This window comes from Burkholderia sp. MSMB1588 (assembly GCF_001546925.1).
Lineage (GTDB): Bacteria > Pseudomonadota > Gammaproteobacteria > Burkholderiales > Burkholderiaceae > Burkholderia > Burkholderia humptydooensis.
The window spans coordinates 3014153-3126392 of sequence record NZ_LNJS01000001.1 but is presented as its reverse complement, the minus strand read 5'-3'; the positions used below and the strand labels follow the sequence as shown (position 1 = coordinate 3126392).

General features: G+C 69.1%; 104 protein-coding genes, 1 other RNA gene and 4 pseudogenes (2 of these 109 cut by a window edge). 52 read left to right on the top strand and 57 right to left on the bottom strand.

Going from position 1 to position 112240, the window contains the following annotated elements; genetic code table 11:
* Positions 1-224, top strand: an RNA gene (gene rnpB, locus WS92_RS25955) — RNase P RNA component class A; it begins 188 nt to the left of the window's first position.
* Positions 225-305: 81 nt separating this feature from the next.
* On the opposite strand, the gene WS92_RS25950 is transcribed toward rnpB, so the two are convergent.
* Entirely contained in the window at positions 306-728 is a 423-nt protein-coding gene (locus tag WS92_RS25950; protein ID WP_009913569.1) for an OsmC family protein, read from the bottom strand.
* Positions 729-1266: 538 nt separating this feature from the next.
* Entirely contained in the window at positions 1267-1398 is a 132-nt protein-coding gene (locus tag WS92_RS37020) for a hypothetical protein (RefSeq protein WP_257721673.1), read from the bottom strand.
* On the opposite strand from WS92_RS37020, the gene rplM reads away from it, so the two are divergent.
* The 3 genes from rplM to erpA all read left to right on the top strand — a co-directional run bounded on the left by rplM (position 1397) and on the right by erpA (position 2804).
* Positions 1397-1825, top strand: a complete 429-nt coding sequence (gene rplM / locus WS92_RS25945) for a 50S ribosomal protein L13 (protein ID WP_006025277.1) — start codon at positions 1397-1399, stop codon at positions 1823-1825. The genes WS92_RS37020 and rplM overlap by 2 nt on opposite strands.
* Before the next feature lie 11 nt (positions 1826-1836).
* A complete protein-coding gene (gene rpsI / locus WS92_RS25940) occupies positions 1837-2229 on the top strand; it encodes a 30S ribosomal protein S9 (protein ID WP_006025278.1) in 393 nt (130 codons plus the stop codon).
* 206 nt (positions 2230-2435) lie between these two features.
* Positions 2436-2804 carry an iron-sulfur cluster insertion protein ErpA gene (erpA, locus tag WS92_RS25935; protein ID WP_015600516.1) on the top strand — a complete coding sequence of 123 codons (369 nt, stop codon included), beginning with the start codon at positions 2436-2438 and terminating at the stop codon, positions 2802-2804.
* 122 nt (positions 2805-2926) lie between these two features.
* On the opposite strand, the gene WS92_RS25930 is transcribed toward erpA, so the two are convergent.
* On the bottom strand, positions 2927-3793 hold the full coding sequence (locus WS92_RS25930) for an AraC family transcriptional regulator (RefSeq protein ID WP_059931042.1): 867 nt from the start codon (positions 3791-3793) through the stop codon (positions 2927-2929).
* 107 nt (positions 3794-3900) lie between these two features.
* On the opposite strand from WS92_RS25930, the gene WS92_RS25925 reads away from it, so the two are divergent.
* Entirely contained in the window at positions 3901-4605 is a 705-nt protein-coding gene (locus WS92_RS25925) for a glutathione S-transferase family protein (RefSeq protein ID WP_006025281.1), read from the top strand.
* A gap of 4 nt (positions 4606-4609) precedes the next feature.
* A complete protein-coding gene (locus WS92_RS25920; protein ID WP_006025282.1) occupies positions 4610-5308 on the top strand; it encodes a glutathione S-transferase N-terminal domain-containing protein in 699 nt (232 codons plus the stop codon).
* 88 nt (positions 5309-5396) lie between these two features.
* Here WS92_RS25920 and WS92_RS25915 read toward each other — a convergent pair whose 3' ends face one another.
* Positions 5397-6551, bottom strand: a complete 1155-nt coding sequence (locus WS92_RS25915; RefSeq protein ID WP_059931040.1) for an anhydro-N-acetylmuramic acid kinase — start codon at positions 6549-6551, stop codon at positions 5397-5399.
* On the opposite strand from WS92_RS25915, the gene WS92_RS37305 reads away from it, so the two are divergent.
* Genes WS92_RS37305 through WS92_RS25900 form a run of 4 tightly spaced genes read left to right on the top strand, consistent with a single transcriptional unit; the run spans position 6537 to position 9114 of the window.
* Entirely contained in the window at positions 6537-6767 is a 231-nt protein-coding gene (locus WS92_RS37305; RefSeq protein ID WP_006025284.1) for a hypothetical protein, read from the top strand. The genes WS92_RS25915 and WS92_RS37305 overlap by 15 nt on opposite strands.
* The gene (gene tyrS / locus WS92_RS25910; protein WP_006025285.1) at positions 6721-7962 is read left to right on the top strand and encodes a tyrosine--tRNA ligase; all 1242 of its coding nucleotides are present in this window, start codon (positions 6721-6723) and stop codon (positions 7960-7962) included. Before WS92_RS37305 ends, tyrS begins: the two co-directional genes overlap by 47 nt.
* Positions 7959-8417, top strand: a complete 459-nt coding sequence (gene dtd, locus WS92_RS25905) for a D-aminoacyl-tRNA deacylase (RefSeq protein WP_059931038.1) — start codon at positions 7959-7961, stop codon at positions 8415-8417. The genes tyrS and dtd overlap by 4 nt, the downstream gene beginning before the upstream one ends.
* 34 nt (positions 8418-8451) lie before the next feature.
* Positions 8452-9114: a histidine phosphatase family protein gene (locus WS92_RS25900; RefSeq protein ID WP_015600428.1), complete on the top strand. Its 663-nt coding sequence runs from the start codon at positions 8452-8454 to the stop codon at positions 9112-9114.
* An 88-nt stretch (positions 9115-9202) separates the two neighbouring features.
* Here the strand turns inward: WS92_RS25900 and WS92_RS25895 are convergent, their stop codons facing one another.
* The 10 genes from WS92_RS25895 to WS92_RS25850 all read right to left on the bottom strand — a co-directional run bounded on the left by WS92_RS25895 (position 9203) and on the right by WS92_RS25850 (position 19816).
* The gene (locus tag WS92_RS25895) at positions 9203-10345 is read right to left on the bottom strand and encodes a ParB/Srx family N-terminal domain-containing protein (RefSeq protein WP_059931036.1); all 1143 of its coding nucleotides are present in this window, start codon (positions 10343-10345) and stop codon (positions 9203-9205) included.
* Between the two features lie 118 nt (positions 10346-10463).
* Positions 10464-11420 (bottom strand): oxygenase MpaB family protein, encoded by a 957-nt coding sequence (locus WS92_RS25890; protein ID WP_059931034.1) that lies wholly within the window; start codon positions 11418-11420, stop codon positions 10464-10466.
* Positions 11421-11448: 28 nt separating this feature from the next.
* Positions 11449-12519 carry a Holliday junction branch migration DNA helicase RuvB gene (gene ruvB, locus WS92_RS25885; RefSeq protein ID WP_006025290.1) on the bottom strand — a complete coding sequence of 357 codons (1071 nt, stop codon included), beginning with the start codon at positions 12517-12519 and terminating at the stop codon, positions 11449-11451.
* Between the two features lie 99 nt (positions 12520-12618).
* Positions 12619-13200 (bottom strand): Holliday junction branch migration protein RuvA, encoded by a 582-nt coding sequence (gene ruvA, locus WS92_RS25880; protein ID WP_006025291.1) that lies wholly within the window; start codon positions 13198-13200, stop codon positions 12619-12621.
* Between the two features lie 67 nt (positions 13201-13267).
* The gene (gene ruvC, locus WS92_RS25875; RefSeq protein WP_009913561.1) at positions 13268-13810 is read right to left on the bottom strand and encodes a crossover junction endodeoxyribonuclease RuvC; all 543 of its coding nucleotides are present in this window, start codon (positions 13808-13810) and stop codon (positions 13268-13270) included.
* Between the two features lie 210 nt (positions 13811-14020).
* Positions 14021-15586, bottom strand: coding sequence for a bifunctional phosphoribosylaminoimidazolecarboxamide formyltransferase/IMP cyclohydrolase (purH, locus tag WS92_RS25870; protein WP_059931032.1), 1566 nt, complete (start codon positions 15584-15586; stop codon positions 14021-14023).
* A gap of 44 nt (positions 15587-15630) precedes the next feature.
* The gene (locus WS92_RS25865; protein WP_006025294.1) at positions 15631-15864 is read right to left on the bottom strand and encodes a Fis family transcriptional regulator; all 234 of its coding nucleotides are present in this window, start codon (positions 15862-15864) and stop codon (positions 15631-15633) included.
* The gene (gene dusB / locus WS92_RS25860) at positions 15861-16925 is read right to left on the bottom strand and encodes a tRNA dihydrouridine synthase DusB (RefSeq protein WP_015600087.1); all 1065 of its coding nucleotides are present in this window, start codon (positions 16923-16925) and stop codon (positions 15861-15863) included. The genes WS92_RS25865 and dusB overlap by 4 nt, the downstream gene beginning before the upstream one ends.
* 208 nt (positions 16926-17133) lie before the next feature.
* Positions 17134-18327 carry a UbiH/UbiF/VisC/COQ6 family ubiquinone biosynthesis hydroxylase gene (locus tag WS92_RS25855; protein WP_059931030.1) on the bottom strand — a complete coding sequence of 398 codons (1194 nt, stop codon included), beginning with the start codon at positions 18325-18327 and terminating at the stop codon, positions 17134-17136.
* A gap of 79 nt (positions 18328-18406) precedes the next feature.
* Positions 18407-19816, bottom strand: a complete 1410-nt coding sequence (locus WS92_RS25850) for an aminopeptidase P N-terminal domain-containing protein (RefSeq protein WP_059931141.1) — start codon at positions 19814-19816, stop codon at positions 18407-18409.
* 344 nt (positions 19817-20160) lie between these two features.
* Here WS92_RS25850 and WS92_RS25845 point away from each other — a divergent pair, with 344 nt between their 5' ends.
* From WS92_RS25845 to WS92_RS25835, 3 genes are all read left to right on the top strand, one after another.
* Positions 20161-20772, top strand: a complete 612-nt coding sequence (locus WS92_RS25845; protein WP_006025299.1) for a glutathione S-transferase family protein — start codon at positions 20161-20163, stop codon at positions 20770-20772.
* A 203-nt stretch (positions 20773-20975) separates the two neighbouring features.
* Entirely contained in the window at positions 20976-21800 is an 825-nt protein-coding gene (locus WS92_RS25840; RefSeq protein ID WP_059931028.1) for a hypothetical protein, read from the top strand.
* A 27-nt stretch (positions 21801-21827) separates the two neighbouring features.
* Positions 21828-22448 (top strand): LysE family translocator, encoded by a 621-nt coding sequence (locus WS92_RS25835; RefSeq protein WP_059931026.1) that lies wholly within the window; start codon positions 21828-21830, stop codon positions 22446-22448.
* A gap of 110 nt (positions 22449-22558) precedes the next feature.
* Here the strand turns inward: WS92_RS25835 and WS92_RS25830 are convergent, their stop codons facing one another.
* The 3 genes from WS92_RS25830 to WS92_RS25820 form a co-directional block, all read right to left on the bottom strand.
* On the bottom strand, positions 22559-24178 hold the full coding sequence (locus tag WS92_RS25830; protein WP_059931024.1) for an FMN-binding glutamate synthase family protein: 1620 nt from the start codon (positions 24176-24178) through the stop codon (positions 22559-22561).
* 121 nt (positions 24179-24299) lie between these two features.
* Positions 24300-25460, bottom strand: a complete 1161-nt coding sequence (gene mnmA / locus WS92_RS25825; RefSeq protein WP_059931022.1) for a tRNA 2-thiouridine(34) synthase MnmA — start codon at positions 25458-25460, stop codon at positions 24300-24302.
* Entirely contained in the window at positions 25457-25966 is a 510-nt protein-coding gene (locus WS92_RS25820; protein WP_059931020.1) for an NUDIX hydrolase, read from the bottom strand. Before WS92_RS25820 ends, mnmA begins: the two co-directional genes overlap by 4 nt.
* Positions 25967-26208: 242 nt before the next feature.
* Between WS92_RS25820 and WS92_RS25815 the strand changes: the two genes are divergently transcribed.
* The 3 genes from WS92_RS25815 to WS92_RS25805 are packed head-to-tail and all read left to right on the top strand — an operon-like array spanning position 26209 to position 29138.
* Positions 26209-27348: a Re/Si-specific NAD(P)(+) transhydrogenase subunit alpha gene (locus tag WS92_RS25815; RefSeq protein WP_009913554.1), complete on the top strand. Its 1140-nt coding sequence runs from the start codon at positions 26209-26211 to the stop codon at positions 27346-27348.
* Between the two features lie 12 nt (positions 27349-27360).
* Entirely contained in the window at positions 27361-27690 is a 330-nt protein-coding gene (locus WS92_RS25810) for an NAD(P) transhydrogenase subunit alpha part 2 (RefSeq protein WP_006025304.1), read from the top strand.
* Positions 27687-29138 carry an NAD(P)(+) transhydrogenase (Re/Si-specific) subunit beta gene (locus WS92_RS25805; protein ID WP_009913553.1) on the top strand — a complete coding sequence of 484 codons (1452 nt, stop codon included), beginning with the start codon at positions 27687-27689 and terminating at the stop codon, positions 29136-29138. Before WS92_RS25810 ends, WS92_RS25805 begins: the two co-directional genes overlap by 4 nt.
* 145 nt (positions 29139-29283) lie before the next feature.
* On the opposite strand, the gene WS92_RS25800 is transcribed toward WS92_RS25805, so the two are convergent.
* Together WS92_RS25800 and WS92_RS25790 are read right to left on the bottom strand one after the other, a co-directional pair.
* Positions 29284-29970, bottom strand: coding sequence for a helix-turn-helix transcriptional regulator (locus WS92_RS25800; RefSeq protein ID WP_015602256.1), 687 nt, complete (start codon positions 29968-29970; stop codon positions 29284-29286).
* A 241-nt stretch (positions 29971-30211) separates the two neighbouring features.
* Entirely contained in the window at positions 30212-30604 is a 393-nt protein-coding gene (locus WS92_RS25790; RefSeq protein WP_015600635.1) for a VOC family protein, read from the bottom strand.
* Positions 30605-30858: 254 nt separating this feature from the next.
* Between WS92_RS25790 and WS92_RS25785 the strand changes: the two genes are divergently transcribed.
* Complete coding sequence (locus tag WS92_RS25785; RefSeq protein ID WP_015601061.1) at positions 30859-31332, top strand: SRPBCC family protein; 474 nt, start codon at positions 30859-30861, stop codon at positions 31330-31332.
* A gap of 108 nt (positions 31333-31440) precedes the next feature.
* Here WS92_RS25785 and WS92_RS25780 read toward each other — a convergent pair whose 3' ends face one another.
* The 7 genes and pseudogenes from WS92_RS25780 to WS92_RS37300 form a co-directional block, all read right to left on the bottom strand.
* Positions 31441-32736, bottom strand: coding sequence for a THUMP domain-containing class I SAM-dependent RNA methyltransferase (locus WS92_RS25780; RefSeq protein WP_006025310.1), 1296 nt, complete (start codon positions 32734-32736; stop codon positions 31441-31443).
* A gap of 145 nt (positions 32737-32881) precedes the next feature.
* Positions 32882-34996, bottom strand: coding sequence for a site-specific recombinase (locus tag WS92_RS25775; RefSeq protein ID WP_059931016.1), 2115 nt, complete (start codon positions 34994-34996; stop codon positions 32882-32884).
* Between the two features lie 600 nt (positions 34997-35596).
* Positions 35597-36361: a PqiC family protein gene (locus WS92_RS25770; protein WP_015600641.1), complete on the bottom strand. Its 765-nt coding sequence runs from the start codon at positions 36359-36361 to the stop codon at positions 35597-35599.
* On the bottom strand, positions 36358-38013 hold the full coding sequence (locus WS92_RS25765) for a PqiB family protein (RefSeq protein WP_015600520.1): 1656 nt from the start codon (positions 38011-38013) through the stop codon (positions 36358-36360). The genes WS92_RS25770 and WS92_RS25765 overlap by 4 nt, the downstream gene beginning before the upstream one ends.
* Entirely contained in the window at positions 38006-38668 is a 663-nt protein-coding gene (locus tag WS92_RS25760) for a paraquat-inducible protein A (RefSeq protein ID WP_059931014.1), read from the bottom strand. The genes WS92_RS25765 and WS92_RS25760 overlap by 8 nt, the downstream gene beginning before the upstream one ends.
* Entirely contained in the window at positions 38665-39321 is a 657-nt protein-coding gene (locus WS92_RS25755) for a paraquat-inducible protein A (RefSeq protein WP_059931012.1), read from the bottom strand. The genes WS92_RS25760 and WS92_RS25755 overlap by 4 nt, the downstream gene beginning before the upstream one ends.
* Positions 39322-39386: 65 nt before the next feature.
* A pseudogene (locus WS92_RS37300) lies at positions 39387-39588 on the bottom strand (hypothetical protein).
* Here WS92_RS37300 and WS92_RS25750 point away from each other — a divergent pair.
* The 4 genes from WS92_RS25750 to WS92_RS25735 all read left to right on the top strand — a co-directional run bounded on the left by WS92_RS25750 (position 39587) and on the right by WS92_RS25735 (position 42889).
* Complete coding sequence (locus WS92_RS25750; RefSeq protein ID WP_015602248.1) at positions 39587-40150, top strand: cytochrome b; 564 nt, start codon at positions 39587-39589, stop codon at positions 40148-40150. The pseudogene WS92_RS37300 and the gene WS92_RS25750 sit on opposite strands and share 2 nt — an antisense overlap.
* An 11-nt stretch (positions 40151-40161) precedes the next feature.
* Positions 40162-40722, top strand: coding sequence for a YceI family protein (locus WS92_RS25745; protein WP_015601796.1), 561 nt, complete (start codon positions 40162-40164; stop codon positions 40720-40722).
* 66 nt (positions 40723-40788) lie between these two features.
* Positions 40789-41367 (top strand): YceI family protein, encoded by a 579-nt coding sequence (locus WS92_RS25740; RefSeq protein WP_006025318.1) that lies wholly within the window; start codon positions 40789-40791, stop codon positions 41365-41367.
* A 238-nt stretch (positions 41368-41605) separates the two neighbouring features.
* Positions 41606-42889, top strand: a complete 1284-nt coding sequence (locus tag WS92_RS25735) for an MFS transporter (protein WP_059931010.1) — start codon at positions 41606-41608, stop codon at positions 42887-42889.
* Positions 42890-43018: 129 nt separating this feature from the next.
* On the opposite strand, the gene secF is transcribed toward WS92_RS25735, so the two are convergent.
* The 5 genes from secF to queA form a co-directional block, all read right to left on the bottom strand.
* The gene (secF, locus tag WS92_RS25730; protein ID WP_006025320.1) at positions 43019-43969 is read right to left on the bottom strand and encodes a protein translocase subunit SecF; all 951 of its coding nucleotides are present in this window, start codon (positions 43967-43969) and stop codon (positions 43019-43021) included.
* Between the two features lie 15 nt (positions 43970-43984).
* Positions 43985-46009: a protein translocase subunit SecD gene (gene secD / locus WS92_RS25725; protein WP_059931008.1), complete on the bottom strand. Its 2025-nt coding sequence runs from the start codon at positions 46007-46009 to the stop codon at positions 43985-43987.
* A 106-nt stretch (positions 46010-46115) separates the two neighbouring features.
* Entirely contained in the window at positions 46116-46442 is a 327-nt protein-coding gene (gene yajC, locus WS92_RS25720) for a preprotein translocase subunit YajC (protein ID WP_009913541.1), read from the bottom strand.
* Between the two features lie 195 nt (positions 46443-46637).
* Entirely contained in the window at positions 46638-47822 is a 1185-nt protein-coding gene (gene tgt / locus WS92_RS25715; RefSeq protein ID WP_059931006.1) for a tRNA guanosine(34) transglycosylase Tgt, read from the bottom strand.
* A 277-nt stretch (positions 47823-48099) separates the two neighbouring features.
* Positions 48100-49173, bottom strand: a complete 1074-nt coding sequence (queA, locus tag WS92_RS25710; RefSeq protein WP_006025324.1) for a tRNA preQ1(34) S-adenosylmethionine ribosyltransferase-isomerase QueA — start codon at positions 49171-49173, stop codon at positions 48100-48102.
* Positions 49174-49321: 148 nt separating this feature from the next.
* On the opposite strand from queA, the gene recG reads away from it, so the two are divergent.
* The 7 genes from recG to ubiA all read left to right on the top strand — a co-directional run bounded on the left by recG (position 49322) and on the right by ubiA (position 57282).
* Entirely contained in the window at positions 49322-51487 is a 2166-nt protein-coding gene (gene recG / locus WS92_RS25705; protein ID WP_059931004.1) for an ATP-dependent DNA helicase RecG, read from the top strand.
* A 102-nt stretch (positions 51488-51589) separates the two neighbouring features.
* Complete coding sequence (locus WS92_RS25700) at positions 51590-52549, top strand: hydrogen peroxide-inducible genes activator (protein WP_006025326.1); 960 nt, start codon at positions 51590-51592, stop codon at positions 52547-52549.
* Between the two features lie 476 nt (positions 52550-53025).
* Positions 53026-55212: a catalase/peroxidase HPI gene (gene katG / locus WS92_RS25695; RefSeq protein WP_059931002.1), complete on the top strand. Its 2187-nt coding sequence runs from the start codon at positions 53026-53028 to the stop codon at positions 55210-55212.
* Between the two features lie 111 nt (positions 55213-55323).
* Positions 55324-55488, top strand: a complete 165-nt coding sequence (locus tag WS92_RS25690) for a hypothetical protein (RefSeq protein WP_061083900.1) — start codon at positions 55324-55326, stop codon at positions 55486-55488.
* Positions 55489-55652: 164 nt separating this feature from the next.
* Positions 55653-56141 (top strand): non-specific DNA-binding protein DpsA, encoded by a 489-nt coding sequence (gene dpsA, locus WS92_RS25685; protein WP_006025329.1) that lies wholly within the window; start codon positions 55653-55655, stop codon positions 56139-56141.
* Positions 56142-56148: 7 nt separating this feature from the next.
* Complete coding sequence (locus tag WS92_RS25680; protein WP_009913533.1) at positions 56149-56241, top strand: hypothetical protein; 93 nt, start codon at positions 56149-56151, stop codon at positions 56239-56241.
* A 177-nt stretch (positions 56242-56418) separates the two neighbouring features.
* Positions 56419-57282 carry a 4-hydroxybenzoate octaprenyltransferase gene (gene ubiA / locus WS92_RS25675; protein ID WP_015600831.1) on the top strand — a complete coding sequence of 288 codons (864 nt, stop codon included), beginning with the start codon at positions 56419-56421 and terminating at the stop codon, positions 57280-57282.
* A gap of 22 nt (positions 57283-57304) precedes the next feature.
* Here ubiA and phnN read toward each other — a convergent pair whose 3' ends face one another.
* The 3 genes from phnN to phnF are packed head-to-tail and all read right to left on the bottom strand — an operon-like array spanning position 57305 to position 59422.
* A complete protein-coding gene (gene phnN / locus WS92_RS25670) occupies positions 57305-57859 on the bottom strand; it encodes a phosphonate metabolism protein/1,5-bisphosphokinase (PRPP-forming) PhnN (RefSeq protein ID WP_015600757.1) in 555 nt (184 codons plus the stop codon).
* The gene (locus WS92_RS25665) at positions 57856-58656 is read right to left on the bottom strand and encodes a DUF1045 domain-containing protein (RefSeq protein ID WP_059931000.1); all 801 of its coding nucleotides are present in this window, start codon (positions 58654-58656) and stop codon (positions 57856-57858) included. Before WS92_RS25665 ends, phnN begins: the two co-directional genes overlap by 4 nt.
* Positions 58646-59422, bottom strand: a complete 777-nt coding sequence (phnF, locus tag WS92_RS25660; protein ID WP_059930998.1) for a phosphonate metabolism transcriptional regulator PhnF — start codon at positions 59420-59422, stop codon at positions 58646-58648. Before phnF ends, WS92_RS25665 begins: the two co-directional genes overlap by 11 nt.
* A gap of 173 nt (positions 59423-59595) precedes the next feature.
* On the opposite strand from phnF, the gene phnG reads away from it, so the two are divergent.
* The 10 genes and pseudogenes from phnG to phnE all read left to right on the top strand — a co-directional run bounded on the left by phnG (position 59596) and on the right by phnE (position 68525).
* Positions 59596-60090: a phosphonate C-P lyase system protein PhnG gene (gene phnG, locus WS92_RS25655; RefSeq protein WP_059930996.1), complete on the top strand. Its 495-nt coding sequence runs from the start codon at positions 59596-59598 to the stop codon at positions 60088-60090.
* The gene (gene phnH / locus WS92_RS25650) at positions 60087-60716 is read left to right on the top strand and encodes a phosphonate C-P lyase system protein PhnH (protein ID WP_167359288.1); all 630 of its coding nucleotides are present in this window, start codon (positions 60087-60089) and stop codon (positions 60714-60716) included. The genes phnG and phnH overlap by 4 nt, the downstream gene beginning before the upstream one ends.
* Positions 60710-61903, top strand: a complete 1194-nt coding sequence (locus WS92_RS25645; protein WP_059930994.1) for a carbon-phosphorus lyase complex subunit — start codon at positions 60710-60712, stop codon at positions 61901-61903. The genes phnH and WS92_RS25645 overlap by 7 nt, the downstream gene beginning before the upstream one ends.
* On the top strand, positions 61900-62829 hold the full coding sequence (locus tag WS92_RS25640; protein WP_006025337.1) for an alpha-D-ribose 1-methylphosphonate 5-phosphate C-P-lyase PhnJ: 930 nt from the start codon (positions 61900-61902) through the stop codon (positions 62827-62829). The genes WS92_RS25645 and WS92_RS25640 overlap by 4 nt, the downstream gene beginning before the upstream one ends.
* Positions 62826-63596, top strand: a complete 771-nt coding sequence (gene phnK, locus WS92_RS25635) for a phosphonate C-P lyase system protein PhnK (protein WP_006025338.1) — start codon at positions 62826-62828, stop codon at positions 63594-63596. Before WS92_RS25640 ends, phnK begins: the two co-directional genes overlap by 4 nt.
* 8 nt (positions 63597-63604) lie before the next feature.
* Positions 63605-64409, top strand: a pseudogene (phnL, locus tag WS92_RS25630) (phosphonate C-P lyase system protein PhnL).
* A gap of 11 nt (positions 64410-64420) precedes the next feature.
* Positions 64421-65554, top strand: coding sequence for an alpha-D-ribose 1-methylphosphonate 5-triphosphate diphosphatase (locus tag WS92_RS25625; RefSeq protein ID WP_059930989.1), 1134 nt, complete (start codon positions 64421-64423; stop codon positions 65552-65554).
* Positions 65555-65741: 187 nt separating this feature from the next.
* Complete coding sequence (gene phnC / locus WS92_RS25620; protein WP_059930987.1) at positions 65742-66641, top strand: phosphonate ABC transporter ATP-binding protein; 900 nt, start codon at positions 65742-65744, stop codon at positions 66639-66641.
* Between the two features lie 76 nt (positions 66642-66717).
* Positions 66718-67713 carry a phosphonate ABC transporter substrate-binding protein gene (phnD, locus tag WS92_RS25615; RefSeq protein WP_015600420.1) on the top strand — a complete coding sequence of 332 codons (996 nt, stop codon included), beginning with the start codon at positions 66718-66720 and terminating at the stop codon, positions 67711-67713.
* Positions 67710-68525: a phosphonate ABC transporter, permease protein PhnE gene (gene phnE / locus WS92_RS25610; RefSeq protein WP_059930985.1), complete on the top strand. Its 816-nt coding sequence runs from the start codon at positions 67710-67712 to the stop codon at positions 68523-68525. Before phnD ends, phnE begins: the two co-directional genes overlap by 4 nt.
* 59 nt (positions 68526-68584) lie before the next feature.
* Here phnE and proC read toward each other — a convergent pair whose 3' ends face one another.
* The 6 genes from proC to WS92_RS25580 all read right to left on the bottom strand — a co-directional run bounded on the left by proC (position 68585) and on the right by WS92_RS25580 (position 75665).
* Positions 68585-69397 (bottom strand): pyrroline-5-carboxylate reductase, encoded by an 813-nt coding sequence (gene proC, locus WS92_RS25605; RefSeq protein WP_059930983.1) that lies wholly within the window; start codon positions 69395-69397, stop codon positions 68585-68587.
* Positions 69398-69431: 34 nt separating this feature from the next.
* Positions 69432-70130 (bottom strand): YggS family pyridoxal phosphate-dependent enzyme, encoded by a 699-nt coding sequence (locus WS92_RS25600; protein WP_015600401.1) that lies wholly within the window; start codon positions 70128-70130, stop codon positions 69432-69434.
* Between the two features lie 141 nt (positions 70131-70271).
* Entirely contained in the window at positions 70272-71498 is a 1227-nt protein-coding gene (gene glcF / locus WS92_RS25595) for a glycolate oxidase subunit GlcF (RefSeq protein WP_006025346.1), read from the bottom strand.
* 6 nt (positions 71499-71504) lie between these two features.
* A complete protein-coding gene (glcE, locus tag WS92_RS25590; protein WP_059930981.1) occupies positions 71505-72593 on the bottom strand; it encodes a glycolate oxidase subunit GlcE in 1089 nt (362 codons plus the stop codon).
* 100 nt (positions 72594-72693) lie between these two features.
* Positions 72694-74187 (bottom strand): FAD-linked oxidase C-terminal domain-containing protein, encoded by a 1494-nt coding sequence (locus WS92_RS25585; RefSeq protein ID WP_059931139.1) that lies wholly within the window; start codon positions 74185-74187, stop codon positions 72694-72696.
* 71 nt (positions 74188-74258) lie between these two features.
* Positions 74259-75665 carry an FAD-binding oxidoreductase gene (locus tag WS92_RS25580; protein WP_059930979.1) on the bottom strand — a complete coding sequence of 469 codons (1407 nt, stop codon included), beginning with the start codon at positions 75663-75665 and terminating at the stop codon, positions 74259-74261.
* Between the two features lie 155 nt (positions 75666-75820).
* On the opposite strand from WS92_RS25580, the gene WS92_RS25575 reads away from it, so the two are divergent.
* A complete protein-coding gene (locus WS92_RS25575) occupies positions 75821-76372 on the top strand; it encodes a cob(I)yrinic acid a,c-diamide adenosyltransferase (protein WP_006025351.1) in 552 nt (183 codons plus the stop codon).
* A 120-nt stretch (positions 76373-76492) separates the two neighbouring features.
* A complete protein-coding gene (hmpA, locus tag WS92_RS25570; protein WP_059930977.1) occupies positions 76493-77701 on the top strand; it encodes an NO-inducible flavohemoprotein in 1209 nt (402 codons plus the stop codon).
* Positions 77702-77874: 173 nt separating this feature from the next.
* On the opposite strand, the gene aroG is transcribed toward hmpA, so the two are convergent.
* The 5 genes from aroG to WS92_RS25550 all read right to left on the bottom strand — a co-directional run bounded on the left by aroG (position 77875) and on the right by WS92_RS25550 (position 86014).
* Complete coding sequence (gene aroG / locus WS92_RS25565; RefSeq protein WP_006025353.1) at positions 77875-78948, bottom strand: 3-deoxy-7-phosphoheptulonate synthase AroG; 1074 nt, start codon at positions 78946-78948, stop codon at positions 77875-77877.
* Between the two features lie 191 nt (positions 78949-79139).
* Positions 79140-79361 (bottom strand): hypothetical protein, encoded by a 222-nt coding sequence (locus tag WS92_RS35975; RefSeq protein ID WP_171845242.1) that lies wholly within the window; start codon positions 79359-79361, stop codon positions 79140-79142.
* Positions 79361-80830, bottom strand: a complete 1470-nt coding sequence (tldD, locus tag WS92_RS25560) for a metalloprotease TldD (RefSeq protein WP_059930975.1) — start codon at positions 80828-80830, stop codon at positions 79361-79363. Before tldD ends, WS92_RS35975 begins: the two co-directional genes overlap by 1 nt.
* 117 nt (positions 80831-80947) lie before the next feature.
* Positions 80948-81775: a carbon-nitrogen hydrolase family protein gene (locus WS92_RS25555; protein WP_059930972.1), complete on the bottom strand. Its 828-nt coding sequence runs from the start codon at positions 81773-81775 to the stop codon at positions 80948-80950.
* Between the two features lie 45 nt (positions 81776-81820).
* Positions 81821-86014: a YhdP family phospholipid transporter gene (locus WS92_RS25550; protein WP_059930970.1), complete on the bottom strand. Its 4194-nt coding sequence runs from the start codon at positions 86012-86014 to the stop codon at positions 81821-81823.
* 175 nt (positions 86015-86189) lie between these two features.
* Here WS92_RS25550 and glnE point away from each other — a divergent pair, with 175 nt between their 5' ends.
* Positions 86190-88967 (top strand): bifunctional [glutamate--ammonia ligase]-adenylyl-L-tyrosine phosphorylase/[glutamate--ammonia-ligase] adenylyltransferase, encoded by a 2778-nt coding sequence (glnE, locus tag WS92_RS25545; protein ID WP_059930968.1) that lies wholly within the window; start codon positions 86190-86192, stop codon positions 88965-88967.
* 83 nt (positions 88968-89050) lie between these two features.
* On the opposite strand, the gene recN is transcribed toward glnE, so the two are convergent.
* Positions 89051-90700, bottom strand: coding sequence for a DNA repair protein RecN (recN, locus tag WS92_RS25540; RefSeq protein WP_059930966.1), 1650 nt, complete (start codon positions 90698-90700; stop codon positions 89051-89053).
* A gap of 29 nt (positions 90701-90729) precedes the next feature.
* Positions 90730-91632 carry an NAD kinase gene (locus tag WS92_RS25535; protein ID WP_006025360.1) on the bottom strand — a complete coding sequence of 301 codons (903 nt, stop codon included), beginning with the start codon at positions 91630-91632 and terminating at the stop codon, positions 90730-90732.
* Positions 91633-91764: 132 nt separating this feature from the next.
* Between WS92_RS25535 and hrcA the strand changes: the two genes are divergently transcribed.
* The 3 genes from hrcA to WS92_RS25520 all read left to right on the top strand — a co-directional run bounded on the left by hrcA (position 91765) and on the right by WS92_RS25520 (position 94477).
* On the top strand, positions 91765-92787 hold the full coding sequence (gene hrcA, locus WS92_RS25530) for a heat-inducible transcriptional repressor HrcA (RefSeq protein ID WP_009913496.1): 1023 nt from the start codon (positions 91765-91767) through the stop codon (positions 92785-92787).
* 209 nt (positions 92788-92996) lie between these two features.
* Positions 92997-94064, top strand: a complete 1068-nt coding sequence (hemH, locus tag WS92_RS25525) for a ferrochelatase (protein ID WP_059930964.1) — start codon at positions 92997-92999, stop codon at positions 94062-94064.
* A gap of 5 nt (positions 94065-94069) precedes the next feature.
* Complete coding sequence (locus tag WS92_RS25520; RefSeq protein WP_006025363.1) at positions 94070-94477, top strand: RNA-binding S4 domain-containing protein; 408 nt, start codon at positions 94070-94072, stop codon at positions 94475-94477.
* On the opposite strand, the gene WS92_RS35970 is transcribed toward WS92_RS25520, so the two are convergent.
* Complete coding sequence (locus WS92_RS35970; RefSeq protein WP_009913495.1) at positions 94449-94610, bottom strand: hypothetical protein; 162 nt, start codon at positions 94608-94610, stop codon at positions 94449-94451. The genes WS92_RS25520 and WS92_RS35970 overlap by 29 nt on opposite strands.
* 366 nt (positions 94611-94976) lie before the next feature.
* Between WS92_RS35970 and grpE the strand changes: the two genes are divergently transcribed.
* From grpE to WS92_RS25500, 5 genes and pseudogenes are all read left to right on the top strand, one after another.
* A complete protein-coding gene (gene grpE / locus WS92_RS25515) occupies positions 94977-95513 on the top strand; it encodes a nucleotide exchange factor GrpE (protein WP_059930962.1) in 537 nt (178 codons plus the stop codon).
* Between the two features lie 12 nt (positions 95514-95525).
* A pseudogene (locus WS92_RS33350) lies at positions 95526-95618 on the top strand (thioredoxin); the annotation flags it as partial.
* A 183-nt stretch (positions 95619-95801) separates the two neighbouring features.
* On the top strand, positions 95802-97751 hold the full coding sequence (gene dnaK / locus WS92_RS25510) for a molecular chaperone DnaK (protein ID WP_009913494.1): 1950 nt from the start codon (positions 95802-95804) through the stop codon (positions 97749-97751).
* Positions 97752-98014: 263 nt separating this feature from the next.
* On the top strand, positions 98015-99148 hold the full coding sequence (gene dnaJ / locus WS92_RS25505; protein WP_059930960.1) for a molecular chaperone DnaJ: 1134 nt from the start codon (positions 98015-98017) through the stop codon (positions 99146-99148).
* 31 nt (positions 99149-99179) lie between these two features.
* On the top strand, positions 99180-101141 hold the full coding sequence (locus tag WS92_RS25500; RefSeq protein ID WP_015602361.1) for a chorismate-binding protein: 1962 nt from the start codon (positions 99180-99182) through the stop codon (positions 101139-101141).
* Positions 101142-101307: 166 nt separating this feature from the next.
* Here the strand turns inward: WS92_RS25500 and panB are convergent, their stop codons facing one another.
* The 6 genes from panB to hda form a co-directional block, all read right to left on the bottom strand.
* Positions 101308-102123 (bottom strand): 3-methyl-2-oxobutanoate hydroxymethyltransferase, encoded by an 816-nt coding sequence (gene panB, locus WS92_RS25495; RefSeq protein WP_006025369.1) that lies wholly within the window; start codon positions 102121-102123, stop codon positions 101308-101310.
* Between the two features lie 64 nt (positions 102124-102187).
* On the bottom strand, positions 102188-102871 hold the full coding sequence (locus WS92_RS25490) for a deoxynucleoside kinase (protein ID WP_059931137.1): 684 nt from the start codon (positions 102869-102871) through the stop codon (positions 102188-102190).
* Positions 102868-103395, bottom strand: a complete 528-nt coding sequence (gene folK / locus WS92_RS25485) for a 2-amino-4-hydroxy-6-hydroxymethyldihydropteridine diphosphokinase (protein ID WP_006025371.1) — start codon at positions 103393-103395, stop codon at positions 102868-102870. The genes WS92_RS25490 and folK overlap by 4 nt, the downstream gene beginning before the upstream one ends.
* Before the next feature lie 37 nt (positions 103396-103432).
* Positions 103433-104986, bottom strand: coding sequence for a polynucleotide adenylyltransferase PcnB (gene pcnB, locus WS92_RS25480; RefSeq protein ID WP_059930957.1), 1554 nt, complete (start codon positions 104984-104986; stop codon positions 103433-103435).
* Entirely contained in the window at positions 104983-105669 is a 687-nt protein-coding gene (locus tag WS92_RS25475) for a histidinol-phosphatase (RefSeq protein ID WP_006025373.1), read from the bottom strand. Before WS92_RS25475 ends, pcnB begins: the two co-directional genes overlap by 4 nt.
* Positions 105670-105690: 21 nt before the next feature.
* Positions 105691-106416, bottom strand: coding sequence for a DnaA regulatory inactivator Hda (gene hda, locus WS92_RS25470; protein ID WP_006025374.1), 726 nt, complete (start codon positions 106414-106416; stop codon positions 105691-105693).
* Positions 106417-106727: 311 nt separating this feature from the next.
* Here hda and purM point away from each other — a divergent pair, with 311 nt between their 5' ends.
* Positions 106728-107783 carry a phosphoribosylformylglycinamidine cyclo-ligase gene (gene purM / locus WS92_RS25460; protein WP_006025376.1) on the top strand — a complete coding sequence of 352 codons (1056 nt, stop codon included), beginning with the start codon at positions 106728-106730 and terminating at the stop codon, positions 107781-107783.
* A gap of 243 nt (positions 107784-108026) precedes the next feature.
* Positions 108027-108218, top strand: a pseudogene (locus tag WS92_RS25455) (DUF4440 domain-containing protein); the annotation flags it as partial.
* Positions 108219-108248: 30 nt separating this feature from the next.
* On the opposite strand, the gene miaA reads toward WS92_RS25455, so the two are convergent.
* Both miaA and mutL read right to left on the bottom strand, forming a co-directional pair.
* Positions 108249-109223 (bottom strand): tRNA (adenosine(37)-N6)-dimethylallyltransferase MiaA, encoded by a 975-nt coding sequence (miaA, locus tag WS92_RS25450; protein ID WP_059930954.1) that lies wholly within the window; start codon positions 109221-109223, stop codon positions 108249-108251.
* A complete protein-coding gene (gene mutL, locus WS92_RS25445) occupies positions 109220-111256 on the bottom strand; it encodes a DNA mismatch repair endonuclease MutL (RefSeq protein WP_059930952.1) in 2037 nt (678 codons plus the stop codon). The genes miaA and mutL overlap by 4 nt, the downstream gene beginning before the upstream one ends.
* A 184-nt stretch (positions 111257-111440) precedes the next feature.
* Between mutL and WS92_RS25440 the strand changes: the two genes are divergently transcribed.
* Positions 111441-112121, top strand: coding sequence for a DedA family protein (locus tag WS92_RS25440; protein WP_009913482.1), 681 nt, complete (start codon positions 111441-111443; stop codon positions 112119-112121).
* Positions 112122-112179: 58 nt separating this feature from the next.
* On the opposite strand, the gene WS92_RS25435 is transcribed toward WS92_RS25440, so the two are convergent.
* Positions 112180-112240 carry the 3' portion of a mechanosensitive ion channel family protein gene (locus WS92_RS25435; protein ID WP_006025381.1) on the bottom strand. It continues 767 nt past the right edge of the window, so only the last 61 of its 828 coding nucleotides appear in the window; its start codon lies off the right edge, out of view — the gene reads right to left on this strand; the stop codon is at positions 112180-112182.

The window sequence follows — 112240 nt, the reverse complement described above, 5'->3', positions numbered from 1 at the left end:
GCACCGCGGCTGCGGCGACGCAGACCGGCACGGTAACCTCCACCCGGAGCAATTCCAAGTAGGCGGACGCGCATCTTCGGATGCAGGACGGTGCCCCCGTCTCGTTCGCGGGTAGGAAGCTTGAGCGCGTCAGCAATGGCGCGCCTAGAGGAATGGCTGCCACGGGCCGCGCGCCTTCGGGCGCGCGGTTCGCACAGAATCCGGCTTATCGGCCCGCTTTGCCGCCCGATGACAAAGGAAAGGCCGGCGCCCGATGCGGCGCCGGCCTTTTTCCTTTTCTCGACCCGCGCGGCGGGCGACGCGCGTTACGCGGCGACGATCTCGAACGAGTGCGACAGCTCGGCCGTCTTCGCGATCATGATCGACGCCGAACAGTACTTGTCGTGCGACAGGTTGATCGCGCGCTCAACGGTCGCGGGATTCAGGTTGCGGCCCGTCACCGTGAAGTGGAAGTGGACCTTCGTGAACACCTTCGGGTCCTCGCTCGCGCGCTCGGCCTGCAGCGTCACCGAGCAGCCGGTGACTTCCTGGCGGCTCTTCTTGAGGATCAGCACGACGTCATAGGCCGTGCAGCCGCCCGTGCCGGCGAGCACCATCTCCATCGGACGCGGCGCGAGATTGTGCCCGCCGCCTTCGGGCGCGCCATCCATCGTGACGAGGTGGCCGCTGCCCGTCTGGGCGGCGAATGCCATGCCGTCCTGGCCCATCCAGCTTACTTTGCATTCCATGCGCGAGCTCCAGCGTTGCTTGATTCGATTGTGATCCGGCATTGTAGCCCCGCCTGCAACAGTCGGCTGATGCGCTGCAAGAAGGGCAAAAACAGCGTCCGATCGCGTATCGCGTCCGGTCCGGGCGGCGCCGATCGCCCTCCGATCTTTGGGGGTTTTGCTCTAGGCGGAAAGTCCATTCGTTCAGGGGTGATTCGTTATCTTTTTGATTTAAAAGGAAAAATCCGATCGCTTGGAGATTGGGTAATTTTCCGTATTATGAGAGCGCATTTCTCCATGCGGTTTTTCTTGTGCTGTCGACTCCCGGTTCGTATAATGTGGGTCATTGGTTGTCGCGTTGCGGCAACCTCCGCATGTCTCCTCCACCCTCCTCCTTTGGTGGATTAAGCCCGAACCAGCGGTTCGGGCTTTTTTTCGTCCAGTGCAAGCTTGGACGGCCGGCGGTGGCCGCTTCGCGCCCGCGATGCACGCTTCACTGCGGTCGCGAAACGACGGACGTCGGATTTCTTTGACCACCCAACTCGAATTCCTTTATAATTCAGGGCTTTTCCGCATCCATGCCCACGGAAAAAGAACAGGGAGAGCCTGCATCGCGCCACGAAGCGCCTGCCAAGAGCAGACAAGCAGGAAAGAACGTTTGGGCATAAGCAATCAATTTTGGATCGATCATGAAGACGTTTTCCGCAAAAGCCCATGAGGTGGCGCGCGAATGGTACGTGATTGACGCGACGGATAAGGTTCTCGGCCGTGTCGCCAGCGAAGTGGCACGCCGTCTGCGCGGCAAGCACAAGCCCGAGTTCACCCCGCACGTCGACACCGGTGATTTCATCATCGTCATCAACGCGAGCAAGCTGAAAGTCACGGGCAACAAGACGCTGGACAAGAAGTATTACCGTCACTCGGGCTACCCGGGCGGCATCTATGAAACGACGTTCGGCAAGATGCAGGAACGCTTCCCGGGCCGCGCGCTCGAGAAGGCGGTCAAGGGCATGCTGCCGAAGGGCCCGCTCGGCTACGCGATGATCAAGAAGCTGAAGGTCTACGCTGAAGCCACGCATCCGCACTCGGCTCAACAGCCGAAGGCGCTCGAGATCTAAGGGGAGCCCACATGATCGGTAACTGGAACTACGGTACGGGCCGCCGCAAGAGCGCAGTCGCTCGTGTCTTCATCAAGGCTGGCAAGGGCGACATCGTCGTCAACGGCAAGCCCATCTCCGACTACTTCTCGCGCGAAACGTCGCTGATGATCGTGCGTCAGCCGCTGGAACTCACGAACCACGCGCAGACGTTCGACATCAAGGTGAACGTGTCGGGCGGCGGCGAAACGGGTCAGGCGGGCGCAGTGCGCCACGGCATCACCCGCGCGCTGATCGACTACGACGCGACGCTGAAGCCGGCTCTGTCGAGCGCAGGCTTCGTCACGCGCGACGCCCGTGAAGTCGAGCGCAAGAAGGTCGGTCTGCACAAGGCGCGCCGCGCCAAGCAGTTCTCGAAGCGTTAATCGCTCGTGCTGCACGCCGCCCTCGGGCGGCATCGCTGCAAGAAAAACCGCCAGTTTTCACGCTGGCGGTTTTTTTATGTGCGCGCGGCTTGCGTTGGCGCAACGAATGCGCGAAAAACGGCGGTGCGCACCTTGATTTCGCCTGCGTCAGCACGATCTACGGATCGGTCCTACAATAACAGGCAATGGTTTTTTGGAGAGTTCGCATGAACGCTGTTACCGAATCCGCGGCAACCACCGAGATGCCGGCTCCGTTCGTCTTCACCGACGCGGCGGCCGACAAGGTCAAGCAACTGATCGACGAAGAGGGCAACCCCGACCTCAAGCTGCGCGTATTCGTGCAAGGCGGCGGCTGCTCCGGCTTCCAGTATGGCTTCACGTTCGATGAGGAAGTCAACGAGGACGATACCGTGCTCAACAAGAACGGCGTCGTGCTGCTCGTCGATGCCATGAGCTATCAGTATCTCGTCGGCGCCGAGATCGACTACAAGGACGATCTGAACGGCGCGCAATTCGTCATCAAGAACCCGAACGCCACCTCGACCTGCGGTTGCGGCTCGTCGTTCTCGGTCTGAGCGCACGCGCACTCGACAAAAACGGGGCTCGATACCCCGTTTTTTTGTGTCCGGACGAAGCCGGCGCGTCGCGCTTCGGATTGAGGGCCTTCGTTCTTTCGTCCGTTCGCCGTTTCGTTCGCTCATGCCGCACGCACGCCGATCTCCTGCATCGTGCCGGCCGCGTCGCTCGCACGCGCGAGCCAATCGGTTGGCGCTTGTCCCGTGCATTGCGCGAACGCGCGCGTCAGCGCGCTCGCGCTGCCGTAGCCGACTTCCGGCGCGATTTCCTTGACCGCATAGCCGCGCCTGAGCAGCGTCTTCGCGAGCCCGACGCGCCACTGCAGCAGGTATTCGCCCGGCGGCAGGCCGACTGTGTCCGTGAAATGCGCGGCGAACCGCGAGCGCGACATGCCGGCGATCGCGGCCATCCGCTCGAGCGGCCATGACAGGGCCGGGTCCGCGTGCATCGCATTCAGCGCCTTCGCGAGCCGCGCGTCGGACAGCCCGGCGAGCGATCCGCTCGCCACCAGCCGGTTGCGCATCACGAAGCGCAGCAATTGCACGACGAGCACTTCGGTCAGGCGGTTGATCACCGTGTCGTGCCCGCATGCGGGCGCGCTCGCCTCGGCGAACAGCGCCTGCTGGACGCCGTCGAGCGGTGACATCGACGCGAGCGGAATCGCGAGCAGATCGGGCAGGCCGCGCAACAGCGGGTTCTCGTCGCCGAGCCCGAACTCGATCGTCGCGGACAAGACCTCGGCGGGCGTGTCGCCGCGCGCCTCGATCCGGTACTTGCCGGGCCGCCCGATGAAGACCGCGCTCGGCTCGGGCACCGCGTGAAGGCCAAGCGCGCCGCCCGTCACGCAGACGGCGCCCGTGCGCACCAGGTGCATGTGGAAACCGTCCTCGCAGATGTCGAACGTCGACGCGCCGGGCAGCGTGCCGAAGTGGAACACACGGGCGTGCAGCTCGAAACGGGCGAGCAGGCCCTTCAGGCGATCGCTCATGAGACGATTGGTCAAGTAATTGGGATTTATCGACGCATATTGTCTCAGTGCGCGCGCTACATTGGCAACTCCGCTCACCGTCCCGCATGACAAGGAGGACCCAGTCGATGATCCGATTCTTCTATCACCCGTCGCCGAATCCGGCCAAGGTCGCGCTGTTCCTCGAGGAGGCTGGCGTGCCGTACGAGCTCGTGCCTGTCGATACCCGCAAGGGCGAGCAGCACAGCGACGCGTACAAGGCGATCAATCCGAACGCGAAGACGCCCGCGATCGCCGACGGCGACGCGACCGTGTTCGACAGCAACGCGATCCTGCTGTATCTCGCCGAGAAAACCGGCCGGTTCCTGCCGGACGATACACCCGCCGCGCGCGGCGAGCTGCTGTCGTGGCTGATGTTCGTCGCGACGGGGATCGGCCCGTACTGCGGGCAGGCGGTCCATTTCAAGTATTTCGCGCCGGAGCCGAAGGCGTACGCGGCGAACCGCTACGACTTCGAGGCGTGGCGCCACTGGCGCATCGTCGACGAGCGCCTCGCCGGCCGCCGCTACATGGTCGGCGACCGCTACACGATCGCCGACATGGCGGTGTGGGGCTGGGCGCAGGCGATCCCGCGCGTGCTGGGCGACGATGCGTGGGCGCAGTTGCCGAACGTGAAGCGTCTCGTCGACGAGATCAATGCGCGTCCGGCCGCGCAGCGCGCCGATGCGCTGAAGACGCGCCACGCGTTCAAGCTGGAGTTCGACGACGAGGCGCGCCGCGTGCTGTTCCCGCAGAACGCACGGCTCGCCGCCACGTCCGGGGCGGGGGCCTGACGCGATGATCGACCTCTACTACTGGACGACGCCGAACGGCCACAAGATCACGATGTTCCTGGAGGAGGCCGGCCTGCCGTACCGGATCGTGCCGGTGAACATCGGCCGCGGCGAGCAATTCGAGCCGGATTTCCTGCGCATCGCGCCGAACAACCGGATTCCGGCGCTCGTCGACTCTGCGCCCGCCGACGGCGGCGAGCCGCTGTCGATCTTCGAATCCGGCGCGATCCTGCTGTATCTCGCGGACAAGATCGGGCGCTTCATTCCGGCCGACCTGCGCGGCCGCAACGAGGCGCTGCAGTGGCTCTTCTGGCAGATGGGCGGGCTCGGCCCGATGGCGGGGCAGAACCATCACTTCGTGCAGTACGCGCCCGAGCCGCTGCCGTACGCGATCGAGCGGTACGTGAAGGAAACGTCGCGGCTGTACGGCGTGCTGAACAAGCATCTGTCGGACGGGCGCGACTACATCGCCGGCGAGTATTCGATCGCCGACATGGCGAGCTATCCGTGGATCGTGCCGCACGAGCGGCAGCGGCAGCGCCTCGAGGATTTTCCGTTCCTGGCCGCCTGGTTCGCGCGGATCGCCGAACGGCCGGCCACCGTGCGCGCCTACGCGCGGGCGAAGGAGATCAACACGGCGCCGACGGTCGATCAGCAATCGCGCAGCGTGTTGTTCGGGCAGGACGCGAGCACGGTCCGCTGACGCGGCCGGTGCCGGTGGGCTGCGGCTTCGCCGCCGTGCGCGCCGGGCTGTGCGGTGCGCGCGGGCGGGCTTCGGCCGGGCTGCCGCTTCAGCGCGGGTAGAGCGCGCCCAGCACGCGCTCGCCCGCCGCGCCCGTGACGGCCGACACGTTGCCCGGCGCGCGCGCGTTGAAGCGGTACGCGAGCCAGGCGAACGCGAGCGATTCGACCTGCTGCGGCGGCACGCCGAGCGCGGCCGTCGTGGCGACGGGCGCGTCGAGCCCGCGCGCCGCGAGCGCCGTCGCGAGCGCGTCGAGCAGCACCGGGTTGCGCGCGCCGCCGCCGCACACGTAGACGGCCCGGCAGTCGCCCGCATGCCGCGCGATCTCGTCTGCGACGCTCGCCGCAGTCAGCGCGGTGAGCGTCGCCTGCACGTCCTCCGGCGCGAGGCCCGGAAAACCGGCGAGCTTCACGTCGAGCCAGTCGGTGTTGAAGAGGTCGCGCCCGGTGCTTTTCGGCGCGCTCTGCCGGAAGTACGGCTCGTCGAGAAGCGCGGCGAGGAGCGCTTCGTCGACCGTGCCGCGCGCCGCGAAGCGCCCGCCGTCGTCGAACGGCTGCTTCAGGTGGCGGCCCGCCCATGCGTCGATCAGCGCGTTCGCCGGGCCGCAATCGTGGCCGCGCACCGCGTCGCCCCGTTCGTCCTGCCCGCCGCGCGCGGCGGGCAGGATCGTGATGTTGCTGATGCCGCCCAGGTTGCAGACGACGCGTGTCTCGTCGGGCGAGCCGAACACCGTCGCGTGGAACGCCGGCACGAGCGGCGCGCCCTGGCCGCCCGCGGCGACGTCGCGGCTGCGGAAATCGGCGATCACGTCGATGCGGGTCAGCTCGGCGAGCAGCGCCGCGTTGTTGATCTGCCGCGTGTAGCCGCGCTCGGGCCGGTGGCGCACCGTCTGGCCGTGCACGCCGAGCGCGCGCACGTCGTCGGGCGAAAGGCCCGCCGCGCGCAGCAGCTCGTGGCAGCACACTGCGTAGCGCGCGGCGAGCGCGTTCGCGGCGAGCGCCTCGCGCTCGATCTCGTCGTCGCCCGGCTGTTGCAGCGCGAAGAGGGCGTCGCGCAGCGTGTCGGCGAAGCCGACGAACGCCTCGGACAGCACGGCGGGCGGCTTGCCCGCCTCGAAGCGCACGGCGACGCCGTCGACGCCGTCCATGCTCGTGCCCGACATCAGGCCGAAATACACGCCATCCGCGGGATGGCCGGGTTGCATGCGATTGGACGCCACGTTGATTGCTCCGGAATCGAGATGGGGCGCGCGCGGAAGGCCCGCCGCGCGCCGTCGTCGCCGATTATCCGCGCATGCGGGCGCGCCGTTAAGCGGTCCGCGCGCAACTTATGGGAAAATTGCTCTTTTTGCGATATTCCTTCCTCTTGCACCGATGAGCACCGATCCCACTTCCAAGCCCGCCTTCCCGATCACCGATGAAGTCCGCCACGCGCTCGCCGTCACGAAGCGCGGCGTCGACGAGCTGCTGATCGAGGAAGAGTTCGCGCAGAAGCTCGCGAGAAGCGCGGCGACGGGCAAGCCGCTGCGCATCAAGCTGGGCCTCGATCCGACGGCGCCCGACATCCACCTCGGCCATACGGTCGTGCTGAACAAGATGCGCCAGTTGCAGGATCTCGGCCATACGGTGATTTTCCTGATCGGCGATTTCACGTCGCTGATCGGCGATCCGTCGGGCCGCAACGCGACGCGCCCGCCGCTCACGCGCGAGCAGATCGAATCGAACGCGAAGACCTATTTCGAGCAGGCCGCGCTCGTGCTCGACCGCGAGAAGACCGAGATCCGCTACAACAGCGAATGGTCGATGCCGCTCGGCGCGGACGGGATGATCAAGCTCGCGTCGCGCTACACGGTCGCGCGGATGCTCGAGCGCGAGGATTTCACGAAGCGCTTCCAGGGCGGCATCCCGATCTCGATCCATGAATTCCTGTATCCGCTGATGCAAGGCTACGACTCGGTCGCGCTGAACGCCGATCTCGAGCTCGGCGGCACCGACCAGAAATTCAACCTGCTCGTCGGCCGCGAGCTGCAGAAGCAGTACGGCCAGGAGCAGCAGTGCATCCTGACGATGCCGCTGCTCGAAGGGCTCGACGGCGTCGAGAAGATGTCGAAATCGAAGGGCAACTACGTCGGCATCAGCGAGAAGCCGAACGACATGTTCGGCAAGCTGATGAGCATCTCAGACGTGCTGATGTGGCGCTACTTCGAGCTGCTGTCGTTCCGCAGCCTCGACGAGATCGCGCAGTTCCGCGGCGCAATCGAAGGCGGGCGCAATCCGCGCGACTTCAAGGTGATGCTCGCGCAGGAGATCGTCGCGCGCTTCCATTCGCAGACCGACGCCGAACGCGCGCTCGAGGACTTCAATCACCGCGCGAAGGGCGGCGTGCCCGACGACATCCCGAGCGTGACGCTCGCCGGCGCGCCGCTCGCGATCGGCCAGTTGCTGAAGCAGGCGGGGCTCGTGCCGTCGACGAGCGAGGCGCTGCGCAACATCGAGCAGGGCGGCGTGAAGATTGACGGCGCGACGGTGTCCGACAAGGCGCTGAAGGTCGATGCGGGCGAGTTCGTCGTGCAGGTCGGCAAGCGCCGCTTCGCGCGCGTGACGCTCACCGCATGATCGCGCTGATCCAGCGCGTGAAGCGCGCTGACGTGCGCGTCGGCGAGCGTGTGACGGGCGAGATCGGCCCGGGCCTGCTCGCGCTCGTCTGCGCGGAGCGCGGCGACACCGAGGCGGCCGCCGACAAGCTGCTCGCGAAGGTGCTCGGCTACCGCGTGTTCAGCGACGCGGCGGGCAAGATGAACCTGCCTGTGTCGAACCTCGACGGCGCGGGACGCGCGGGCGGCCTGCTGCTCGTGTCGCAGTTCACGCTCGCCGCCGACACGAACAGCGGCCTGCGCCCGAGCTTCACGCCGGCCGCGCCGCCCGACGAGGGCGCGCGCCTGTTCGACTATTTCGTGCGCCAGGCTCGCGAGCGTCACCCGATCGTCGCGACAGGCGAGTTCGGCGCCGACATGCAGGTGTCGCTCGTCAACGACGGCCCCGTGACGTTCTGGTTGCAGACACGCCCCTGATGCGCCCTTGACGCTTCGATTCGAGACCGCACCGATGCCCACGACGCAGATCCTCTTCATTCGCCACGGCGAGACGGCCTGGAACCGCATCAAGCGGATTCAAGGCCACATCGACATTCCGCTTGCCGACACGGGGCTCGCGCAGGCGCGGCGACTGGCCGGGCGGCTCGCGCGGGAGGCGCTCGCCGGCGCGCGGATCGATGCGATTTATACGAGCGATTTGTTGCGCGCGCGGCAGACCGCGCAGCCGGCAGCCGACGCGCTCGGCCTGCCGCTCATGCTGCGGGAGGGGCTTCGCGAGCGTGCGTACGGTGTGTTCCAGGGGCACGACAGCACCGAGATCGAGGCGCGCTTTCCCGACGCGTTCGCGCAGTGGCAGACGCGCGACCCGGGCTTCGAGCCGGAAGGCGGCGAGTCACACCGCGCGTTCTATCATCGCGTGCTGCATGAGGTCGAGCGGATCGTCGCCGCGCATCCGGGCGGGCGCATCGCTTGCGTCGCGCACGGCGGCGTGCTCGACTGCGTGTACCGGTTCGCGAGCGATTTGCCGCTCGACGCGCCGCGCAAGCATGCGCTGCTGAATACGAGCGTCAATATCGTCGATTACGACGATGGCCGCGCGCGCGTCGTGCGCTGGGCCGACGTCGATCACCTGAGCGAAGCGAGCGACGACGACGGTTATCGGCAGGTGCTGTGACGATCGGCGCGTCGCAGCGCGGCTGGCGGCGCGTGCGCGCGTGAGCGCGGCCGATGGGCGGGCGCGGCCACGTGGCCATCGCGCCGCGTCAGTGCAGCCCGTGGCGTGACCGGTAATCGAGCGCATACGCGATCTTGCCCGGCTTGTCGGCCGTGATCGGCTGGCGTAGCTTGTCGAATTCCCCCTTGCTGTATTTCTTGCCCCCGTTGATCTGGTCGGCGCGGCCGAGGTCCGCGCCCGTCTTGCCGTCGATTACAGGATCGGTCGAGGCGACCATCCGCGCCGACGCGTTCCATACCGCATTCAGATAGCCCGTATCGGCCTTCGCCGGATCGGGATCGGTCGCGCCCGCGCGCGCGAGGTCGTAGCCGGCGAGCGAGAACGTTTCCGGCTGCTGCCGCAGCCAGTCGGCCCAGTAGAACTCGAGATAGTCGGTTGCTTGCGCGGGCTTCGCGTAGCCGATGTCGCGCGTGAAATAGACGAGCGACCGGTAGCGGTCGTCCTGCATGCCGAGCTTCAGGCCAAGGCCGGCGGGCAACTGGTCCGGCGCGATCGGCCGGCCGTTCCCGTCCTTCAGGCGCGTGTAGCCGCGGCTTTGCATCTGCTGCCAGAACGCCGGGCCCGAGTAGTCGCCGAGGTTGTCCTTGACGACGACGTGCACGCGCAGCGCCGCGCCGCCGTCGGGCGTCTCGTAATAGGTCGACAGTCCGTGGTGGCCGTCCGTCACGTACAGCGTGTCGCCGTTCGGCCCGATCACGACGGGATTGAGCACGGTGCGATCGCGCGCGCCGGCGCTCGTCGCGCACGCGTAGCTCGCCGCGTCGCGCAGCGTCGATTGCGCGGTGTAGCCGTCCGGCGCGATGCCGCCGAGCCCTTCGTCCGTGCAGAAATCGTCGAACTTCCTGTCGGGCTGCCGCTCGTAGCGGCCGAGCTTGTAATGGATCTGGTCGTAGCCGAGCGCGCCTTGCGTCGGATGCAGCTCGCCGAGCGCGACGTCGAGCATGTCGCCCGTGCGCGCGTTCTTCCATTTGCCTGGCGCGGGAGCGGGCGTCGGCGGCGGGGTGTCGGTGTTCGATCCGGCATTCGTCGTATTGCCCGGCGCGGGGCCGGCGGCGCCGGCGTCGACGGCGGCAGGCGGGGAAACGGGCGCGGTGCCGTCGCCGCCGCAGGCGGCGAGCACGGCGACGAACGGGAACGCGGCAGCGGCGAGGCGGAAGATCGGACGCGGCATGGGCGATGGGAATCGAAGAGGGTTCGAGGGTGGCGGCGCGCGATCGACGCGCGAGCGCGGACCCGTCAGCATCGCGAATCAATGTGACAGGTATTTGAAATGAATTGGACAGGTTTGGCTACGTGCCGCTGCGGTCCGGCTGCTCGGGCCGGGCGGCGACGCGCCGGCGCGCGCGCTTCGATACGCCGTTGACGAGCGCCCAGCGGATCACGGGCGCGACGATACGCACGCCCGGCCGAACGAGTGCGCGGCGCACCGGCGCGAGCGACGACAGGCCGAGCATGTGCTGCGCCCATGCGGGCAGCAGATCGACGCCGGCGTTGAACAGCAGCGCGGCGGCGGGGCGCATCGCCGGCTTCGGGACGGGCACGTTCATCAGTATCCGCACCACCTCGCGCGTGCGCTCGCTCGTCTCGAGCTCGGCGCGCATCGCGGCGAAGTACGCGGCGACGTCCGCGCGCGTCTTCGGGACGTGCGCCGCGCCGAGCATCTCGGCGACGCGCGCGGTTTCCGCGTAGTAGCGGTCCTGATCGGCGCCCGACAGCCGCGGGTTCACGTAGCGCAGGTGCGCGGCGAGAAAGCTCGACACCTCGGCGACGTGCACCCATGTGAGCAGCGCGGGGTCGGCCGCGCGATACGGACGGCCGTCGAGCCCCATGCCGGTGACGGTCTCGTGGATCGCCTTCACGCGCTCGATCAGCTTCAGCGCGTCGGCGCGGCTGCCGTACGTCGTGCCGGCGATGAACGTCGCGGTGCGGCGCAGGCGGCCGAGGATGTCGGTGCGGAACGTCGAATGGTCCCATACGCCCGCGAGCGCGAGCGGATGCAGCGCCTGCAGTAGCAGCGCGGAGATGCCGCCCGTCATCATCGACGTGAAATCGGCGTGCACTTTCCAGCACACCGCGTCGGGGCCGAAGAGGCCGGGGTCGCCCGGCGGCGACGAGTAGTCAAGCGACGGGCCGCCGCTACCCGTCGTCAGATGCGTGACGCCGCCCGCGACGCGCGCTCGCACGCGTTCGACGAGCGGACGTCCGAGCGGCGTGCGTGCGGGGCGGTCGTGTAACGGGGCGGACATCGGTCGGCTCGTCGGGGCAGGGGAGGCGTCAGCGCCCGGCCTCGGGCGTATCCCAGAGATTGTGCACGGGGCTCGCGGCATCGGGCGCGGCGAGCCCGAAATGCCGGTACGTGAGGAGCGTCGCGACGCGGCCGCGCGGCGTGCGCTGCAGGAAGCCCTGCTGGATGAGGTACGGCTCGAGCACGTCCTCGATCGTGTCGCGTTCCTCGCCGATCGCGGCGGCGAGGTTGTCGACGCCGACCGGCCCGCCGTCGAACTTGTGCAGGATCGCCTCGAGCAGCTTGCGGTCCATCAGGTCGAAGCCGACCGGATCGACGTCGAGCATCGCGAGCGCGGCGTCCGCGACAGCCGCGGTGATGTTGCCGTCCGCCTTCACTTCCGCGTAGTCGCGCACGCGGCGCAGCAGGCGGTTTGCGATCCGCGGCGTGCCGCGCGAGCGTTTCGCGATTTCGAGCGCGCCGGCCGGATCGATCTGTGCGTTCAGCAGCGCGGCCGAGCGGCGCACGATGCGCGACAACTGCTCGGCGTCGTAGAACTCGAGCCGCGCGACGATGCCGAAGCGGTCGCGCAGCGGATTGGTCAGCATGCCCGCGCGCGTCGTTGCGCCGACGAGCGTGAACGGCTGCAGGTCGAGCTTCACGCTGCGCGCGGCCGGCCCCTCGCCGATCATGATGTCGATCTGGTAATCCTCGAGCGCCGGATACAGGATTTCCTCGACGACAGGCGACAGGCGGTGGATCTCGTCGATGAAGAGGACGTCGTTCGCTTCGAGGTTCGTGAGGAGCGCGGCGAGATCGCCCGCGCGCTCAAGCACGGGGCCGGACGTCTGGCGCAGGTTCACGCCCATTTCGCGCGCGATGATGTGCGCGAGCGTCGTCTTGCCGAGGCCCGGCGGGCCGAACAGCAGCACGTGGTCGAGCGCTTCGGCGCGGCGCTTCGCGGCTTCGATGAAGATTTCGAGCTGATCGCGCACCTTCTCCTGGCCGACGTATTCGTCGAGCTGGCGCGGGCGCAGCGCGCGTTCGAAAGCCTCTTCGTGCGAAGACGCGGGCGTGGCGGCAATGATCCGCTCGGCGGCGAGTTTGTCGGTTTCGATCATGCGGCCATTGTACCGCGCGGCGTGCTCCGGCCAACCTGGCCGAACGGCCGAGTCGCGGCGCGGCGCCCGGCATGCGAAGCTGTCTTCGACGACGCGCCGTTACGCCTTCGACAGCGCCTTGAGCGACAGCTTGATGCCTTCGGACACGCCGGTGCCGGCCGGCACGTTCTTGATCGCGGCAAGCGCTTCCTTTTCCGAGTAGCCGAGCGCGAGGAGCGCGTTGAGGATGTCGGCCGCGTGATCGGACGGCGAGGCCGCGCCGGCGAGCGGGCCGAGATCGGCACCGAGCTTGCCCTTCAGTTCGAGGAGCAGGCGCTCGGCTGTCTTCTTGCCGATGCCCGGCACGCGGGTCAAGCGCGCGGCGTCCTGCAGCGTGACCGCTTGCGACAGCTCCGCGACGCTCATGCCGGACAGCACGGCGAGCGCCATCCGCGCGCCGACGCCCGTGATCTTGAGCAGCTCGCGGAACGTCGAGCGCTCCTGCGGCGTAAGAAAGCCGTACAGCAGGTGCGCGTCCTCGCGGACGATCAGTTGCGTCAGCAGCATGACCTTCTCGCCCGTGTGCGGCAGGTTGTAGAACGTGCTCATCGGCACGTCGACTTCGTAGCCGACGCCGTTGCAGTCGACGAGGAGGTGCGGAGGATTCTTTTCGAGGAGGGTGCCGGCGATGCGACCGATCATGGCGAGTGCGGGACGGAACGGAAAGCGCGAGTGTAGCGCACGGCGGCGCGCGCCACGCAAACGCGTGTCACCCGACGAGCCGTCCGCGCCGCACGCGCAGCCCCTTCTTCGCGAGCGCGGGTGCGATGCCGCCGAGCGTGTTCAGCGTGTCGCCGCCGTGCGCGTGGCAGATCGCCATTCCGAGCGCGTCGGCCGCGTCGGTGCCGGGCAGGCCGGACAGGCTCAGCAGGCGTGCGACCATCTCCTGCATCTGCTCTTTCGTCGCGCGGCCGTAGCCGACCACCGCCTGCTTGAGCTGCAGCGCCGTGTACTCGGCCACGGGCAGGCGGCCCGACACGAGCCCACAGATCGCGGCGCCGCGAGCCTGACCGAGGAGCAGCGTCGATTGCGGGTTGACGTTGACGAACACTTTTTCGATCGCAGCCTGATCGGGCGCGTGCTCGCGGATCAGCGTCGAGATGCCGTCGTAGATCGTGCCGAGCCGCGTGGGCAGGTCGGCGGTGGGCGTCTTGATCACGCCGCTTGCGACGTACGCGAGCCGATGGCCGCTGACGTCGATCACGCCGAAGCCCGTGACACGCAAGCCGGGGTCGATGCCGAGGATTCGCATGGAGAAACGGAAAGACTGACTGCGACCGATACTACACGAATGACGCCGAAACCCGGCGAAAGCGGGGGCGGGATTGCGGCGCGCCGCTCACGGCGATCGGGGCTCGGCCCGACCAACGATCGCCGCATCACGCACCGCCGCCACGCGGCCGATAAAAAACCCGGCGGTGAGCGACCGCCGGGTTTCGCCGAAAACGATGCGTCGTACGAATCAGTGACGGAAGTGGCGCACGCCCGTCACCACCATCGCGATGTTGTGCTCGTCGGCGGCGGCGATCACTTCATCGTCGCGCACCGAGCCGCCCGGCTGGATCACGCAGGTCGCGCCCGCCGCGACGACAACGTCGAGGCCGTCGCGGAACGGGAAGAACGCGTCCGACGCGACGGCCGAGCCCGCGAGCGTGAGGCCCGCGTTCTGCGCCTTGATGCTCGCGATGCGCGCCGAATCGACGCGGCTCATCTGGCCCGCGCCGACGCCGAGCGTCATCCCGTTGCCGCAGAACACGATCGCGTTCGACTTCACGTACTTCGCGACGCGCCACGCGAAGAGGAGGTCGTCCATTTCCTTCGGCGTCGGGTGGCGCTTCGTGACGACGCGCAGCTCGCGCGGCTGCACGTTCTTCGAATCGAGCGACTGCACGAGCAGGCCGCCGCCGACGCGCTTCAGGTCGAACGCGTTATGGCCTTCGCCCAGAGCGATTTCGAGCAGACGCACGTTCTGCTTCGCCGCGAACACCTGCTTCGCCGCATCCGAGAACGACGGCGCGATCAGCACTTCGACGAACTGCTTCGCGACCGCTTGAGCCGCGGCTTCGTCGACTTCGCGGTTGAACGCGATGATGCCGCCGAACGCGGAGGTCGGATCGGTCTGGAACGCCTTCGCGTACGCTTCGCCCGCGTTCGCGCCCACCGCGACGCCGCACGGATTTGCGTGCTTGATGATCACGCATGCGGGCGCGTCGAACGTCTTTACGCATTCCCATGCGGCGTCCGAATCGGCGATGTTGTTGTACGACAGTTCCTTGCCCTGCAACTGGCGGTAGTTCGCGAGCGCGCCGGCGGGCGTCGCGATGTCGCGATAGAACGCGGCGCTCTGGTGCGGATTTTCGCCGTAGCGCAGGTCCTGCACCTTGTCGAACGCGAGGTTCAGCGTCGCCGGGTACGCGTTGCGCGAGCCGTGCTGCAGATCGTCGCCGAGGCTCGTCAGGTAGTTCGTGATCGCGCCGTCGTACTGCGCGGTGTGCGCGAACACCTTGGTCGCGAGGCGGAAGTTCGTCTTGTAGCCCACCGTGTTGCCGTTCGCCTTCATTTCGTCGAGCACGACCGCGTAGTCGGCCGGATCGACGACGACCGTCACGTCGCGATGGTTCTTTGCCGCCGAGCGCAGCATCGTCGGGCCGCCGATGTCGATGTTCTCGATCGCGTCGGCGAGCGTGCAGTCGTCCTTCGCAATCGTCTGCACGAACGGATACAGGTTCACGACGAGCAGGTCGATCGTCGGAATCCCGTGCGCTTCGAGCGCCTGCATGTGCTCGGGCAGGTCGCGGCGGGCGAGGATGCCGCCGTGCACCTTCGGGTGCAGCGTCTTCACTCGCCCATCGAGCATTTCCGGGAAGCCGGTGTAGTCGGCCACTTCGGTGACGGGCAGGCCCGCGTCGGCGAGCAGTTTCGCGGTGCCGCCCGTCGACAGCAGCTTGACGCCGAGCCCGGACAGCGCTTTCGCGAAGTCGACGATGCCGGTCTTGTCGGAAACGGAAATGAGCGCTTGCTTGATCATGATGGAACCACCAATAGCCAGGAAAACGGGGACGGGGCGGCCGCCTACAGCAGGCCGTGCTGCTGCAGCTTCTTGCGCAGCGTGTTGCGATTGATGCCGAGGTACTCCGCGGCGAGCGACTGGTTGCCGCCCGCCTGTACGAGAACGACTTCGAGCATAGGCTTTTCGACGCACGACATCACCATTTCATAGACGTCGTGCGGATTGGAGCCGTCGAGATCCCGGAAGTAGCCGTCCAGGCTGGCGCGGACACATTGTTCGATGTTGTGCTTGCTCATGCTGCTAACTGGTTAGAATCGTCCGGCTCGCCGCGGCCGCCGTCTTCGTCGTCCACATAGACGAGGCGGTCGGACAGTGCCTGTTGCGCGTCGAAGAATGCGTTGACGGCGGCAAGCTGCTCGCGGGTGGTTTCGAGCGTGTTCATCCGGTGCCGGAACCCGTTGGCGCCGGAAAGGCCGCGAGTGTACCAGCCGATGTGCTTGCGCGCAGTACGGACTCCCGTGTATTCGCCGTAGAACGCGTAGTGATCCTCGAGGTGCTCGTGCATCACCTGGCGGATCTCGTCGATGCGCGGCGGCGGCAGGAGCTCGCCGCTTTGCAGGAAATGACCGATTTCGCGGAAAAGCCACGGCCTTCCTTGCGCGGCGCGGCCGATCATCAGTGCGTCGGCGCCCGTCGCGTCGAGCACGGCCTTCGCTTTTTGCGGCGACGTAATGTCGCCGTTCGCGACGACCGGAATGCGCACGGCGGCCTTCACGGCCGTGATCGTGTCGTATTCGGCGTCGCCGCGGTACAGGTCGGCGCGGGTGCGGCCGTGCACGGTCAGCATCGAGATGCCGGCCGCCTCGGCGAGCTTCGCGATCTCGACGGCGTTCCGGTGCTCGCGGTCCCAGCCGGTGCGGATCTTCAGCGTGACGGGCACGGCCCCAGGGCCCGTGCCCACCGCGTCGACGACCGCCTCGACGATCCGCTGCACGAGCGGCTCGTTCTGCAGCAGCGCCGAGCCGGCGGCGACGTTGCAGACTTTCTTCGCCGGGCAGCCCATGTTGATGTCGATGATCTGCGCGCCGTTTGCAACGTTGTGACGCGCGGCCTCGGCCATCATCGCCGGATCGGCGCCCGCGATCTGCACCGCGATCGGCTCGACCTCGCCCGCGTGGTTCGCGCGGCGCATCGTCTTCTCGCTCTTCCACAACTGCGCGTTCGACGCGACCATCTCCGACACGGCATAGCCCGCGCCGAGCCGCTTGCAGAGCTGGCGGAACGGCCGGTCCGTGACGCCCGCCATCGGGGCGACGAACAGGTTGTTGCGCAGGACGTGAGAGCCTAGGACGGGCATCGCAATGGGAGCGCCCGCGCGGGGCGCGGGCGGGGAGTAGGCGAAAGGGAAAACGCGTATTTTACCGTAACCGCCGGTGCCGCCGAACTGGGTAATTGTCGGCAATCGTCAAATCGTCGATGAATCTTGCGTGAAGGCGGGATGACGCATCGCGCGTGCCCGCGAAGCGCGGTAGCCGCGATGCGTCAGGTGCGCGTGCCCGGCGCGCTTATCGCCGCTGCCCGAACATCATCTGTCGCGCAAGGGCCGTCTTCAGCGGCGGCACGAATTCGAGCGCGGTGAGCGCCGCGCCGCGCAGCATCGCGAGCGGCCGCGAATCGATCGCGAACAGGCGCGCGAGCGTGTCGGTCGCGCCGATCGTCATGCGCCTGTCGAGCGCGCGGCGCGCGTTGAACGTCGCGAGCGCGAGCGGCGTCGCGCCGTGCTCGGACAGCGTCTCGGCGAGCGTATGCGCATCGCGCAGCCCGAGGTTCAGCCCCTGGCCCGCGACCGGATGCAATGTTTGCGCGGCGTTGCCGACGATCGCGATCCGCCCTTCGACGAGCGTTTGCGCGGCGGCGAGTCCGAGCGGGAAGGCCGCGCGCCCCGCGATCCGCGTGAAGCGCCCCAGCCGCGAGCCGAACGTCGCGCCGAGCTCGTGCAGGAATGCGTCGTCGGACAGTTCGCCGCGACGCCGCGCGACGTCCGGCGCGCAGCACCAGACGAGCGCGTAGTCCGCCTGCTGCGGGCCGCCGAGCGGCAGCAGCGCGAGCGGGCCTTCGGCGGTGAAGCGCTCCCACGCGACGCGCGGCCGCGGCGACGACACCGTGACGGTGCCGACGAGCGCCGTCTGCCCATAGTCGCGGCTCTGCGCGCTGTCGGCCAGCTTGCGCTTGCGATCGTTGAAGAGGCCGCCCTCCGCGTTGACGAGCACGCGCGTGCGCAACGTGCGCGCGCCTTGCGGCGTATCGAGCGCGATCGTCACGCCGTCTGCGTCCTGCGTCGGCGAATGCGCGGACGTCGACGTGAGCCAGTGCGCGGGCGTGCCACGCACCGCGCGGGCGAGCGCCTGCACGATCGCGCCGTAGCGCACGACGTAGCCGAGCGCGGCGAGGTCGTGCTCGTCGCGATCGATCAGCGTGCGGCCGAAGTGGCCGCGCTGCGATACATGGATGTGCTCGATCGGCGTCGCGTCGGCCGGCCAGCCGAGCGTATCGAGCAGCATCCGGCTGCCTTGCGACACCGCGATCGCGCGCGGATCGTTCGCGCTCGCGTCGGGGTCGCGCGCGTCGATGAGGGCGACCGACAGCGCGCGGGTCGCGCTGCGGCGCGCGAGCCAGCCGGCGAGCGCGAGCCCGACCGGCCCGGCGCCGACGATCGCGATGTCGAAGTCGAAAGCGGGCGTGGAGGCGGCAGTCGTCATCGTTCGTGAATCGTGGGTCTCGATAGGAAGCTGCGCAGGAATCCGCGTAGGAATTCGCGCGGGAAGCGGCGGGTGCGGATCACGGCTGCGGGCGCGGGCTCGGCGCCCGCGCGTCGCGCATCAGCGCCTCGATCTCGTCGGCGGCCACCGGCACGCCGCGCGTGATCAGCTCGCATCCCGTCGACGTGACGAACGCGTCGTCCTCGATCCGGATGCCGATGTTCCAGAACGCCTGCGGCACGTCGTCGGCCGGGCGCACGTACAGGCCCGGCTCGATCGTGAGCGCCATGCCCGCATGCAGCACGCGCGACGGCAGCGCGCCGTCGTCGTCGCGCGGCGCGCCGCGCTCGCGGTAGTCGCCGCAATCGTGCACGTCCATTCCGAGCCAGTGGCCGGTGCGGTGCATGTAAAAACGTGCGTACGCGCGCTCGGCGATCACGTCGTCGACGCTCGCAAAGCGCGTCTTCGGCACGAGCCCCGTGTCGAGCATGCCCTGCGCGAGCACGCGCACCGCCGCGTCGTGCGGCGCGTCGAACGGCGTGCCCGCGCGCGTCGCCGCGATCGCGGCTTCCTGCGCGGCGAGCACGATGTCGTAGAGCGCGCGCTGCGGGCCCGAGAAGCGGCCGTTCGCCGGGAAGGTGCGGGTGATGTCGGACGCATAGCCGTCGAGCTCGCACGCGGCGTCGATCAGGACGAGGTCGCCGTCGTCGACGATTGCGTTGCCGGCCGGATAGTGGAGCACGCACGCGTTCGCTCCCGTCGCGACGATCGAGCCGTACGCGGGCGACTGCGCGCCGTGGCGGCGGAACGTGTAGAGCAGCTCGGCCTCGAGCTCGTATTCGCGGATGCCGGGACGGCACGCGGCCATCGCGCGGCGGTGCGCGAGCGCGGAGATGTCGGCCGCGCGGCGCATGATCGCCTGCTCGTGCGCATCCTTGACGAGCCGCATGTCGTCGAGGAGCGGCCCGAGATCGAACGCGGCGCCCGGCGCGGCGACGCCTGCGCGCGCACGCGCGCGCACCGTGTCGAGCCAGCCGTTCAGGCGGCCGTCGAAGGCGGCCGACGCGCCGAAGCGGGTGTGCAGCGCGGGCGCGTCGGCGATGATGCGCGGCATCTCGGCGTCGAGCGCGTCGTACGGGAGCGCGGCGTCGAAGCCGAACGCGTCGCGCGCGGCTTCGGGGCCGAAATGGAACCCTTCCCAGATCTCGCGCTCGGGATTCTTCGCGCGGCAGAACAGGATCGAGCGCGGCGCGTCGCCCGCCGCCGATGCGTCGAGGACGAGGAGCGCGTCGGGCTCGGCGAAGCCCGTCAGGTAGTAGAAGTAGCTGTCGTGCCGGTACGGATAATCGCTGTCGCGATTGCGCGGGACTTCCGGCGCGGTGGGCACGATCGCGACGCCGCCGCCTTGCGCGCGCAGCGAGGCCAGCACGCGGTCGCGGCGCTGGCGGTAGACGTCGAGGGCGATGGCGGGTTCGGTCGGCTGATTCATCACGCGATTGTAGCGCCGTCGCGCGGGGCGCGCGCGGCGGGTGGGGCGGCGATCGTGCGGATGCGTCGCGGCGGCGCGGCGGGCGTCGCGTGCGCGCGATCGCCGCCGCAAGATGGCCGCGCGAATTTGCGCCCCAATCACGCGCGACCCCGGCGGACTCGATCGAAACGAAACCGCGCGGCAGCCATCGCAGCTTCATCTCCGTCGCCCGGCTCGCGCGGCGGCGCGATTTGATTGTTGCAAACCATCCACAGGCCGGACGGCCGATTATCAACGAACGCGCAACGGCCGGTTATGATCGGCGACAACGTATACTCTCGGGCGCCATTCCCGACAGAAGACAGATGATGAAATTAATCGGTTCGCTCAGCAGCCCGTTCGTCCGCAAGGCGCGGATCGTGCTTGCTGAAAAGAAGATCGACTACAAGCTGGAGCTCGAAAACGTCTGGGCGCCGGATACGAACATCCATGCGTCGAATCCGATCGGCAAGGTGCCGTGCCTCGTGATGGAAGACGGTGCGGCCGTGTTCGACTCGCGCGTGATCTGCGAATACGTCGACACGCTTTCCCCCGTCGGCAAGCTGATCCCGCCGTCGGGACGCGAGCGCGTCGAGGTGCGGTGCTGGGAGGCGCTCGGCGACGGTGTGCTCGACGCGGCGGTCGCGATTCGCATCGAGCACACGCAGCGCGAGCCGCAGCATCGCAGCGAAGCGTGGGTCGCGCGCCAGCAGCGCAAGATCGACGACGGCCTCGTCGCGATGTCGCAGGGCCTTGCAGGCAAGGCGTGGTGCGTCGGCAATCACTACACGCTCGCCGACATCGCGCTCGGCTGCACGCTCGGCTACCTCGAGTTCCGGATGCCCGAGATCAACTGGCGCGAGCGCCATCCGAACCTCGACAAGCATTTCGCGAAGCTGGCGCAGCGCCAGCCGTTCATCGACACGGTGCCGCAATGACGCGTCGCCGCGCGCGCCGGCGATAAAAAAAAAACGTTCAAGCGCGGCTCGGGTCACCGTCCGAACGTGTCGCGGATAGGCGAGCCACCCGGTCGAGCGACGACGGCGCCCCGCTGCTGCATGCGCTGGTGGCGAATTTCGAATCCGTTCGGGCTGCCGCGCAGAGCGGCGGAGCACGTGCATGGACTCCGGCGTTGCGGGCGATGGCCGATTACCTCGTCGCCATACCGTCGGGCGATGCCGGAAAGGCCGTGCGGAGCACGGCCGCCGCACCGGCTAGCGGGGCGACGCTGTGCCTGCCGATGTTCGGAGCTTGGGTGTTGCCGCATGCCGTCCTCGAGTCGGGGCGATGGACGCTGCATTCGAAAGATGTGTGCCGTCTCGGTTCGGATATCGAGTTGTCGGAGTCATGGTGCGCCGTCGCACGCGTGTCAGGCGGCACGTTGCAGGTATTCCGGATTGCGGCGGGGGCGCAAGGACTGCACCGCGCCCGGGTTCCGCCGGGCACCGGGATGTCGGGCCTCGTTCTCGACGGCGTTGCGGCCGAACCGCTCGCGCTACGCCCGGACTTGATGCGTGCGGAACTCGGTGCTTTACTGCGCGGAATGACGTTGATGATGTCGGCGGCACTGATCGGCGGCATGACCGATAGACTCGCCATGCTTGTGCGTTCGTCCATGCCTCGATATGGTGCGCCGAGGGAAATGCGGGATGCGGCGGTTTGCGTTCAGCAGGCATTGGCGCGAATGGAGGCGATATTGCTCACGCGCGAGATGTCGATTTGTGAGGCTTCGGCGCGCGTTCGGCGAGGCGAGCTGATGTCGTCCAACGTCGTGCAGTCGTTGTACCGCACGGCAATCAATGGCGCGTTGGATGCGAGCAGGGTCGCGGCGCGAATCTTTTCGCGCACCCATTCGCAATACGTGCGCGCGGAGATCGAGCGTCAGACCAGTGATATCGCGGCGCTGATGCAATGCGTTTCGAGCGGTGCCGCGTCGCGCGACGAAGCCGCAGCGTGCGCGGATTGAACGAATGAAATTGACGGAGCGTGAGTGATGGTGAATTGGGCGGCGGTATTGACCGTGTTGTCGGTGTATGCAGCCGGGGTCATCGTTCCTGGGCCGAATTTCGTGGCGGTCGCGCACAAGGCGGCGGCTTCCACGCGCACCGACGCGTTCGCGCTCGTCGGCGGCATCGTGCTCGTGAACCTGTTCTGGGCAAGTTGCGCGATTCTCGGCGTGGGCGCGGTGTTCGCCGCTTTTCCATGGGTGGCATTCGCGGTCAAGCTTGCCGGGGCCGGTTACCTCATCTGGTTCGGCTCCAGGCTCGTGCTGTCGGCGGGCCGGAGCGCAAGTGCGGCTCTGGCGAACGGCACATCTGGCGGAGGATTGTGTCAGGCGTTCACCCAGGGTTTCGCGACGAACATCTCCAATCCGAAATCGATGGCCTTCTATGCCGCGATATTTTCGGCGGCTGCGCCGACGCATGTGTCGGCGCCCACATTCGCCGCCATGTTGACGGTCGTCGCCGTGGTGGCGACCGCGTGGTACGGCTTCGTGGCGCTGGCGCTGGCGCATCCGGCGATCGCCGCGTCCTATCGTAAGCGAAAGGCAGTGCTCGATCGCGTCTGCGGTGGCGCGATCATCGCGCTCGGCATCCGGCAGATGATTCGCTGACGGGGCTGGTGAGGCGCGGACCCGTATGCGGGGTCGTGTGGCGGGGGCGTAGCCCGATGTCTATCTCCTATGCCGATTGACGGGCCGGCCGCATGCGGCGGCCGGCGCCGTCAATCGATCGACGCGTAGACGGCGTCGCCGGGCGAGAACGAATCGCTGCGCGCGAGCGGCCACCACGTTTCGTACAGCGAGAAGCCGCAATGGCCGCCGTTGAGCAGCGCGCCCGGCTCCAGATACTTGAGCAGTTGCGACATCAGCCGGACCTCGTGCGGCGCGACGCGCTGCACGATGTGATGCGCGCGCAGCTCCGACGGATGCGACAGCCCCGCCGCCTGCACGAGCTCCTGCAGCGCGTGCAGCGTGTTGCGATGGAAGTTGTGGACGCGGTCGGCCTTGTCCGGCACGACGAGCGCGCGCTGGCGCACCGGGTCCTGCGTCGCCACGCCGGTCGGGCAGCGACCGGTGTGGCAGGTCTGCGCCTGGATGCAGCCGATCGCGAACATGAAGCCGCGCGCCGAGTTCACCCAGTCCGCGCCGATCGCGAGCGTGCGCGCCACGTCGAACGCGGTGATGATCTTGCCGCTCGCGCCGAGCTTCACGCGATCGCGCACGCCGATCCCGACGAGCGTGTTGTGCACCAGCAGCAGTCCTTCCTGCAGCGGCACGCCGACATGGTCGGTGAATTCGAGCGGCGCGGCGCCCGTGCCGCCTTCCGCGCCGTCGACGACAATGAAGTCCGGCACGATGCCCGTCTCGATCATCGCCTTCGCGATCCCGAAGAATTCCCACGGGTGGCCGATGCACAGCTTGAAGCCGGTCGGCTTGCCGCCCGACAGCGTGCGCAGCCGTTCGACGAATTCGAGCAGCCCGCGCGGCGTCGAGAATTCGGAATGCGTCGCGGGCGAGATGCAATCCTTGCCCATCGGCACGCCGCGCGTCTCGGCGATCTCGGGCGTGATCTTCGCGGCCGGCAGCACGCCGCCGTGGCCCGGCTTCGCGCCCTGCGACAGCTTGATCTCGATCATCTTGACCTGCGGATCGGCGGCCTGCTTCGCGAACCTGTCGGGGTTGAAGGTGCCGTCGTCGTTGCGGCAGCCGAAGTAGCCGGACGCGATTTCCCAGATGATGTCGCCGCCGTTCTCGCGGTGGTACTTCGACAGCGAGCCTTCGCCCGTGTCGTGCGCGAAGCCGCCTTTCTTCGCGCCGAGGTTCAGCGCCCGGATCGCGTTCGCCGACAGCGAGCCGAAGCTCATCGCCGACACGTTGAAGATCGAGATGTCGTACGGTTGCGCGCGGTTCGCGCCGACGCGGATGCGGAAATCGTGGTTCGGCAACCGGGTGGGCGCGAGCGAGTGGCTGATCCACTCGTGCGCGACCGCCTTCACGTCGAGCTCGGTGCCGTACGGCCGGTTGTCGGCCACGTTCTTCGCGCGCTGGTAGACGACGCTGCGCTGCGCGCGCGAGAACGGCTTCTCGTCGGTGTCGTCCTCGACGAAGTACTGGCGGATTTCCGGGCGGATGAATTCGAACAGGAACCGCAGATGGCCCCAGAGCGGGTAGTTGCGCAGGATCGCGTGGCGGTCCTGGTTCAGGTCGTACAGGCCGAGCGCGACGAGCGCGGCGACGGGCGCGATCCACAGCCACGAGATCGTGTGCCGCGCCGCGAGCGCGGCGACGGCCGCGAAGAGGGCGAGCGCGCACCACATCGCGAGATAGCGTCGAGAAAGCATGGGGACTCCATATCGTTTTTCGGATGCCGCCATGCGCGGACGAACGGCAAGGCGGCGCGCGCGCACGGCGCCTCGCCGGCGCGGCGTGCTCCGCGTGCCGCAAGTCTAAACCGATCGGGGCTCAGCGCGCTTCGACGAGCGCCGGCGCGCGGCCCGCGGGCGCGGCGTCGGCTCGCCCCGTCGCCGCGGATTCGATGATCCCGCCGCCCAGGCACACGTCGCCGTCGTACAGCACCGCCGACTGGCCGGGCGTGACCGCCCATTGCGGCTCGTCGAACACGAGCGAGAAGCGCTCGCCGCCCGCCGCCTCGCCGGGCGCGGCGCGGCCGAACGCGCACGGCGCATCCGCCTGCCGGTAGCGGGTCTTCGCGCCGCACCGCGCGCCGTCGGCGGGCGGCTCGCCCGCGACCCAGCTCACGTTGCCCGCAACGAGCTCGCGCGAGCGCAGCCACGGATGATCGTGGCCCTGCACGACGTAGAGCGTGTTCGACGCGATGTCCTTCGCCGCGACGAACCACGGCTCGCCGCTGCCGTCCTTGCTGCCGCCGAGGCCGATGCCCTTCCTCTGGCCGAACGTGTAGAACGCGAGGCCGATGTGCTCGCCGACCGTCTTGCCGTCCGGCGTCTTCATCCGGCCGGGTTTCGTCGGCAGATAGCGGTTCAGGAAATCGCGGAACGGGCGCTCGCCGATGAAGCAGATGCCCGTCGAATCCTTTTTCTTCGCGTTCGGCAGGCCGATCTGCGCGGCGATCTCGCGCACCTTCGTCTTCGGGATCTCGCCGAGCGGGAACATCGTCTTCGACAACTGCGCCTGATTGAGGCGATGCAGGAAGTACGACTGGTCTTTCGTATGATCGAACGCCTTCAGCAGTTCGAAGCGGCCGTCGCGCTCGCGCACGCGCGCGTAGTGGCCGGTCGCGATCGTCTGCGCGCCGAGCGACATCGCGTGATCGAGGAACGCCTTGAACTTGATCTCCGCGTTGCACAGCACGTCCGGGTTCGGCGTGCGGCCCGCCGAGTATTCGCGCAGGAACTCGGCGAACACGCGGTCCTTGTATTCGGCCGCGAAGTTCACGGCCTCGACGTCGATGCCGATCAGGTCCGCGACCGACACGACGTCGATCCAGTCCTGCCTCGTCGAGCAGTATTCGCCGTCGTCGTCGTCCTCCCAGTTCTTCATGAACAGGCCGACGACGTCGTAGCCCTGTTCCTTCAAGAGCCACGCGGTCACCGACGAATCGACGCCGCCCGACATGCCCACCACGACCCGATGCTTCGTCATTTGCCCACCGCCTGATGATCCGGGGCCGCGCGATACGGCGCGACCGAATGCGTATGCACGAAATCGAGCGGCACGCGGCGGCCGGCGAGGTAGTCGTCGACGCAGCGCATCACCGCGGGCGACCGGTGGCGATCCTCGCATGCGCGCAGCTCGTCGGCCGTCATCCACAGCGCGCGGACGATGCTGTCGTCGAGCGCGCGGTGGGCGAGCGCGTCGCCTGCGCGGCCGCAGAACGCGAAGCGCAGGTAGGTCGCGCCGACGCTCGCCGGGCGCGCGTAGTGCGCGACGTACACGCCGACGAGCGCGTGGGGCTCGAACGGGTGCGCGGTTTCCTCGAGCGCCTCGCGCGCGACGGCTTCGACGAGCGTCTCGCCGGCTTCGAGGTGGCCGGCTGGCTGGTTGATGCGCAGGCCGGACGACGTGTGTTCTTCGATCACGAGAAAGCGCCCGTCGCGTTCGGCGATCGCGGCGACCGTCACGTGCGGGGTCCAGATTTCGGGTTTCATAGCCGCGCATTTTACCGGTTGCGCCGCGCCGCTGCCGAGCGCGCGTATAGCGCGGTTCCGACCCCGGCGCAACTCCGGGCGTTGCCGATGCGCACCGGCGTGTCGACCGGGAAAGGGGCGCATTGCTGAATCGTCGCCGCTTTCGGTTAAAGTGGCGCCTGAAACAGCCGTTGCCTTCGAGCCGGTATGTCAGTCGCCCGGCTCGCCGTCGCAGTAGAACGAAGAAAGAGGAGGGATCGACGATGCATATCGGAGTGCCTGCCGAAACGCGGGCGAACGAGGCGCGCGTGGCCGCGACGCCGGAGACGGTCAGGAAATACGCGGCGGCCGGCCACCGCGTGACGGTCGAGCGCGGCGCGGGCGTGGCCGCCAGCTTTCCGGACGACGCGTATGCGGCGGCCGGCGCGGAACTGGCCGACGCAGCCGCCGCGTTCGGGGCGGACATCGTGCTGAAGGTTCAGGCGCCGACCGACGCGGAGAGCGGGCAACTGAAGCGAGGCTCGGTTCTGATCGGCATGCTCGAGCCGTTCAACGCCGAGCAGGCGGCGCGCCTGGCGGCCGCGGGCGTCACGGGCTTCGCGCTCGAGGCCGCGCCGCGCACCACGCGCGCGCAGAGCCTCGATGTGCTGTCGTCGCAGGCGAACATTGCCGGCTACAAGGCGGTGCTCGTCGCCGCGGCGCTGTATCCGCGCTTCTTTCCGATGCTGATGACGGCCGCGGGCACCGTGAAGGCCGCGCGCGTGCTCGTGCTCGGCGCGGGCGTCGCGGGCCTGCAGGCGATCGCGACCGCGAAGCGCCTGGGCGCGGTGATCGAGGCGTCCGACGTGCGCCCGGCGGTCAAGGAGCAGATCGAATCGCTCGGCGCGAAATTTCTCGACGTTCCTTATGAAACGCAAGAAGAGCGCGATGCGGCGCAAGGCGTCGGCGGCTACGCGCGACCGATGCCGGCATCGTGGCTCGGGCGGCAGGCGGCGCTCGTGCACGAGCGCGCGAAGCAGGCCGACATCGTGATCACGACCGCGCTGATTCCGGGCCGCCCCGCGCCGACGCTGATCTCGGTCGAGACCGTGCAGTCGATGAAGCCGGGCTCGGTGCTCGTCGATCTCGCGGCGGGGCGCGGCCCCGAATTCGACGGCAGGAAGAGCGGCAACTGCCCGCTCACCGTCGCCGATCGGGTGATCGTTCACCAGGGCGTGACGATCGCCGGCTACACGAACCTGGCCGCGATGGTGCCCGCCGACGCGTCGTCGCTCTACGCGCGCAACCTGTTCGACTTCCTGAAGCTGATCGTCACGAAGGAAGGCGCGCTCGACATCGATCTTTCGGACGACATCGTCGCCGCGACGCTCTTGTGCCGCGACGGCGAAGTCGCGCGCAAATAACGGGAGGAGGTCATGGAGATCATCAATCACACGGTCATCAACGTGATCATTTTCGTGCTGGCGGTGTACGTCGGCTACCACGTCGTATGGAACGTGACGCCCGCGCTGCACACGCCGCTGATGGCGGTGACCAACGCAATCTCGGCGATCGTGATCGTCGGCGCGATGCTCGCGTCGGCGCTCACGCTCGGCGGCGTCGGCAAGGCGTTCGGCACGTTCGCCGTCGCGCTCGCGGCCGTCAACGTGTTCGGCGGCTTCCTCGTGACGCGGCGCATGCTCGAGATGTTCAAGAAGAAGGAGCCGAAGCAGAAGGCCGGCGAGGCGAAGGAGGGCGCGCGATGAGCATGAACGTCGTCACGCTGCTGTACCTCGTTGCTTCGGTGTGCTTCATCCAGGCGCTGAAGGGGCTGTCGAACCCGAAGAGCGCTAGACGAGGCAATCTATTCGGCATGGTCGGCATGGCGATCGCGATCCTCACGACCGTTGCGCTGATCGCGAAGCAGGCCACGTGGCTCGGCGCGAACCTGCCGCTCGGCCTCGCGCTCGTGTTCGGCGCGCTCGTGATCGGCGGCGCGGTGGGCGCGGTGATCGCCGCGCGCGTCGAGATGACGAAGATGCCGGAGCTCGTCGCGGCGATGCACTCGCTGATCGGCCTCGCGGCCGTGTGCATCGCGATCGCGGTGGTCGCGGAGCCGGAGGCGTTCGGGCTCGTGCCGCAGGACGCGACGCTGCCGAACTTCATTCCGTACGGCAACCGGATCGAGCTCTTCATCGGCACGTTCGTCGGCGCGATCACGTTCTCGGGCTCGGTGATCGCGTTCGGCAAGCTGTCGGGCAAGTACAAGTTCCGGCTGTTCCAGGGCGCGCCCGTCGTCTATCCGGGCCAGCATCTGATCAATCTGATGCTCGCGCTCGCGATGCTCGGCTTCGGCGCGCTGTTCTTCCTCACGCAATCGTGGCTGCCGTTCGGGATCATGACGGCGATCGCGTTCGCGCTCGGCGTGCTGATCATCATCCCGATCGGCGGCGCGGACATGCCGGTCGTCGTGTCGATGCTGAACTCGTACTCGGGGTGGGCGGCGGCTGGCATCGGCTTCTCGCTGAACAACGCGATGCTGATCATCGCCGGCTCGCTCGTCGGCTCGTCGGGCGCGATCCTGTCGTACATCATGTGCCACGCGATGAACCGCTCGTTCTTCAACGTGCTGCTCGGCGGCTTCGGCGCGGAACCGGGCGCGGCGGCGGGCGGCGCGAAGGAGCAGCGGCCGGTGAAGTCGGGCTCGGCGGAGGATGCGTCGTTCATGCTCGGCAACGCGGAATCGGTCGTGATCGTGCCGGGCTACGGGCTTGCGGTGGCGCGCGCGCAGCATGCGCTCAAGGAGCTGACCGACAAGCTCGTCGAGAAGGGCGTCGACGTGCGCTACGCGATCCACCCGGTCGCCGGGCGGATGCCCGGGCACATGAACGTGCTGCTCGCGGAAGCGGAAGTGCCGTACGACATCGTGTTCGAGATGGAGGACATCAACGGCGAGATGGGCCAGGCCGATGTGGTGCTCGTGCTCGGGGCGAACGACGTGGTGAATCCGGCCGCGAAGAACGATCCGAAATCGCCGATCGCGGGGATGCCGATCATCGAGGCGTACAAGGCGCGCACGGTGATTGTCAACAAGCGGTCGATGGCGGCGGGCTATGCGGGCCTCGACAACGAGCTCTTCTACATGGACAAGACGATGATGGTCTTCGGCGATGCGAAGAAGGTCATCGAGGACATGGTGAAGTCGGTCGAATGACGCGGCGGGCGGGCGCCCGGCCGGCGCTCGGCCGGGCGTTCGGGGCATCTCGTATCGCGCGTTGCGTGTCGTGAATCGCGTGTCGTGAATCGCGCCGGTCGGCGTGCGGCCCTTGGGGAAGCGCGCCGATGCGGCCCCGCCGCGCTCAACGCACGGGCGCGTTCGCCTTGCGCAGATAGTCGGCGAGCCGTTTGCCTTCCTGATCGGGAAACGGGTCGTGCACCGCGACTTCGTTCATGCGCGCGATGTCGAAGGTGCGGAAGTCCTCGCGCAGCTCGCACCATGCGCCGATCGTCCAGCGTCCGCCCCAGTACACGAGACCGAGCGGCCACACGCGGCGCGTCGTCCGCGCGCCGAGCCGGTCGCAGTAAGCGAAGCTGACGATGCGGCGGCCGTCGACCGCTTCGTGCAGCGCATCCACTTTTTCCGGGAACGCGCGGTCGATGTGAAACGACGGCGCGAACACCGCGAGCCGGTCGAGCGTCGCGCGCTTGTCGGCGGGCATCGCCGACGCGATCTTCGCGAGCGCCGAACGCGCGCCGCCCGCAAAGCGCGCGCCGCCCCACGTTTCGAGCATCCGCGCGCCCGCCGCGAGCGCGGCAAGCTCTTCGGCCGTGAACGTGAGGGGCGGCAGGCTCGCCGCGCGGTTCAGGCGATAGCCGATTCCGGCTTCGCCCTCGATCGGCACGCCCGACAGTTGCAGGTCCCGCACGTCGCGATACACGGTGCGCGGCGACACCGACAGCCAGTCGGCGAGCTGCTGCGCGGTCGTCAGGCGGCGGCCGCGCAGCAATTCGGCGATCTGGAACAGGCGGTCGGCGCGGCGCGTCATCGCGGGGCTACGGGCTGGGAAACAGGGTGGAGAATGCCGCGATGATAGCGCCGCGCGCGGCGGCTGGCGCGCGCGGTTTTCGTAGTCGGCGCAATGCGCGCGATTGTTGCGGCGAATGGTTGCGCAAGCGTTGCCGCCCACGTTTCCGCCGCCTCGCGCGGCGCGGCCCCGCGCGTTGCGGCGACGCGCCCGGCGCCCGTCTTGCCCGCGTGCGCGAGCCCGCGCCCGCCCGGCGACGCGCTCAACTGCATTTGAGCGAATGCAGGCCGATGCGATTGCCCTCGGTGTCGACGAGGTAGCCGATGTAGCCGTAGTTGTTCGGCAGCTCGATCACCGCGCCCTGCACGATGCCGCCCGCGCGCTTCGCGCGCTCGAGCGCGGCCGTCACCGGACCGTTCGCGTTCAGGTAGACGACGGCGCCGTCCGCGCCCGGCTTCAGCCGCTGCGGATCGTAGACGACCGCGCCGCCCGTGGCCGCTTCCGGATGCACGAAGACCGCGGTCGGCACGCCGCCGATCACCTCGCGCTGCAACGCCGTCTGCAGCACGGTTTCATAGAAGCGGATCGCGCGGTCGAAATCGACTGACGGAAGGTCGAACCAGGCGATCACGCTTTCGCTTTTTGCGGTAGTCATTGCAAGCTCCATGTACGTTGATGGGCGGGGGAATCCGTTCCGCCAAACCCGCGTCGCAGTGTGCGCGGGGCCTGCTGACAACGTATTGTCAGCAGCGTAACGGCGCTTGACGCGCCGGCTTCAGGTCGCACAATGAAGCGATGCCGGCCGGCTCCGGCGGGCATCGCGCTCGCCGCGCGCGTGCCGAAGCGCCGACGGACGGCTCGCCGGCCCGGCACGCGGATTCGAAACGGCCCGCATCGATGGAGAAGACGATGGCTGACCTCGCTTATGTGTACGTGACGTATATCGCATCGACGCCCGAGCGCGTGTTCGATGCGCTGACCAACGCGGAGCTGACGAAGGAATACTGGTGCCGGCACCGCAATGCATCGCCGGACTGGCGGCCCGGCTCGCGCTGGGAGCATCAGGATTACGACGATCCGCGCACGGTCGACCTCGTCGGTGACGTGATCGAGAACGATCCGCCGAACCGGCTCGTGATCTCGTGGCGGTTCCCGACGGGCAGCGAGGACACGCGCGTGACGTTCGCCGTCGAGCCGTTCATGGACGATGCGGTGCGCCTGACCGTCAGGCACGAGAACCTTGTGCCGGATTCGGACATGGACCGCGGGATCAGGATGGGGTGGCCCGTCGTGCTGTCGAGCCTGAAGACGCTGCTCGAGACGGGACGGCCGCTCGCGATGACGGCGCGCCGCTGGCATGGCGGGAGCGCGGACGGGCGATGACGGGCGATGACGGGCGTGCGCCGCGCCGGCGCGCGCGGCGGGCGGCGCAGACGTTTGCGCCGCCGTCGTGAAGCCTGCGCGCACGCCGCGCGGCAAACGCGCCGCGCGTTATTCGCCGTCGTCGGCCGCCGCCGGGCGCTGCCGGACGCTGCCCGCGATCAGATCGAAGCGGAACAGCCGGCACTCGAGCGCGCCGTTGAAGAGCGGCGTCTTCGCCGATTCGCGCAGCCGCAACTGGCCCGGCAGCGTGCGGTCCGAGCTCAGCATGAACGCCTGCCAGCCGGTGAAGCGCTGCTTGAGCGCGTCGCCGAGCGCGCGGAAGAATTCGCCGTCGGGCGAATCGGCGTGCGTGCGGCGGAACGCGTCGTCGCCGCCGCGGTTCTTGCCCGTCTCGCGCACGTCGCCGCGCGGGCCGCGGCCGCGCACCTCGATCCGCTCGCCGTACGGCGGGTTCGTGACGATCATGCCGGGCGCGGCGACGGGCGGCGTCATGTTGCGCGCGTCGATCTGCTTGAGCCACAGCGGCGGCACCCCTGCGCGCTCGAGGTTCGCGCGCGTCTTATCGAGCATGTCGCCGGAGATGTCGCTGCCGAAGATCAGCAGATCGTCACGCTTGCCGCGCGCCGCGCGCTTCGCGTCCATCGCGGCGACCTTCAGCGCCTGCCACGCGGTGATGTCGTATTGCTTGAGCTTCTCGAAGCCGAAGCGGCGCTCGACGCCCGGCGCCACGCCGAGCGCGATCTGCGCGGCTTCCGCGACGAACGTGCCGCTGCCGCACATCGGATCGTAGAACGGCGTGCCGGGCGTCCAGCCGGCCAGGCGCAGGATGCCCGCCGCGAGGTTCTCGCGCAGCGGCGCCGCGCCCTTGTCGAGGCGCCAGCCGCGCTTGAAGAGCGGCTCGCCGGACGTATCGAGATACAGCGTGCAGTCGCCCGCCGTCAGGAATGCGAACACGCGCACGTCGGGCTGCGCGGTGTCGATGCTCGGGCGCGCGCCCGTCTTCTCGCGCAGGCGGTCGCAGATCGCGTCCTTCACGCGCAGCGTCGCGAATTCGAGGCTCTTCAGCGGCGACTTGATCGCGGTGATGTCGACGCGCAGCGTCTGCGTCGGCGCGAACCAGCGCTCCCACGGCTGTTCGAGCGCGAGCGCGTAGACATCCTGCTCGTTGCGGTACGGGCGGTGCGCGATCTTCAGCAGCACGCGGCTCGCGATCCGCGAATGCAGGTTGGCCGCCATGCCGGCCGCCCAGCCGCCGCGGAAATGGACGCCGCCCGGCACCTGCGCGCCCGCGTCGTACGGGGCGATCGCGTGGCGCGCGGCGATCTCCGCGAGCTCGGCGGCGAGCGCGGCCTCGAGCCCGCGCGGGCAGGGAGCGAAGAAGTCGAATAGGGTCGGCGAGGACATAAGGCGGGCTGTTGCGTGCAAAAGTACGCCATTGTACGCGGGGTGCGTGCTAGGACCGTCACGTCGCTACGCCGTCATGCCGTTACGTCGTCACCGCCGCCGCGCGGCGGCGTCCGCGTCGCGACGGCCGGCCCGGAGCTCAGTGTCAGTGCGCGCGGGATTCGCCCGCCGCGCCGCCGCCGCGCGGCGGCCACACGAGGCTCGCCGGCCGCGCGAGCACCGCGCGGCCGATCGCGGCGACGAGCGCGCGCACCTTCGTCGGCCGCAGGCTGCGCGAGCGCACCGCCATCGTGAACGCGAGCGCGAAGCTCACCGCGACGTTCAGGATCGCCATGCCGAAGACGCCCGCGACCGCCCACCACAGCTCGGCCGTGTGCAGCGTCTGCCTGCCGAGCACGCCGATCGCGACGCCGATCGAGCCGGCGGAGAGCGTCACGTGCCGCACTTCGAACGAGAACGCGAATGCGCTGACGATCGCCGGCACGAGCCCGAGCATCAGCCCGAGCCCGACGTTGCCGACGACGCCCGCGACGTTCGAGCGGCAGAAGTGCGCGAGCTTCGCCGCGCCCGCGACGCCGAGCGTGATGCGCAGGCGGCGGTTGTACGCGAGCGCGTCGCCGACGCGATGCAGCACGAACCAGTTGTCGGCCCAGCCGGCGAGGAGGCTCGACGCCCACAGCAGCACGCCCGTAAGCGCCGCGTAGATCGGCGTCGGGCCGATGAGCGAGAACGATTTCAGCGTCGCGTGCGCCTTTTCGGGCGAGATCAGGTTCGCGTGCAGAACGCCGCTCGCGAACATCTGCACGGCGAAGCACACGGGCAGCACGACGAGCACATTGCCGCTGATCGCGGCCGCCTGCGTGCGGATCAGCGCGATCACCGACGACACGAACTGCTTCACGCCGTCTTCGTGGCCGGTGCCGTCGAGTTCGCGCGCGATCGTCGGCGCGGTCATCGCCGGCTGCTTCGTCGCGAGCGTGAAGTGCAGGAAGTGCATCAGCATGAAGCTCGCCGCGTAGTTGATGCCGGCGAGCAGCCCCTCGAGCATCGATTGCAGGTGCGCGCCCGTGATCCCGAACTTGATGCAAACGGTGGCGACCGTCACGAGGCCGCCGCCCGCCGCCATGCGCAGCATCTTCAGATATTCGGCGCGGCCGCGCGAGATGTAGTGCTCGCCCGTGTCGGCGTTCGTCTCGACGAGCTTGCGCGCGAAGAGGGCGAAGTTGCTGCGCACGAGGTGCGCCACGCTCTGGCTGTTCTGGTTCGCGTCGACGAGCTCGGCCGTCAGGTGCGCGAGGCCGCGCAGGTCGTCGCGCGCCATCCACGCGTTCAGGAGCGCCTCCGCGCGCAGGATGCGCATGCGCATCCGTTCGACCTGGAACACGATGTCGACCGACACGCCGTTGCGGTACAGATGCGAGAACACGTCGTCGATCGACACGCGGCACTCGTCGAGCAGCACGCGCAGATAGTTGACCTCGTGCAGCAGCTTGCTCGGATCGCCGCCGTCGTCGAGCGCGGCCTGCGCGGTCTCGACGGCGAGCATCGCGCGCGTGAGCCGGTAGAACGGCTGCGCCTCGAGCGGCGTGCGCGCGTCCTCGTCGGACAGGCGGCTGCGCACGGTCTGCGACAGCCCCGTCGAGCTGATCTGGCACGTAAGGTTGTGCAGCGCGGCGAGCAGATCGCGCGAGAACGAGCCGGGCTGGTGGCGCTCCTTGTCGGTCACGTCGAACGCGAACAGGTCGGCCAGACGCGCGAGCAGGTCGTCGGGCAGCGCGTCGATCCACTGCGCGTCGGCGGGCGACGGAAACATCAGCGTGAAGAGCGCGGCGAGCTCGCGGCGGTTCGGCGCGGGCGGGATCAGCGACGAATCGATCCGCTCGACGAGCGCGCCGAAGAAGCCCGAATGCACGGGCATCCCGGCGTCGCACAAGAGCGAGATGCCGTCGCTTTCGCGCAGCACGCCGCGCAGCAGGCGCGCGACGTTCGTCTTCCATTCGGGATTGCGCTCGAGCACGTGGAGCACGTAGCGCAGCCGCGCGTGCGCCGCGAACGTGCGCTCGCCGGATTCGGCCTGCGCGGGCGCGGCGGCGGCCATCGCGCCGTCGCGATGCAGCCAGTGCGCGAGCTCGATCAGCCACTCGGCGCGTTCCGCGTATGGCGCGCCGGCGTCGGCTGTCGCGAGGAGCGCGTCGAGCTGATGACTCGCGCTGCGCGACGCGCGCCACTTCTTGATCAGGGTCGTCAGGGAATCGAACATAAGCGGAATATCGGGCGCCCCTACGGGCAGGGTTCTGTCGGGATGCTGTGCAAACCGGCGGCGCGGCGCAAGGGCGGCTCGCGCGCGGCGGTTCGGCCGGCCGTGCAGGCGTTGCGGCGTTCTCCGAATGCGCGGCGCCGCGGCGCGCGGCGCAATGGCGGACCGGCACGGTCCGGAGCGGCGGCGGGGCGGCGCAGCCAGCGCACATGATGGCCCCGGCTCGCCGGGAGGTGCGTAGGATCGTCAATCGACGCGAAAAACGCAAGGCGACTGTCGGCGGCGGCGTCGGTTCCTCGGTCGAATCGATAAACAATGTCAAACGGGGCGGCGGGGCTTGCGGGCCTCGGATTGTCCGGCCTTCGGAATCTCAGGCGGCCTGGAGCGGTTCGGGGCGGACGCTCGGCCGAACGGGCAGACGGACGGGCCAACGGGCGCGGTTTCCAGCCGGGTTCGGCACGACAAAAGGGGCGCCTGGCGGGACGCGCCCGGCGTGGCGGCTCCGGCCGGCTCGGCGCTGGCCGGGCCGGGCGATCTGCGGCTATCGGCCGCGACCGCCGGCTCCGGATTCCGGGTCGGTGCGTTTGCGCACGGCGGCCGGTGTCACGGCGCGTCGCCGACGCGTTGCGAGTCCGCCTCGGCCGGGCCCGCCGGACAGCGCACGACGGGCGTCGCGAGTGCCGCGTCGCCCGCCGCATTCTTCGCCATCGCCGCCGCTTTCCTCGCCGCCGCGCCATCCGCCGCGCCGTTCGCGCGCGCGGCCGCCATCGCGCGCACGCCGGCCGCGATCTGGTCGGCGAGCGCGCCGATCGCCTGCCGGTGGCCCGCGACGAGCGCGTCGTAGCCCGCCTGCACCGGCTCGACGACGTCGGTGCGGCAGGTCATCACCGCCTGGCTCGGCAGCGCGCGCACGCTCCAGACGGCCGCGAGCGCCGCGTGCCTGCCAGGCCACGACTCGAAGCGCTGGACGTTCACGCTGACCCGGTAGACGGGCACGCCCGCCGGATACGCGGCGTTCGCGACGTCGATCGTGTCGAGCCGCCGCGTGAGCGCCGACGACAGCGCGCGGCGGATCTCGTCGGCGGGCGGCGACGCCCAGCGCTCTTCCTCGAGCACGTCGACCCGCGCGGCGTTCCTCTGCACGACGAGCTGATTCTTCGCGACCTGCTCCGGCACGTCGACGGACGGCACCTGGATCAGGAACGCGGGATTCGCGCTGACGGTCCGGGCGGCGCCGGCCGCCGCCGCGGCGTCGAGCGTGTAGAAGCGTGCGGGCGGCGACGACGAGCAGGCCGCGAGCATGGCCGCCGCCGCGGCAGCCGCGGCGGCGCGCGAAACACGCGCCGGTCGGAGCGAGCGTGCGGTCATTTCTGATCTCCTGGTTTGCCTTTCAGCAGCGATTCGGGATGCCGCTCGAGGTAGTCGGCGAGCGCGTTCAGCGATTGCAGCGTGCGCGTGAGCTCCTTCAGCGCGCCGCGCACGTCCGATTGCAGCGGCGAATCCTGCTGCAGCGTCGCCTCCGCGGTGGTGAAGGTCTGCTTCGCCGCGGACAGCGTGTCGCGCGCCTCGGGCGCAACTTCCGTGTCGAGCCGCTTGAACAGCTTGTCCGCGTTCGCGAGCGCGCTGTTCAGGTTCGCGCCGATCTGGTCGAACGGCACCTTGTCGAGCTTCTTCGCGATGTCGGCGACCTGCAACTGCAGCTCGTCGAGCGTGTTCGGCACGGTCGGCAGCTCGACCGGCTCGTGGTCGAGATCGACCTTCGCGGGCGGCGCCTTCGGGAAGAAGTCGAGCGCGACGTACAACTGGCTCGTCAGCAGGTTGCCCGTGCGCAACTGGCCGCGCAGCCCATGCTGGACGAGCCGCGACAGCATCTCGCGCCGCGCCGCGTAGCCCTTGTCCTGCGACGCCTCGCGGAACTTCCGGCCGAGCCGGTCGGGGTAGACGTTCATCGTCACCGGCATCGTGAAGGTCTTCGTCTTCGGATCGAAGTCGATGCCGATGTTCGTCACCTGGCCGAGCACGATGCCGCGGAAGTCGACGGTCGCGCCGACCGACAGCCCGCGCAGCGACTGGTTGAAGTTCATCACGACCTGCACCGGCTCGCCGTCCGGCTCGCGCATCGCGTCGCCTTCGTCGGCGCCCAGGCGGAACGTCATGTTGTTCGGCGCGGGCGGGCCGGCCGCCTGGTTCGGCGGCGACTGGAACGCGATGCCGCCGAGGATCACCGTCGCGAGCGACTGCGTGTTCAGCTTGAAGCCGCTCGAATCGAGCCGCAGGTCCACGCCGCTTGCCTGCCACCAGCGCGAGTTCAGGCCGACGTACTGATCGTAAGGCGCGTTGACGAACACGCGGAACGTGACGCCCGTGCCGTCCTTGTCGAGCGAGAAGCCGACGACCTGGCCGACCTGCACCCGCCGGTAGTAGATCGGCGAGCCGATGTCGATCGAGCCGAGCGAATCGCCGCGCAGCACGTACTGCGTGCCCTTCTGGTCGCCCGTGACGGCGGGCGGCGTCTCGAGCCCGGTGAACGACTTCTCGGCCTCGTCCGAGCGGCCCGCGTCGACGCCGATGTACGCGCCCGACAGCAGCGTGCCGAGCCCCGACACGCCCGTCGCGCCGACGCGCGGCCGCACGACCCAGAAGCGCGTGCCCTTCACCGCGAAGTCCTCGGCTTCCTTCTTCAACTGCACGTCGACGAGCACGTGCGACAGATCCTTCGACAGCTTGATCGTCTTGACCATCCCGATCTCGACATCCTTGTACTTGACCTGCGTCTTGCCGGGCTCGAGGCCCTCGGCGCTCTTGAAGCTGATCGTGATCTCCGGCCCGCGCTCGAGCACCGATTTGACGACGAGCCCGATGCCGATCAGCGCGGCGACGAGCGGCACGAGCCACACAAGCGACGGCAGCCAGCCGGAGCGCCGCGTGATCACGGGCTCGGGGAGCACCGGCGGCTCGCCGCCGGGCGGAGTGGGGGGGGCCGCGTTCGGGTCGTGCTTCGGGCCTTGCGGTCTATTCATGAGGATTCCCTGAGTTTTCTACGTTGTCCCAGATGAGGCGCGGGTCGAACTGCATCGACGCGAGCATCGTCAGGATCACGACGGAGCCGAACGCGAGCGCGCCGGGCCCCGCCGTGATCACCGCGAGCGAGCGGAAATGGACGAGCGCGACCGTCAGCGTGACGACGAAGATGTCGAGCATCGACCAGCGGCCGATCCGCTCGACGATCCGGTAGAGCCGGGTGCGCTGCATCGGCCGCCACGCGGAGCGGCGCTGCGCGGTGAAGACGAGGATCGTGAGCACGCCGAGCTTCAGCATCGGCACGAGGATGCTCGCGACGAACACGACGACGGCGAGCGGCCATTCGCCCGACGTCCAGAAAAAGACGACGCCGCTCATGATCGTGTCTTCCTGCGAGCCGACGATCGACGCGGTGCGCATGATCGGCAGCAGGTTCGCCGGAATGTAGAGGATCGCGGCGGCGATGAGGAGCGCGAGCGTGCGCGCGATGCTGTCCGGCGTGCGCAGGTGCAGCGCGGCGCCGCAGCGCGCGCAGTGCTCGGGCTTCTCGTGCGAGCCGGGCGAATCCGGCGACGGCCGCGCAAGCTTCTGCACATGGCCGCACGCATGGCAGCTCGCCAGGCCCGCGCGCGCGGCGGTCACGATCCCGGTCATCGCGCGCCCGCCTCGTCGCTTGCGCCGCGCGCCGCGCCGGGCGCGCGCTCGCGCAGCGAATCGGCGATGTCCCACAGCGTGCGCGGATCGAACATCACGACGACGGCGAGCATCAGCGTGAGCGCCGCGAACGCGAAGAGGGCGGCCTCGGGGATCACGCGCGCGAGGCTCACCATCTTGACGATCGTGACGAGGATGCCGAGCATGAACACTTCGATCATCCCCCACGGGCGCACGAGCTGGATCGCGCGCAGCACGCGGTTGAAGCCGGGCGGAATCGCGCCCGAGCGCAGCGCAAAGAGCACGTAGAGGAGCGCGGACATCTCGACGAGCGGAAACAGCAACGTCGAGCAGAACACCATCGCGGCGACGAGCGGCATCCCCTGATTCCACATCGCCTCGAGCGCGCCGAAGAGCGTCGTCTGCACGCGCATCCCGTTCACGTCCATTTCGAGGATCGGGAAGGCCTGCGCGATCAGGAACGTGATGAGCGCGCCCGCCGTGAGCGCGCAGATGCGGTCGACCTGCGCCGAGCCGCTCCGGTAGAGCAGCGCGTCGCAGCGCGGGCAGCGGGCGGTGTCCTTGCCGCTAAGGCGCGGTTTGTGCAACAGTGCGTCGCATTCGTGACAGGCAATCAGGGTGTTTCTATCCATATGGAAAGGCGGTTGCGCGGCGTCGCAGCGACGCGTTCACAGGGCCGGAACCCGCGCCAATCTTATCAAAAGGCGATTTTTGAAGTGTCAAGCCTCGATGGCGGGCAGATGGCGCCGGGCGCTGCGCCACCCGGCCCGCCCGGCTGCGGCGGCCGTTTCGGGATTCTGCCATTCGCCGGCGGTTGCGGTAGCATGGCGGCCGTGACATGTGTCGGGCGGGAAATGCGGTAGCGCCGGCGCGGCTTTTCGCTCAACTGAGGAATTCATGGCATCGTTTTCATCTTCGGCTTCGCCCGCAGCAGCTTACACGCGCACCGCGATCGCGCTCCACTGGCTGATCGCGCTCCTGATCGTGTGCGGCTTCGCGCTCGGCTGGGTGATGACGGGCATTCCGGGCTTCACGCCAGCGAAGCTCAAATACTATTCGTGGCACAAGTGGATCGGCGTGACGGTGTTCGCGATCGCGATCGTGCGCGTGCTCTGGCGCGCAACCCACGTGCCGCCGCCGATGCCGGCCGGCATGCCCGCGTGGCAGCGGGCGGGCGCGCATGCGGTGCACGGGCTGCTCTACGTGCTGACGTTCGTGATTCCGGTGACGGGCTACCTGTACAGCTCGGCCGCGAACATTCCGGTCGTCTATCTCGGGCTCGTGCCGCTGCCGCGCCTGATCGACCCCGATCCCGTGCTGAAGGAAACGCTGAAGACGGCGCACGTGCTGCTCAACTACGGCCTGCTCGCGCTCGTCGCCGCGCACGTCGCGGCGGCCGTCAAGCACCAGTGGTTCGACCGCGACGGCGTGCTGTCGCGGATGCTTCCCTTCCTCAAATAACAAGGACCGTTATGAAAGTCTCGTTCTACCGCTACATGCTCGCCGCGTTCGCCGCCGCTTCGGTCGCCGTGTCGGGCGGCGCGCTCGCGCAGGTCGACGTCGCGAAGAGCAAGGTATCGGCCGTCTCGAAGCAGATGAACGTGCCGACGGAAGGCGTGTTCAAGAAGTTTTCCGCGCAGATCAGGTTCGATCCGGCGAAGGCCGCGCAGGGCAGCGCACAGATGACGATCGACGTTGCGAGCTATGATCTCGGCGACCAGATGTACAACGACCAGGTCGCGGGCAAGGACTGGTTCGACGCGAAGACGTACCCGCAGGCGACGTTCGTGTCGACCGCGATCGCGCCCGCGGGCGGCAGCAAGTACAACGTGTCCGGCAAGCTGACGATCAAGGGCAAGACGGTGCCCGTGACCGTGCCCGTGACGGTCACGCAGAACGGCGCGGCGCAGGTGTTCGACGGCGTGCTGCCGATCAAGCGCTCGACGTTCAACGTCGGCACGGGCGAATGGAAGGACACGTCGGTCGTGGCCGACGAAGTGCAGATCAAGTTTCACATCGTCGCCGCGAAGTAACGCGGGCGGCGGTTCGCACCACCCTCGCGCCGCTTCGGAGCGCGGCGCCGTCATAAGGAGATTGATTTGAACAAGCAACTGATGATCGCGGCGGGCGCGCTCGCCGCCGCCCTGTCGTTCTCGGCGCATGCGGCGCCCGCAACGTACCAGTTCGACCCGAGCCATACGTATCCGAGCTTCGAGGCGGATCACTTCGGCGGCCTGTCGGTGTGGCGCGGCAAGTTCGACCAGTCGAGCGGCACCGTGACGCTCGACCGCGCGGCGAAGACGGGCACCGTCGACGTGACGACGAAGGTCGCGTCGATCGCGACCGGTAGCCAGAAGCTCGACGAGCACCTGCAGACGGCCGACTTCTTCGATGCGGCGAAGTATCCGGAAGCGAGCTACAAGGGCACGATCAAGTTCGAAGGCGACAAGCCGGCCGAGGTCGTCGGCAATCTGACGCTGCACGGCGTCACGAAGCCGCTGACGCTGAAGATCGATTCGTTCAAGTGCATGCCGCATCCGATGCTGAAGAAGGAAGTGTGCGGCGTCGACGCGGTCGGCGAATTCAACCGCGACGATTTCGGCCTCGACTACGGCAAGCAGTACGGCTTCAAGATGAAGACGAAGCTCCTCATCACGGCCGAAGCGGTCAAGCAGTAAGCGCTCGCGAAGCCGCCGCGCGCCGCGCGCGATGCGCGGGGGCCGCGTCGCGCCGACGAACCGCCGCGCTCCGTATCGGGCGCGGCGGTTTTCTTTTTTTGGCGCGTGGGGCGCGTGCCTATAATCGTCCGCATTCGTCATCTCGTTCGTCGTTCGCGTTCATCGTTCGCGTTCGCCGCCCGGGTGCGCGGCGCCGCCGCGACGGACATCGACGACCCGACAACGATCAGGAGACACCATGCACGCAGCCGACGCTGCTTCGCCCGCGACCGATACCGTCTCCCCGCGCGTGTGGCGAGCCGTTGTCGCCGCGTCGGTCGGCAACGCGCTCGAATGGTTCGATCTCGTCGTCTACGGCTTCTTCGCGGTCACGATTTCGCGGCTGTTCTTTCCCGCCGGCAACGACGCCGTGTCGCTGCTGCTGACGCTCGGCACGTTCGGCGTGTCGTTCTTCATGCGTCCGCTCGGCGCGATCGTGCTCGGCGCCTACGCGGACCGCCGCGGCCGCAAGGCCGCGCTCACGCTGTCGATCCTGCTGATGATGGCGGGCACGCTCGTCATCGCGGTGCTGCCGACCTACGGGACGATCGGGATCGCAGCGCCGCTCGTGCTCGTCGGCGCGCGGCTGATGCAGGGCTTCTCCGCGGGCGGCGAGTTCGGCAGCGCGACCGCGTTCCTCGCCGAGCACGTGCCGGGGCGGCGCGGCTTCTTCGCGAGCTGGCAGGTCGCGAGCCAGGGGCTCACGACGCTCCTCGCGGCGCTCTTCGGCACGTCGCTCAATGCGTGGCTCACGCCCGCGCAGATGGCGTCGTGGGGCTGGCGCGTGCCGTTCTGCTTCGGGCTGCTGCTCGGGCCCATCGCGTACTACATCCGCTCGAAGGTCGACGAAACGCCCGAATTCCTCACATCGGGGCCCGCCGCGAACCCGCTGCGCGACACGTTCGCCGCGCACAAGGGGCGGCTCGCCGCCGCGATCGGCGCGGTCGTGCTCGGCACCGTCGCGACCTATCTCGTGCTGTTCATGCCGACCTACGGCGTCAAGGAACTGAAGCTCGCGCCGTCTTCGGCGTTCGCCGCGATCCTCGTCGTCGGCGTGATCCAGATGAGCTTCGCGCCGGTGGTCGGGCACTGGTCCGATCGCCACGGCCGCGTGCGCACGATGCTCGCGCCCGCGCTCGCGATCCTCGTGCTGATCTACCCAGTGTTCGCGTGGCTCGCCGCGCATCCGACATTCGGCGCGCTGATCGCCGTGCAGATCGTGTTCGCATGCCTGATGACCGGCTATTTCGCCGCGCTGCCGGGCCTGCTGTCCGAGATCTTTCCGGTTCAGACGCGCACGACCGGCATGTCGCTCGCGTACAACGTCGCGGTGACGGTCTTCGGCGGATTCGGGCCGTTCATCATCGCGTGGCTGATCCGCGCGACGGGCTCGAAGGCCGCGCCGAGCTTCTATCTGATCTTCGCCGCGCTCGTGAGCATCGCGGCGCTCGTCGCGCTGCGGCGGCGCTTCGGGTTCCGGTGACGCGCGGCGTCGGGCGCCGCGCGCCCGGCGAACACAAACCCGGCAGACGAAAAAAAGCCGGTTCGCGAGGAACCGGCCTTGTCGTGCGGAACGGGGTTTGCGCCGGCGGGCTTCACACCCGCAGGGCGCTTACACCTGCGCGCCCGCGTTCGGATCGTTCGGATCGTGCGCGGACTTCTTCTCCTTGACGAGGTCCTCGCGCTTGATGCCGAGCCACATCGCGAGCGAGCCGGCGACGAACACCGACGAATAGATGCCGAACATGATGCCGACCGTCAGCGCGAGCGCGAAGTAGTGCAGCGTCGGGCCGCCGAAGAAGAACATCGACAGCACCATCATTTCCGTAGACGTGTGCGTGATGATCGTGCGCGACATCGTGCTCGTGATCGCGTGGTTGATCACTTCCTGCACGGTCATCTTGCGTTCGCGGCGGAACGTCTCGCGGATCCGGTCGAAGATGACGACCGATTCGTTGACCGAGTAGCCGAGCACCGCGAGCACCGCGGCCAGCACCGACAGCGAGAACTCCCACTGGAAGAACGCGAAGAAGCCGAGAATGATCACGACGTCGTGCAGGTTCGCGATGATGCCGGCGACCGCGTACTTCCATTCGAAGCGGAACGACAGATAGATGACGATGCCGATCACGACGCACGCGAGCGCGAGCAGGCCGTCGGTCGCGAGCTCGCGGCCGACCTGCGGGCCGACGAACTCGACGCGCTGCAGCGCGACGTCGGCGTTCTGCGCCTTCAGCGCGGCCATCACCTGGTCGCTCTGCTGCGCGGACGTCAAGCCCTGCTTGAGCGGCAGGCGGATCAGCACGTTGCGCGACGTGCCGAAGTTCTGCACCTGCGCGTCGGCGTAGCCGAGCGTGCCGAGCGCCGAACGCACGGGCTCGAGCTGCGCGGCCTGCTGGTACTGCACCTCGATCACCGTGCCGCCCGTGAACTCGACGGACAGATGCAGCCCGCGATGGAACAGGAAGAACACGGCGGCGAGGAAGGTCACGAGCGAGATCACGTTGAAGACCAACGCGTGCCGCATGAACGGAATGTCTTTACGGATGCGGAAAAATTCCATGTGCGTCTCCGGCGCTTAGTTGGACGAGCCCTGCTTGGGCGGCACGCCCGGGCCCGAGCGGCGGCGCGCGACCGGCTTGCCGGTGCGCGGCGCGCCAGCCGGCTGCTTCGGCGCGGCGACGCGCGCGCCCTGCGGCGCGTTCGCGCGCGCGTCCTGGCCGAGTTGCGGCGCGGCGCCGGCTTCGGCGGCGGCGGGGCGCCACACCTGGCCGATCGCGAGCGACTGCAGCTTCTTGCGCCCGCCGTACCAGAGGTTCACGAGGCCGCGCGAGAAGAACACCGCGGAGAACATCGACGTCAGGATGCCGAGACAGTGCACGATCGCGAACGCGCGCACCGGGCCCGAGCCGAACGCGAGCAGCGCGAGGCCCGCGATCAGCGTCGTCACGTTCGAATCGAGAATCGTCGCCCACGCATGCGCATAGCCTTCCTGGATCGCGATCTGCGGCGATGCGCCGCGGCGCAGCTCCTCGCGGATGCGCTCGTTGATCAGCACGTTCGAGTCGATCGCCATGCCGAGCGCGAGCGCGATGGCCGCGATGCCGGGCAGCGTGAGCGTCGCCTGCATCAGCGACAGCACCGCGATGAGCAGCAGCAGGTTCACCGACAGGCCGAGCACCGACACGACGCCGAACAGCATGTAGTACGCGATCATGAACACGGTGATCGCGACGAAGCCCCAGATCACCGAATGGAAGCCCATCCGGATGTTGTCCGCGCCGAGGCTCGGGCCGATCGTGCGTTCCTCGATGATGTCCATCGGCGCGGCGAGCGAGCCCGCGCGCAGCAGCAGCGCGAGATCGGCGGCCGCCTGCGGGGTCGGCTGGCCCGTGATCTGGAAGCGGTCGCCGAGCTCAGACTGGATCGTCGCGACGGTCAGCACCTCGCCCCGGCCCTTCTCGAACAGCACCATCGCCATCGGCTTGCCGATGTTCTCGCGCGACACCGCGCGCACCGCGCGGCCGCCCGCCGAATCGAGGCGGATGTTCACCGACGGGCGCTGATGCTCGTCGAAGCCCGCGGACGCGTCGATGATGCGGTCGCCCGTGAAGATCACCTGCTTCTTGAGCAGCACCGGCGCCTGGTTGCCCTGCGTGAACAGCTCCTCGCCCGGCGGCACCGGATCGTTCGGATTCGGGTGCGTGTTCAGCGGATCGGCGAGACGCGCCTCGAGCGTCGCCGTGCGGCCGATGATGTCCTTCGCCTTCGCGGTGTCCTGCACGCCCGGCAGCTCGACGACGATCCGGTCGTTGCCCTGCTGCTGGAGGATCGGCTCGGACACGCCGAGCTCGTTGACGCGGTTGTGCAGCGTCGTCAGGTTCTGCTTGAGCGCCGCATCCTCGACGGCCTTCTGGACGGCCGGCGTGAACGTGCCGACCACCTGGTAGCCGCCGCCGCCCGGCTGCGTCGCCCACTGGAGTTCGGAGACGGACGAGGCGAGCAGCGTGCGCGCCTGCTCGGCGGTGTCCTGGTCGGCGAAGTTCGCGACGACCGTCTGATCGACGCGGGCGACGCCGCCGTCGCGGATGCCCTTGTCGCGCAGTTGCGTGCGGGCGTCGGACGCGTCGGAATCGAGCTTCTTCGTGAGCGCGCCCGTCATGTCGACTTGCAGCAGGAAGTGGACGCCGCCGCGCAAGTCGAGGCCGAGATACATCGGCAGCGCGCGCAGCGCGGTCAGCCAGCGCGGCGACGCGCTCTGCAGGTTCAGCGCGACGACGTACTGCGGATCGTTCGGATCGGCGTTCAGCGTCTTCTGCAGCATGTCCTTCACGCGCAGTTGCGTGTCGGTGTCCTTCAGGCGCACGCGGATCGTCGCGTTGGCGCTGGAGTTGTCGAACGTGACGTCGTCGGCCGCGACCTGGTTGGCCTTGAGCGCTGCTTCGACCTGCGCGAGCGTGTCGGCGCCGAGCTTGACCGTAGCCTTGCCGCTCGATACCTGCACCGCCGGCGCTTCGCCGAAGAAGTTGGGCAATGTGTAGAGAAAGCCGATGGCGAGCGCCACGACCATCACCACATATTTCCAGATTGGATAACGATTCATGAGGGGGCCGAACGGGATGGTTGGCTGGGATGGCGGCGCGTCCGGCGCCGCTCTCGGCCGCGCGCTTCGCGGCGCGGGCGTCGGGCGGCCGGACGCGGGGCGGGGCTTACAGCGATTTGATCGTGCCCTTCGGCAGGATGGTCGTGACGGCCGCCTTCTGCACGGTGATCTCGGTGCCTTCGGCGATCTCGACGCCGATGTACGCTTCCGAGACCTTCGTCACCTTGCCGACGAGCCCGCCGCTCGTCACCACTTCGTCGCCCTTCGCCATCGCGGCGAGCATGTTGCGATGCTCCTTCTGCCGCTTCATCTGCGGACGGATCATGATGAAGTAGAGCACCGCGAACATCAGGATGAGCGGCAGGAAGCTCATCAGGCTCGATTCGGCACCGCCCGCTGCGCCTTGCGCATAGGCATTGGAAATGAACGACACGTTGGTCTCTCCGTTAGGGAAGATCGAAAAATAAGCCGGTTATTCTACCACCGGCCCTATCCGCGACAGCGGCGCAAATGCGCTTTGGTTTCAAGCTGTTAACCTCGATCCCGCAGCGTTCGCGCGCGTGGCGAAAGATGATTGTAAGGTTTGCGGGGCGACCGCGCGATGCGCCCCGCCGGTCGCTGCGCTCCGTCAGTCGACGCCGCGCGCGCGGTCCTCGGCGAAACGTTTCCGGAATGCTTCGAACGTGTGCGTCTCGATCGCCTCGCGAATCTCGCGCATCAGCTCGAGGTAGTAGTGCAGGTTGTGGATCGTGTTCAACTGCGCGCCGAGGATCTCGCCGACGCGGTGCAGATGGTGCAGGTAGCCGCGCGAGAAATTCCGGCACGTATAGCAGCCGCAGGTCTCGTCGAGCGGCTTCAGCACGTTCTTGTGCGCCGCGTTGCGGATCTTCACGTCGCCGAAGCGCGTGAAGAGCCAGCCGTTGCGCGCGTTGCGGGTCGGCATCACGCAGTCGAACATGTCGACGCCCGCCGCGACGCCCGCGACGAGATCCTTCGGCGTGCCGACGCCCATCAGGTAGTGCGGCTTGTCGGCGGGCAGGCGCGGCGCGACGTGTTCGAGCACGCGCATCATGTCCTCCTTCGGCTCGCCGACCGACAGCCCGCCGATCGCGAGGCCATGAAAGCCGAGCCCGGCGAGGCCGGCGAGCGATTCGTCGCGCAGGTCCTCGTACATGCCGCCCTGCACGATGCCGAAGAGGGCGTTCGGGTTGCCGAGGCGATCGAACTCGGCGAGCGAGCGCTTCGCCCAGCGCAGCGACATCCGCATCGATTCGGCCGCTTCCTGGTGCGTCGTCGGCACGCCGTTCGTCGCGTACGGCGTGCATTCGTCGAACTGCATCACGATGTCGGAGTTCAGCGTCTTCTGGATCTGCATCGACACTTCCGGCGACAGGAACAGCCGGTCGCCGTTGATCGGCGACGCGAACGTGACGCCTTCCTCGGTGATCTTGCGCAGATCGCCGAGCGAGAACACCTGGAAGCCGCCCGAATCGGTGAGGATCGGCTTGTTCCAGCCCATGAAGCGGTGCAGCCCGCCGTGCGCGCCGATCGTCTCGAGGCCGGGGCGCAGCCACAGGTGGAACGTGTTGCCGAGGATGATCTGCGCGCGCATCTCGTCGAGTTCGCGCGGCTGCACGGCCTTCACGGTGCCGTACGTGCCGACCGGCATGAAGATGGGCGTCTCGACGACGCCGTGATTGAGCGTCACGCGGCCGCGGCGCGCGCGGCCGTCGGTCGTCAGCAGCTCGAATTTCAGGCCGTTGTGCGGGCGAATGCCCGCGGGCGTATCGTGCGATGGACCTTCGGTCGTCATCTGGTTGGACTCCTCGCCACCGGAAAAGCTTTGCATGGGACCGGAGTATGCGCTGAAGCGCTGACTCCGGATCGACAAGTCCGGCGCATGTTGAAGGCGCGGCGAGCCGGGGGCTTGCCGCGATGGAAAAAAGGGTGAAGCGCGGCGGTTCGGCTCGCGGTCGGCGTTACGTTGCCGCTGAGCCGCTGAGCCGCTGAGCCGCTGAGCCGCTGAGCCGCTGAGCCGCTGAGCCGCTGAACTGCCAAATCGCCAAAGCCGAACAGCCGAACAGCCGCGCTTACGCGCCGCCGCGCGTTTCCTCGGTCGCGTCGCGCCGCGTGAGCAGCATCGCGTCGCCGTAGCTGAAGAACCGGTAGCGCGCGTCGATCGCATGCCGGTACGCGGCGCGGATCGTCTCGACGCCGGCGAACGCGGACACGAGCATCAGCAGCGTCGATTTCGGCAAGTGGAAATTCGTCACGAGCCGGTCGACGACGCGAAATCGGTAGCCCGGCGTGATGAAGATGCTGGTGTCCGCACGCGTCGCGGCGAGCGGCCGGCCGGCGGCGTCCGCGTCGCGCGCGGCCGCCTCGAGCGCGCGCATCGACGTCGTGCCGACCGCGATCACGCGGCCGCCGCGCGCGCGAGTCGCGGCGATCTTCTCGACGAGCGCGCCGGTCAGCTCGTACGACTCACTGTGCATCCGGTGCTCGGCGATGTTCTCGACGCGCACCGGCTGGAACGTGCCCGCGCCGACGTGCAGCGTGAGCGTCGCGCGCTCGACGCCGCGCGCATCAAGCGCGGCGAGCACCGCGTCGTCGAAGTGCAGGCCGGCCGTCGGCGCGGCGACGGCGCCCGGATTCGCGGCGAACACCGTCTGATATCGGGTCTCGTCGGTCGCGTCGGGCGTGTGCTCGATGTACGGCGGCAGCGGCAGCCGGCCGTGGCGCTCGATCAGCGCGAGGCAGTCGTCGGGGAAGTGCAGCGTGAAGAACGGCTCGGCGCGCTCGCCGACCGTCACGTCGAATGCGTCGGCGAGCGTGAGCGTCGTGCCGGGCGCGGGGCTCTTGCTCGCGCGGATCTGCGCGAGCGCGGTGCGCGGGCCGGTGACGCGCTCGATCAGCACCTCGATCTTGCCGCCGCTCGCCTTGTGGCCGAAGAAGCGCGCCTTCAGCACCTTGGTGTCGTTGAAGACGAGCAGGTCGCCCGGCGCGACGCACGCGGGCAGCTCGGCGAAGCGCCGGTCGACGAGGCGCGGGGGCGCGCTCGTGTTGTCCACCTCGAGCAGGCGGCTCGCGCTGCGTTCGGGCAGCGCGGTTTGCGCGATCAGCTCGGGCGGCAGATCGAAATCGAAATCGGAAAGCGTGAGCATGCGAAACGGGGTCGGGGTGGCCGGCCTGACGGACAAAGCGCGTCGCGGCGCGCACGAGCCGCTATGATGGCGGGGTTGCGCGGCTTGGCCGGCGTCGCTCGTTCGTGCGACGTGAAAGCCGCTATTGTACTTGCAAGCCTTCTGACCGATGCCAGAGCCCGTTCGCCGTTCCGTAGCCGATCCCGCCGAAGCCGACGCATTCGCCGACGCCGCCGCGTCGGGCGCCGCCAGCGCCAAGGCAGCGCCGAAGTCCGTGAAGACCGCCGACAAGCTCGCGAAGCTCGGCTTGACGCGCGACATCGACCTCGTCCTGCATCTGCCGATGCGCTATGAGGACGAGACGACGCTCACGCCGATGCGCGAGCTGTTGCCGGGCGAGATCGCGCAGACGGAAGGCGTCGTGTTCGACAACGAGATCGCGTACCGGCCGCGCCGCCAGTTGCTCGTGAAGCTGCGCGACGACGACGGCGCCGAGCTCGTGCTGCGCTTCCTGAACTTCTACGGCTCGCAGGTCAGGCAGATGGCGGTCGGCCAGCGGCTGCGCGTGCGCGGCGACGTGCGCGGCGGCTTCTTCGGGCTCGAGATCGTGCATCCGACGGTGAAGGTCGTCGACGAGGACGCGCCGCTGCCGCAGGCGCTGACGCCCGTCTATCCGAGCACGGCGGGCGTGTCGCAGGCGTATCTGCGCAAGGCGATCGACAACGCGCTCGCGCGCACGCCGCTGCCTGAGCTGCTGCCGCCCGAGGTCGCGCGCGCGTACCTGCAGCCGCTCGACGTGCCGCCCCTCGCCGACGCGGTGCGCCTCCTCCATCACCCGGGCGCCGGCGCGGACGAGGCGGCGCTCATCGACGGCACGCATCCCGCGTGGACGCGCATCAAGTTCGACGAGCTGCTCGCGCAGCAACTGTCGCTCAAGCGCGCGCACGAGGAGCGCCGCACGCGCGCCGCGCCCGCGATGCCGCGCCGCGCGCGCGGCGACGGCGCGGCGCTGTCCGCGCGCCTGTACGCGGCGCTGCCGTTCACGCTGACGGCCGCGCAGGAGCGGGTCGTCGCGGAGATCGCGCACGATCTCACGCAGCCGCACCCGATGCAGCGCCTGTTGCAGGGCGACGTCGGCAGCGGCAAGACGGTCGTCGCGGCGCTCGCCGCCGCGCAGGCGATCGACGCGGGCTACCAGGCCGCGCTGATGGCGCCGACCGAAATCCTCGCCGAGCAGCATGCGCGCAAGCTGCGCGGCTGGCTGGAGCCGCTCGGCGTGTCGGTCGCGTGGCTCGCCGGCAGCCTGAAGACGAAGGACAAGCGCGCGGCGCTCGAGGCGGCCGCGCTCGGCACCGCGCAGCTCGTGATCGGCACGCACGCGATGATTCAGGACACCGTCGAATTCGCGCGGCTCGGGCTCGTGATCGTCGACGAGCAGCATCGCTTCGGCGTCGAGCAGCGGCTCGCGCTGCGCGCGAAGGCGGCGAACGCGGCCGACGGCGCGGCGGGCTTCCAGCCGCACCAACTGATGATGTCGGCCACGCCGATCCCGCGCACGCTCGCGATGACGTACTACGCGGACCTCGACGTGTCGACGATCGACGAGCTGCCGCCCGGCCGCACGCCGATCCTCACGCGGCTCGTGTCGGACGCGCGGCGCGACGAGGTGATCGGCCGCGTGCGCGAGGCGGCGCTCGCGGGCCGTCAGGTGTACTGGGTGTGCCCGCTCATCGAGGAAAGCGAGACGCTGCAACTGCAAACGGCCGTCGAGACCTACGAGACGCTCGCCGCCGCGCTGCCGGAGCTGAAGGTGGGGCTCGTGCACGGCCGGCTCGCGCCCGCGGAGAAAGCGGCCGTGATGGACGCGTTCTCGCGCAACGACGTGCAGTTGCTCGTCGCGACGACGGTGATCGAAGTCGGCGTCGACGTGCCGAACGCGTCGCTGATGGTGATCGAGCACGCGGAGCGCTTCGGCCTCGCGCAACTGCACCAGTTGCGCGGGCGGGTCGGTCGCGGCACCGCCGCGTCGGTGTGCGTGCTGATGTACAGCGGGCCGCTGTCGATCGCGGGCCGCGCGCGGCTGAAGACGATGCGCGAGACGACCGACGGCTTCGAGATCGCGCGCCGCGATCTGGAGATCCGCGGCCCCGGCGAATTCCTCGGCGCGCGCCAGTCGGGCGCGGCGATGCTGCGCTTCGCGGATCTGGAAAACGACGGCTGGCTGATCGAGCCCGCGCGCGACGCGGCCGCGCGCCTCATCGCCCGCCATCCGGACATCGTCGCGCAGCATCTCGCCCGCTGGCTCGGCGCGCGCGAGCAATACCTGAAGGCTTGAGCGCGCGGCGCGGCGCCGGATCTTGTCGGCAAAGGTTGGCGAATCGGCCCAAACCAGTGTATAAATTTAATCTATCGTCATTAAATGATTGATTAACTTGCAATGACGCTTACTGAACTGAAGTACATCGTCGCGGTCGCGCGCGAACGCCATTTCGGCCGGGCGGCCGAAGCCTGCTTCGTCAGCCAGCCGACGCTGTCGGTCGCGATCAAGAAGCTGGAAGACGAACTGAACGTGCAGATCTTCGAGCGCGGCGCGAGCGAAGTGAGCGTGACGCCGATCGGCGACCAGATTGTCACGCAGGCGCAGCGCGTGCTCGAGCAGACGTTCGCGATCAAGGAGATCGCGAAGCAGGGCAAGGACCCGCTCATCGGGCCGTTTCGGCTCGGCGTGATCTACACGATCGGGCCCTACCTGCTGCCGACGCTCGTCAAGCAGATGATCCGCCGTGTGCCGCAGATGCCGTTGATGCTGCAGGAGAACTACACGCTGAAGCTGCTCGAGCTGCTCAAGCAAGGCGAGATCGACGCGGCGATCATGGCGCTGCCGTTCCCCGAGACCGGCCTGATGGTGCGGCCGCTGTACGACGAGCCGTTCGTCGTCGCGCTGCCCGCCGGGCATCCGTGGGAGAAGCGCCGCAAGATCGACGCGACCGACCTGAAGCAGGAGACGATGCTGCTGCTCGGCAACGGCCACTGCTTCCGCGACCACGTGCTCGGCGTGTGCCCGGAACTGATGCATTTTTCGCAGACGGCGGACGGCATCCAGAAGACGTTCGAAGGCTCGTCGCTCGAGACGATCCGCCATATGGTCGCGAGCGGCGTCGGGATCACGGTGCTGCCGCGGATGTCGGTCGCCGAAGTGGGGCCGCATGCGAACGGGCCGGACGCGGACCTGCTGTCGTACGTGCCGTTCGAGGACCCGGTGCCGGATCGGCGCGTCGTGCTCGTGTGGCGCAAGAGTTTCACGCGGATGCCGGCGATCGATGCGATCAGCGAGGCGATCGCCGCGTGCGACCTGCCCGGCGTGGTGAAGCTCGACATCCCGGCGACGGTGAATTGAGCATCGCGCGTGCGGCCGATGGTCGCCGCGCGCGAACGGGGCCTGGCAGCCCCGTTTATTTTTGCCTATCGAATAAATAAAATTTATCAAATTACAAATATCAATAGCAATATGTAAAATGCTTCGCATGGATCGGCGCAGCGCCGCCGGACGGTAACTGCAGGTGTCAAGGGAGGATGTCATGATGCAACGGGCATTGCCGCGCGCGCGGCGGAACATTGCGCCGCGCACGACGGTCATTGATCGTGCCAGGGCTGCCATCCGGAGCCTGCGTCCGATTGCGTTCGCCTATCTCGCGGACCGCGCATATGGCGGCTGAGCGCCGCCGCGTGCCGGCCCGCTTTTTCGCGCCGCGCGCCGCGTCGCACGCAGGAGGGATCAACCTGTTTCTTTCCCCGCAAAGTCGCTCCGCGAACGAGGCCCGGCTTCGATGCCGGGCCGCGTAGGCGGGCGTACCCGAACAAAGGAGAAATCGCATGTCGAATGAAGCGAAGTGCCCGTTCCATCACGCCGCAGGCAACGGCACGTCGAACCGGGACTGGTGGCCCGATCAGTTGGACCTGAGCATCCTGCATCAGCACTCGTCGCTGTCCGATCCGATGGACAAGGATTTCAACTACGCGCAAGCGTTCGAGAAGCTCGATCTTGCGGCGGTGAAGCGGGATCTCCACGCGCTGATGACCACGTCGCAGGACTGGTGGCCGGCCGATTTCGGCCACTACGGCGGCCTGTTCATCCGCATGGCATGGCACAGCGCGGGCACGTACCGCACGGCCGACGGCCGCGGCGGCGCGGGCGAGGGCCAGCAGCGCTTCGCGCCGCTCAACAGTTGGCCCGACAACGCGAACCTCGACAAGGCGCGCCGGCTGCTGTGGCCGATCAAGCAGAAGTACGGCCGCAGCATCTCGTGGGCCGACCTGCTGATCCTCACCGGCAACGTCGCGCTCGAATCGATGGGCTTCAAGACCTTCGGCTTTGCGGGCGGCCGCGCGGACACGTGGGAGCCCGAGGACGTCTACTGGGGCTCGGAAAAGATCTGGCTGGAGCTGAGCGGCGGCCCGAACAGCCGCTATTCGGGCGACCGTCACCTTGAGAACCCGCTCGCCGCCGTGCAGATGGGCCTCATCTACGTGAATCCGGAAGGCCCGGACGGCAAGCCCGATCCGGTCGCCGCGGCGCGCGACATTCGCGACACCTTCGCGCGGATGGCGATGAACGACGAAGAGACGGTCGCGCTGATCGCGGGCGGCCACACGTTCGGCAAGACCCACGGCGCGGGTCCCGCGTCGAACGTCGGCCCCGAGCCGGAGGCCGCGGGCATCGAAGCGCAGGGCCTCGGCTGGAAGAGCGCGTACGGTACGGGCAAGGGCGCGGACGCGATCACGAGCGGCCTCGAAGTCACGTGGACGACCACGCCGACGCAGTGGAGCCACAACTTCTTCGAGAACCTGTTCGGCTACGAATGGGAGCTGACGAAGAGCCCGGCGGGCGCGCACCAGTGGGTCGCGAAGGACGCCGACGCGGTGATTCCGGATGCGTTCGATCCGTCGAAGAAGCATCGGCCGACGATGCTGACGACCGACCTTTCGCTGCGCTTCGATCCGGCATACGAAAAGATCTCGCGCCGCTTCCACGAGCACCCCGACCAGTTCGCCGATGCGTTCGCGCGCGCCTGGTTCAAGCTCACGCACCGCGACATGGGCCCGCGTGCGCGCTATCTCGGCCCGGAAGTGCCGGCCGAGGAACTGTTGTGGCAGGACCCGATTCCGGCCGTCGACCATCCGCTGATCGACGCCGCCGATGTCGCCGGGCTGAAGGCGAAGGTGCTCGCGTCGGGGCTGTCCGTGTCGCAGCTCGTGTCAACCGCATGGGCCGCGGCGTCCACCTTCCGCGGCTCGGACAAGCGCGGCGGCGCGAACGGCGCGCGCATCCGCCTCGCGCCGCAGAAGGACTGGGAAGCGAACCAGCCCGAGCGGCTCGCGAAGGTGCTCGAGACGCTCGAGGGCATCCAGAAGGCGTTCAACGCCGCGCAGTCCGGCGGCAAGCGGGTGTCGCTCGCCGACCTGATCGTGCTGGCCGGCTGCGCGGGCGTCGAGCAGGCCGCGAAGAACGCGGGCCACGCGGTGACGGTGCCGTTCGCGCCGGGCCGCGCGGACGCATCGCAGGAGCAGACCGACGTCGAATCGGTGGCCGTGCTCGAGCCGGTCGCGGACGGCTTCCGCAACTACCTGAAGGGCAAGTACCGGGTGCCTGCCGAAGTGCTGCTCGTCGACAAGGCGCAACTGCTGACGCTGAGCGCGCCGGAGATGACGGTGCTGCTGGGCGGCCTGCGCGTGCTGGGCGCGAACGTCGGGCAGAGCCGGCACGGCGTGTTCACCGCGCGCGAGCAGGCATTGACCAATGACTTCTTCGTGAACCTGCTCGACATGAGCACCGAGTGGAAGCCGACGGCGGCCGACGCGGACGTGTTCGAAGGGCGCGACCGCGCGACGGGCGAGCTCAAGTGGACGGGCACGCGCGTCGATCTCGTGTTCGGCTCGCACGCACAGTTGCGCGCGCTCGCCGAGGTCTACGGCAGCGCGGACGCGCAGGAGAAGTTCGTGCGCGACTTCGTCGCGGTCTGGAACAAGGTGATGAACCTCGACCGCTTCGACCTCGCGTGATTGCGGCGTCGCGCCGTTGATGCGGCAACGGAGCGGGAAACGGCCGGTCATCCGGCTGGCCGTTTCCCGTTTCGCTCCGGGCCGCCGACCTCGTTTCAAGGAGTGACGATCATGACGCAAATGATTCTCGACATGCGCGTGGCGCTCTCGGCGCCCGCCAGGCGCGCGGGCACCGCCACGCTGCGGCGGCTGGTCGGTTTCGCGATCGCGGGCGGCGGCGCGGCCGTGCTGGCCGCCCAGGCCGCGCGGCACGTCGCGGCCGCCGCGGGTGGTTGAGCGCGCATCCGTTTCGCGCAATTTGCACGATCGCGATCTACGCTAAACTGGTGCGGCGCTGAACGTGCGGGCCGCAAGCGCGCGCGCCGCGCATGTCGCATCGGGCACGCGGTTTTTTCGATGCATTTTCGCCGGTTCGAACCATCGGACAAGGAGTCTCGAGGATGGCCAAGAAAAGCAACGCAACCCAGATCAACATCGGCATCAGCGACAAGGATCGCAAGAAGATCGCGGCAGGGCTGTCCCGTCTGCTCGCCGATACGTACACGCTGTACCTGAAGACGCACAATTTCCACTGGAACGTGACGGGCCCGATGTTCAACACGCTGCACCTGATGTTCGAGGAGCAGTACAACGAACTGTGGCTCGCCGTCGATCTCGTCGCGGAGCGCATCCGCACGCTCGGCGTCGTCGCGCCGGGCACGTATCGCGAATTCGCGAAGCTGTCGTCGATCCCCGAGGCGGACGGCGTGCCTGCCGCCGAGGACATGATCCGCCAGCTCGTCGAAGGGCACGAGGCCGTCGTGCGCACCGCGCGCGCGATCTTCCCGGACGCCGACGCGGCGAGCGACGAGCCGACCGCCGATCTGCTGACGCAGCGTCTGCAGACGCACGAGAAGACCGCGTGGATGCTGCGCTCGCTGCTGGCGTGAGCGATGGATGACGAGCGGCGGGGGGCCGCGCACGCAGGGCGGGCGCGTGTTGCGGCCCGAGGATGCGGTCGTCGACAAGCTCGGCGCGGACGGCGAGTGAGCGCGCGCGCCGGCGGGCTCCTCGTTTCGGGCGAAGCCGTCGGGCGGGGCGAAAGCCCGAACGCAAGCGGAAACGACAAAAAAGGGCAATAGCGCTGCCGCCGCGCTTTTGCCGCAAATCCCGAGCGGTTCTACAATGCCCGGGTTACGTTTCCGGGCTCGCCGCCCGTTCTCGCCGATGCTCGCCCGTTTTCCTCTCTATTTGCGGCTGATCCGGATGGACAAGCCGATCGGCAGCCTGCTGCTGCTCTGGCCGACGCTCAACGCGCTGTGGATTGCGTCCGACGGTCATCCGTCGCCGTCGCTCGTCGTCATCTTCGCGCTCGGCACGTTGCTGATGCGCTCGGCCGGCTGCGCGATCAACGATTACGCCGATCGCGATTTCGACCGCCACGTGAAGCGCACCGCCGAGCGGCCGCTCACGTCGGGGAAGATTCGCGCATGGGAGGCGGTCGCGATCGCGGTCGGGCTCGCGCTCGTGTCGTTCCTGCTGATCCTGCCGCTCAATGCGCTGACGAAGGAGCTGTCCGTCGTCGCGGTGTTCGTCGCGGCGACTTATCCGTTCATGAAGCGCTTCTTCGCGATTCCGCAGGCGTATCTCGGCATCGCGTTCGGCTTCGGGATTCCGATGGCGTTCGCGGCCGTGCAGGACACGGTGCCGGTGATCGCGTGGACGATGCTGGCGGCCAATGTGTGCTGGTCGGTCGCGTATGACACCGCGTATGCGATGGTCGATCGCGACGACGACCTGAAGATCGGCATGCGCACGTCGGCGATCACGTTCGGCCGCCACGACGTGCTCGCGATCATGCTCTGCTACGCGGCGATGCTCGGCATCTACGCGTGGCTCGGCGCGACGCTGCATTTCGGCTGGCCGTACTGGGCGGGCTGGGCGGCGGCGGCCGGCTGCTCGATCTACCATTACACGCTGATCAGGGATCGCGAGCGGATGGCGTGCTTCGCCGCGTTCAGGCACAACAACTGGTTGGGCGGCGCGCTGTTCGCGGGGATCGCCGCGCATTACGCGCTGGCCGCGTTGTAAGCGGCGCGTCGCCCGCCTCGCGTCAGCTTCGCGCGAGCCCTTCGAGCAGCGCGACCAGCACGCGCCCCGCATCGTCGAGCGTGCCGGAATTGTCGATTGCCGTGAGCGCGACGCCGTCCGGCACGACCCAGCGCACGCTGCGCGCGAGACGCGCGCCGATCTCGTCGGCGGTTTCGCGGCCGCGCGCGGCGAGGCGCTCGGCGAGCACGTGCGGCGCGGCGTCGACGTGCACGACGCGCATTCGCGGATAGCGGACGAGCGCGGCCGGCAGATGCGCGCGCGAGCCGTTGACGACGACGACGCTGCCCGCCGCGAGCCACGCGTCGATCTCGACGCCGACGCCGTAGCGAAACCCGTGGCTCGTCCATTCGAGCGCGAAGAAGCCGAGCTGCGAGCGCGCGGCGAATTCGTCGCGCGCGAGCTCGACGTGGTTCTCGTGGCCGTCGCTCTTGCGCGTGATGTAGCGATGCGCGAACGCGACGCGCTGCTCGCACACGTGCTTGCGCGCATACGCGAGCAGCGAGTCCTTGCCTGCGCCCGACGGGCCCATCACATAGACGAGTCGCTCGGCGCTCATCGCCGCCCCTCGCCGGAATAGACCGGATCGACGGAATCGACCGAAGCGGCGCATTCGGCGCATTCGGTGCTTTCGGCGCCGCGTTCGCCGAACGGCAGCCGCTTCCACAGCATGAACGGCGCACCCGGCTCGGCTTCGACGAAAATCGCCGCATGATCGACGGGCAGCGGCCCGAGCGGAGCGGCCGCCGCTTTCCACCAGTCGATCAGCGTGGCGCGTTCGGCCGGATCGTCGAGCGAATCGGACAGCGTCATGTGGAACCGGTATTCGTCGAGCACGTACGGATAGCCCCATTCGGCGAGCAGCGCGCGCTGGCGCTCGGTCAGCGGCGCGGCGGCGCGCTTCGCGCGCTCGGCTTCGCCCGGCGGCCGGCGCAGCGGCGCGAGCGCGTGGAGCGCGCGGGCGGCGAGCGCGCGCAGCGCGTCGTCGCCGTGCGCGTGCGCCGGCCGCAGCGCGACGAACGCGCCGAGCGCCGCGACGTCGACGTCGATCGCGAGCGGCGCGCTCGTGCGCGCCCAATCCGCGGCGGCCGCGACGAGATCGCCCGCCGCGACGCCCGGCCGCAGCGCGAACGGCGCGACGAGCGTCGCGTGCCAGCCGTAGCGGCGCGGCGCGACCGTCAGCGCGTCCACCGGCCGGCGCAGCGCGCCCGGCTGCGGCGGCGCGAGCGTCGCGCCGTCTTCCGGATCGCGGCCGAGCCACGCGCAGCCGGCGCGCCACCAGGCGGATGCGCGCGGCGGCGCGTAATAGAGGGCGAAGCGCGCGGTGCCGGACCGTGCGGCGAGATCAGCGCGCATGGCCGGGCACGTTGTCGTTTTCGATCAGCAACTGCACGCGGTCGGCCGCGAAGTAGGTCGTGCCGTATTTGATCGGCGTGCCGTCGACATCGACGTCGACGTTCTCGACCCACAGCACCGGCTGCTGCTTGTTGATGCCGAGCCGGCGCGCGATCGTGGCCTCCGGCAGCACGCTGCCGATGCGGCTCCATTTGCGCAGGTAGTCGGCCACGCCGTATTCGGCGAGCGCGTCGGTGACGCGGTCGGTGCGCTCGAGCGCGGCGGGCAAATCGGCGAAGCGCGCGGCCGGATATGCGCTGCGCGCGTAGGTGAGCGGCACGCCGTCCGCCTCGTGGATCGATTCGATCCGGTACACGTAAGCGCCCGCGCGCAGGCCGAGCGCCTTCGCGGTGGCCGGGTCGGCCTTCACGCGCGCGGCGGACAGCATCTTGCCGACGGCTGCGTGATTGTGGCGATTCAGGTTTTCGGTGAAGCGCGTGCGGCGGCCGATCGTATAGTCGATCGCGCCCGACTGCACGAACGTGCCGCGGCCTTGCTCGACGCTCACGAGGCCCGATGCGGCGAGCCCGAGCATCGCGCGGCGCACCGTGTGGCGATTGACGTCGAAGCGTTTCGCGAGCTCGCCTTCGCTCGGCAGCCGGCCGTCTTCGCCGAAGCCGTTCGCGGCGATCTCGGCGGCGAGGATCTGCTCGATCTGCCGCCACACCGAGACGCCGCTGCCGCGCTCGAGCGGCGAGTCCTGCAAGAGGTGGTCGACAGATGTCATGGCGTTGTCATTGCGTTGCGTTTCAATGGGCATGCAGCGCATTGTAGTGCGCGGCCAGTGGCGGTTTTGTGAAAATTTCCGTCTGTGTCGACAAGTCGTATTTTACATATAGACGTCTAGACGTTTAGACAATCGGATGGTTAAATGCAGGCTCCGATTCCGATGGAGTTCAGATGAGCGCTTCAGCCGTTTCCTCCTCGCACGCCGCGCGACGCGACTGGCTCGCGGTGCTGGCGAAAATTCCCCGCGCCGAACTCGAAGGGGCGCTCGATCGCGCGCTCGACGGCGCGCCCGCGCCCGCGTTCGACTGGCTGCGCGCGCCGGAGACCGGGCTCGCGATGGTGCGCGGGCGTATCGGCGGCACGGGCGATCCGTTCAATCTCGGCGAGGCGACCGTCACGCGCGCCGCGCTGCGCTTGCGCGGCGCGTCGGGCGATCGCGCGAATGGCGCGACGGTCGGCATCGCATACGTGCTCGGCCGCGACAAGCGGCGCGCGGAGCTCGTCGCGCTTGCCGACGCGCTGTTGCAGACGCCGGAGCGCCAGGCGCGGCTGCGCGCCGCGCTGATCGAGCCGTTTCGCGCACGCCTTGCCGAAGCGCGCGCCGCGCGCTCGCGCGAAGTCGCGACGACGCGCGTCGAATTCTTCACGATGGTGCGAGGCGATTGACGATGATCGATACGCGTTTCTCGCTCGCCGACGTCGCCCCCGGCTTCGCGGACCCGGTGCAAGCCACGCAGCGCGTGTTCCGCACGCTGCTCGACGCGATGGCGCGCCCGGGCACGCCCGGGCGCATCGAGCCGGTCGGCGCGGGCGGCTCGGACGCCGCGCCCACGATGCGCGTCGCGCCCTCGGCGTTCGCTTCGCTTCTCACGCTGTGCGACGGCTCGACGCCGGTGTTTCTCGGCACGCCGGACGCGGCGCTCGCGTCGGCGCTGCGTTTCCATACGGGCGCGCCGATCGCGGACGATCCGCGCGCCGCCTGCTTCGCCTACATCGACGACGCGAGCGCGCTGCCGTCGCTGCGGCGCTTCGCGAGCGGCGAGCCGCAAGCGCCCGAGCATGCGGTGACGCTGTTCCTGCGCGTCGCGTCGCTGACGGACGGCGAGCCGCGCACGCTGCGCGGGCCAGGCATTCGCGATGCGCGCACGATCGCGCCGGCGGGCGTGCCCCACGCGTTCTGGCGCGAGCGCGCGCACTTCGTCCCGCGCTTTCCGCGTGGAATCGATTGCTATCTGGTGTGCGGCGATACGCTGATCGGCCTGCCGCGCACGACGATCGTGGAGGGATGCTGATGTACGTGGCGGTCAAGGGCGGCGAGCGCGCGATCGAGGCGTCGTGGCGTTTGCTCGAAGAAGCGCGGCGCGGCGCAACCGCCGTGCCCGAACTGAGCGTCGCGCAGATTCGCGGGCAGCAGCGCCTCGCGGTCGCGCGCGTGATGACGGAAGGCTCGCTGTACGACGAGGAGCTCGCGGCGCTCGCGATCAAGCAGGCGGCGGGCGATCTCGTCGAGGCGATCTTCCTGCTGCGCGCGTACCGGACGACGCTGCCGCGCTTCGGCTACACGGCGCCGATCGATACCGGCGCGATGCGGCTCGAGCGAAGGATCTCGGCGACGTTCAAGGACATTCCGGGCGGCCAGTTGCTCGGCCCGACCTACGATTACACGCAGCGGCTGCTCGATTTCGCGCTGCTCGCCGAAGGCGGCGCGCGGCGCGAGCCCGACGAAGCCGAACCGGCGCGAGCGACGGCCGATGCGGCAGCCGATGCGGCAGCGTCTGCGCCGCCGGCTCCGCGCGTGATCGCGCTGCTGAACGACGAGGGCCTGATCGAAGAGGAGCGGCCGACGGCGCACGCAGGCGCGCCGGGCGATCTGTCGCGCGAGCCGCTCGCGTTTCCGGCCGATCGCGCGACGCGCCTGCAGAACCTCGCGCGCGGCGACGAAGGCTTTCTGCTCGCGATGGGCTACGCGACGCAGCGCGGCTACGGCAACTCGCATCCGTTCGCGGGCGAGCTGCGCTTCGGCACCGTCGCCGTCGAGATGGCGCTCGACGAACTGGGCGGCGAGGCGATCGAGATCGGCGAGATCGACGTGACCGAGTGCCAGATGATCAATCATTTTTCGGGCGGCGACGGCGAGCCGCCGCGCTTCACGCAGGGCTACGGCCTCGCGTTCGGCCATTCGGAGCGCAAGGCGATTGCGATGGCGCTCGTCGATCGCGCGCTGCGCGCGTCCGAGCTCGGCGAAACCGCGAATTCGCCGCCGCAGGATCAGGAGTTCGTGCTGTCGCACAGCGACAACGTCGAGGCGTCCGGCTTCGTTCAGCATCTGAAGCTGCCGCACTACGTCGATTTCCAGTCCGAGCTCGAGCTCGTGAGACGCCTGCGTGCCGAACACGCGGTGCAGGCGAACGCGGACATGAACACGAATGCGCGCGCCGATGCCGAACGGGCCGACGCGCAAACCGAGGAGTCCCGATGAACGCGCCCGACCATCTCGCCGCGGCCGCGCCCGACGCGAGCGCCGCCGAAGGCTACAACTTCGCGTACCTCGACGAGCAGACGAAGCGGATGATCCGCCGCGCGCTGCTCAAGGCGGTCGCGGTGCCGGGCTATCAGGTGCCGTTCGCGTCGCGCGAGATGCCGCTGCCGTTCGGCTGGGGAACGGGCGGCATCCAGGTGACGGCGGCGCTGATCGGCCGCGACGACACGCTGAAGGTGATCGATCAGGGCTCCGACGAAACGACGAACGCGGTCAACATTCGCCGCTTCTTCGCGCGCACCGCGGGCGTCGCGACGACGAAGAAAACGGCCGACGCGACGATCATCCAGACGCGCCACCGCATTCCGGAGACGCCGCTCACCGAGCGCCAGATCCTCGTCTATCAGGTGCCGATGCCGGAGCCGCTCTTTCGCCTCGAGCCGCGAGCGACCGAATGCGCGAAGCTGCACGCGCATGCCGATTACGGGCTGATTCGCGTGAAGCTGTACGAGGACATCGTGCATCACGGCAGCATCGCGACGACGTACGATTACCCGGTGATCGTCAACGGCCGCTATCTGAGCTCGCCGTCGCCGATTCCGAAATTCGACAATCCGAAGCTGCACATGAACCCGGCGCTGCAACTGTTCGGCGCGGGGCGCGAGCGCCGCATCTACGCGATTGCGCCTTACACGCCGGTCGCGAGCCTCGATTTCGACGATCATCCGTTCGAAGTCCAGCGCTGGGATGCCGCGTGCGCGCTGTGCGGCTCGCGCGAGAGCTTTCTCGACGAGATGATCGTCGACGATCGCGGCACGCGCCGTTTCGTGTGCTCGGACAGCGACTATTGCAGCGAACGTCGCGGCGGCGGCGCGCGGCCGTCGCCGCAGCCCGACGCCGAACAACCGGTAGGAGAGACGACATGACGCCGCTTCTGAGCGCGCGCGGGCTGACGAAGCGCTTCGGCGGCCGCAACGGTTTCGCGAACGCGAGCTTCGATCTGTATCCGGGCGAAGTGCTGTGCATCGTCGGCGAATCGGGCTCCGGCAAGACGACGCTGCTGAACGTGCTGTCGCTGCAAACCGGGGCGGACGCGGGCGCGCTGCGCTATACGGGCCGCGACGGCGAGCGCATGGATCTGCTCGCGCTCGACGAGCCGCAGCGGCGCGCGCTGATGCGCACCGAATGGGGCTTCGTCACGCAGAACCCGCGCGACGGGCTGCGCGGCGGCGTGTCGGCGGGCGCGAACATCGGCGAGCCGTTGATGGCGGTCGGCGCGCGCCACTACGGGCGGCTGCGCGAGACGGCCGTCGACTGGATGACGCGCGTCGAGCTCGACCCCGCGCGGATCGACGATCTGCCGTCGACGTTCTCGGGCGGCATGCAGCAGCGCCTGCAGATCGCGCGCAATCTCGTGATCGGGCCGCGTCTCGTGTTCATGGACGAGCCGACCGCGGGGCTCGACGTGTCGGTGCAGGCGCGCCTGCTCGACCTGTTGCGCGCGCTCACGTCGACGCTCGCGCTGTCGATGCTGATCGTCACGCACGACATCGGCGTCGCGCGGCTGCTCGCGCACCGGCTGATGGTGATGCAGCGCGGCGAGATCGTCGAATCGGGGCTGACCGATCAGGTGCTCGACGATCCGCAACATCCGTACACGCAGATGCTCGTGTCGTCCGTTCTACCGGTATGAGGTTCGGGATGCAAACCATCGAATCGTTCGCTCCCGCTCGCGCATGCGATAACGCATTTGCCGACACATTTGCAAACAACGCGGCGCTGATGCTGCACGCGGTCGGCGTCGGCAAGACGTTCACGTTGCACGCGCACGGCGGCATGATGATCGACGCGCTCGATGACGTATCGCTCGATGTCGACGCGGGCGAGTGCGTCGCGCTCACCGGGCCGTCGGGCGCGGGCAAGAGCACGCTGCTGCGGTGCCTGTACGGCAACTATCTCGCGAGCCGCGGCGCGATCGCGGTGCGCGCCGGCGCACGCGCGGCGGACCACGTCGTGCTGACGGCGTCCGAGCCGCACGAGGTGATCGCGCTGCGGCGCGACGTGATCGGCTATGTGAGCCAGTTTCTGCGCGCGATCCCGCGGGTGCCGGCGCTCGCGCTCGTCGCCGCGCCGCTCGTCGCGCGCGGCGTGCCCGACGACGACGCGGCCGAGCGGGCGGCGCGCCTGCTCGAACGCCTGAACGTGCCGCGCCGGCTGTGGTCGCTCGCGCCCGCGACGTTCTCGGGCGGCGAGCAACAGCGCGTGAACATCGCGCGCGGCCTGATCGCCGAGCATCCGGTGCTGCTGCTCGACGAGCCCACGGCGTCGCTCGACGCGGAGAATCGCGACGTCGTCGCCGAGCTGATCGACGACGTGCGCCGGCGCGGCGCGGCGATCGTCGGCATCTTCCACGACGAGGCGACGCGCGAGCGCGTTGCGACGCGCTGTTTCCCGCTGCGCCCGCCGTTGCGGCGCGCGGCTGCCCTTCGATGAAGTGAACGCTTAGCGGAGCGAACGATGTTGATCAGCAATGCGCGCGTCGTCACGCGCGACGACGTTTTCATCGGCACCGTGCAGATCGACGGCGAATCGATCCGCGCGGTGTCGCGCGGGACGACCGCCGCGCGCGACGCCGACGATTGGGGGGGCGATTATCTGCTGCCCGGGCTCGTCGAGCTGCATACCGACAACCTGGAGAAGCATCTCGCGCCGCGGCCGGGCGTGTACTGGAACGTCGACGCGGCGTTCGTCACGCACGACGCGCAGGTCGCGGCGGCGGGCATCACGACGGTGTTCGACGCGCTCGCGATCGGCACGCGCCTGAACGTCGGCGTGCGCGGCCGCGACGTGCAGACGAAGTGCGCGGACGCGCTCGCGCGCTTCGCGTCGCACGGGCTGCTGCGCGCCGAGCACTTCCTGCATCTGCGCTGCGAGATCGCGACGGAGGACGTCATCGACGTATTCGATTCGCTCGCGGCGCATCCGCGCCTGCGGCTCGCGTCGGTGATGGACCATACGCCGGGGCAGCGGCAGTGGAAGGATCCGCAGCAATGGCGCAACTATCAGGAGCGGCATCGCAAGTGGACCGACGAGGAAGCGGCGACGACGATCGCCGAGCTGGCCGACGAGCAGCAGCGCTACGCGGATGCGCATCGGCACGCAATCGTCGCGCGCTGCCGCGCGCTCGGCGTGCCCGTCGCGAGCCACGACGACACGGTGATCGAGCACGTCGAGCAGGCGGCGCAAGAGGGCGTCGCGCTCGCCGAGTTCCCGACGACGCACGCGGCGGCCGAAGCGGCGCACGCGCACGGCATCGCGACGGTGATGGGCGCGCCGAACCTCGTGCGCGGCGGCTCGCATTCGGGCAATGTGTCGGCGCTCGCGCTCGCGCAGGCGGGGCTCCTCGACATCCTGTCGTCCGACTACGTGCCGTCGAGCCTGCTGTGCGCGGCGTTCGACCTCGTGCACAAGGCGGACTGGAGCCTGCCGCGCGCGATCGACACGGTGTCGTCTTCGCCCGCGCGTCATACGGGGCTTCACGATCGCGGCGAAATCGCGCCGGGGCTGCGCGCGGATTTCGTGCGCGTCGCGCTGCACGGCACGCTGCCCGTGCAGCGCGCGACGTATGTTCGCGGGCGTCGCGTCGTGTAGGGAGCCGAATCGATTCGCGACCGATTGAACGGGCCGGACCCTTCGGGACGGCCCGTTTTGCTTTCGACGCGAGGCGCGGCAAGACATCTAGACGTATATACGGATTCACCGGATTGTCATTGCGCGTGCGTACAGTGGCGTGCATCCGCTCTCCGGCCGCATCGGCCGGTCTCTCGACGGGAGTGTCATGGACGCCATCCGCATCGAACGTCTGTCGAAGACGTTCCCGAACGGCCGCAAAGGACTCGACGACATCGATCTCGCGATCGCGCCGGGCGAAATGGTCGCGCTGATCGGCGCGTCGGGCTCGGGCAAGTCGACGCTGCTGCGGCAGATCGCGAGCTTTTCGTCGAGCGACGCGCAGCCGTCGCGCATCGACATCTTCGGCCGATCGATTCAGCGCGACGGACGCATCGCGCGCGACGTGCGCCGCATGCGCCGCGACATCGGCTTCGTGTTTCAGCAGTTCAATCTCGTCAACCGGCTGTCCGTCGAGACGAACGTGCTGATCGGCGCGCTCGCGCGCGTGCCGATGTGGCGGCGGCTCGTCGGACGCTTTTCGCGCGCGGACCGCGCGCTCGCCGCGCAGGCGCTCGGCGAGGTCGGTATTGCCGAGCATGCGCGCGAGCGCGCGGCGAACCTGTCGGGCGGCCAGCAGCAGCGCGCGGCACTCGCGCGCTCGCTCGTGCAGCGCGCGCGGATCATCCTCGCCGACGAGCCGATCGCGTCGCTCGATCCGGCTTCGTCGCAGCGCGTGATGGAGATGCTGCGCGCGCTCAACGCGAATCATCGGCTGACCGTGCTCGTGTCGCTGCATCAGATCGACGTCGCGCTGCGGTTTTGTCCGCGCGCCGTCGCGTTGCGCGCGGGGCGCATCGTCTTCGACGGGCCGAGCGCCGCGCTCACGCGCGAGCGGCTCCACGCGCTGTACGGCGACGACGCGCATCTGCCGTTCGCCGTCGGCGACGAAGTGCGGGCCGTCGCATGCGGCGTGGTCGGCACGCGCGATGCGCACGAAATGCGCGATGAGCGCGATGAGCGCGACGCCTCGCCGCGCCGGATGTTCGCCGCCTCGTCCGTGCGATGACGCCGCTTGCACCGTGCGCCGCAATCGCGCGCGCCGGACGCTCCATTCACCCGACCACCTTGACGGAACCGAATCCATGAAACTGATCCGCTCCCTCGTCGCCTGCGCGGCCGCGTTTGCGTGCATTGCCGCCGCCCATGCGCAGACGCTGAATTTCGGCATCATCTCGACCGATTCGTCGGCGGTGCTCAAGCGCCGCTGGCAGCCGCTCATCGACGACATGAACCGCAAGACGGGCCTCGACGTGAAGGCGTTCTTCGCGACCGATTACGCGGGCATCATCGAGGGCATGCGCTTCAACAAGGTGCAGCTCGGCTACTTCGGCAACGCGTCGGCGCTCGAGGCGGTCGAGCGCTCGAACGGCGAGGTGTTCGCGAAGATCGTGCACGCGAACGGCGAAGCCGGCTACTACTCGGTGCTGATCACGAACGCGAACAGCCGCTTCAAGACGCTCGATGACGTGTTCAGGAACCCGAAGGACGTGACGCTCGGCTTCGGCGATCCGAACTCGACATCCGGCGCGCTCGTGCCCGCGTACTATCTGTTCGCGCAGCGCGGCGTAGCGGTGCGCACCGCGTTCAAGACGGTGCTGCCGTCGAGCCACGAAGGCAATCTGCTCGCGGTGGTCAACGACAAGATCGACATCGCGACGAACAACACCGACGTGCTCGGCATGCTGAAGAAGCAGCATCCGGATCAATACGCGCGGGTGCGCGTGCTGTGGACGTCGCCGCAGATCGCGTCCGATCCGCTCGTGTGGCGCAAGGATTTGCCCGAGGCGACGAAGCAGACGCTGCGCGATTTCTTCTACCGCTACGCGAAGACCGATCCGCACGAGAAAGAGGTGATGGCGGGCATTCGCAACCTGGTCGGTTTCGCGCCGTCGTCGGACGCGCAACTGATTCCGGTGCGCAAGATCGTACTCTTCCAGCAGAAGCAGAAGATCGAGGCGGACGCGACGCTGTCGGGCGATGCGCGCCGCGCGCAGCTCGCGGCGCTCGATGCGAAGCTCGCCGCGCTCGACGCATCCGGCGCGGCGGATGCCGCCCGCGCGCAGGCGGACAAGCCATGAACGCGCGCGAGCCGGCGGGCGCGGCGCCCGGCGAACCGATCGCGCCGATGGGCGACGCGCGCCGCGGCTGGCGCACATGGCTCGCATGGGCGCTCGCGTTCGCGATTCTCGGCGGTACGTGGCGCAGCGCCGACATGCGGCCGCTCGATCTGCTCGCCGAGTCCGCGAACATGGGCGAGTTCGCGCGCGGCTTCTTTCCGCCCGACTTCTCCGAATGGCGGCACTACGCGAGCGAGATGGGCGTGACGCTGTCGATCGCGCTATGGGGCACGGCGCTCTCGATCGTGAGCGCCGTGCCGTTCGGGCTGATGTCGGCGCGCAACATCGCGCCCGCGTGGCTGCTGCATCCGGTGCGGCGCGCGATGGACTGTTGCCGCGCGATCAACGAGATGGTGTTCGCGATGCTGTTCATCGTCGCCGTCGGCCTGGGCCCGTTCTCCGGCGTGCTCGCGCTGTGGGTCCACACGACGGGCGTGCTCGCGAAGCTTTTCGCGGAGGCGGTCGAGGCGATCGATCCGCGTCCGGCCGAGGGCGTGCGCGCGACGGGCGCGACGCCGCTCGACGAGATCGTCTATGCGGTGCTGCCGCAGGTGCTGCCGTTGTGGATCTCGTACGCGCTGTACCGGTTCGAATCGAACATGCGCTCGGCGATGGTGGTCGGGATGGTCGGCGCGGGCGGCGTCGGCGTCGTGCTGTACGAAGCGATTCGCTCGTTCGACTATGCGCAGACGGCGGCGCTCCTCGTCATCGTCATTGCGGTCGTCACGCTGATCGACATGACGTCCGCGTGGCTGCGGGCGAGGGCGATTTGATGCGCAACGCGATGCGCGGATCGCGAGTGCCGTGCGGACGTGCAGCGCGCCGCCGGTCATCAAGCTCCGCCGAGCTCGTCGCCCATTTCCTTCGCGCGCGCCTGCGCGGCGAGCACGCCGCGCACGATCGCATCCTTCACGTGCTGCGCGTCGAACGACGCGAGCGCGGCCGCCGTCGTGCCGCCCTTCGACGTCACGCGCTCGCGCAGCACGCTCGCGGCCTCGCCCGACTGCACCGCGAGCTGCGCGGCGCCCGCGAACGTCGCGACCGCGAGCGCGCGGCCCTGCTCGTCGCTCATGCCGAGCTGGCGCGCCGCTTCCTGCAGCGCCTCGATGAAATAGAACACGTACGCGGGGCCGCTGCCCGAGATCGCGGTGACGGCGTCGAGCTGCGATTCATCGTCGAACCAGACCGTCTCGCCGACCGCGCCGAGCACCTTCGATGCGAGATCGCGGCCCGCCGCGTCGACGCCCGGCAGCGCGGACAGGCCGGTCACGCCGAGGCCGACGAGCGCCGGCGTGTTCGGCATGGTGCGCACGACGCGCGCGTAATCGCCGAGCCAGCGCGACAGGTCCGTGCCGCGAATGCCGGCCGCGATGCTGACGACGAGCTGCGTCGACAGATGCGGCGCGAGCGCGGTCGCGACGTCCTTGAGCGCCTGCGGCTTCACGGCGAGCACGATCGCGTCGTAGCCGGCGAGCGCGGCGTCGATGGCGGCCGCCGTGCGCACGCCGAATTGCGCTTGCGCGCGCTGGCGCGCGTCTTCGTTGACGTCGACGGCGAGCAGCTCGCTTGCCGCGACGCCGCGCTTGACGAGTCCGCCGATCAACGCGGCGGCCATGTTGCCGCCGCCGATGAATGCGATTTTCATGATGAATGAGACCGTTGAGAGAGAAGTGACGGGTTCAGTGGGCGTAGTCGCGCGCGCCGAAGATCGCGGTGCCGATTCGCACGATCGTCGCGCCTTCGGCGACCGCGGCCTCTAGGTCGTCAGACATGCCCATCGACAGCGTGTCGAGCGCGAGCCCGCCCGCGCGCAGTTGCTCGAGGAGCGCATGCAGCGCGCGATGCGGCGCGCGCTTCGCTTCGGGATCGGTCGCGGGCTCGGGGATCGCCATCAGGCCGCGCAGCCGCAGCGCGGGCAGCGCGGCGATCGCGCGCGCGAGCTCGGCCGCGTCCGCGGGCGCGACGCCGCTCTTCGACGCCTCGCCGCTGATGTTCACCTGCACGCAGACGTTCAACGGCGGCAGGTGCGCGGGCCGCTGCCCGGACAGGCGCTGCGCGATCTTCAGCCGGTCGACCGTATGCACCCAGTCGAAGCGCTCGGCGACGGGCCGCGTCTTGTTCGACTGCAGCGGACCGATGAAATGCCATTCGAGCTCGGCGCGCAGATCGGCGAGCGTGTCGATCTTGTCGATCGATTCCTGCACGTAGTTCTCGCCGAACGCGCGTTGGCCGGCCGCGTGCGCGGCGCGCACCGCGTCGGCCGGAAACGTCTTCGACACCGCGAGCAGCGTGACCGCGCGCGGATCGCGGCCGGCCGCGCGGGCGGCGTCGTCGATGCGGCGATGAACGGAGGCGAAGCGGGCGGCGAGATCGGACATGGCAGGACGAACGAAACGTGAGACGCGCGCCGGCACGGCGTGCCGCGGCGCGCGACGAATGCGGGAATTATACGGATAACCGGCGCAAACGACCGGCGCAAACGACCGGCGCGTGCGAAGCGCGGCATGCGCCGCGCGGCGTCAGCCGTACAGCAGGTTCTCGACGAGCTGCACCCAGTGCACGACGGGCACCGGCGTGCCGCTTTGCAGATGTGCGATGCAGCCGATGTTCGCCGATACGATCATCTGCGGCTCGGTCGCCTGCAGCTTCGCGAGCTTCTGCTTGCGCAGCTTGTACGCGAGCGACGGCTGCGTGAGCGAGTAGGTGCCCGCCGAGCCGCAGCACAGATGGCTGTCGGCGGGCAGCCGCACTTCGATGCCGAGCGCCTCCAGCAGCCGCTCGACCTTGCCGCGCAACTGCTGGCCGTGCTGCAGCGTGCACGGCGGATGGTAGGCGACCGTGTGGATCGCGCGCCGGCGCGTGAGCGCGATCAGCTCGGCTTCGAAGCCGCCGAGCAGCTCCGACAGGTCCTTCGTCAGCTCGACGATGCGGCGCGCCTTGTCCGCGTACGCCGGATCGCCGCGCAGCAGGTGCGCGTACTCGCGCACCGTCGCGCCGCAGCCGGACGCGTTCATCACGATCGCCTCGACGCCGCGCTCGACGTGCGGCCACCACGCGTCGATGTTGCGGCGCGCGTCGTCGAGCGCCTCGTCGTGATAGCCGAGGTGCAGCCGGATCGCGCCGCAGCAGCCGGCTTCCGGCGCGACCACGGTCTCGATGCCGAGCGCGTCGAGCACGCGCGCGGTCGCGATGTTGATGTTCGGCATCATCGACGGCTGCACGCAGCCCGCGAGCATCAGCACGCGGCGCTCGCGCGGCGTGCTCGGCCACGCGAGCAGGCGCGCGCGCGGCGGCACCTTGTCGCGCAGCCGCTTCGGCAGCAACGGCCGCACGTGCTGGCCGAGCCGCATCACGGGCGCGAACACGGCGGCGTTCGGCACGAAGCTCGCGAGCAGGCGCCGCACGATCCGCTGCGACAGCGGCCGCGACACCTTCGTCTCGATGACCTTGCGCCCGATGTCGACGAGCCGGCCGTATTCGACGCCCGACGGGCAGGTCGTCTCGCAACTGCGGCACGTGAGGCAGCGGTCGAGATGCTGCTGCGTGCTGCGCGTCACCTCCGCGCCCTCGAGCATCTGCTTGATCAGGTAGATGCGTCCGCGCGGGCCGTCGAGCTCGTCGCCGAGCAACTGGTAGGTCGGGCAGGTCGCGGTGCAGAAGCCGCAGTGCACGCACCTGCGCAGGATCGCGTCGGCGTCGTCGCCGTCGGGCGTATGGCGGATGAAATCGGCGAGGTTCGTCTGCATCGCGCTTTAGAGATCGGGGTAGAGCCGGCCGCGGTTGAAGATGCGCGCCGGATCGAACGCCGTCTTCAGGCCGCGATGGATTTTCATCAGCGGCGCGGGCAGCGGCGTGAACACGCCCGCGCTCCTGTCGTAGCTTTCGCTCGCGCGAAAGAGCGTCGCGTGACCGCCCGCCTGCTTCGCGCTCATGCGCACCGTCTGCGCGTCGGCGTCGGTGATCCACCAGCGCTGCGCGCCGCCCCATTCCATCATCTGCGTGCCGGGCAGTTGCATCGGCTCGGTGATCGACGGCAGCGACAGCCGCCAGAGCGCGTGGCCCGGCGCGAGCGACGAGAAGAACGGGTCGTTCTGCTCGCGCACGCCTTCCCAGAAGCGCTCGGCCTCGACCGCGTCGACGGCTTCGCCGCCGAGCGCGTTCTTCGCGCTCTTCACGGCCGCTTCCGCGCCCGACAGGCGCAGCACGAGCGTGCCGTAGCGCCACGCGCTCGCGGACAGCGGAAACGGGCGGCCCGCCCATTCGTTGAGCTTGCGCACCGCGTCGGTCGCGCTCATGTCGAACTTCAGCGTGACCTCGGCGGCGGGGACGGGCAGCACCTTGATCGACAGCTCGAGCATCAGCCCGAGCGTGCCGAGCGAGCCCGCCATCAGCCGCGACACGTCGTAGCCCGCGACGTTCTTCACGACCTGCCCGCCGAAGCGCAGCATGTCGCCGCGGCCGTTCAGGATCGTCACGCCGAGCACGAAGTCGCGCGGCGCGCCCGTCGTCGCGCGGCGCGGGCCGGCCAAGCCCGCCGCGACCGCGCCGCCGGCCGTCGCGCCGCGGCCGAAGTGCGGCGGCTCGAACGGCAGCATCTGGCCGCGCTCGGCGAGCGTCGCCTCGAGTTCGGCGAGCGACGTGCCCGCGCGCGCGGTGACGACGAGCTCGGCCGGGTCGTACGACACGATGCCGTGATGCGCGCGCGTATCGAGAATTTCCCCGTCGAGCGTTTGGCCGTACCAGTCCTTCGTGCCGCCGCCGCGTATGCGCAGCGCGCGGCCGCTCGCCGCGGCGTCGCGGATGCGCGCGGCCCAGCCTGCGACGATGTCGTCCTCTTCCATGACGTTGTGTTTCGTTGTTCGTTCCGGTCGATTTTACCGGGGTGGCGCGATCGCACAGTCGGGCCGAACCCCTAAGCTCCCCTCGGGCCGCACGGCGGCGTCAGAAGCGCGGCAGGTCCGGACGCGGCAGCAGCCCGCCGCGCACGTGCATCCGGCCGTATTCGGCGCAGCGCGCGCGGGTTGGAATCCCCTTGTCCGGATTCAGCAGCTCGGGCGGATCGAACGCGCGCTTGACCGCGAAGAACGCATCGCACTCTTCGCGCGAGAACTGCACGCACATCGAGTTCAGCTTCTCGACGCCGACGCCGTGCTCGCCCGTCACCGTGCCGCCGAATTCGACGCAGCTCTCGAGGATCTCCGCGCCGAACGCCTCCGCGCGGTGCAGCTCGTCGGCGTCGTTCGCGTTGAACAGGATGAGCGGGTGCATGTTGCCGTCGCCCGCGTGGAACACGTTGATGCAGCGCAGCCCGTACTTCACCTCCATCTGCTCGATGCGCGCGAGGAGCGGCCCGATCGCGCGGCGCGGCACCGTGCCGTCCATGCAGTAATAGTCGGGAGAAATGCGGCCCGCAGCCGGGAACGCGTTCTTGCGGCCCGACCAGAAGCGCAGCCGCTCGGCCTCGCTGCGCGACACCTGGATGCGCGTCGCGCCGTGCTCGCGCAGCACCGCGGTCATCCGCACGATTTCCTCGGCGACTTCCTCCTGCGTGCCGTCCGATTCGCACAACAGGATCGCGGCCGCGTCGAGGTCGTAGCCCGCGTGCGTGAACGCCTCGACCGCCTGCGTCGCCGGCTTGTCCATCATTTCGAGGCCGGCCGGAATGATGCCCGACGCGATGATCGCGGCGACCGCCTCGCCGCCCTTCACGACGTCGTCGAAGCTCGCCATCACGAGCTGCGCGCACTGCGGCTTTGGGATCAGGCGAACCGTGACCTCGGTGACGACGATGAACATGCCTTCGCTGCCGATCGTGACGGCGAGCAGGTCGAGGCCGGGCGTGTCGGGCGCGAGCGAGCCGAACTCGACGATCTCGCCGTCGATCGTCACGCCGCGCACGCGCAGCACGTTGTGGCACGTGAGCCCGTACTTCAGGCAATGGACGCCGCCCGAGTTCTCGGACACGTTGCCGCCGATCGTGCACGCGATCTGCGACGAAGGATCGGGCGCGTAGTAGAGGCCATACGGCGCGGCGGCCTCGGAGATCGCGAGATTGCGCACGCCGGGCTGAACGGTCGCCGTGCGCGCATAGGAATCGACTTCGACGATCCGCGTGAAGCGCGCGAGCGACAGCACGACGCCGTGCCCGATCGGCAGCGCGCCGCCCGACAGGCTCGTGCCCGCGCCGCGCGGCACGATCGGCACGTCCATGCGCCGGCAGATCTGCACGATCCGCTGCACCTGCGATTCGGTCTCCGGCAGCGCGACCGCGAGCGGCAGCCGGCGGTATGCGGAGAGCGCGTCGCACTCGTAAGCAGCCGTGTCCTCGTCGCGATGCAGCAGGCAATGGGTCGGCAGCACGGCCATCAGCGCCTGCACGACTTCGCGCTGGCGCTGCGCGCGCAGATCGGCCGACAGTTCGGCGGGGGCGTTCATGTCTGCTCCTGTTGCGCGACGCGCGGCGCGCGGCGCGTGGTCGTTCGATCTCGTCGCCGGCGTCGTCGTTTTCATGCGTCGATCGTGAAGATCTTGCCGGGGTTCATCAGGTTGTGCGGATCGAGCGCGCGCTTGATCGCGCGCATCGCGTCGACCGCGTTCTCGCCGTGCTCGGCCGCGAGAAAGCGCATCTTGTGCAGCCCGACGCCGTGCTCGCCCGTGCAGGTGCCGCTCATGCGCAGCGCGCGCTCGACGATCCGGTCGTTGAGCGCCTCGGCTTCGGCGAGCTCCTCGGGCTTCGCCGGATCGACGAGGATCGCGACGTGGAAGTTGCCGTCGCCGACGTGACCGACGATCGGGCACGGCAGCGACGACGCGTTCAGGTCGGCTTCGGTTTCCCCGACGCACGCGGCGAGCTGCGAGATCGGCACGCAGACGTCGGTCGTCACCGCGCGGCAGCCGGGCTTCAGTTGCAGCATCGAGAAATACGCGTGGTGGCGCGCGGACCAGAGGCGCGTGCGATCCTCGGGGCGCGTCGCCCATTCGAAGCCCAGGCCGCCGTTCTGCCCGGCGAGCGCCTCGACTTGCTGAGCCTGCTCGCGCACGCCCGATTCGGTGCCGTGGAATTCGAAGAAGAGCGTCGGCGCCTCGGCGAGCCCGAGATGCGCGTTGCGATTGATCGCGCGCACGGCGAGCGCGTCGACGAACTCGACGCGCGCGATCGGCACGCCGATCTGGATCGTCTCGATCACGGTGCGCGCGGCGGCGCTCATCGACGGAAAAGCGCACACGGCGGCCGACACGGCCTCGGGCAGCGGATGCAGGCGCAGCGTGATTTCGGTGATCACGCCGAGCGTGCCTTCGGAGCCGACGAAAAGACGCGTGAGATCGTAGCCCGCCGCCGACTTGCGCGCGCGCGTGCCCGTCTTCACGACGCGGCCGTCCGCGAGCACGGCGGTGAGGCCGAGCACGTTCTCGCGCATCGTGCCGTAGCGCACCGCGTTCGTGCCCGACGCGCGGGTCGCGGTCATCCCGCCGATGCTCGCGTCCGCGCCGGGGTCGATCGGGAAGAAGAGGCCGGTGTCGCGCAGCGCGTCGTTCAGCGCGCGGCGCGTGAGCCCGGGCTCGACGGTCGCGGTCAGATCGTCGGCGTCGATCGACAGCACGCGGTTCATCTCCGACAGATCGAGCGACACGCCGCCGCGCACCGCGAGCAGATGGCCTTCGAGTGACGAGCCGACGCCATACGGGATCAGCGGCACGTCGTGCCGCGCGCAGAGGAGGACGGCGTCGCGCACGTCGTCGGCCGTGTGCGCGAACACGACGGCGTCGGGCAGTTGCGGGTCGAACGGCGATTCGTCGCGGCCGTGATGGGCGCGCACCGCCTGCGCGACCGACAGGCGCGCGCCGAACCGGGCGGCGAGCGCGTCGACGAAGGCGGCGGGAAGCGGGCGATGCGGCGGGGCGGGGTGGTTCACGCGGGTCTCCTTGGAGGCGATCTTTATGGCACGCGCCGCGGCGAGGCGGACCGGATCATTCTACGCCCGAATGGATGCGCGCCGCCCCGGACGCGGCTGCGATAATAGGGATTTCACCGACGCGGCGCGCGCCGCCGCCAACGACGGGAGGCACAATGGGCAAGCGCTTGAGCAAGATAGCGACCCGCACGGGCGACGACGGCACGACGGGCCTCGGCGACGGCAGCCGCGTGCGCAAGGACGACGCGCGGATCGCGGCGATCGGCGATGTCGACGAACTGAATTCGCAACTCGGCGTGCTGCTCGCCGAGCCGCTGCCGGACGACGTCCGCGCGGCGCTTTCGACGATCCAGCACGATCTGTTCGATCTGGGCGGCGAGCTCTGCATTCCGGGGCGCGCGGCGATCACCGACGCGCATCTCGCGCGTCTGGACGACTGGCTCGCGCACTACAACGGGCAACTGCCGCCGCTCGATGAATTCATCCTGCCGGGCGGCGCGCGCGGCGCGGCGCTTGCGCACGTGTGCCGGACCGTCTGCCGGCGCGCGGAGCGCTCGATCGTCGCGCTCGGCGCGCACGAGCCGCTCAACGCGCCGCCGCGCCGCTACGTGAACCGGCTGTCGGATCTGCTGTTCGTGCTCGCGCGGGTGCTGAACCGCGCGGCGGGCGGAGCCGACGTGCTGTGGGACCGCGCGCGCGCGCAATGAACGCGTTGATGCGCATCATTGCAATCGCAGGCCCGTTGTGGCGAGGTGCGACAATTTGACCGCCGGGCGCGCGTCCATAAAGATGTATCGTCTTCGAATGTTTAACGGAGGAATACTTTCATGACGCAGATGACTGCCGAGCAAATGGCCCGAGTGAAAGCGACCGCCCCGGTTCTCGCGGAGCACGGCACGACGATCACGAAGCATTTTTATCAGCGGATGTTCGGGCGTCACCCCGAGCTGAAGAACGTCTTCAACCAGACGCACCAGAAGACGGGCAGCCAGCCGGAGACGCTCGCGAAGGCGGTCTACGCGTACGCGGCGAACATCGACAACCTCGGCGCGCTCGGCGGCGCCGTGTCGCGGATCGCGCACAAGCACGCGAGCCTGAACATCCGGCCGGAGCACTATCCGATCGTGGGCGAGAACCTGCTCGCGTCGATCGTCGAGGTGCTCGGCGACGCGGTGGACGCGGACACGCTCGAAGCGTGGCGCATCGCGTACGGCCAGCTCGCGACGATCCTGATCGGCGCGGAGGCGAACCTGTACGAGCGCGCCGCGTGGAGCGGCTTCCGTCCGTTCAAGGTCGCGCAGAAGGTGCGCGAGAGCGACGAGATCACGTCTTTTTACCTGACGCCCGCCGACGGCGGCGTGGCGCCCGGGTTCGAGCCGGGCCAGTACGTGTCGGTGAAGCGCTTCGTCGGCGACATGGGCGTCGATCAGCCGCGCCAGTACAGTCTGTCCGACGCGCCGCACGGCAAATGGCTGCGCATCTCGGTCAAGCGCGAAGCGGGGCGCAGCGAGCAAGTGCCGGCGGGCAAGGTGTCGACGCTGATGCACGATGGCGTCGACGCCGATTCGATCGTCGAAGTCACCGCGCCGATGGGCGACTTCACGCTGAACCGCAACGCGTCGACGCCTGTCGTGCTGATTTCGGGCGGCGTCGGGATCACGCCGATGATGTCGATGGCGTCGACGCTCGTCGCGTCGGGCAGCGAGCGCGAGGTGCGGTTCCTGCACGCATGCCGGTCGGCGAGCGTGCACGCGTTCCGCGACTGGCTGAACGACACGACGGACGCGCATCCGAACGTGAAGCGCGCGGTGTTCTACGAGGAAGTCGGCCCGAACGACCGCGCCGGCGTCGATCACGACTACGAAGGCCGGATCACGCCGGCCGCGCTCGAGCGCCACGCGCTCGTGCCGGACGCCGACTACTACGTCTGCGGGCCGATCGCGTTCATGAAGCAGCAACGCGATGCGCTCGTCGCGCTCGGCGTCGCGCCGGAGCGCGTGCAGACGGAAATCTTCGGTTCGGGCGCGCTCGAATGACGAAACATCGGCGAACGACGCACGTTCGCTGAAGCGAAACGAAAAAGCCCGGCGCGATGCGTCGGGTTTTTTTGCTGGGCAGTGCTCGCCCGGAACCGAGCCGGAGTCAGGCCGGCTCTGGACGGCTCTGGACGGCCTGCTCGTGGCGCACGGGGCTGCGCTTCGCCGCGCGCTCAGTTGCCGCTGCCGCGCGCGACGCGCCGCGCCTTCACCGCGTCGGCGAGCCCTTCGAGCACCTTTACGCTGTCGTCCCAGTTGATGCACGCGTCGGTGATGCTCTGGCCGTACGTGAGCGGGCAGCCGTCCTTCAGGTCCTGGCGGCCTTCGACGAGGTGCGACTCGACCATCACGCCGACGATGCGCTCGTCGCCCGCCGCGAGCTGGCGGCCGATGTCCGCGCACACGGGAATCTGGTTCTCGTGCTTCTTCGAGCTGTTCGCGTGGCTTGCGTCGATCATCAGGCGCGCGGCGAGGCCCGACTTGCCGATGTCCGCGCACGCGATGTTCACGCTGTTGGCGTCGTAGTTCGGCGTCTTGCCGCCGCGCAGGATCACGTGGCAGTCCTCGTTGCCGGCCGTCGACACGATCGCCGAGTGGCCGCCCTTCGTCACCGACAGGAAATGGTGCGGCTGCGACGCGGCCTTGATCGCATCGACCGCGATCTTCACGTTGCCGTCGGTGCCGTTCTTGAAGCCGACCGGGCACGACAGCCCCGATGCGAGCTCGCGGTGCACCTGCGACTCGGTCGTGCGCGCGCCGATCGCGCCCCACGAGATCAGATCGGCGATGTACTGCGGGCTGATCATGTCGAGGTACTCGGTGCCGGCGGGCAGCCCCATCTCGTTGATCTGCAGCAGCAGCTCGCGCGCGGTGCGCAGGCCGTCGTTGATCTTGAAGCTGTTGTCGAGGTGCGGATCGTTGATGAGCCCCTTCCAGCCGACCGTCGTGCGCGGCTTCTCGAAGTACACGCGCATCACGATCTCGAGCTCGTCCGCAAAGCGCTCGCGCTCCTTGACGAGCCGGCCCGCGTATTCGAGCGCCGCCTTCGTGTCGTGGATCGAGCACGGCCCGATGACGACGATCAGGCGATCGTCCATCCCGTGCAGGATCCGGTGCATCGCCTGGCGCGCGTTGTAGATGAGCTCCGACACCGCCTCGCTGAGCGCGAATTCGCGGATCAGGTGAGCGGGCGGAGTCAGCTCCTTCAGTTCTCGGATGCGGACGTCGTCGGTATTGTGCGGGGGCATGCTTGAGTTCTCCGGTTCGGTGCGCCGCCCGGCTGCGTGCGCGGGGCGGCTGGCTGTTCAATTCGACAAATCGGTGATTCGGGAAAGCCGGTGGTTCGGCCCGTCAGCCGCGCGTGCGAACCGGCGGGACGAAAAAAAACCGCCGGGTTCGCCGGCGGTTTTTCGGGAATTCGGTTGCGCTTCGCGCGCCATCACCCCTCTCGATCCGCCAGCGGCCTGAGATACCAAAAAAAGTAAAAGTAAAACTTTGCGGACATGGCGAAAATGCGGTGCGTCAATGAAGCGATGCAAGAAAGAGATTTATACCCGGTCGGCCGCTGGCTTGCAATCCTGCAACGCTGAAAATGCGGACAATCCGCGCGATGCGAGCGATTCGCGCGAATTGTCTGCGCCGCGATGCGGCGATGCCGCATTACGACGCGGTGCCGCCGACCGTCATGTTGTCGAGCCGAAGCGTCGGCTGGCCGACCCCGACGGGCACGCTCTGGCCCTCCTTGCCGCAGACGCCGACGCCCGTATCGAGCCGCATGTCGTTGCCGATCATGCTCACGTACTTGAGCGATTCCGGGCCGCTGCCGATCAGCGTCGCGCCCTTGACCGGATACGTGACCTTGCCGTTCTCGATCATGTACGCCTCGGACGCCGAGAACACGAACTTGCCGTTCGTGATGTCGACCTGGCCGCCGCCGAAGTTCACCGCGTAGAGGCCGTGCTCGACCGATTCGATGATCTCCCGCGGGTCCTTGTCGCCGTTGAGCATGTACGTGTTCGTCATGCGCGGCATCGGCAGCGCCGCGTACGATTCGCGCCGCGCGTTGCCGGTGACGGGCATCTTCATCAGCCGCGCGTTCAGCGTGTCCTGGATGTAGCCCTTCAGGACCCCGTCCTCGATGAGCGTCGTGCACTGCGTCGGGTTGCCTTCGTCGTCGATGTTGAGCGACCCGCGGCGGTTCGGCAGCGTGCCGTCGTCGACGACGGTCACGCCCTTGGCCGCGACCTGCTCGCCGATGCGGCCCGCGAACGCCGACGAGCCCTTGCGGTTGAAGTCGCCCTCGAGCCCGTGGCCGATCGCCTCGTGCAGCAGCACGCCCGGCCAGCCCGGCCCGAGCACGACCGTCATCGCGCCCGCGGGCGCGGGGCGCGCGTCGAGATTGACGAGCGCCGCGTGCACCGCGTCGTCGACGTAGCGCGCGAGCACGTCGTCGGTGAAGTAGCCGTAGTCGAAGCGGCCGCCGCCGCCGCCCGAGCCGATCTCGCGGCGGCCGTTCTGCTCGGCGATCACCGTCACCGACACGCGCACGAGCGGGCGGATGTCCGCCGCGAGCGCGCCGTCGCTGCGCGCGACGAGCACGACGTCGTATTCGCCGGCGAGCCCCGCCATCACCTGCGTGATCCGCGGGTCGCGGCCGCGCGCCATCTGCTCGACGCGCTCGAGGAGCTTCACCTTCGCGGTTGCGTCGAGCGACGCGAGCGGATCGGCGGGCAGGTACAGGTCGCGGCCCGAGATGCCTTTCAACGAGGAAGCCGCGCGGATCTTCTGCTTGCCGCCGCCCGCGGCGGCGATCGCCTTTGTCGCGGCGGCCGCCTGGCGGATCGCGTCGGGCGACAGGTCGTCCGAATACGCGAACGCCGTGCGCTCGCCCGCGACCGCGCGCACGCCGACGCCCTGGTCGATGCTGAAGCTGCCCGACTTGACGATGCCTTCCTCGAGGCTCCACGCTTCGCTGCGGGTTGCCTGGAAGTACAGGTCCGCGTAGTCGACGCGATGCGTGAAGATGTCGGCGAGCGTGCGCGTGAGAAGGCTTTCGTCGAGGCCGTAAGGCGTGAGCAGGATGTCCTTCGCGAGCGCGAGATTGCGGACACCGGGTTCGATGATGTTCATGCGGATTCGGGAATTCTCAATTTCTGAAACGGGTTGTCGGACGCGCTTTCTTTTTTCCGGTCGGATGGCCGGATGGATCGCGGCGGCCGTTTTTCAAGGGCGAAGGCGGCCGGGCGCTCATTCGAGCACGCGGTGCCGCCACGCGGGCAGGCTCCGCCGCACGTCGGCGATTCGCGCGGGATCGATCTCGCCCGCGACGACGTCCGCGCCTTCGTCGCGCACCGCGACGATCTCGCCCCACGGGTCGACGAGCATGCTGTGGCCCCACGTGCGGCGGCCGTTCTCGTGCTTGCCGCCTTGCGCGGCGGCGAGCACGTAGCACTGGTTCTCGACCGCGCGGGCGCGCAACAGCGTCTCCCAGTGCGCGCGGCCCGTCGTGTACGTGAACGCCGACGGCACGACGATCATCGCGCAGTCCCCCATTCGCCGGTACAGCTCCGGAAAGCGCAGATCGTAGCAGACCGACAGCCCGACCCGGCCGAACGGCGCGTCGAACGTGCGCACCGCGTCGCCCGGACGGATCGTGCGCGCCTCGTCGAACGACTCGTCGTCCTTCTCGAAGTTGAACAGGTGGATCTTGTCGTAGCGGGCGGCCTCGCGGCCCTGCGGATCGAACACGAGCGTCGTGTTCAGCACGCGCGAAGGCTCGGGCGCCGAGAGCGGCAGCGTGCCGCCGATCACCCAGACGCCGTGCGCCTTCGCGCGCCCGGCGAGAAAGCGCTGGATCGGGCCGTCCTGGTAGGCTTCCGCGAGCGCGAGCTTGTCGGTGTCCTGGTGGCCCATGAAGCAGAAGTATTCGGGCAGCAGCACGAGCCGCGCGCCCGCGCCCGCCGCGTCGGCGATCAGCCGGCCGGCTTCGGCGAGATTGCGCTCGCGATCGGGCGTGCTGACCATCTGCAGCGCGGCGACCCGGAACGGCGAGGCTGAGGCATGGCGATCGGTCATGACGGGTTGGGTAGCCGAAAAAAGGGTGCGGGCCCGGCGGCCGCGTCAGTGCTCGACGGCCGCGGGCGCGAAGCCCATCTTACCCCGATCGCCGCCGACCCGCTCGATGTGCGGATGCGCCCACGAACCGGTGATCGCGTAGTCCACCGCGAACGCGTGCGCGAGCGTTTGCGACAGCGCGAGATTCGCGGCGAGCACGCCGAGGCCGAGGAACGGATTGATGATCGCCGCGCCGATCGCGGCCGCGCTCGCGCTCACCTTCGGCGCGATGTGCGCGTTCAGCTCCTGCGTCTCGCGCGCGAGATCGACCGAGCCCGTCACCGTCACCTTCGCGGGCGAGGTCTTCATCTCGAAATCCTGCGTGCGCGCGATGCCGTTGTCGATTCGGCCCGTGCCCGTGATCGTCTCGAACGGCAGCCCCTTGCCGATCACGTCGCGGAAATCGAGCGTCAGGAAGCGCGCGAGGCCTTGCAGGCTCAGCACGCCGAGCAGCTTCGCCGCGCCCGGGTCGACCTTCAGGATCTGGCCGTGCGCGAGGTCGAGCGACAGGCGGCCGTTCAGCGTCGGATAGTCGATCGCGGTCGGGCCGCCGCGCCACGCGACCTTGCCCGACAGCGTGCCGCGCCCGCTCTCGACCGTGCGCGGCAGGCCGACGCGATCGAGCAGGGCGCCCGCGTCGCCGATCGCGAGCGTGAAGTCGAATACCGTGCGGCGCGGCGCGTCGTCCTCCTCGGCGCCGCGCGCGAGCGCGCGCCGCGACGTGCGCCAGTTCGCGGTCGCGGTGAGCTTCGCGGCCGGGTTCGCGAGCTCGAGCTTGTCGAGCTGCCAGACGGGGATGCCGTTCTCGTCGATGTTGCGCGCGTCGACCTCGAGCCGGCCGATGTCGTGGCCGCGCGCGACCACCTGGTCGACGACGAGATCGATCGCCGGCATCGCATGGTGGGTGGGCGTCGGCAGATCGATCGCGCGGCCGACGAGATCGTGCTCGGCGCTCTCGGGAATCACGAGCCTCGCGAGCCGCGCGCTCAGCACGCCCGCGCCCGTCGGGCCGCCGCCCGGCGCCCACGACAGGTAGCCCGACACCTGGTTCGACGCGATGTTCGCCTGCCAGAGGTCGTCGATGTGCGATGCGCCGACGATCACGTTCTCCCAGTTGCGCTTGAGCAGCTTCAGCGTGCCGAAGTGCAGCGCGAAGCGCTTCGGCGCGAAGCTCGCGAGATCGACGGGCGACGCGGCCGGCTTCTCGCGCGCGGTGGGCGACTTGCCGAAGCCCTGCGCGAACGTCTGCCACGCATCGGCGTCGAGTTCGTGCACGTCGATCGCCGCGCTCACGCCTTCCTGCGGCATGTCGGGCATCCGGTTCATGCCGATCGCGCCGCGCACCGCGCGCACCGGCTGCCCGCGCTCGACGTCGAGCAGGTAGGTCGCGGCGAGCGGGCCGAGCGTCAGGTCCGCGCGCTCGAGCGGCTTGCCGCTCGCCTGCGGCTCGGGCGCGAGCACGAAGCTGAACGGCATCGGCGTGCCGGCCGGCTTCGCGAACGGCGCGGGGAAGTCGAGCGCGACGCCCGTGAGGTCCGAGCTCGCGGTGATGTCGGGCAGGCCGCCCTTCGCGCCGCGCACGGCGAGCCGGTACGGCGCGTCGCCGACGACGCGCTCGAGCGCGGCGGCCGCCGCGCCGCGCAGGTTCAGCCCGCGCGCGGCGTCGAGCGACAGCCGGCCGTCGATGTCGAACGCGTAGCGGCCGTTCTCCGACAGCGCGCCGCGCGCGCGCACGTCGCCGCCGAGAAAGCGCGCGGTGAGCCGATCGACGCTCGCCGTGTGCTGCGTGAACCGCACGTTGCCGCGCAGCCGCGTGACGGGCGGCACGCCGTCGGCCTCGAGCGTGTTGCCGGCGAAGCCGAGCGCGCCGTCGACGCCGACGTGCGGATGCGGGACGTGCTGCGGGATGGTGAGCTTGAGCGCGAGCGTCGCCGGCCCCTGCGCGCGCACGAGGTTGCCGATGTGGCCCGTCATCCCGGCGACCGCGCTGTGGTTCGCGTAGTCGAGCAGGTCGGCGAGCGGGCCGTGCGCGCGGCCCTCGATCACGAGCGGCGAATGCGTCGGGTTGCCGAGATCGTCGATGCGCCCCGCCACCTTCGTGAGCGCGACGCCCTTGTAGCGCGCGCGGTCGATGTCGAAGCGCAGCCGGTTCTGCTCGAGCTCGAACACGCCGTCGATGCCGTCGAGCGCGGGCCACACGTTCGGCGTGCCGTTCGCGAGCGTGCGCGGCGGCTGCGGCGTCGGCTCGAACGTGCCGCCCGCGAAGGGCGCGACGATGTGGAACACGCCCGCCTTCGGATCGTGCTCGTAGGGGAACGTCTCGAGCGGGCCCTTCGCGACGATCGTCGCGCCTTTCTTCACCTGGCCCGCCTGCAGCGCGTGGCCGAGATAGAGGCGCAGGTGATCGGACAGGCTCGTCGGCAGGTAGCGGGGGATTCGCGCGACGGCCGCGCGCGCGAAGTCGGCCTTCAGGTCGAGCGAGCCGCGGCCGTGGCCGGGGTTCGCGTAGCTGCCCGCAACCGCGATCGCCGCGTCGGCGTTCTCGACGTAGAACTCGGGCACCGCGACGTCGACGCGCGCGTGCCGCTCGCCGGGCGCGGGCGTGACGGTCCAGTTCGCGCGGCCGCGCAGCTTGTCGAACGCGAGGCGCGGCTCGTCGAACACGCCGGGCACGGTGACGGCCGCGTCGACCGTGTCGAAGCGCGCCGCGCCGCCTTTTTCGTCCGCATCGACGTGGCCCCACAGATTCTCGACGCCCGGAATCCCCGCGCGCGGGTGGCCGTGCGGCGAGAGCCCGGGCGGCGGCTCCTGCGCCTCGAAGCTGATCCCCTGCAGGTCGCCCTGGAAGCGATAGCGGATGATGGGCGCGGTGCCGCTTTCGCGCTCTTCGTCGACGAACTCGGGGCTCGCCGGCTTCGCGCGCTCGACCTCGATCGCGTAGTTCGCGACGAGCCCGCGCGGATCGAAGCGCACGAGCTCGTTGCGCAGCCGCGCCGGCAGCGGCAGCCCGCGGATGAATTCGGCGAGGATGCCGAGATCGACGCGGTCGCCGGATACGCTCAGCAACTGGCCTTCGTCGACGCTCGGCACGCGGTAGCGCGCGGTGAGCGTGTGCAGCGCGAGCGCGCGAGAGAGCGGCGTGCCGTCCGCGAGCGGCGGCTGACCGAGCTCCGCGTGCAGCCGCGACAGATGCAGCGTGTAGTCGCGCTTCGGATCGATCGCGAGGTCCCAGCCGAAGCGCGCGACCGGGATGTCGAGCCGCGGCTGCGTCGGGCGCACGCGCAGCGCGACGTCGTAGCCGCGCAGCTCGCCGCCCGCGCGGTACAGATGGCCGTCGCCGAAATGCGCCCAGATCGCGTTGTCGATCCGGCCCGCGTAGGCGGTGAGGCGGATGTTCGCGTAGTGCGCGAGCGTCGGCAGGTCGACGGGCCCCGTCGACAGATACGCGTCGCCCGTCCAGTTGGACGGCTTGCCGATCGGCGCGAGCGCCTTGTGGACGAAGCGCGCGCGGAAGTCGAGCGGGCCGTGGAACAGCGTGCCGTTCGCGGGCGCCTGCAGCGCGATCCGGTGCACGATCCCGTCGTTGAGCACCGCGATCCGGATGCCTTTCAACGCGAGCTCGGGCGCGTCGTGCTGCGCGTCGCGCCAGCGCAGCGTGCCGCCGCGCAGCACGATCGCCTCCTGCTTGAGCAGCCATGCGCTGAACGTGTCGTCGGCGCCCGTTTTCGTCGTCGGCACCGCGACGCCCGCGACGAACAGCGCCCCGTCCGCATGGCGCTCGGTCAGCAGATCGGGATCGTCGACGACGAGACTCGACAGCGTCGGCGCGAGGCGCGCGAGCGAGCGCCACGACAGCGCGGCCGTCGCATGGGGAACCGACAGCGCGACGCGGCCGTCGCGGCCGCGGATCGTCAGGTCGCTGATGTCGACGCCCGGCTGCATGCCCGACCAGTGCGGCGCGAGCCGGCCGATCCGCAGTTCGGCGTGGAGCTTTTGCGACACGAACGCCTCGATGCGCGGGCGGTACTCGTCGATGCGGGGCAGCAGCAGGTAGCGCAGCCCGAGGAAGGCGGTGGCCGCGACAAAGTACGCGGCGATCGCGATCGCCAGCACGCCCTTGAACACGCGACGCAGGACCGGGTGATGGTGCTGCGGAGGTCCGGCTTCGGTCGTTGCGGCGGAATCCTGACGGTCGGACATGCGGCGAAGGGGCGGCGATATGGTAGTTTTGCGGACTGACGTTCAAATGTATCACACGGGTCCCCGCCGACGGCTTTCGCGACGCCGTCCGTGCGGGCCGTCCGGCCGCGCGCCGGCTCCGCGCGCTGCCTGCGCGGCGGCCCGCGGCCTTTCACCGCGCAACGCGCGCTCGACGATGACCGACGCCTCCGATCTGCTGTCCCTGTCCTATTCGCACTATCTCGCGCGCGCGGCCGCGGCGCGGCCGGCGCTCGCCGAGCGCATCGCCGCGTGGGCGGCCGCGCCCGTCACGCGCGCGGCGCTCGATGCGCGCCTCGACGAACTGCTCGCCGAAGGCGGCCGTCCGCCGTCCGAGGGCGCGCTGAAAAAGGCGCTGCGGCGACTGCGCGGCGAGGCGTTCGGCGCGGTCGCCGAGCGCGACCTGGCGGGGCGCGCGGACGTCGCCGAAGTCACCGGCACGATGACCGACCTCGCCGAGGCGGCGATCCAGCGCGCGCTCGCGCTGCTCGCGGCGGACCTCGAGGCGCAGTATGGCGAGCCGCGCGGCCCGTCGGGCGAGCGGCTCGCGCTCGGCGTGGTCGGCATGGGCAAGCTCGGCGGCCGCGAGCTGAACGTGTCGTCGGACATCGATCTGATCTTCGTCTACGAGGACGACGGCGAGACGGCGGGCGGCGCCCGCGCGCCGATTTCCGTGCACGAGTTCTTCACGCGGCTCGGCCGGCGCCTGATCGGCGTGCTGTCCGAGGTGACGGCCGACGGCTACGTGTTCCGCGTCGACATGCGGCTGCGCCCGAACGGCGATGCCGGCCCGCTCGTCTGCAGCCTCGGGATGCTCGAGGAGTATTTCTACGTGCAGGGGCGCGAATGGGAGCGCTACGCATGGATCAAGGGCCGGCTCGTGACCGAGCGGGCGAGCGCCGCCGCGCACCGCCTCGCGCAGCAGCTCGACACGATCGTCAAGCCGTTCGTCTACCGGCGCTATCTCGATTTCGGCGTGATCGGCGCGATCCGCTCGCTGCACGAGCAGATTCGCCAGGAGGCGCGGCGGCGCGCGACGATGCGGCCCGACAAGGCCGACGACATCAAGCTCGGCCGCGGCGGAATCCGCGAGATCGAGTTCAGCGCGCAGGTGTTCCAGTTGATTCGCGGCGGGCAGGACGCGGGCTTCAGGGTGCGGCCGACGCTCGCGGTGCTGAGCCACGCGAGCGCGAGCGGGCTGATCGCCGACGAGGTGCGCGCGGGGCTGACGGACGCGTATCTGTTCCTGCGCACGCTCGAGCACCGGCTGCAATACCGCAACGACGCGCAGACGCACGCGATGCCGGTCGATCCGGCCGAGCGCGCGGCGCTCGCCGCGTCGCTCGGTTTCGCCGATTACGCGGCGCTGATCGCGGCGCTCGACCGGCACCGCGCGTTCGTCGAGGCGCAGTTCGACCAGGTGTTCGCCGACAAGGCGGAGCGCGGCGAGCGCCGCGCGGACGACCACGCGCCGGGCTGCGTCTGGAGCGGCGCGCTCGCCGACGACGGCGCCGACGACGCGCTCGTCGCGCGCCTGGCGGCGCTCGGCTTCGCCGATCCGGCGGTCGTGCTCGCGCGGCTGCAGGCGGTGCGGCGCTCGTCGCGCTACGCGGGGCTGCCGGAATCGAGCCGCGTGCGGTTCGACCGGGTCGCGCAGCGCGCGCTCGAGGCGGCGCCCGGCATCGACGCCGCGCATCGCGACGAGACCGTCGTGCGCTGCTTCGACCTGCTCGAGACGGTCGGCCGGCGCGGCGCGTATCTCGCGCTCCTGACCGAGTACCCGGCCGCGCTGCGGCGCGTGCTGTCGGTGCTCGGCGCGACGCGCTGGGGCGGCGGCTACCTGATTCGCCACCCGCAACTGCTCGACGAACTGCTCGACGACGAGGCGATCGACAGCCCGTTCGACTGGCCGGCGTTCAAGGACGCGCTGCGCAGGCGGCTCGCGGCCGCCGACGGCGCCGAGCATCAGATGGACCTGCTGCGCCACGCGCATCAGGCCGAGGTGTTCCGGATCCTGCTGCTCGATCTGGCCGGCAGGCTGTCGGTCGAGCACGTGAGCGACCGCCTGTCGGAGCTCGCCGACGCGATGCTCGACGTGACGATCGAAGTCGTCTGGTCGCAGCTCGCGAAGCGCCATCGCGACACGCCGTGCTTCGCGGCGATCGCGTACGGCAAGCTGGGCGGCAAGGAGCTCGGCTACGCGTCCGATCTCGATCTGATCTTCCTGTACGACGATCCGGACGAGCGCGCGGCCGACGTCTACACGACGTTCGCGCGCCGTCTGATCACGTGGCTCACGACCGCGACGGGCGCGGGCACGCTGTTCGACATCGACCTGCGGCTGCGGCCGAACGGCGAGGCGGGCCTGCTCGTCACCGATCTCGACGCGTTCCGCCGCTACCAGTTGCGCGAGGGCGACGCGGCGAACACCGCGTGGGTGTGGGAGCACCAGGCGCTCACGCGCGCGCGCTACAGCGCGGGCGACGCGCGGATCGGCGCGGCGTTCGAGGCGATCCGCGTGCAGGTGCTGACGATGCCGCGCGATGCGGCGGTGCTCGCGAAGGAGATTGTCGAGATGCGCGGCAAGGTGCTCGCCGGGCATCCGAACACGGCCGGGCTGTTCGACCTGAAGCACGACCGCGGCGGGATGGTCGACATCGAGTTCGTCGTCCAGTACTGGGTGCTGCTGCACGCGGCGCAGCATCCGGAGATGATCCGCAACACCGGCAACATCGCGCTGCTGCGCGAGGTGTCGCGCTTCGGGCTGATGAGCGGGGAGGAGGCGGAGACGGTCGGCGCCGCGTACCGGACCTACCGGAAGCTCCAGCACCGGCTGCGCCTCGACGGGATGGAAAAGGCGCGCGTCGAGCCCGGGCGGGTCGCGGCCGAGCGGCAGGCCGTGGCCGCGCTGTGGGCGCGCGTGTTCGGCGCGTAGCGGGAAGCGGCGGGAGCCGAAGCAGGGACCGCAGCAGGAACCGCGCGGAATCGATCCGTTGCGCCCGGCGAGCGCGCGCCGCGTCACGCGGTCAGCATTTCCTTCGCGTGCTTGCGCGTCGTCGCGGTGATCTCGAGGCCGCCCAGCATCCGCGCGACTTCCTCGATCCGGCTCGCGCGATCGAGCGGCACGACCGTCGACACGGTGCCGCCTTCGCCGTCCTCGCCCTTCGCGACCTGGAAGTGATGATCGCCGCGCGCGGCGACCTGCGGCAGATGCGTGACGCACAGCACCTGCCGCATCTGCCCGAGCTGATGCAGCAGCCGCCCCACCACCTCGGCCACGCCGCCGCCGATGCCCGTGTCGACTTCGTCGAAGATGAGCGTCGGCGTCGGGCTCGCCGCGCTCGCGATCACCGCGAGCGCCAGGCTGATCCGCGCGAGCTCGCCGCCCGACGCGACCTTCGCGAGCGGCCGCAGCAGCACGCCCGCATGGCCCGCGACGCGGAACTCGATCTGCTCGAGCCCGTGCGCGCCGCCGTCGGCGAGCGGCACGAGCGCGACTTCGAAGCTGCCGCCCGCCATCGACAATTCCTGCATGCCTGTCGTCACCGCCGCGCCGAGCGCCTTCGCGGCCTGCGCGCGCGCCTTCGACAGCTTCCGCGCGTCGGCGAGATACGCTTGCCTCGCATGGTCGGCGATCGCCTGCAGCGCGCTCAGGTCGGCGGCGGCGTCGAGCTCGGCGAGCTGCGCGCGGCGCGCCTCGTGCTCGTCGTGCAGCGTTTCGGGCGGCAGCCGGAACTTGCGCGCGGTCGAATGCAGCGCGTCGAGCCGCGTCTCGACCTGCGCGAGCCGGTCCGGATCGAGGTCGAGCCGCTGCGCGTAGTGCGACAGCGAGTACGACGCCTCCTGCAACTGGATCTCGGCCGGCTCGAGCGACGCGAGCGCGTCGTTGAGCGCGGGGTCGTATTCGGCGAGGCTCCTCAACTTCGACACGATCGCGCCCAACTGCGTGAGCATCGCGTCGTCGGATTCGGAGATCGCGCCGAGCGCGCCCTGCACGCCGTCGATCAGGTTCGCCGAATGCGTGAGCCGCCTGTGCTCGGCGCCGATCTCGTCCCATTCGCCCGGCTGCGGCGCGAGCTTGTCGAGCTCGGCGAGCTGCCACGCGAGCTTTTCGCGTTCGAGCTGGCGCTCGCGCTCGTGCGCCTGCGCGGCCTCGATCGCGTGCGTCGCGTCGCGCCATGCGCGATGGCCGCGCGCGACGGCGGCCGCGTCGGCCGCGAGCCCCGCGTGCGTGTCGAACAGCTCGCGCTGCGCGTCCGCGCGCATCAGCAGTTGGTGCGCGTGCTGGCCGTGGATGTCGACGAGCATCTCGCCCACTTCGCGCAGTTGCGCGAGCGTCGCGCTCGTGCCGTTGATGAAGGCGCGCGAGCGGCCGCTCGCATCGATGACGCGCCGCAGCATCACTGTGTCGTCGGCGTCGAACGCGTGCTCGTCGAGCCAGCGCGCGACGCGGTCGTGCGGCGTGAATTCGGCGCTGATGTCGGCCCGGCTGCTGCCGGTGCGCACGACGCTCGCGTCGGCGCGCTCGCCGAGCGCGAGCGCGAGCGCATCGATCAGGATCGATTTGCCGGCGCCCGTTTCGCCTGAGAAAACGGTGAAACCGCTGTCGAATTCGAGATCGAGCGCGGCGACGATGACGAAATCGCGGATCGAGAGGTGGCGGAGCATGGGTGTCGGTCGGAAGGGGGCGTCAGGGCTTATGCGTCGTCGTCTTCTTCGCTCGACGGGTGTTCGTTCCAGTGCAGCTTCTTGCGCAGCGTCGCGTAATAGCTGTAGCCGACCGGGTGCAGGAACGGCACCGTGTGCTTCGAGCGGCGCACCTCGATCGTGTCGTTCAGCTCGAGCGCGGTGAACGACTGCATGTCGAAGTTCACGTTGACGTCGCGCCCGCCGATGATCTGGATCGCGATCTTCGAATCATCCGGCAGCACGATCGGCCGGTTCGACAGCGCGTGCGGCGCGATCGGCACGAGCACGATGCCTTGCAATTGCGGGTGCAGGATCGGCCCCTGCGAGGACAGCGCGTACGCGGTCGAGCCCGTCGGCGTCGCGACGATGAGGCCGTCCGAGCGCTGGTTGTACATGAAGCGGCCGTCGACCGACACGCGCAGCTCGGCCATCCCGGAGAAGCCGCTGCGGTTCACGACGACGTCGTTGAACGCGAGCGCGTGGTAGATCGGCTCGCCGTTGCGCACGATCCGCGCCTCCAGCAGCGTGCGCTCCTCGCGCTCGTAGCTGCCCGCGAGCATCATCGGCACGACTTCCCGCATGTCGGATGCCGGGATGTCGGTGATGAAGCCGAGCCGGCCGTGGTTGATGCCGATGAGCGGCGTCCTGTACGGCGCAAGCTGGCGGCCGATGCCGAGCATCGTGCCGTCGCCGCCCAGCACGACCGCGACGTCGGCGCGCGCGCCGATCTCCGCGGGCGTGAGCGCGGGATAGCCGGCGCTGCCGATCGCCTGCGCGGTATCCGCCTCGAACACGACTTCGAAGCCGCGCTTCGCGATGCACGCGGCGAGCGATGCGAGCGGCTCGGCGATGCCGGGCGTGTTGCTGCGCCCGACGAGCGCGACGGTATGGAATTGGTGGCCGATTTTCATGCCGGCATTACACCATAGCTCGATGACGAAAAGAACCGCCCGCCGGCGGCCGGCCGGCAAAACAGGCGCGGGGCGGCGCGGCGCGCAAGCGGCGCTCGCGGGGGCCGCCCGGTTGCGCTAAAATTTTCCATCATGTTAGATCCACGCGCACGAACCCTCCTCAAGACGCTGATCGAGCGGTATATCGCCGACGGTCAGCCGGTCGGGTCGCGCACGTTGTCCCGTTATTCCGGGCTCGAGCTGAGCCCGGCGACGATCCGCAACGTGATGTCCGACCTGGAGGAGCTCGGCCTCGTGTCGAGCCCCCACACGTCGGCGGGGCGGGTGCCGACGCCGCGCGGCTATCGCCTGTTCGTCGACACGATGCTGACCGTCGAGTCGCCGATCGATTCCGACGCCGTCACGCGGCTCGTACAGACCACGCTGCAGGCGGGCGAGCCGCAGCAGAAGGTCGTCGCGGCCGCGGCGAGCGTGCTGTCGAACCTGTCGCAGTTCGCGGGCGTCGTGCTGACGCCGCGCCGCAGCCACGTGTTCAAGCAGATCGAGTTCCTGCGCCTGTCCGACAAGCGAATCCTCCTCATCATCGTGACGCCCGAAGGCGACGTGCAGAACCGCATGATCGCGACGCAGCGCGACTACTCGCCCGCGCAGCTCACCGAGGCGTCGAACTACATCAACGCGCACTTCGCCGGCCTGTCGTTCGACGAGGTGCGCCGCCGGCTGCGCGAGGAAATCGACCAACTGCGCGGCGACATGACGGCGCTGATGCACGCGGCCGTCACGGCGAGCACCGAGGAGCCCGACGACGAGGAGACCGTGCTGATCTCCGGCGAGCGCAACCTGCTCGAAGTGGCGGATCTGTCGTCCGACATGGCGCGCCTGCGCAAGCTGTTCGACGTGTTCGACCAGAAGACGAGCCTGCTGCAACTGCTCGACGTGTCGAGCCACGCGCAAGGCGTGCAGATCTTCATCGGCGGCGAATCGACGCTCGTGCCGATCGACGAGATGAGCGTCGTGACCGCGCCGTACGAGGTCAACGGCCAGATCGTCGGCACGCTCGGCGTGATCGGCCCGACGCGGATGGCGTACAACCGTGTGATTCCGATCGTCGACATCACCGCGCGCCTCCTGTCGTTGACGCTCAGTCAGCAGTAACCGGTTCCGTCCGCCTTTCATCGCCGTTTCTTCATACTTTTCTTCACGCTTTTGCGGCGTCGGACGCCGTTTTTTCCCGCTCGAATCCGTCATCGGCATCGTGCCGCTCCACCGGGCGCCGCGCAATCGGCCGGACGGCCGACTGGTGGCGCCGGGCCGCCCCGCTATAATGAGTGACGTTCGATTCGGTGCCCCGGCACGCTCTTTCCATGCGTTTTGACCTCGAACCGCCGTCGCACGCGTCGGCCGCCCACCGCGTCGCCGTGCTGCTCGTCAATCTCGGCACGCCCGACGAGCCGACGCCGCGCGCGGTGCGCCGCTATCTTGCGCAGTTCCTGTCCGACCCGCGCGTCGTCGAGATCCCGCAGTTCGTCTGGCAGTTGATCCTGCGCACGCTGATCCTGCCGCTGCGCAGCCGCGCGTCCGCGAAGAAGTACGCGGCCGTCTGGCTGCCCGAGGGCTCGCCGCTGCGCGTCCATACGGAGCGCCAGGTCGAGAGCGTGAAGCCGCTGTTCGCGGCGAACGGCTACCGGGTGATCGTCGACTACGCGATGCGCTACGGCACGCCGAGCATCGCCGACATGCTCGCGCAACTGAAGCGCGCGGGCGCCGAGCGCGTGCTGCTGCTGCCGATGTACCCGCAATATTCGTCGTCGACCACGGCCACCGCGTTCGATGCGGCGTTCGCCGCGCTCGGCCGGATGCGCAACCAGCCGGAGGTGCGCACGGTGCGCCACTACGCGGATCACCCGGCCTATGTCCACGCGCTCGCCGAGCAGGTCCGCCAGTATTGGGCGGCGCATCGCCGGCCGGCATTCGAGTCGGGTGACAAGCTCGTGCTGAGCTTTCACGGCGTGCCGAAGCGCACGCTCGATCTCGGCGATCCTTACCACGATCAATGCCAGCAGACGGCCGCGCTCTTGATGTCCGCGCTCGGCCTGACGACGTTCGAGTGCCGGGTCACGTTCCAGTCGCGCTTCGGCAAGGCCGAGTGGCTGCAGCCTTATACGGCGCCGACCCTCAAGGAGCTCGGCACGGCGGGCGTGCGGCGCGCGGACGTGTTCTGCCCCGGCTTCACCGCCGACTGCCTCGAGACGATCGAGGAGATCGGAATCGAGGGGCGCGACGAGTTCCTGCACGGCGGCGGCAAGGAGTTCCACCGGATTCCGTGCCTGAACGCGTCGCCCGCGTGGATCGCGGCGCTCGGCGAGATCGCCGCCGAAAACCTGCAAGGCTGGCCGGTGCGCGTCGCGACGGCGCCGGAAGCCGTGACCTGATTGCCATGAATTTCAAGATTTCGACTGCACCCGGCGCGCGGCTGCGCATCGACAAGTGGCTCTGGGCCGCGCGCTTTTTCAAGACCCGCTCGCTCGCGGCCGACGCCGTCGAGAAAGGGCGGGTGAAGATCGGCGGCGCGGCCGTCAAGCCGGCGAAGGAAGTGCGCGTCGGCGACCGGGTCGACGTGACGATCGAGCATGTCGTCTGGGAAGTCGACGTGCTCGGCGTGTGCGACGTGCGCGGGCCGGCGAGCGTCGCGCAGACGCTCTACGCGGAGACGGAAGCGGGGCGGGCGAAGCGCGTTGCCGAGCTCGAGCGGCGCCGGCATTTCCGGGAGCCGTCGGCCGAACTGCACGGGCGGCCGACGAAGCGGGACCGCCGGATCATCGACAGATTTTCGAATGGGGGCTGAACAGTTGATCGAACGTCGCGCGAGCGCCGCCGTATTCCGTCGTGCGTTCGGTGACGGCGCCAGATAGGCAGATGGTTGTCGTGCCGGCGATGAGTACCAGCGCGACTGCCGAAATAGCGAAGGTCAGTTTCACGGTACTCCCCCTCGAGAAGACGGGTGAAAGGGCCTTGGGTCCGGTGTCGGGCGCTGTCGGGGCAGGGTATACGCGGTTCCCGACGCGCTTGTCGCAAGTGTAGTTCAGTGGACTGTTGCGATCCAGCGAACGGTCGGTAAGGGTTGTTACAGGCCGTTTCGGCCCGAATCCGGGCTTGTCGCCCGCCGTGCACCGCGTCGCGGCGCGACGCCGCCGGCAGGGGCGCGGCGGCGCCGGAATCCCCTCTTGAAATCACTGCCCGAGGCCCCATTTGCACCGATATTGTGCGGCGCCGGCCGTTTGCGCGAACAGGCGCGAAACCGGCTGCCGTTTTGGCTTTAACCTCTAAATCGACTTTCTAGCGATATGGAAAACACGCAAGAGAACCCGACTGACCAAACGACTGAGGAAACCGGTCGCGAGGCGCAGGCCGCGGAAAACGCGGAGCCGGCTGCCGAAGCCGCGCTCGCCGAGGCTCAAGCCAAGATCGCCGAGCTGCAGGAGAGCTTCCTGCGCGCGAAGGCGGAAACCGAGAACGTGCGCCGCCGCGCGCAGGAAGACGTCGCGAAGGCGCACAAGTTCGCGATCGAGAATTTCGCCGAACACCTGCTGCCCGTGCTCGACAGCCTCGAGGCGGCGGTGGGCGACACGTCCGGCGATCTCGCGAAGGTCCGCGAGGGCGTCGAGCTGACGCTGCGCCAATTGACGAGCGCGCTCGAGAAGGGCCGCGTCGCGGCGCTCAATCCGGTCGGCGAGAAGTTCGATCCGCACCTGCACCAGGCGATCTCGATGGTGCCGGCCGACCAGGAGCCGAACACGGTCGTCGCCGTATTGCAGAAGGGCTACACGATCGCCGACCGCGTGCTGCGCCCGGCGCTTGTGACGGTCTCGCAGCCGAAGTAAGGGGCGGCGGCGATAGCGGGCACGGGCGTCGACGCGACCGCGTTCGCGGCGTTCGACATGCAGGAGCTGGACGCCGCGAACCTCGACGCCGGGCTCGCGCTCGCGCGCCGCTGTGGACGAAGCGGGCCGCCCGGCCGATTGAAAAAATTTAATGGCCGCATCGCTTTCAGGGTCTTGAAAACGATGCGGCCGCACTCATTTCGAGTGCAGAGTCGAATCTGGCGCGGCCAGGCGGGCAGCCACCCGCCGATGCCGCAGCGAACAAGGATTTCTGGAGATTAGGAAAAAATGGGAAAGATCATCGGTATTGACCTCGGCACCACGAACTCGTGCGTTGCGATCATGGAAGGCAACCAGGTCAAGGTCATCGAGAACTCGGAAGGCGCACGCACGACGCCGTCGATCATCGCGTACATGGACGACAACGAAGTGCTCGTCGGCGCGCCTGCCAAGCGTCAATCGGTGACGAACCCGAAGAACACGCTCTTCGCGGTCAAGCGCCTGATCGGCCGCCGCTTCGAAGAGAAGGAAGTGCAGAAGGACATCGGCCTGATGCCGTACTCGATCATCAAGGCGGATAACGGCGACGCATGGGTCCAAGCCCACGGCGAGAAGCTCGCGCCGCCGCAAGTGTCGGCCGAAGTGCTGCGCAAGATGAAGAAAACCGCTGAGGATTACCTCGGCGAGCCGGTCACGGAAGCCGTGATCACGGTGCCGGCGTACTTCAACGACAGCCAGCGCCAGGCGACGAAGGACGCGGGCCGCATCGCCGGCCTCGAAGTCAAGCGGATCATCAACGAGCCGACGGCCGCCGCGCTCGCGTTCGGCCTCGACAAGGCCGAGAAGGGCGACCGCAAGATCGCCGTGTATGACCTCGGCGGCGGCACGTTCGACGTGTCGATCATCGAGATCGCGGATGTCGACGGCGAGATGCAGTTCGAAGTGCTGTCGACGAACGGCGACACGTTCCTCGGCGGCGAGGACTTCGACCAGCGCATCATCGATTACATCATCGGCGAGTTCAAGAAGGAGCAGGGCGTCGACCTCTCGAAGGACGTGCTCGCGCTGCAGCGCCTGAAGGAAGCCGCCGAAAAGGCGAAGATCGAGCTTTCGTCGAGCCAGCAGACCGAAATCAACCTGCCGTACATCACGGCCGACGCGTCGGGCCCGAAGCACCTGAACCTGAAGGTCACGCGCGCGAAGCTCGAGGCGCTCGTCGAGGAGCTCGTCGAGCGCACGATCGAGCCGTGCCGCATCGCGATCAAGGACGCGGGCGTCAAGGTGTCGGACATCGACGACGTGATTCTCGTCGGCGGCCAGACGCGCATGCCGAAGGTCCAGGAGAAGGTGAAGGAGTTCTTCGGCAAGGAGCCGCGCCGCGACGTGAACCCGGACGAAGCCGTCGCCGTCGGCGCGGCGATCCAGGGCCAGGTGCTCTCGGGCGACCGCAAGGACGTGCTGCTGCTCGACGTGACCCCGCTGTCGCTCGGCATCGAGACGTTGGGCGGCGTGATGACGAAGATGATCAACAAGAACACGACGATCCCGACGAAGCACTCGCAGGTGTATTCGACGGCGGACGACAACCAGGGCGCCGTGACGATCAAGGTGTTCCAGGGCGAACGCGAGATGGCGGCGGGCAACAAGCTGCTCGGCGAGTTCAACCTCGAAGGCATCCCGCCCGCGCCGCGCGGCGTGCCGCAGATCGAAGTGACCTTCGACATCGACGCGAACGGCATCCTGCACGTCGGCGCGAAGGACAAGGCGACCGGCAAGGAAAACAAGATCACGATCAAGGCGAACTCGGGCCTGTCCGAAGCCGAGATCGAGAAGATGGTGAAGGACGCGGAAGCGAACGCGGCGGAAGACCACAAGCTGCGCGAGCTCGCCGAATCCCGCAACCAGGGCGACGCGCTCGTGCACAGCACGAAGAAGGCGCTCACCGAGTACGGCGACAAGCTGGAGGCGGGCGAGAAGGAGAAGATCGAAGCGGCGCTCAAGGAACTCGAGGACGTGCTGAAGAACGCGTCGAGCGACAAGGCGGCGATCGACGCGAAGATCGAAGCGGTCGCGACGTCGTCGCAGAAGCTCGGCGAGAAGATGTACGCCGACATGCAGGCGCAGCAGGCAGGCGCCGCGGGCGCGGCCGGTGCGGCGGCAGACGGTGCGGCGCAGGGCGGCGCGCAGACGGTGGACGACGTCGTCGACGCCGACTTCAAGGAAGTGAAGAAGGACTGAAGCCGGGTCGCGGTCGACCGCGCCGGGCACCCCCGATCGGGGTGCGCGGCGCGGTTTTTCCGGGTCCGTTTCTTCACTGCCGAATTGGCGGATCATACTTGCGCCTGGCGGGCCTCGCGGCTCTCCGGGCACATTTGTTTTATGGCGAGCGCCGCGCCGGCCGGCTTCTGCGGGCCGGCGGGCGCGGCGCTCAACCAGTCGCAAGACTTAATGGAAGCGAGAGGAGCCGTTGCGCGCGCTTCGCGCGGCGGCATTGAAACGATATGGCGAAACGGGATTACTACGAGGTTCTGGGCGTCGCGAAGAACGCGAGCGACGACGAAATCAAGAAGGCATATCGCAAGCTCGCGATGAAGTACCACCCCGACCGCAATCCGGACAGCAAGAATGCGGAAGAGCATTTCAAGGAAGCGAAGGAAGCCTATGAAATGCTGTCGGATAGCCAGAAGCGTGCGGCTTACGACCAGTACGGCCACGCGGGCGTCGATCCGAACATGGGGGCGGCCGGCGCGCAAGGCTTCGGCGGCTTCGCCGATGCGTTCGGCGACATCTTCGGCGACATTTTCGGCCAGGCGGCGGCGGGCGGCGGCCGCGGGCGCGGCGGCCCGCAGGTGTATCGCGGCGCGGACCTGCGCTACAGCATGGAGATCACGCTCGAGCAGGCGGCGCACGGCTACGACACGCAGATCCGCGTGCCGAGCTGGGCGTCGTGCGGCGTCTGTCACGGCTCGGGCGCGAAGCCGGGCACGAAGCCGGAAACCTGCCCGACCTGTCACGGCCAGGGCACGGTGCGGATGTCCCAGGGCTTCTTCAGCATCCAGCAGACCTGCCCGAAGTGCCACGGCACCGGCACCTACATCCCGGAGCCGTGCGTGCACTGCCACGGCTCGGGCAAGGTGAAGGAAACCAAGACGCTCGAAGTGAAGATTCCGGCGGGCATCGACGACGGCATGCGAATCCGCTCGGCCGGCAACGGCGAGCCGGGCATCAACGGCGGGCCGTCCGGCGACCTGTACGTCGAGATCCACATCAAGCCGCACCCGGTGTTCGAGCGCGACGGCGACGATCTGCACTGCCAGATGCCGATTCCGTTCACGACGGCCGCGCTGGGCGGCGAGATCGAAGTGCCGACGCTCGCCGGCCGCGCATCGTTCACGGTGGCGGAAGGCACGCAGTCGGGCAAGACGTTCCGTTTGCGCGGCAAGGGCGTCAAGGGGCTGCGCTCGAGCATCGCAGGCGATCTGTACGTGCACGTGCAGGTCGAGACGCCCGTGAAGCTCACCGAGCAGCAGCGCGATTTGCTCAAGCAGTTCGAGAAATCGCTCGCGGAAGGCGGCCCGCGTCACAGCCCGCAGAGCAAGAGCTGGTTCGATCGGGTGAAGAGCTTCTTCGAGTGACGCAACGGCGGCAGCGCGCAGGTGATGCAGGATGACTGACGAAACGGGCGCGGTTTTCGCGCTCTTCGACGATTGCGACTCGACCGCGGCGGCGCGGTCGAGTCGTTTGTATTTGGGCTTCTCGCACGAGCGCGTCTGCGCCGGCCCAGCCGGGCTCGACGCGGTGTGCGCGGCCGTCGCGGACGATGCGCGGCGCGGGCTGCATGCGGTCGTGCTCGGCGATTACGAATTCGGGCGCGACTTGCAGCTCGGCACGCACGGCGGCGGCGGCGCGCTGCGTTTTCTGCTGTTCTCCGAATGCGCGACGCTGTCGCGCGACGAAGTCGACGCGTGGCTCGCTGCGCGCGACGGCGGCCTGGCCGAGCCGTCGCCGGCGGGCGTCGCGCACGTGACGAAGAGCATCGCGCGCGATGCGTTCGACGCGGCGATCGCCGCCGTGCACGACGCGCTGCGCGCGGGCGATTCGTATCAGATCAACTACACGTACCGGCTGCACTTCGACGCGTTCGGCGCGCCGCTCGCGCTGTACCGTCGCCTGCGCGCGCGCCAGCCGGTGCGCTACGGCGCGCTGATTGCGCTGCCGGGCGACGCGTGGGTCGTGTCGTGTTCGCCCGAGCTGTTCGTCGAGAAGTCGGGCGCGCTGCTGCGCGCCCGGCCGATGAAGGGCACCGCGCCTCGCTCGGACGATCCGCGCGAGGACGCGGCCGCCGCCCGGTTTCTCGCGAACGATGCGAAGAACCGCGCCGAGAACGTGATGATCGTCGATCTGCTGCGCAACGACCTCGCGCGCATCGCGCGCACCGGCTCGGTGACGGTGCCGGCGCTGTTCTCGGTCGAGCCGTATGCGTCGGTGTGGCAGATGACGTCGACAGTCGAGGCGGGCATCGTCGAAGGCGCGACGTTCGCCGACGTGCTGCGCGCGCTCTTCCCGTGCGGCTCGATCACGGGCGCGCCGAAGCACAGGACGATGCAATTGATCGACGCGATCGAGACGACGCCGCGCGGGCTCTACACGGGCGCGATCGGCTGGCTCGATGCGCGTTCGGACGGCGGCGCGGACGACGCCCGCGCGGGCGAAGCCGCATCGGAACATGCGCCGGAGCACGCATCGAAGCGCGTCCGCACGGTGAGCGCGGGCCCGGCCAACGCGTGCGGCGACTTCCGCCTGTCGGTCGCGATCCGCACGCTGACGCTCGGCGCGCCTTCGGCCGACGGCGACAGGCGGGGCACGATGGGCGTCGGCGCGGGGATCGTGCTCGACAGCGTCGCCGCCGACGAATACGCGGAGTGCGAATTGAAGGCACGTTTCCTGACCGATGCCGATCCCGGCTTCCAGTTGTTCGAGACGATGCACGCGACGCGCACCGTCGGCGTGCGTCATCTCGATCGCCATTTTGCGCGGTTGCGTTCGAGCGCCGACGCGCTCGGCTTCGCGTTCGACGAGCCGGCTGCGAAGCTGCGCATCGACGCGCGCTGCGCGCAGCTCGCCGACGGCGAGCATCGCCTTCGCGTCGCGCTTGCGAAGGACGGCGCGCTCGAAATCGCAGCCGCGCCGCTCGCGCCGCTCGCGGGCGATGCGCTTGCCGTGCTGCTCGCGCCCGAGCACGGTTTCGCGCCGATGCGCTCGGGCGATTTCCTGCTCGCGCACAAGACGACGCGCCGCGCCGATTACGATCGCGCGTGGAAGGACGCGCAGGCGCGCGGCGCGTTCGACATGCTGTTCTTCAACGAGCGCGGCGAATTGACGGAAGGCGGGCGCACGAACGTGTTCGTGAAGCTGGACGGGCGCTGGTTCACGCCGCCGCTGTCGTCGGGCGTGCTGCCGGGCGTGATGCGCGGCGCGCTGCTCGACGATCCGGCATGGCAGGCGTCCGAGCGCGTGATGACGCTCGGCGACGTGCTGCGCGCCGACGCGCTGATGCTGACGAACGCGCTGCGCGGCGCAGTGCCCGCCCGGCTCGTGCGGGCGGGCGAAGCGGCGGCGGGGCGATAGGCGCGCCCGTCACGAACCGACACGCGCGCCTCTCGCGTCACGACGTCGAGACCTGAAAAAAAGCGGCATCCGCATACGCCGGATGCCGCTTTTTTTCGAACTTCGCGACGGGCAGCGGACTTCGCATGCGACCGAAGCCGCCGCCCGGAATCGGCTGGCCGCGCGCTCAGAACGAATGCTCGGGCCCGGGGAAGCTGCCGTCCTTCACCGCGCGCACGTAGGCCTCGACGGCCGCGAAGATGCTCGGCTGCCCCTGCATGAAATCCTTGACGAAGCGTGGCCGCTTGCCGGGGAACACGCCGAGCATGTCGTGCAGCACGAGCACCTGGCCCGAGCATTCGATGCCCGCGCCGATGCCGATCGTCGGGATCGACAGCTCGCGCGTGACCTCGGCCGCGACGAGCGTCGGCACCGCCTCGAGCACGATGAGTTGCGCGCCGGCGTCATCGGCCGCGCGCGCATCGCGCAGCAATTGCGCGGCGCTCGCTTCCGTCTTGCCCTGCACCTTGAAGCCGCCGAACGCGTGCACCGACTGCGGCGTGAGGCCGACGTGCGCGCACACGGGCACCGCTCGTTCGACGAGGAAGCGCACCGTTTCGGCGAGCCATTCGCCGCCTTCGAGCTTGACCATCTGCGCGCCCGCGCGCATCAGCTTCACCGCGCTTGCGAACGCATCGGCGGGCGTGCCGTAGGTGCCGAACGGCAGGTCCGCGACGACGAGCGCGCGCGGCTGCGCACGCGCGACGCATGCGGTGTGGTACGCGATTTCATCGAGCGTGACAGGCAGCGTCGTCGTCTGGCCCTGCAGCACGTTGCCGAGCGAATCGCCGATCAGCAGCACGTCGACGTCCGCGCGATCGAGGAGGGCGGCGAAGCTCGCGTCGTAGCAGGTGAGCATCGCGATCTTCTCGCCGGCTTCACGCATCGCCTGCAGCTTGGGTACCGTCACGGCCGGTCGGCTGGATTCCTGAAGGTAGGTCATGGGAGGTCCGATTCGATGGTGAGGAAAAGGGCGGCGTCGCGATCGGCGACGCCGCGCGCGTTCGTCAGCGCGCGCTGCCGCCCTTGACGAAGAATTCCTTGCGCCCGCGCATCGAGGCGATGCGCTCGACGAGCAGCGCAAGATCGTCGGGGGAGTCGAGCGGGTTCAGGTGCTCGGCTGCGACCGTCAGCACGGGCGTGCGGTCGTAGTGATAGAAGAATTCGTTGTAGGCGTCGCAGAGCGAGCGCAGGTACGCGTCGCTGATCTGCAGCTCCATCGTCTCGCCGCGCTTCTGGATTCGCGAAAACAGCACTTCGGGGCTTGCCTGCAGATAGACGACGAGGTCGGGCGCGGGCGTCGGCGCGTCGAGATGCGCGGCGAGCGAGCGGTACAACTGCCATTCGTCGTCGGGCAGCGTGAGCCGCGCGAAGATTTCGTTCTTCTGCGGCATGAAATCCGCAACGATCGGCGTGTTCGCTTCGCAAGCCGCGGCAATCTCGCGCACCTGGCGTTCGCGCTGCAGTGCGAATGCGAGCTGCGTCGGCAGCGCGTAGCGCGCGGTGTCGCGATAGAAGCGCTCGAGAAACGGGTTGTCCTGCGGGCGCTCGAGGAGCGCCCGCATCGACCAGCGTTCGGCGAGCAGCGTCGCGAGCGTCGTCTTGCCGACGCCGATCGGCCCTTCGATGGCGAGGTAGCGGCACGGCGGCCGCCAGTCGGGGGCGGTGACGGTAAGCGGTGTCGAGTTCATCGGCAGCGGTTCTTTTCGGCGGCGGCCCGCATCGCGAGGCACTGGCAGGCCTGGACCCTCTCGATGCGCTGGTGCGCGACGTCGGCGAGGAATCCGTCGGCGCGGCCGCGCGCGGGGATGGCGAGCGCCGGCTCGATCTCGACGAGCGGCACGAGCGCGAACGCGCGTTCGGTCAGGCGCGGATGCGGGACGACGAGGTCGGGTTCGTCGATCGTCTGTTCACCGTAGAGCAGGATGTCGATGTCGAGCGTGCGCGGCGCGTTCCGGTACGGCCGCTCGCGGCCGAAGTGGTGCTCGATTTTCTGGCAGAGCGCGAGCAGCGCGCGCGCGGCGAGCGTCGTGTCGATCTTCACGGCGCAGTTGTAGTAGTCGCCGCCGCCCGCGTCGACGGGCGCCGTGCGATACAGGCTCGACTTGCCGAGCACCGTAATGGCGTGCTGCTGGGCGAGGCAGACCACGGCGTCCTTCAAGGCCTGGCGCGCGTCGCCGAGATTGGCCCCCAGCCCGAGATAAGCAACCGTCATGGCTTTCCTTCCTGCGTCGTTCGACGGCGCGAGCGCGTCAGTCGTTCGCGTCGGACTCGCCGTGCGCGGCGCCTTCCGTGCTCTCGGCGCTGTCGGCCGTCCGGCGGCTGCGTCCGCTGCGGCGGCGCCGCTTGCGGGGCGACTTGTCCCGACTGCCGCCCTGCGTGAGGAGGGCCTCGCGCGCCGCGGCGTCGCCGTCGATGAAATCCGTCCACCACTGTCCGGCGGCCGGATCGAGCTCGCCGGATTCGCAGCGTAACAGGAGGAAATCATACCCCGCTCTGAATCTTTGGTGTTCCAGCAGGCGCAGCGCGCTGCGGCCGGAGCGTTTCTCGAGGCGCAACTGCAATCCCCAGATCTCGCGCATGTCGGCCGAATAGCGCTTGTGGATCGCGAGCTTCTCGGTCTGCATGTCGATCACGTCGTCCATCGCGCGATTGATCGCGGGGACCGGGTACTCGCCGTTCGCGACGTACTGCTCGAAGCGCTGGCGCATGTCGTGCCAGAGGAGCGTCGCGAACAGGAAGCCGGGCGACACCGGCTTGCCCGCGCGCACGCGCGCGTCGGTGTTGTTCAGCGCGAGCGTGACGAACTTCTCGCCCTGCGGCTGCTCGAGCACGACGTCGAGGAGCGGCAGCAGCCCGTGGTGCAGCCCCTGCTTGCGTAGCTGCTTCAGGCACGCGAGCGCGTGGCCCGACAGCAGGAGCTTGAGCATCTCGTCGAACAGGCGCGCGGCCGGCACGTTGTTGATCAGATCGGCGAGCTCCTTGATCGGCTCGCGCGTCTTCTCCTCGATGTCGAAGCCGAGCTTCGCCGCGAAGCGCACGACGCGCAGCATCCGCACCGGATCCTCGCGGTAGCGCGTCGCCGGATCGCCGATCATCCGCAGCAGGCGCGCGCGCATGTCGGCCATCCCGTCGTGGTAATCGAGCACGGTCTGCGACGCCGGGTCGTAGTACATCGCGTTGATCGTGAAGTCGCGGCGCGCCGCGTCCTCGTGCTGCTCGCCCCATACGTTGTCGCGCAGCACGCGCCCGCTCGCGTCGACCGCGTGCGTGCGGCGGTCGAGCTCGTCGCGCTTCAGGCGCTTCGCGGGCGCGGCGTCGGCGGGCGGCTCCTGCGGCGCGTCGACGAGCGCGCGGAACGTCGACACCTCGATCAGCTCCTGGCCGAACTGCACGTGGACGATCTGGAAGCGCCGGCCGATCAGCCGCGCGCGGCGGAACAGGCGCTGGACCTCGGTCGGCGTCGCGTCGGTCGCGACGTCGAAGTCTTTCGGCGCGATGCCGAGCAACAGGTCGCGCACCGCGCCGCCGACGATGAACGCGCGAAAGCCGGCTTGCTGCAGCGTATCGGTGACGCGGATCGCGTTTTTCGAGATGAGTGCGGGATCGATCCCGTGCACGTTGGCGTGCACGATGGCCGGCTCGCCGTTGCGGGCCTTCTTCGCGGCGCCGCGCGCGGATTTCGCGCGGCTCGGCGCGGGGGGCGCGGCGGGCTCGGCCTCGAGCGGGGCGGCCGGGTCTTGCGGCGCGTCTTGCGTCGTACGGGCGTCCTGCCCGAGCAGCTTGCGGATGAGTTTTTTAATCACGACGGTTGGAAGAGGTCGAGGATGCGCCAGCCGTGGTCGCGTGCGTATGCGCGCAGCGTGTCGTCGGGATTGGTCGCGATCGGGTCGGTGACTTTTTCGAGGAGCGGAATGTCGTTGTGCGAATCGCTGTAGAAGTAGCTGCGGTCGAAATCGTCCCAGCGCTTGCCGAGTGACGCGAGCCACGCCTGCGTGCGCGTGATCTTGCCTTCGCGGTAGCTCGGCGTGCCCGTCGGGCGGCCGGTGAACGCGGAGTCCGGATGGCCGTCGACGGTTTCCACTTCGCATGCGATCAGCGTGTCGACGCCGAACGCGGTCGCGATCGGACGCGTGATGAATTCGTTCGTCGCGGTGACGATGCAGCAGAGGTCGCCCGCGTCCTGATGCCGGCGCACGAGCTCGATCGCGGCGGGCAGCATCGCCGGCCGGATTACCTCGTGCATGTACTGGTCGTGCCACTGCGCGAGCTGCGCGCGCGAATACTTCGCGAGCGGCGTGAGCATCGCGCTCAGGTACGCGTGGATGTCGAGCTTGCCGGCCTTGTAGTCGGCGTAGAAGCGGTCGTTCTGACGCGAGAAGCTGTCCGCGTCGACGATGCCGAGCCGGACCATGAAGCGGCCCCACTCGTGGTCGCTGTCGGTCGGGATCAGCGTGTGGTCCAGGTCGAAAAGTGCCAAATTAGTCATGGATGCGCATTTTACTTGAAGCTACTTGAACCGGCCCGGCGCGGGCTCGTCGCGCTCCGGCGCGGCCAGCATCGCGCGCAGCAGCGGCAGCGTCACCGCGCGCTTCTGCTCGAGCGAGAAGCGGTCGAGCGCGTCGAGGAGCGCCATCAGGCTCGGCATGTCGCGGCGGAAATGGGTGAGGAGGTACGACGGCACGTCGTCGGCGAGCGCGATGCCGCGCTCCTTCGCCGCATGCTTGAGCACGGCCACCTTGCCTTCGTCGGTGAGCGGCGTGAGATGGAACACGAGCCCCCAGCCGAGGCGGGTGCGCAGGTCCTCGCGAACGTCGAGCGCGAGCGGCGCGGCGGGGCCCGCCGCGACGAGCGCCGTCATCGGATGTGCGCGCACTTCGTTGAACAGGTTGAAGAGCGCGATCTGCTGCGCGTCGTTGAGCGCGTCGCAATCGTCGACCGCGTACAGCGACACGCGCGGATCGAACGCGAGCGCGTCGAGCCCGCCTTGCGGGCTCACGTAGCGCGCGTGGCCGTACGTCGTGTCGTGCACGAGCGCCTGCAGCAGGTGACTGCGGCCGCTGCCCGCTTCGCCCCACACGTAGAACGTGCGGTCGGCCACGGGGCCCGCCGCGAGCGCGAGATCGAGCTCGCGCAGGCGCGTGACGAGTTCGGCGTTCGTGCCCGAGTAGAAGTTGTCGAACGTCGCGGGCGGCGGGGTGCCGAGGTCGAGCGTCAGTTGACGGGATACAGTCACGGTGCGAATCAGGTCCGGTGTTGCGTGCCCGAAGGGCGGCGGCGCGGCGGTGTCGTCGGCATGCGGCCGGCTTCGTGGCCGGGCGCGCCGCCTGCGGCGGACCGGCGCACGCCAGCGCGCAACGGGCGCGTGGCGCGCGGGCGGCCGGCGCGGAGCCGGCGGCTGCGCGGCTGCTCGAACAGCGAAAACGGTGACGATTGCGGCATGACGCGGGGCAAGATGCTTTCCCTGAGGAATCGGTGCGGGGGAATTCCGGCCGCCCGGCCGGCTTCGGGTAAAATTGCATTTTACCGACCTTCTCGCATTCCCCCATGAATCCTCCGAAATCCGCTCCCGACGCCCAGGGCCTGTCCTACCGTGACGCGGGCGTCGACATCGACGCGGGCGACGCGCTCGTCGACAAGATCAAGCCCTTTGCGAAGAAAACGCTGCGCGACGGCGTGCTCGGCGGCATCGGCGGGTTCGGCGCGCTGTTCGAAGTGCCGAAGAAGTATCGCGAGCCCGTGCTCGTGTCGGGCACGGACGGGGTCGGCACGAAGCTCAGGCTCGCATTTCATCTGAACAAACACGACACGGTCGGCCAGGATCTCGTCGCGATGAGCGTGAACGACATCCTCGTGCAGGGCGCCGAGCCGCTGTTCTTCCTCGACTACTTCGCGTGCGGCAAGCTCGACGTCGAGACGGCCGCGACCGTCGTCAAGGGCATCGCGCAGGGCTGCGAGCTGGCGGGCTGCGCGCTGATCGGCGGCGAGACGGCCGAGATGCCGGGCATGTACCCGGACGGCGAATACGATCTGGCCGGCTTCGCGGTCGGCGCGGTCGAGAAGAGCAAGATCATCGACGGCGGCACGATCGCCGAGGGCGACGTCGTGCTGGGCCTCGCGTCGAGCGGCATCCATTCGAACGGCTTCTCGCTCGTGCGCAAGATCATCGAGCGCGCGAATCCGGATCTGTCGGCCGATTTCCACGGCCGCCCGCTCGCCGACGCGCTGATGGCGCCGACGCGCATCTACGTGAAGCCGCTCCTCGCGCTGATGGAGAAGATCGCGGTGAAGGGGATGGCGCACATCACGGGCGGCGGCCTCGTCGAGAACATTCCGCGCGTGCTGCGCGACGGCCTCACTGCCGAGCTCGACAAGCACGCATGGCCGCTGCCGCCGCTCTTCCAGTGGCTGCAGCAGCACGGCGGCGTGGCGGATGCGGAGATGCACCGCGTGTTCAACTGCGGGATCGGGATGGCCGTGATCGTGTCGGCCGCCGATGCTGACGAAGCGCTTCGCCAGTTGACCGATGCGGGCGAGCAGGTGTGGAAGATCGGCGCCGTGCGCGCGAGCCGCGAAGGCGAGGCGCAGACGGTCGTGGTCTGACGCGCCGCGCCGTCGAGATGATCTCGAAAGCCGCCCGGAATCGATCCGGGCGGTTTTTTTCGGTTCATCGTGGAATTCCGGGGATGGCGGCGGGGCTTGGGGGCGGGGGGCGAAGCGCTAACTCTGGTCGACAGCTTTGCATGGGACCCGAGTAAGCGCTAAAGCGCTCACTCTGGTCGACCGCAAAGCATGGGACCAGAGTAAGCGCTAAAGCGCTAACTCTGGTCGACAGGATGAACGACGATGTCCGAAGACGAACACGCGATCCGCCAACTGATCGAGACCTGGTTTGTCGCGAGCCGTCGCGGCGACCTGACGACGGCACTGTACCTGATCGCCGACGACGCGATCTTCATGGTTCCCGGCCGGCCGCCCTTCGACAAGGCAGCGTTCGCCGCAGCGTCGCGCGACGCGAACCTGCTCGCGTCGCCGGCCTGACCAGCGAGCAGCGCCGCGAGGCGCGCGTCAGGCCGGCGCGCGGCCGTCGAGCACCCGCTCGAGCGCGTCGACCGCGCGCTCGGCCGCATCCTGCGCGCAGCAATCGACGACGATCCGCTCCGGCATCGCGCGCAGCCACGTGAGTTGCCGCTTGCAGAGCTGACGGGTCGCGAAGACGCCCTTGTCGCGCATCGTCCGGTAGTCGGTGACGCCGTCGAGATACTCCCACGCCTGCCGGTAGCCGACGCAGCGCATCGACGGCAGCCCGAGATGCAGATCGTCGCGCCGGCGCAGGCGCTCGACTTCGTCGATGAAACCCGCTGCCAGCATCGCGTCGAAGCGGGCGGCGATGCGCGCGTGCAGCACGGCGCGATCCGACGGCTCGAGCGCGACCGGCACGAACCGCAGGCCCGCCGCCGTATCGTCGTCGCGCGGCGGCGCGGCGAGGAGCGCCGACATCGGCTGCCCCGTCAACAGATACACCTCGAGCGCGCGCTGGACCCGCTGCGAATCGTTCGGCGCGAGCCGCGCGGCCGTGGCCGGATCGACGCTCGCGAGGCGCGCGTGCAGCGCGGGCCAGCCGTCGCGCGCGGCGTCGGCGTCGAGCGCCGCGCGCAGGTCCGGATCGGCCGCGGGCAAATCGTTCAGCCCCTGCGTCAGCGCCTTGTAGTAGAGCATCGTGCCGCCCGCGAGGAGCGGCGTGCGGCCGCGCGCGGCGATCCCGGCGACGACGCGCAGCGCATCGGCGCGGAATTCGGCGGCCGAGTACGCGTCGGCCGGATCGACGATGTCGATCAGATGATGCGGCACCGCCGCGCGCTCGTCGCGCGTCGGCTTCGCGGTGCCGATGTCCATCCCGCGGTAGACGAGCGCCGAATCCACGCTGACGATCTCGATCGGCCGGCGCGCCGCGAGCGCGAGCGCGGCGGCCGTCTTGCCGGACGCGGTCGGGCCGAGCAGGCACGCGACCGTGCGCACGGAGGCGGCGTTGCGTTCGCTCATTGGCCGCGCATGAAGAGCTTGTCGAGGTCGCCGAGCGTCAGTTGATACCAGGTCGGCCGGCCGTGATTGCATTGATCCGCGCGCTCGGTCGCCTCCATCTGCCGCAGCAGCGCGTTCATCTCGTCGAGCGTGAGGCGCCGGTTCGCGCGCACCGCGTGATGGCACGCGAGCGTGCCGAGCAGCTCGTGCTGGCGCTCGGTCAGCACCCGCGAGCCGCCGAACGCGTGCAGATCCGCGAGCACCGCGCGCGCGAGCGCCTGCAGATCGGCGTCCTTCAGGAGCGCGGGCACGGCGCGGATCGCGAGCGTCGTCGGCGACAGCACCGCGAGATCGAAGCCGAGCGCGTCGAGCGTTTCGCGCTCTTCTTCCGCCGTGCCGACTTCGACGGGCGTCGCCGTCATCGACACTGGAATCAGCAGCGTCTGCACGGCAACCGTGCGATCGGCGAGCGCGCGCTTGAACTGCTCATACAGGATACGCTCGTGCGCGGCGTGCATGTCGACGATCACAAGGCCGCGCGCGTTCTGCGCGAGCACGTAGATGCCGTGGATCTGGCCGACCGCGAAGCCGAGCGGCTGCTCGTCGTGCATCGCGGGGGCCGCTGCGCCCGCCGCGGAGAACGCGGGCGCTGCGGCGCCGCCCGGCACGGTTGCGAAGAGCGGGGCGCCCGGCGCATCCGGCGCGTCCGCCGCGTCGTGCGCTTCGAGCGCGCCCGTCGTGCCGTGCGGCGTGCCTGCGCCCGTGTCCTTGCGGCCGAACAGCGCGTCGTACAGCGCGAGCGGTTGCGCGACGGGCAGCGTGCCCTGCGTCATCCGCGACTGCCGCAGCCACGTATTGCCGGGCGCGGGCTGGCCGGCGCCCGCGCCTGCCGCGGGGGCAGGGCGAACGAACGACGCGCCCGTCGAGTCGGCCGACGCCGGCGCGACGGGCGCAAGATGCGCGGCGTGGCCGCCCACCGTCGTCTCGGGCGACGCGCCCGCATGCCGCGCGAGCGCGCGCTGCACCGCGTGAAACACGAACTGGTGGATCGAGCGCGAGTCGCGGAAACGCACCTCGATCTTCGACGGATGGACGTTCACGTCGACGGCTTCCGGCGGCAGGTCGAGGAACAGCACGTACGACGGATAGCGGTCGCCGTGCAGCACGTCCTCATACGCGGCGCGCACTGCGTGCGTGAGCAGCTTGTCGCGCACGAAGCGGCCGTTGACGAAGAAGTATTGCTGGTCCGCGCGGCCGCGGCTCGCGGTCGGCAGCCCCGCGCAGCCGTAGACGGCGAGCGGCCCGGCGCGCTCGTCGAGCGGCAGGTGGGCGGTCGCGAAGCCGTCGCCCAGGATCTTCGCGACGCGCGCCGCGGGCTCGCTCGCGTTCCAGTGCTCGACCGCGCGCCCGTTGTGCAGCACCGAGATCGCGATGTCCGGCCGCGCGAGCGCCGCGCGGCGAATCATTTCGAGGCAATGGCCGAACTCGGTCTGCTCGCTCTTCAGGAACTTGCGGCGCGCGGGCGTGCTGAAGTACAGCTCGCGCACTTCGATCGTCGTGCCGCGCGTGCCGGCCGCGGGCGCGACGACGCCCGTCTGCGCGTCGATGCGCGTCGCGTGCGCGGCATCCTCGGTGCGGCTCGTGATGAACATCTCGGCGACCGACGCGATCGACGCGAGCGCCTCGCCGCGGAACCCGAGCGTCGCGACCGCCTCGAGCTCGGCGAGCGAGCGGATCTTGCTCGTCGCGTGGCGCGTCAGCGCGAGCGGCAGCTCGTCGGCGGGAATCCCGCAGCCGTCGTCGGTGATCGAGATGCGCTTGACGCCGCCTTCGTCGAGCAGGATGCGCAGCGTGCCAGCGCCGGCGTCGAGCGCGTTCTCGACGAGCTCCTTGACGACGGACGCGGGGCGCTCGACCACTTCGCCCGCCGCGATCTGGCTGATCAACTGGTCGGGCAGCGGCTGGATCGCGCGCAGCCGGCGCAGGGCGGACGAGGACGCGTCGGCGGGCGAAGCGGTCGAGCGGCCCGCGGCGGAATCGGTGAATTCGGACATGGCGGAATTATAGCGAGGCCGCGCGGCGCGCCGCTTGCCGCGTTCGGTGCGCGACGCCGCTCGTCGGCCAAATTTCACGGTCGCTTAAGGCACTTTCGGTATCATGACAGCGTTGCTTTTTTTGCTTCCGGCCCCTTTGAGGCCGGCGCGCGCTCACTTCGTCACCGACACCAAGGAAACGCATTTGGAAACGCTGCTTCATTTCGTCAGCCTCGTCGTGCACATCGATGCATTTCTCGGCGATTTCATCCGGCAGTATGGCGCCTGGGTCTATCTGGTGCTGTTCCTGATCGTTTTCTGCGAAACGGGGCTCGTGATCTTCCCGTTCCTGCCGGGCGATTCGCTGCTCTTCATCGCGGGCGCGTTCGCGGCGACGGGCGAAATGACGCTCGCGGGCCTCATCGTGCTGCTGCTCGTCGCGGCGGTGGGCGGCAATACGGTCAACTATCTGATCGGCCGCGCGATCGGGCCGAAGGTCTTCAATACGCACATTCCGGGGCTGGAACGCTTCCTCGATCGCGCCGCGCTGCAGAAGACCCACAATTTCTACGAGCGGCACGGCGGCAAGACGCTCGTGCTCGCGCGCTTCATCCCGGTCGTGCGCACGTTCGCGCCGTTCGTCGCGGGCGCGTCGGCGATGAGCTTCGCGCGCTTTCAGCTATTCAACGTGATCGGCGCGCTGCTCTGGGTGCTGCTCCTCGTCTTCCTCGGCTACTTCTTCGGCAACATCCCGTTCATTCGCCATTACCTGAACGTGATCGTGCTCGTCGGGATCGGCGCGGCGGTGATTCCCGTCGCGCTCGGCGCGCTGTGGAAGCTGCTGCGCCGCAAGCCGGGCGCGCAGAAGTCGCAGGCGAACCGCTGACGGGCGCGCGGCGAGCGCCGCCGCGCGCGGGCGGCAGCGACGCGTCGCGGCGTCAGCGTCAGGACTTCGCGATGTCGGCGGTGGTCCGATGCGAGATCGGCGTTTCCGGCGTCGGATAG

Bases quoted from the DNA above. Each gene is read 5' to 3' on its own strand.
- phnK (WP_006025338.1), top strand. From the start codon at position 62,826: ATGACGCCGCTTCTGAGCGCGCGCGGGCTGACGAAGCGCTTCGGCGGC.
- glnE (WP_059930968.1), top strand. From the start codon at position 86,190: ATGACCGACGCCTCCGATCTGCTGTCCCTGTCCTATTCGCACTATCTC.
- WS92_RS25925 (WP_006025281.1), top strand. From the start codon at position 3,901: ATGATCCGATTCTTCTATCACCCGTCGCCGAATCCGGCCAAGGTCGCG.
- phnE (WP_059930985.1), top strand. From the start codon at position 67,710: ATGAACGCGCGCGAGCCGGCGGGCGCGGCGCCCGGCGAACCGATCGCG.
- recN (WP_059930966.1), bottom strand. From the start codon at position 90,700: ATGCTCCGCCACCTCTCGATCCGCGATTTCGTCATCGTCGCCGCGCTC.
- hrcA (WP_009913496.1), top strand. From the start codon at position 91,765: ATGTTAGATCCACGCGCACGAACCCTCCTCAAGACGCTGATCGAGCGG.
- dtd (WP_059931038.1), top strand. From the start codon at position 7,959: ATGATCGCGCTGATCCAGCGCGTGAAGCGCGCTGACGTGCGCGTCGGC.
- WS92_RS25585 (WP_059931139.1), bottom strand. From the start codon at position 74,187: ATGAACGCCCCCGCCGAACTGTCGGCCGATCTGCGCGCGCAGCGCCAG.
- phnF (WP_059930998.1), bottom strand. From the start codon at position 59,422: ATGACATCTGTCGACCACCTCTTGCAGGACTCGCCGCTCGAGCGCGGC.
- WS92_RS25680 (WP_009913533.1), top strand. From the start codon at position 56,149: ATGACGAGCGGCGGGGGGCCGCGCACGCAGGGCGGGCGCGTGTTGCGG.
- secF (WP_006025320.1), bottom strand. From the start codon at position 43,969: ATGGAATTTTTCCGCATCCGTAAAGACATTCCGTTCATGCGGCACGCG.
- WS92_RS25755 (WP_059931012.1), bottom strand. From the start codon at position 39,321: ATGGATAGAAACACCCTGATTGCCTGTCACGAATGCGACGCACTGTTG.
- WS92_RS25555 (WP_059930972.1), bottom strand. From the start codon at position 81,775: ATGACCGATCGCCATGCCTCAGCCTCGCCGTTCCGGGTCGCCGCGCTG.
- WS92_RS25490 (WP_059931137.1), bottom strand. From the start codon at position 102,871: ATGAACTCGACACCGCTTACCGTCACCGCCCCCGACTGGCGGCCGCCG.
- katG (WP_059931002.1), top strand. From the start codon at position 53,026: ATGTCGAATGAAGCGAAGTGCCCGTTCCATCACGCCGCAGGCAACGGC.
- hmpA (WP_059930977.1), top strand. From the start codon at position 76,493: ATGACGCAGATGACTGCCGAGCAAATGGCCCGAGTGAAAGCGACCGCC.
- WS92_RS25500 (WP_015602361.1), top strand. From the start codon at position 99,180: ATGACTGACGAAACGGGCGCGGTTTTCGCGCTCTTCGACGATTGCGAC.
- WS92_RS25735 (WP_059931010.1), top strand. From the start codon at position 41,606: ATGCACGCAGCCGACGCTGCTTCGCCCGCGACCGATACCGTCTCCCCG.
- rplM (WP_006025277.1), top strand. From the start codon at position 1,397: ATGAAGACGTTTTCCGCAAAAGCCCATGAGGTGGCGCGCGAATGGTAC.
- proC (WP_059930983.1), bottom strand. From the start codon at position 69,397: ATGAAAATCGCATTCATCGGCGGCGGCAACATGGCCGCCGCGTTGATC.
- WS92_RS37305 (WP_006025284.1), top strand. From the start codon at position 6,537: ATGGCCGGGTTGCATGCGATTGGACGCCACGTTGATTGCTCCGGAATC.
- WS92_RS25805 (WP_009913553.1), top strand. From the start codon at position 27,687: ATGAGCATGAACGTCGTCACGCTGCTGTACCTCGTTGCTTCGGTGTGC.
- WS92_RS25810 (WP_006025304.1), top strand. From the start codon at position 27,361: ATGGAGATCATCAATCACACGGTCATCAACGTGATCATTTTCGTGCTG.
- dpsA (WP_006025329.1), top strand. From the start codon at position 55,653: ATGGCCAAGAAAAGCAACGCAACCCAGATCAACATCGGCATCAGCGAC.
- erpA (WP_015600516.1), top strand. From the start codon at position 2,436: ATGAACGCTGTTACCGAATCCGCGGCAACCACCGAGATGCCGGCTCCG.
- ruvA (WP_006025291.1), bottom strand. From the start codon at position 13,200: ATGATCGGTCGCATCGCCGGCACCCTCCTCGAAAAGAATCCTCCGCAC.
- grpE (WP_059930962.1), top strand. From the start codon at position 94,977: ATGGAAAACACGCAAGAGAACCCGACTGACCAAACGACTGAGGAAACC.
- WS92_RS25665 (WP_059931000.1), bottom strand. From the start codon at position 58,656: ATGCGCGCTGATCTCGCCGCACGGTCCGGCACCGCGCGCTTCGCCCTC.
- WS92_RS25700 (WP_006025326.1), top strand. From the start codon at position 51,590: ATGACGCTTACTGAACTGAAGTACATCGTCGCGGTCGCGCGCGAACGC.
- WS92_RS25890 (WP_059931034.1), bottom strand. From the start codon at position 11,420: ATGTCCGCCCCGTTACACGACCGCCCCGCACGCACGCCGCTCGGACGT.
- recG (WP_059931004.1), top strand. From the start codon at position 49,322: ATGCCAGAGCCCGTTCGCCGTTCCGTAGCCGATCCCGCCGAAGCCGAC.
- WS92_RS25950 (WP_009913569.1), bottom strand. From the start codon at position 728: ATGGAATGCAAAGTAAGCTGGATGGGCCAGGACGGCATGGCATTCGCC.
- WS92_RS25835 (WP_059931026.1), top strand. From the start codon at position 21,828: ATGGTGAATTGGGCGGCGGTATTGACCGTGTTGTCGGTGTATGCAGCC.
- WS92_RS25915 (WP_059931040.1), bottom strand. From the start codon at position 6,551: ATGCAACCCGGCCATCCCGCGGATGGCGTGTATTTCGGCCTGATGTCG.
- WS92_RS25840 (WP_059931028.1), top strand. From the start codon at position 20,976: ATGGCCGATTACCTCGTCGCCATACCGTCGGGCGATGCCGGAAAGGCC.
- ruvB (WP_006025290.1), bottom strand. From the start codon at position 12,519: ATGATCGAAACCGACAAACTCGCCGCCGAGCGGATCATTGCCGCCACG.
- dusB (WP_015600087.1), bottom strand. From the start codon at position 16,925: ATGCCCGTCCTAGGCTCTCACGTCCTGCGCAACAACCTGTTCGTCGCC.
- WS92_RS25775 (WP_059931016.1), bottom strand. From the start codon at position 34,996: ATGTTCGATTCCCTGACGACCCTGATCAAGAAGTGGCGCGCGTCGCGC.
- phnC (WP_059930987.1), top strand. From the start codon at position 65,742: ATGGACGCCATCCGCATCGAACGTCTGTCGAAGACGTTCCCGAACGGC.
- WS92_RS37020 (WP_257721673.1), bottom strand. From the start codon at position 1,398: ATGATCGATCCAAAATTGATTGCTTATGCCCAAACGTTCTTTCCTGCT.
- WS92_RS25765 (WP_015600520.1), bottom strand. From the start codon at position 38,013: ATGAATAGACCGCAAGGCCCGAAGCACGACCCGAACGCGGCCCCCCCC.
- WS92_RS25770 (WP_015600641.1), bottom strand. From the start codon at position 36,361: ATGACCGCACGCTCGCTCCGACCGGCGCGTGTTTCGCGCGCCGCCGCG.
- WS92_RS35975 (WP_171845242.1), bottom strand. From the start codon at position 79,361: ATGCGGCATCGCCGCATCGCGGCGCAGACAATTCGCGCGAATCGCTCG.
- WS92_RS25865 (WP_006025294.1), bottom strand. From the start codon at position 15,864: ATGAGCAAGCACAACATCGAACAATGTGTCCGCGCCAGCCTGGACGGC.
- WS92_RS25920 (WP_006025282.1), top strand. From the start codon at position 4,610: ATGATCGACCTCTACTACTGGACGACGCCGAACGGCCACAAGATCACG.
- WS92_RS25550 (WP_059930970.1), bottom strand. From the start codon at position 86,014: ATGTCCGACCGTCAGGATTCCGCCGCAACGACCGAAGCCGGACCTCCG.
- WS92_RS25600 (WP_015600401.1), bottom strand. From the start codon at position 70,130: ATGTCCGATCTCGCCGCCCGCTTCGCCTCCGTTCATCGCCGCATCGAC.
- WS92_RS25645 (WP_059930994.1), top strand. From the start codon at position 60,710: ATGCTGATGTACGTGGCGGTCAAGGGCGGCGAGCGCGCGATCGAGGCG.
- WS92_RS25640 (WP_006025337.1), top strand. From the start codon at position 61,900: ATGAACGCGCCCGACCATCTCGCCGCGGCCGCGCCCGACGCGAGCGCC.
- WS92_RS25745 (WP_015601796.1), top strand. From the start codon at position 40,162: ATGAAAGTCTCGTTCTACCGCTACATGCTCGCCGCGTTCGCCGCCGCT.
- WS92_RS25790 (WP_015600635.1), bottom strand. From the start codon at position 30,604: ATGACTACCGCAAAAAGCGAAAGCGTGATCGCCTGGTTCGACCTTCCG.
- ubiA (WP_015600831.1), top strand. From the start codon at position 56,419: ATGCTCGCCCGTTTTCCTCTCTATTTGCGGCTGATCCGGATGGACAAG.
- WS92_RS25785 (WP_015601061.1), top strand. From the start codon at position 30,859: ATGGCTGACCTCGCTTATGTGTACGTGACGTATATCGCATCGACGCCC.
- rpsI (WP_006025278.1), top strand. From the start codon at position 1,837: ATGATCGGTAACTGGAACTACGGTACGGGCCGCCGCAAGAGCGCAGTC.
- WS92_RS25900 (WP_015600428.1), top strand. From the start codon at position 8,452: ATGCCCACGACGCAGATCCTCTTCATTCGCCACGGCGAGACGGCCTGG.
- phnD (WP_015600420.1), top strand. From the start codon at position 66,718: ATGAAACTGATCCGCTCCCTCGTCGCCTGCGCGGCCGCGTTTGCGTGC.
- queA (WP_006025324.1), bottom strand. From the start codon at position 49,173: ATGCTCACGCTTTCCGATTTCGATTTCGATCTGCCGCCCGAGCTGATC.
- mnmA (WP_059931022.1), bottom strand. From the start codon at position 25,460: ATGACGAAGCATCGGGTCGTGGTGGGCATGTCGGGCGGCGTCGATTCG.
- dnaJ (WP_059930960.1), top strand. From the start codon at position 98,015: ATGGCGAAACGGGATTACTACGAGGTTCTGGGCGTCGCGAAGAACGCG.
- WS92_RS25800 (WP_015602256.1), bottom strand. From the start codon at position 29,970: ATGACGCGCCGCGCCGACCGCCTGTTCCAGATCGCCGAATTGCTGCGC.
- glcE (WP_059930981.1), bottom strand. From the start codon at position 72,593: ATGGAAGAGGACGACATCGTCGCAGGCTGGGCCGCGCGCATCCGCGAC.
- secD (WP_059931008.1), bottom strand. From the start codon at position 46,009: ATGAATCGTTATCCAATCTGGAAATATGTGGTGATGGTCGTGGCGCTC.
- WS92_RS25850 (WP_059931141.1), bottom strand. From the start codon at position 19,816: ATGAATCAGCCGACCGAACCCGCCATCGCCCTCGACGTCTACCGCCAG.
- WS92_RS25780 (WP_006025310.1), bottom strand. From the start codon at position 32,736: ATGTCCTCGCCGACCCTATTCGACTTCTTCGCTCCCTGCCCGCGCGGG.
- phnG (WP_059930996.1), top strand. From the start codon at position 59,596: ATGAGCGCTTCAGCCGTTTCCTCCTCGCACGCCGCGCGACGCGACTGG.
- WS92_RS25535 (WP_006025360.1), bottom strand. From the start codon at position 91,632: ATGAAAATCGGCCACCAATTCCATACCGTCGCGCTCGTCGGGCGCAGC.
- WS92_RS25625 (WP_059930989.1), top strand. From the start codon at position 64,421: ATGTTGATCAGCAATGCGCGCGTCGTCACGCGCGACGACGTTTTCATC.
- tgt (WP_059931006.1), bottom strand. From the start codon at position 47,822: ATGACGACCGAAGGTCCATCGCACGATACGCCCGCGGGCATTCGCCCG.
- folK (WP_006025371.1), bottom strand. From the start codon at position 103,395: ATGACGGTTGCTTATCTCGGGCTGGGGGCCAATCTCGGCGACGCGCGC.
- mutL (WP_059930952.1), bottom strand. From the start codon at position 111,256: ATGTCCGAATTCACCGATTCCGCCGCGGGCCGCTCGACCGCTTCGCCC.
- WS92_RS25750 (WP_015602248.1), top strand. From the start codon at position 39,587: ATGGCATCGTTTTCATCTTCGGCTTCGCCCGCAGCAGCTTACACGCGC.
- purM (WP_006025376.1), top strand. From the start codon at position 106,728: ATGAATCCTCCGAAATCCGCTCCCGACGCCCAGGGCCTGTCCTACCGT.
- WS92_RS25575 (WP_006025351.1), top strand. From the start codon at position 75,821: ATGGGCAAGCGCTTGAGCAAGATAGCGACCCGCACGGGCGACGACGGC.
- WS92_RS25820 (WP_059931020.1), bottom strand. From the start codon at position 25,966: ATGAAACCCGAAATCTGGACCCCGCACGTGACGGTCGCCGCGATCGCC.
- tldD (WP_059930975.1), bottom strand. From the start codon at position 80,830: ATGAACATCATCGAACCCGGTGTCCGCAATCTCGCGCTCGCGAAGGAC.
- aroG (WP_006025353.1), bottom strand. From the start codon at position 78,948: ATGCCCCCGCACAATACCGACGACGTCCGCATCCGAGAACTGAAGGAG.
- WS92_RS25830 (WP_059931024.1), bottom strand. From the start codon at position 24,178: ATGCTTTCTCGACGCTATCTCGCGATGTGGTGCGCGCTCGCCCTCTTC.
- ruvC (WP_009913561.1), bottom strand. From the start codon at position 13,810: ATGCGAATCCTCGGCATCGACCCCGGCTTGCGTGTCACGGGCTTCGGC.
- hemH (WP_059930964.1), top strand. From the start codon at position 92,997: ATGCGTTTTGACCTCGAACCGCCGTCGCACGCGTCGGCCGCCCACCGC.
- tyrS (WP_006025285.1), top strand. From the start codon at position 6,721: ATGAGCACCGATCCCACTTCCAAGCCCGCCTTCCCGATCACCGATGAA.
- WS92_RS25895 (WP_059931036.1), bottom strand. From the start codon at position 10,345: ATGCCGCGTCCGATCTTCCGCCTCGCCGCTGCCGCGTTCCCGTTCGTC.
- phnN (WP_015600757.1), bottom strand. From the start codon at position 57,859: ATGAGCGCCGAGCGACTCGTCTATGTGATGGGCCCGTCGGGCGCAGGC.
- glcF (WP_006025346.1), bottom strand. From the start codon at position 71,498: ATGCAGACGAACCTCGCCGATTTCATCCGCCATACGCCCGACGGCGAC.
- WS92_RS25930 (WP_059931042.1), bottom strand. From the start codon at position 3,793: ATGAGCGATCGCCTGAAGGGCCTGCTCGCCCGTTTCGAGCTGCACGCC.
- dnaK (WP_009913494.1), top strand. From the start codon at position 95,802: ATGGGAAAGATCATCGGTATTGACCTCGGCACCACGAACTCGTGCGTT.
- WS92_RS25855 (WP_059931030.1), bottom strand. From the start codon at position 18,327: ATGACGACTGCCGCCTCCACGCCCGCTTTCGACTTCGACATCGCGATC.
- WS92_RS25475 (WP_006025373.1), bottom strand. From the start codon at position 105,669: ATGACTAATTTGGCACTTTTCGACCTGGACCACACGCTGATCCCGACC.
- WS92_RS25845 (WP_006025299.1), top strand. From the start codon at position 20,161: ATGATGAAATTAATCGGTTCGCTCAGCAGCCCGTTCGTCCGCAAGGCG.
- WS92_RS25760 (WP_059931014.1), bottom strand. From the start codon at position 38,668: ATGACCGGGATCGTGACCGCCGCGCGCGCGGGCCTGGCGAGCTGCCAT.
- purH (WP_059931032.1), bottom strand. From the start codon at position 15,586: ATGATCAAGCAAGCGCTCATTTCCGTTTCCGACAAGACCGGCATCGTC.
- WS92_RS25520 (WP_006025363.1), top strand. From the start codon at position 94,070: ATGAATTTCAAGATTTCGACTGCACCCGGCGCGCGGCTGCGCATCGAC.
- WS92_RS25690 (WP_061083900.1), top strand. From the start codon at position 55,324: ATGACGCAAATGATTCTCGACATGCGCGTGGCGCTCTCGGCGCCCGCC.
- WS92_RS25815 (WP_009913554.1), top strand. From the start codon at position 26,209: ATGCATATCGGAGTGCCTGCCGAAACGCGGGCGAACGAGGCGCGCGTG.
- panB (WP_006025369.1), bottom strand. From the start codon at position 102,123: ATGACCTACCTTCAGGAATCCAGCCGACCGGCCGTGACGGTACCCAAG.
- miaA (WP_059930954.1), bottom strand. From the start codon at position 109,223: ATGAGCGAACGCAACGCCGCCTCCGTGCGCACGGTCGCGTGCCTGCTC.